This is a genomic window from Bradyrhizobium sp. UFLA05-89, from assembly GCF_059803475.1.
In genome coordinates, this window is the sequence record NZ_JBANBA010000020.1 from 1 (window position 1) to 106,621 (window position 106,621).

The following is a 106,621-nucleotide window of genomic DNA, read 5'->3' on the forward strand; positions in this document are numbered from 1 at the left end:
TCCTCGATCTCGCGTTGAATCTCCTTCAATATGCGATTCTCACCCAGCTTGGTCCGTGGATTTCTGACTCAGTAAGACTAAAGCGCGATGAGATTGGGATGAATCGTCATCGCGCTTTAGGCTGTTGTTTGAGCATGATCTTTTCGGAAAACCGCTTCACACTTTTCCGGATCAAGCTCTAATGCGCTGCACCGGCGGCTCCGGCAAGTCTGGCGGAGCCGTGGTTGCGGGACAGCACGAGAGGCCTATTCGGCCGCGCTCGTACCGACGGCTGCAATCTCCACCCCATCGCGCACAGGACGGGTCTCCGCGGGAGGCAGGCGCTTCCCGAACTCGCGGCGCAGCAGCCACACGCTGAGAGCGGCCTGCAACGTCGTCGCCGCGATCGAGAGGTACCAGACCTGCTCGATCCGGAAACCCGGCCGCGTCGACAGCCAGATCGCCGGCAGCGAGTAGGTGAGCACGCGTGTCACCGAGCTAAGCAGCACCGGCTTGGTATTGCCGAGGCCCTGGAACATGCTCGAGCAGGTGAAGATCAAGCCCTGCGCCACCATGTTGAACGAGATGATCCGCAGGAACAGGAAGGCGATCCTCATGGTCTCGCGGTCGTTCGAGAATCCGGCGAGCAACCACTGTGGCTTCGATTGCGCAAGGATCATGAAGCCGATCATCACGACGGTGACGATCAGCACCGCCTTGACGAAGGTTTCCCGCACGCGCGCACCGTTTCCGGCGCCGACATTCTGGCCGGCGATCGGCCCGGCCGCGAGCGCAACCGCAAGCCCCGGCATCTGGATCAGACCGAGCACCCGCTGTCCGATCCCGAATCCCGCCTGGGCCGGCGCGCCGAAATCGCGCAGCACGTAATAGACCACCGCCATGAAGAAGAACATCATCGCGAACTCGCCGCCGGCCGGCAGGCCGACATTGAGGATCCGCTTCCAATGCTGGAGCTGCGGCCGCCATTTCCGAGGGTCGAAGGCGACGTAGCGCTCCAGTCTGCGGAAATACGCATACAGCATCAGCACGCCGGTCAGGACGCCGATGGAGCTTGCGAGGCCCGCACCGGCCACGCCGAGCGGATGACCCGTGCCCCAGCCCGCGATCAAGACCGGTGCCAGCGCGATGTTGATGACGACAGCAAGTGCCTGGACGAGCATGGTAGGCCGCACGATGCCGGTCGCCCGCAGCGCGGACGCCATCACCTGTATGGCAAATTGCAGCGCCAGAGCCGGCACGAACCACAGCAGATAGGTGCTGCCCGCCTCGATGGTGGCTTCGTCCGCGGCAATCGAACGCATATAGGGGCGGGACAGCGCGGACCCTGCGACCAGTGTCGCGAGCCCAAACAGCACCGACAGGACGATGGCCTGGTTGAAGATCAGGTTGGCGTCGTCTCGATCCTTGCGTCCCACGGCATGCGCGATCAGCGCGACCGTGCCGACGCCGAGCACCTGCATCAGCGCATTGACGAGGAAGCCGGCATTGCCGGCCGCGGCCACGCCCGCGATGGCGGCCTCGCCTAGTCCCGAGACGAAATAGAGATCGACGAGCTGGCAGAGCATGATCGTGATCATCCCGACCACGATCGGCGGGGCCATGGTCAGGATGTGGCTTGCGATGGAGCCGCGTGTCAGGTCTTTCATGTCGTTCCATTTCCGGCGGCGTGGCCTTCGGACGAGCGTCCGTCAGCCACGCGCCACTTCCTCATCCCACTGCTGCACTCGGTCCGAACTCGATCACCTGACGCTCGAACAGGCCGCGATAGAGGCCGCCTGGCCGAGCCGTCAGCGCCTTGTGGGTGCCCTGCTCGACGATCTCGCCGCGGTCGAACACCAGGATGCGATCTAGGCTGCGCACCGTCGACAGGCGATGCGCGATCACGATCGAGGTGCGGCCCTTCATCAGCCGCTCCATCGCCTGCTGGATCAGCGCCTCCGATTCCGAGTCGAGGCTCGACGTCGCCTCGTCCAGGATCAGCACCGGCGCGTCCGCCAGGAATGCGCGCGCCAGCGCGACGCGCTGCCGCTCGCCACCCGACAGTTTCACGCCGCGCTCGCCGACCAGCGTGCCGTAGCCTTTCGGCAGGCGCAGGATGAAGTCGTGCGCATTCGCCAGCCGCGCCGCCTGCTCGATCGCCTCCAGGCTGGCGCCGGGCCGGCCGTAGGCGATGTTCTCGGCGAGCGAACGGTGGAACAGGATCGGCTCCTGCTGCACGATCGCGATCTGGCTGCGCAGCGATTGCTGCGTCGCCTTCGCAATATCCTGCCCGTCGATCAGCACGCGGCCATCAGAGACGTCGTAGAGCCGCTGCACCAGCTTGACGAAGGTCGTCTTGCCGGAGCCGGAGCGGCCGACAAGTCCCACGCGCTCGCCAGCGCGGATGTCGATCGACAGGCCGTCATACAGCGGCGCGGGATGGCCGCCATAGTGGAACGTCACGTCGTCGAACACGATACGGCCACCCTCGATCAGGATCGGCGTTGCATCAGGCGCATCGGCAATGCCGATCGGCTCGTCATGGATCGCGACCAGCTCCTCCATGTCGTTGACCGAGCGCTGCAGGTTGTTGATGTGCATGCCGACGTCACGCAAGTACGCGTGAATGATGTAGTAGCTGGTCAGCACATAGGTGACGTCGCCGGGTGAGGCGCGCCCCGCCATCCACAGCAGCACCGAGCCGCCGATCACCGACGCGCGCAGGCACAGCAGCAGCGAAAGCTGCGACAGCGCCGTGTAGTTGTAGCGCAGCCAGGTCCGCCGCACGCGCACGCGCCAGCGCTTGATGACGCGGGCGAGCCGTGCGTCCTCGCGCGCCTCCGCGCCGAACGACTTCACCACCGCGTTGCAGGTCAGCGCATCCGCGAGCGTGCCGCCGACCTTGGTGTCCCAGCCGTTGGAGACGCGCGCGGCCGGCGCGATGTAGCGCGTGGAGAACAGCGCCGTCATCGTGACGTAGACCAACGCGCCGAGCGCGACCACCGCGCCGAGCGAGGCCCAGTGCACGCCTAACAGGATCATCGAGCCGACGAGCACGCTGAGCGAAGGCAACAGCGCCAGCAGGATGGTGTCGTTCAACAGGTCGAGCGCCCACATGCCGCGGGTGATCTTGCGCACCGTCGAGCCGGCGAACGAGTTGGCGTGCCAGTCGGTCGAGAAGCGCTGCACGCGCATGAAGGCGTCCTGCGCGATCTCGGACATCAGCTTCAGCGTGAACGGCACGATCACCTGCAAGCCGGCCAGCCGCAGCACCATCGAGGTAAAGCCGAGCGCCACGATCGCGCCGAACGCGACCAGCGCCGCATGGCGCGCGGCAGGATCGTCGGGACCGTGCGTCAGGGCGTCGACGAGACGCCCGGAGAACACCGGCATGAAGAGGTCGGCAACCGTCGCGCCCAACAGGCCGCCGCCGACCGCGAGCGCGCGCCCCGGCTGCTTCAGCCAGTGGCGGAATACGAAGGGCAGCACCACGCGTATCGCCGCGGGCCTTTTTGACAGTGCGGTCATGGCGTTATCCGGCTGCGCGCTGGCGCAGTCCGGCTCCATCAATGGACGCATGACGGCCACGAAGGCCGAAAATGGCGTCGTTAAATCAGGTCGTCGCTTGGGAATTGGAGCGGCCGGGGAATCGGGCCCGGTCGAAGCTGGCGAAAGCGGTCTCTAAAGGACCGAAGACACACCGAGCTTGAACATCGAGCGCGGGCGTACGATCTGCGAATGCGTGGAAATCATGCAAATCCCTCCCGGTTCGAGCAATGAGGCGCGCTTTATAGATGCATCGGTTGCGATTTGCAACACGGCTCGCGCAAGATGTCGCGCGAGTGTTGCAAATTTAATGCGCGTCGCCGCCGCCTTGATCTCCGCCGTCATGCCACGCGAAGGCGGGGCATCCAGTATTCCAGAGACGCCTGACGTCCCTCGCGCTGCCGCAGTGTACTGGATCGCCCGATCAAGTCGGGCGATGACGCCGTGTGTGTGGCACCGTCACGACAAATTTAATGCGCGTCGCCGCCGCCTGCGAGGGACGCCGGCTTGTTCAGGAGCAGCACCAGCAGGCTCAGGCCGAGATAGAACAGCGTCAGCATGAAGAAGGCGTCGCCATAGCCCATCACGACGGCCTGACGGTGCACGATCTGGGTGAGCTGCTTCATCGCCATCAGCGTGGCATCGCCCAGGCCCTGGAATTTCTGCATGAAAGTGTTGAGCGTCTCGGTCGCCGTTGCGTTGCCCCAGGTCACGCGCTCCTGAAGACGCGTGATGTGCAGATCGGTGCGGTCGTTGAGCACGGTGTTGATCACCGCGAGGCCGACGGCGCCGCCGAGGTTGCGCATCAGGTTGAACAGGCCGGAGGCGTTCTTGACCCGATCCGGCGGCAGCGTGCCGAGCGCGATGTTGTTGGTCGGCACCATCGCGAACATCATGCCGACGCCGCGCAGGATCTGCGGCAGCAGCAGCTCGTAGAAATCGAAGTCGCGGGTGATCCAGGTCATCTGGTAGGAGCCGATCGCGAACACGATCAGCCCGAACGCGATCATGTAGCGCATGTCGAAGCGCAGCATGAGACGGCCGACCAGCGGCGCGACCAGGAACATCGTGGCGCCGGAGACGAACATGGTCTCGCCGATCATCAGCGCGCTGTAGCCGCGCACTTCGGCGAGATAGCGCGGATAGATGTAGGTCAGGCCATAGAGCCCGATGCCGATGCAGAACTGCAGCACGCAGCCGACCGCGAAATTGCGGTTGGAAAAGGTACGCAGGTTGACGATCGGTTCGGCCGCAGTGAAGACGCGCCAGAAGAAGGCGATCGCGGAGACGGCACAGACCCAGGCGAAGATCGCCACCGACGTGTCCTGGAGCCATTCATATTGCGGGCCTTCCTCGAGCACATATTCCAGCGAGCCGAGGAAACCGGCCATGAAGATCAGGCCCCACCAGTCGAAGCGGTCGAGCAGCTCGAAATGCGGCTCGTCGAAATCGACCAGCGCCAGCACGCCCAGCGTGATGCCGATGCCGGGCACGACGTTGATGAAGAACAGCCAGTGCCAGGACATAAGGTCGGTGATGTAGCCGCCGACGGTCGGACCGACGGTCGGCGCCAGCGTCGCGACGAGACCGATGATGGGGCCGACGATGTGGAATTTCGTGCGCGGAAACACGGTGTAGGCGGAGGCGAAAACCGTCGGGATCATCCCGGCGCCCAGGAATCCCTGAAGCGCGCGCCACAAGATCATCTCCTCGATCGAGGAGGCGAAGCCGCACAGCAGGCTCGATGCGGTGAAGCCTGCCGCCGAGATCGCAAACAACAATCGCGTGCCGAGCGCGCGCGACAAGAATCCCGAGAGCGGAATCGCGATCACTTCGGCGATCAGATAGGCGGTCTGCACCCAGGAGACTTCGCTCTGGCTCGCCGACAGGCCGGCCTGGATCTCGGACAGCGATGCCGAGACGATCTGGATGTCCAGGATCGACATGAACATCCCGAACACCATGATGATGAAGGCGAACAGCCGCTTCGGCTCGATGCGCTCCGAAGCGGGGTTCGCCATCATGGCGGGATTGGCGGTCGTTGCAGTCGCCATCGTCTGGCCTCGCAGGGCTGTTCGCTTACTGCGGATGGATCATCGTGGGATCGTCGAGATCGATTTCACTATCGGCGTCGGCCGCGCCCTTGTTGGTGTCGACGGTCGCGTAGACCGACATGCCGGCGCGCAAGAGATTCTGCCGCGCGACCGACTTCGGAACGCGGATGCGGACCGGCAGGCGCTGCACGATCTTGGTGAAATTGCCAGTGGCGTTGTCGGGCGGCAGCAGCGTGAACACCGAGCCTGCGGCCGGCGAGATGCTGTCGACCATGCCGGAGAACTTGCGCATGCCGTAGGCATCGACCTTGATCGTCACCGGCTGGCCGGGACGGATGCGCTTGAGCTGGGTTTCCTTGAAATTGGCGTCGATATAGACCTCCTCGAGCGGCACGATGTTGCCGAGCCGCTGGCCGACCGCGACGAAGTCTCCGGTGTTGACGAGGCGGTTGGAGAAGGTGCCGTCGACCGGCGCGCGCACCGAGGTGAAGCTGAGGTCGCGCTCGGCTTTCGCAAGCGTGGTCTTCAACTCCGCAAGCTGCGCCTGCGCCTCGGCCTGCTGCGCCTTGGCGACGTCGACATTGCTGACTGCGACGTCGTAAGCGGCCTGCGCCGCCTTGACCGCGGCGGCGCCCTGGTCGCGTCCGGCTTCCGAAGTCTCGAACGTGGCGCGCGAGGCAAAGCCCTTGCTGCTCAGCGCCTGCTGGCGCTCATAGTCGAGGTCGGCGCGCTTGAGGCCCGCTTCGGCGGAAACGAGCTGCGCCTTGGCCTGCACGACCTGACTGTCGAGCGCTGCGACCTGGCGGCCGATACGATCGATGGTGGCCTGCTGGGTTGCGATCCTGGTCGCGGCGGCGTCGACTGCGATCTTGTAGTCGCCGTCGTCGATGCGCAGGACGACGTCGCCGGCATGCACCAGCGTGTTGTCGCCGGGCAGGATCGAGGAAATGTGGCCGGCAACTCGCGCACCCAGCATGGTGTTGTTGGCGCGCACATAGGCGTCATCGGTGGAAACGTAGAAGCGGCCGACCAGCGTGTAGTAGCCGGCATAGCTCGCTGCCGCGAGCGCAAGCAGAAGCCCGACGCCCATCAGGACGAATTTGCGCTTGCCGGATTTCGGCGGGACGGCCTTCGGTGCAGACGCGCCGGTCGCCGGCGTACCCGGGGCAGGCTTCTCGATTGCCGGCCTCTCCGGTGTTTCGGCCGTGCGGCGTTTGCTCTCCTCGGCCACCGACCGCAACTGCTCGGCCAGTGCCGCCGAATTGTCACTCGCGGCTTCGCCCTGAGCTGGTGCTTGATCCTGGGAATCCTGGCGAAGGACGCGCGCGGCCTGGTCTCTCGATACGGCCATAAAGGCCTCCCCACAAAAACACGCGATCGGGCGAGCCGCGACGCGGCCCCTCGCCTTCGCCAAATGACGAATATCATTGACCGAACCGTTCGGTCAATATAGATTATTCCCCGATCGAACCCTAGTGGCCGGAATCCTTTCTTTGGGTTTCCGGCACCAAAATCCTCAGGGAACCCTGAATCAATGGTTGCAGCCGTTCGCGACACCGTCGCTGTCGTCTCAGAAGAGGACAGCTCCAAGCGCCGCCAGATCCTCGACGGCGCTCGCAGGGTGTTCATGGATCTCGGCTTCGACGGCGCCAGCATGGGCGAGATCGCGCGCGCGGCCGCGGTCTCCAAGGGCACGCTCTACGTCTACTTCGCCGACAAATGCGCACTGTTCGAAGCCATCCTCGAGGAGGAAGCACTTCAGCACGGCCAGGTCGTGTTCAACTTCGACCCTGCGCGCGATGCCGAGACCACGCTGAAGGAGTTCGGCCAGGCCTATATCCATTTGCTCTGCCGGCCCGGCGGGGGATCGGCGATCCGCACCGTGATGGCGATCGCCGAGCGCATGCCCGAGCTCGGCCGCCGCTATTACGCGTGCGTGCTGGACAAGACCGTCAACCGGCTCGCCGACTATCTGAAGGCGCATGTTGCACCGGGCGATCTCGCCATCGACGATTGCAACCTCGCCGCCTCCCAGTTCATGGAGGTGTGCAAGGCCTCGCTGTTCCTCCCCTTCATTTTCCAGGCCGCCCCAGCCCCATCCGAGGAGCGCATCATCGCCGTGGTCGACAGCGCGACGCGGATGTTTTTGGCCGCGTACCGGGCGAAGTGAGAACAGCAAGCGGCGTGTGATCTGCTCACCAAATCCACCAGTGTCATGCCCCGGCTTGACCGGGGCATCGGATCGCCCGATCAAGTCGGGCGATGACGGTTGAGGGTGGGGCAAGCGCGTTCCTCAATCTCGTCATTGCGACCAGCGCGTTGCGCATGCGGTCCGCGTGACGCTATACATAAGCCATGTCCTCTGATCTCCGCCTCAACCGCACGCCGGTCGACGTTCTCAACTACGAGATCGTTCAGGAGCAGGCATCTGCGTTCGGGCGGATGGGGCGAGCGCTGGAACAAGCGCTCGCGAAGCTGCGCGAATTCGATGCCACGCATCCGCCCGCGGATGCGCGTGCATCAACGCATCAGGCACGCCGCGCTCTGGTGATGGAGGCCGGCCACGCGCTCTGGATGTTCGTGGTACAGCGGGAGGCGTGCGGCATTCGCGACAGCCGACCCGTCATGCGCGACTACAACGTGCCAGGCGAGGTGCAGCGCTGCATGGGGCTGGTTCCGGCACCATCGATGCGGGCCGCAAAGTAGGTTCAACGATCACAGGCGTACGTGCGCCCTACTCGTCCTCGAACTCGTCTTCCTCGTTGACCTTCTCGCGCTTGCCTTTCCGACCGAGCGAGCCGGTCACGTAGGGGTCGCGCGAGTTGGCATAGGGATTACGCTGCTGGGCGCGGGCAGCGACCTCTTCGCCGGAGACGGCAGCCGGTTGGCAGATCAGGCGGCGGCTGGCGCGCCGCATCAAATCGACGTGGATGTGATCGTAGTGATAGACGTTGGAGCCCGGCGCGAGCACGGTCGTGAAATGCGCGCACGCGCCGGACTGCACGTCGCGCAGAAAACCCTGCTCCTCCGGCAGGCCGCGCCAGCCGTCCTTCACCGAGATGCGGCGGCCATCGACGAGCGTGAAGGCGGCGATGTCGAGCGCATTGCCGAAGGCGTGCTCTGAGATATGGGCGTGCGGATTGCCGTTCATGCCGCGGCAGGAATAGGCGGAGATCTGCTTGATCTCGACCACGCGCTGGCCGAACCAGCGCATCGCCGAGGGCTGCACGGTGTCGGCGAACCAGCGATCGAGCTCGGAGACGATCGGGCAGGCCAGCGTCGCGGTCGGCTTCACCGCAACCGGGCCGACGGCGCCGACGGGACTACCCTGCCCGGGACCAAGCCGCGGCAAGGGTTGCTGCTCGGGGCGCTGCGCATACGGCGCCTGCGATTGCGAGGAGTAATTCGGCCGCGCCGGATAGCTCGGCGCGTTCATGTAGCGCGCCGCTCCCGCCGCATCGGTGCCCTCGGGCGGCAGGTCGATCTCGTCTTCCTGCGGCGGTGCGACGCCGGGCGCGCTGAGCGAGATCGGACCTGAGCTTCCGCCATAGCCGGAGGGCTGGTTCTGGCGCTGCGGATAGCTCGAGGCGTTCGGATAGGCCTGGTTCGGATAGCTCTGGCTCTGCGGATAGCTCGGCTGCGTTCCCGGCCAGCGCGGCTGGTTGCCAATGCTCGCCGGCGGCCGCAGTTCCTCGTCGGCGAAGCCAAAGCTGCTGGAGCCTTCCCCGATGGCTGCCACTTTCAGCGGAAATTCTGCTCCACAGGCGCCGGGGCCGGAGATCGGCTCGATCCGGACGATCTCGGCGCTCTCTTTCACCGCGCCCGATTTCAGGCACGCGGCTTCCGCCTCGGCCCGCCACGGTTCGCGCTCGGCCTGGAAGAAGCCGCGTCCGCAACCCGCAAGCGAAACAAGGACGATGGAGCCGACGAGATACAAACGAACTCCGCGCGTCATGCACGCAGGTTCGGTGAATTTACTTAAAGACTCTTCAACGCTTTGATTTTACGTTTCTTTAACCATGAGGGTCGGCCCTTGCGGCGGGAGAGCGACAGCAACGCTGGCTTTTTCACCGACAGACTCGCTGTTAATCTTACGAGTTGCGCGCAAAGACGCGCGAACAGAGGGAGCTCCTTTATGACGTTCGTCGGTAGACTGAGCGTTGTGACTGCGTACCTCGCAATAGCCTTTGTCGGAGCCATCGTGCTCGGCGTGATCTAGTTTCCAGACACGGCAAAGCTCAGTCGTAATTCGCGCACTCCGATCCGGTGACGCCGCCGATCTTCAAATCGCGGCACATCATGCCGGGATTATCGGGGTCGGGAGAGCGGTCGTCCTTCTCGCGAACGGTATGGTCGAAGCCCCAGCCGCGCGACAGCATGCAGCGCTCGTATTCGCGCGACGTCACCGTACCGTTCTGCGGCTTGCCGAACTGCGCGTCAAAGAACGCACCATCCGCCTGCAGCTCGTCAGGACCGCGCTGCCGCTTCAGCGCGTTGCGATAGATGTCCGTGTCGGCCCGCGCCGCGACGATGCCGCCGACCAGTAGCGCGGCGACGAGAATGAGGCGGAGCATGTTGGCTCTCCTTTCCAGCGATCTTCAGTGATCGGTCGCAAGCAAAGGCGAGAGCGATTCGATGAAAGGCGATGACGGACAGGAGCAGGAAGGCGCTCTCGCGCCAACTGTGACGCAGCTCACTCCGTCGATGCCGATGCCGTGACATCAGTCACGGAAGCCGCGGTGGGCTCCGCGTAGGGTCGAACCACGCTCAGTGGATCACCGACATCCGGCCACACCGTTTCCACGCCACATTTGGGAGGCTGCCATGACCAGGCTTTCTGTCGCCGCTACCGCGCTCTTCCTCGCTACGACCGCAATTGCCCATGCCGGCAACGCGATTTCCTTCCAGATCGACGGGCAGAGCATCCACATCCAGGCTCCGAGGAACTGCGCCTCGCTGGATTGCGTCACCATCGTGGCGCCCGGCCTGTCGAACAAGCCGATCAGACTCAACAACATCAACCTCAACGGTTTTGGCTCCAAGGACGATGACGACACCACGTCGTCGAGCACGACGACCACGACCCCACCGACTCCGGCGCCTGCCGCGCAGCAACCCACGCCGCAGCCGCCGGTCCCGGCGACCGCGCCTGCCGCACCAGTCGTGACTGCGCCGCCTGCGCCGTCCACGACCGTTACCACGCCGACCACCACCGCGGCCGTGGGCGCCAACGTCACGCAACAGGCAGCGCCCATTGCACCGCCTGCTCCCGTTGCCACACCGGTCGTGACCACGCCCGCACCGGCCCCTGTTGCGGCTGCGCCCGCACAGGCCACGCCGCTTGGCCTGTGGGCGACCGAGGAGAACAAGGGCAATGTTCGCGTCGAAGACTGTGGCGGCAACCTCTGCGGCTATGCCGAGAAGACCAACGAGAAGATCCTGATCAACATGAAGCCCGATGGCGCCAAGTGGAGCGGCCGCATCCACGATCCCGACTCCGGGCGCAACTACGACTCCACGATCGCGATGAAGGGCCCGAACATGCTTCACGTGCAAGGCTGCGCCTTGGGCGGCATATTCTGCGGCGGCCAGACCTGGAAGCGCGTGAGCTGACGCGCGTCATCCCGGGGCGATGCGAAGCATCGAACCCGGGGTCTCCCGCCACAATCTCCGGATTCCGGGCTCGCGACTTCGTCGCGCCCCGGAATGACGAGCAAGGACCGTGACGCCACGCCCCGAAATCCGGGACGTGGCGTTTGAACGTTGGCAACGCCTGTGCGACAGACGTTCATCCGCCATTCAGCCATCTCCGGCTGAAATCGGCTGATCTCGCCTCGTGTCTTTCACCGGGACCCTCACTGTGGCTTTGATGCTGGCTTGGCGCCGCTGCGTGCTCGCGCTTCCGCTGCTGGTCGTGCCGCTCGCTGGCGCGACGGACGCATGCGCATCCGACGCGACCCTGCTCGCGCAGGCGCAGCCGGCGCCGCAGGCGACGCCGACACCGTCTCCCTCGCAGGCGCCCGCGACACCGGCACCTGACGTTCAAACCGCCGCGCCTGCAGAGCCGATCGGCAACGTCGCCACCGTGACGGGGATCGCCACCGTGATCCGCGACAAGAATTCCTATCCGCTGAAGGCGCGCGACGACATCTATCTCAATGACGTCGTGCAAACCGCTTCGAACTCCTCGCTCAGCATCGCCTTCAACGATTCCACCACGTTCAATCTGTCGGCCAGCGCCAAGATCACCATCGACAACTACGTCTACGAGGACGGCGGCAAGCAGAACTCGGCGATCTTCGACGTCGGCAAGGGCACGGTTGCCTTCGTCGCCGCAGCGGTCGCCAAGACCGGCGACATGAAGATCACGACGCCGACAGCAACGCTCGGTATTCGCGGCACCACCGGCGTCATCGACGTGCCGGCCAACGCAAGTGCTGCAACGACCGCGACCAACAACGTCAACATCAAGCTCTATCCCGACGCCGACGGCAGGGTCGGCCACATCGACGTCAACGACCGCACCAGTGGCGCACGGCTCGGCGCGCTGACGCAAGGCGCATCCGGCTTTGCCATCCGCCCCGGAACGGGCGGCGTGCGCTTTGCCGCGGTGCCGATCACGATTGCCCCGCAACAGGTCGCGCGCGACCGCGCCTTCGTGAGCCAGGTGCATCAGGCGCAGACCACCGGCCGGCAGATCGTCACCGAGCAGCGCGAATTCCGCAGGGCCAATCCGGGCGCTGCCCCGCGCATTCCGCGGCCGGTCCAGCCGGCTCAACCGCAGCAGCAACAGCCGCGGCCGAACGGTCAGCCCGGACAACAGCCGCAGCGGCCCAATGGCCAGCCCGGGCAGAACAACCGTCCGGGCCAGCAGCAGCCGGGTGCGCCGAATCGTCAGGGCACACAGCAGCCGCAGCGCCAAGGACAAGGCGGCGCGGCTCAGCCGGGCACGCCGCGCACCGGGCAAGGCCAGCAGCAGGGTGCGCCGCGCACGGGACAGACGACGCCCGGCGGCACGACCAGTCCGCAAGCGCCGCGCGGCGGGCAGGCTCCGGCAGGCACGACAACGCAACCAGGCGCTACGCCTCAGCCGCAGACACCGCATGCCGGCCAGCAGGGCCAATCGACCCCGCCCGCTGTCCAGCCGCAGCAAGGTGGCGTGCAGCGGCAACCCGGTTTGCAGCAGCGCCTACCGGGCCTGCAACGCCCGGCACCGCGCAAGCCGGCATCGCCGAGGGAGAAGAAAGAGCGGAGGTAGCGGTGCCGCCCCCTGTCGGTAGAGGGTACGCGTCGATGCAGTGCTCGTTTACATTTCTCTTGAACTCACGCCTCGCCGCGGAGCCAGGCCTTTACCTTTTGCAGCAAGCCGTGTCGCAGCTCCTCGACCGAAGCCGCCTCCGCAGGCGTCAGCGACTGCATCGCGGCGTCGACGTCGTCCATGGCTAGTGGCGGTGTGGCTTCCGCTTCAGTCGGCGCGAGGCCGGCGGCGGCGAGCGCGATCGGGCCGACTTGCAACAGGAACGCTCGCTCATACTCGCGCGACAGCCGCGCGACTGCATCCTCCAGCGGCAACCAGTCGACCGCCTTGACGTCGTTCATCAGCTTGCGGACCGGCCCGCCGTCCGCCTCCATGCGCCAGAAATGGACGATCTTGGAACGCCCACCGGACGGATAGGCGAGCGTGCCCAGAAATTCGCGGATGGCGACGTCGTGGCCAGTCTCCTCCAGCACCTCGCGGTGCGCGGCTTCCCTCAGCGTCTCGTCATCGTCGAGTTTGCCCTTGGGCAAAACCCATTCATTGCGCTTGCGCTGGCGCACCACGGCGATCAACGGCGCGTCGCGCCGCACCACAATTCCCCCTGCCGCCAGAACCGGCGCCCGCGCCATCACTCGTTACCTGCCGTGTCGAACGAATCGCCCTCGCGGACGATATAGGCCGCCGACACGGCGGATTGAAGGCTTCTTTAGTGGAGCATGATCTCCGCGCAAACGCGTTCCGCGTTTGTCGCGCGGGAAAACCGGTACCCACTTTTCCGGATCATGCTCTATTTTTTCGCAGCAGCGCCTGCCCGGCACGGATGCGCGCACCCTCGGCGATGCCCTCGCAGAAGGCAAAATCGCCGGGCGCCAGGATGATGATGGTCGAGCCGTGCTCGAACCAGCCGAGCTCCTCACCTTTCTTCACGCTGACGTCGCACGGGAAATTGACCGGGCCGCGGGTCTGCGCATTCAGCACCATGTCGAGGAAGTGCAGCCGGATGCTCGCGACCAGAATCGCCGCCACCGGCACCAGCGTCACCGCCTCGCCGGTCGACAGATGCGTGCGGATCACCGCGCGCTCGTTCTTGCAGAACAGCCGCTCGACCCGCTTCAGCGCGATCGGGTTGACGTTCCAGACATCGCCATGGATCAGCGTGACGCGCTCGATATGCGCGTCATAGGGCGCGTGGAAGCGGTGGTACATGCTCGAGGTCAGTCGCAGCGTGACGAAGGAGCCATTGCGATGCTGCTCGACAAGCGCGGGATCGCCAAGGAGATCGAGCAGCGAATAGGGCGCGCCCTTGACCTGGAACAGCTCGGTGTCGGCGATCTTGCCGTGCGCGCCGACGATACCGTCGGAGGGACTGGCGACGATCGCGGGACCCGGATCGAACGGCCTCAGGCCCGGCTTCAGCTCCCGCGTGAAGCAGTCGTGCAGGCTCTTGAAATGGGTCTTGCGCGCCTCCGACAGGTCGAGGTCGGAGAACAGCTTCCACAGCGCGATCGATCCGTCGCGCACCAGCGGGTTCTCGATCTTGGAGAACCAGCCCATGAAGCGCGTTAGCGCCGCACGCGGAATGCGGTTGGTCAGCAGGAAGTTGAGGTCTTCCTGCTGGGTGAAAGAGGCGATGAGGGCTTTGACTGTCATGAATCTGTCAGCAGGTAAGGTTAGCGCTTGTTGTCATGGAAACGACACTCCCGATTCTCTCATTGTCCGTGGCCGCCGCAGCATCCGCTGCCGCCGCCTTCCCGAAGCTCAAGGCGCGGATCGAACTCTCCCGCGCCAAGCACCGCTCGCTCTCGGGGCATTCCAAGATGTCGCGCCGGGTGGCGCGGCTGATCCCGTTCTACGAGTTCGAGGGCGACGACTATTTCGCCTGTGACGGCGCGCCGACGAATGTCGCAGCGCAGCGCCAGGACGGCTTCTTTCGCCTCGCCGGTCTCTACGCCACGCGCTACGCCAAGGGCCGCGCGCTGACGAAGGAGGCGGCGGAACGAATCTCCGACCTTCAATTCACCGAAAGCTACCGCGTGCCGTTCCAGTTCTCCCGCCTGGTGCGCGAGAACCTGGGCACATCGAGCTTCATGCAGTCGTCGAATGGCGTCACCGTCACCGATCTCGACGGCAACGTCTCCTACGACCTTACCGGCTCCTACGGCGTCAATATCTTTGGCAACGACTTCTACAAGGAGTGCATCGAGGAAGGCGAGAAGCGCGCCCATGCGCTGGGGCCTGTGCTCGGTCCTTACCATCCCGTGATCGCCGAGAACGTGACGCGGCTCTGCCAGATCTCGGGGCTCGACGAAGTCTCCTTCCACATGTCCGGCACCGAAGCCGTGATGCAGGCCGTCCGCCTTGCGCGCTACCACACCAAGCGCACGCATCTGGTGCGCTTTGCGGGCGCCTATCACGGCTGGTGGGGCGACGTGCAGCCCGGCGTAGGCAATCCCATCGCCGCGCACGAGACCTACACGCTCGCCGAGATGTCGGAGAAAACGCTGCGTGTCCTGAAGACACGCCGCGACATCGCCTGCGTCTTGGTCAATCCGCTCCAGGCGCTGCATCCGAACGCGAACGCGCCCGGCGATTCCTCGCTGGTCGACAGCTCGCGCGGTGGCAACTTCGACCGCGAGGCCTATACCGCCTGGCTCGAGAGGCTGCGTGAGGTCTGCACCGAGCGCGGCATCGTGCTGATCTTCGACGAGGTCTTCGTCGGCTTCCGTCTCGCCCCCGGCGGCGCCCAGGAATATTTTGGCGTGCGCGCCGACATGGTGACCTACGGCAAGAGCCTCGCCGGCGGCCTGCCGGTCGGCGTGGTCTGCGGCGAGAAGGACCTGATGCGCCGCTTCCGCGACGATCGTCCCGCCGACGTCTGCTTTGCCCGCGGCACCTTCAACTCGCATCCCTACGTCATGACGGCGATGGACGAGTTCTTGAGCCGGCTCGCAAGCCCTAACTTCCGCGCCATCTATGACGGGCTGGATGCGACCTGGAACGGCCGCGCGCAAAAGCTCAACCAGATGCTGAGCGAGGCCGACCTGCCGGTGCGCGTCGCCAATCTGTCCTCGATCTGGACGGTGAAGTACACCGAACCGTCTCGCTACAACTGGATGCTGCAATATTACCTGCGCGCCGAGGGCCTCGCCTTGAGCTGGGTCGGCACCGGACGGCTGATCTTCAGCCTCAACTACTCCGACGCCGATTTCACCGAGGTCGCCGAACGCTTCGTCCGCGCCGCGCAGAAGATGAAGGCCGATGGCTTCTGGTGGCACGATCCTGGCCTCACCAACAAGCGCATCAAGCGGCAGATCCTGAAAGAGATGCTGGCCAAGCGCTTCGGACGCTGAGGCTCGTTTTTCCCACACATCCACTGTCATTCCGGGGCGCGGCGCAGCCGCGAACCCGGCATCTCTAGATTCCGGATTCGGTCCTGCGGACCGCCCCGGAACGACGGTGTATGGCGCTTCCAAGACGTGGATGCCCGGGACGGGCCCGGGCATGACGCAACCTTTGAACATCGGAGTGTTTGGTATGAGCCGCGCGCTCAGGCGTGCTGCTCGCTGAGCTCAGGCTCGGCAATGAAGCCCAGCGTGTGCTCGGGGACGAGATGCAGGCCGGGGTCCATCAGCTCGCCGCGCATCAGCGCGAGCGGTGCCTTGCGGTAGAGCATCAGGTCGTGGAACGGGTCGGTCAGGATCTTGGTCATCCAGACGAGGCCGGTCTCGACGTCGCGGATGAAGAACAGGTGCACGGTGCGGAACAGCAAGCCCCCGGCGCCGACCGCGAGCCAGATCTTTGCGACCTGCCGCATGAAGTCGGTCGCGCTCGCGAACGGCTTGAATAGGCCGAACAGCGTCGGATCGGCAAACAGAACCAACGGCGACAGCGCCCAGATCGCCATCAGCACGACCTTGCGCTGAAGATTGTAGCCGACCTTGATCTCTTCCTTGTGCTCGTGCGTCGCCTGGTTGATATGGTCATAGCCCTTCGGCTCGAAGAAGAAGTGACCGGCCTGGCGCGAAGTCATCGACACCAGCCAGCCGACCAGCCCCGAGACCACGGGATCAACGAACAGCCAAAGATAGGCGAACAGGAAGCTCGCCGCGCTGACGAAGTGCAGGCTCTGATTGATGCGGCTGTGATGGTAGTAGCGGTGGTCGTCCCAGCGCTGGATGCGCAGCTGCTCAAGGAATTCTTTGATCATACTTTCCCCCTAAAGGCTTCGGGTAAGGAGATACAGGGATTCGATGTAGGGCGTGTGACATCATCATTTTGTCATATGACGATGTGCGCGACGCGGTGACGCATGAACGCGTGGAGCCGTTGGCTCAGGCCGCTTTGGCGACCTGAACTTTGCGCAAGCGGACCAGCGAGAAATGGCCGAGCGGCGGAATCAAGCGGCGCTCTGCGAGCTCCATGCCATGCGCACTCGCGAGCCACTTGGCGTAGCGCGACCAGGCGAACTCGGCGGTGCGGAAGCCGAGGTGACGCACCACCGGCTGGAGCTTCTGCTCGATGAAGCGGCGCATGCCGGCATCCGCGCTGACGCGGGTCAGGATGATCAATTCGCCGCCGGGACGCAGCACGCGCGCGAACTCGTCCAGCGCGATTTCCGGGTTGGGAACGGCGGTGACGACATATTGCGCCATCACGACGTCGAAGGAGTTGTCGGGAAACTCGAGCTTCTCGGCGTCCATCACCGCGAGGCCCTCGACGTTCTTCAGCTTCAGCTCCGAAACGCGGCGGCGCGCCTTGTCGAGCATGGCCTCCGAAATATCGGTGCCGAAGATGCGGACGTTCGGCGCGTACATCGGCAGCGAGATGCCGGTGCCGACGCCAACCTCGAGCACGCGGCCGCCGAGCTTGTTGGTCGCTGTGATCGCGGCCTGCCGGCCCTTGGCGAACACGCCGCCGAACACGAGGTCATAGACCGGCGCCCACCGGTCGTAGGCCTGCTCTACCGTGCCGCGGTCGAGGTCGAGCTGCTGCGACTCTTCGAACTTCATAATCTTGGCCATTAGCAAAAGTCCCGTTTGGTTCAGATGTTCCAAATCAACCCCGCACCGGCCGCCGCGCCATGACGGGCGTCGGGCGCAGCGAGCGGCTGGGCTGGAGTGAGGTGAGGTTTCCAACGAACTGACGCGCACTGTTTTCCCAGGAGCGCGCCAGCGCGAAGTTGCGGCAGGTCTCGCGCGACATGGTGAGCGCGCGCAGGCAGGCGGCCCGCAGATCGTCGTCGATCGCTCCGATCGGATGATCGGCGATGACGTCCTTCGGACCCGTCACCGGAAACGCCGCGACCGGCGTGCCGCAGGCCAGCGCCTCGAGCTGCACCACGCCAAAGGTGTCGGTGAGGCTCGGGAACACGAAGACGTCGGCGGCTGCGAGATGCGAGGTGAGATCGGCGCCCTTCTTCTCGCCGAGGAAGACGGCGCCGGGATACTTCTTCTCGAGCTGCGCCTTCTGCGGCCCATCGCCGACGACGACCTTGGTGCCGGGCAGATCGAGCGAGAGGAACGCGTCGAGATTCTTTTCCACCGCGACGCGCCCCATCGCCATGAAGATCGGCCGCGGCAGGTCGAGCTTTGCCGGACTATCGGGATGAAACAGCGTGGTGTCGACGCCGCGCGTCCAGAAGCCGAGCCGCTTGAAGCCGCGCTCGGACAGCTCCTGCCGCAGCGATGGCGTCGCCACCATGGTCATGGCGGCGGCGTCGTGGAAGTGCCGCAGCACGGCGTAGCCGACGCTATCGGGAATGCCGGTGCGCACCGAAACGTATTCAGGGAATCGCGTGGTGTAGGAGGTGGTGAAGGCAAGCCCGCGCCGGCGGCAATAGGCGCGCGCCGCCCAGCCGATCGGGCCTTCGGTTGCGATGTGCAGGGCTTCGGGCGCCGCCGCCTCGATCCGCCGCGCGATCTCGGCGCGGCTCGGCAGCGCGATGCGCAGGCCCGGATAGGTCGGCAACGGCAGCGACCGGAAGCCATCCGGCGTCAGGAAGTCGATCTCGACATCGAGGGCCTTGGCCGCATTCGCCAGCGAGGTCAGCGTCCGGACCACACCATTAACTTGCGGATGCCAGGCGTCAGTCGCGATTAATACCCGCATGGGAAATCCCGAGAGTTTGATGATTCTCGGCTTAGGACCATCAACGAAGGATATTTCAGGCGTGTGACGTCACAGAAGTGTCGGCCCACTGTTTTGTTCGTTAACAAGTCCAGACAGCCACGAAACTGTCATGAAACAATCCTTGCCGCGACGAAACCGTTTTCGATTTCTCGCGCAAACGTCCCGAAACTTTTCGCCGCTACGAGTTCAGGCAACGGAGCACCGCAACGGTGCCGCGGTGATCAAAAACACCGATCCAACAGGGGCGATCAATGTTCAATCTGGACACGTTCAATACGTATTCACGCGCTGTTGCGCTCGGTGCAGTTGCGATCACCGCGATCGCGTTTGCCGGCCCGGCACATGCCGCGCCCGTGCAACTCTTCCCCTTCTTCGCGCCGCCGCCCGGCTTTGCCGCGCCGCAGCCGCTGCAACCTTATCAGCCCTATCAGCCGGCGCCGTCCTATCAGAGCGCGCCGTCGGAGGATCAGGACAGCGTCGAGATGCCCGCCCGCTTCCGCCGCCAGGTCGTCGCTTACGCAACGCGCGAGGCGCCCGGCACCATCATCATCGATACGCCCAACACCTATCTCTATTACGTGCTCGGTAACGGCCAGGCCGTGCGCTACGGCATCGGCGTGGGCCGTGACGGCTTCACCTGGTCGGGCACCCAGTCGGTGACCAAGAAGGCGGAGTGGCCGGACTGGACCCCGCCGCCGGAGATGATCGCCCGCCAGCCATATCTTCCGCGCCACATGGCCGGCGGTCCCGGCAACCCGTTGGGGGCCCGTGCCATGTATCTCGGCGGCACCGTCTACCGCATCCACGGCACCAACGCCCCCGAGACGATCGGCAAGCACGTCTCCTCCGGCTGCATCCGCCTGACCAATGAAGACGTCACCGACCTCTACTCCCGCGTCAACGTCGGCACCAAGGTCGTCGTGCTTCCGATGACCGACCGCCGCGCGGACCTTGGCAGCGCAACGCGGTAAATGGCGAGACAAGATTTCTGCGACAAGAGGCCCCGGCGACACCGGGGCCTTTTTGCGTGTGCGCCAACGATCGCGGCTTCATCCTTCGAGACGCTCGCCTTCGGCGAGCTCCTCAGGATGAGGACTGAATGCGTGGCCGTCGCGCCCCACCGACTTCCTTCCATGGTCGAGGGGTTGTCCCGTCGGGACTTGCGCCAGTCCACGGACGCCAGTTAGCCTCATCCTGAGGAGACCGCGAAGCGGTCGTCTCGAAGGATGGGGCGGGCACGATGACAGACGGCGCGTACCTCTACATTCTCAAGTGTGCCGACGGCAGTTATTACATCGGCACGACGCGCACTGCGCTCGAGATCAGGATCGCGCAGCACAACGCCGGCACATTCGGCGGCTACACCTCCTCACGCAAGCCCGTGACGCTAGTCTATTCGCAATGGTTCGACCGGATCACGGACGCGATCGAATGCGAACGGAAGCTCAAGAAATGGAGTCGGGCTAAGAAGGAGGCCTTCATGCGCGGAGATTTCGCTGAACTTCAGAAACTAGCAGAGCGCAAGTCTCCTCATCCTTCGAGACGCCCGCCTTCGCGGGCTCCTCAGGATGAGGACTGAGTTCGCGGCAGCCTCCCTCGGCCGGGGAGTCGTGCCATGGCTTGCTCGTTGCGAACACTTGGCAGGACGTTCGCAGAACGTGAATCGGCCGGCGGCCTCAGCCGGCGCTCTTGCCCGCCGAGAGGGCGAGCACGCGGTCGACCATCTGGCCGGAGAGGCCGAGATAGTTCGCGGGATCGCAGTGGCGACGGATGGCATCGACGCCGCCGAGCGCTGCCACGATCTCGGGAACGCCGGACAGGATCTCGGCGAGATCGCCGCCGCCCTCGATCGCCTTGCGGCATGCATCGTAGACGACGTCATGCGCGTGTTGCCGGCCGAGTTTCGGCGCGGCGGCCATCATCACGGCTTCGGCGACGATGAGGCCGTGCGTCAGGCCGAGGTTTTCGCGCATACGATCGTCGTGCACGACCAGACCTGCCAGCATGAATTTCGCATTGGCAAGCGAGGATGCCGTGAGCAAGAAGCTCTCCGGCAGCGACACCCATTCGAGATGCCAGGGACCGGTTGCGCGCTCGAAATCGTGGATCATGCCGTCGAGCATGGTCGCGACGTGCTGGCGCACGGCCTTGGCCGCGGCGAGCATCAACTCGCTGGAGATCGGGTTGCGCTTCTGCGGCATGGTCGAGGAGGCGCCGCGGCCATGCACGAAAAGCTCCGAGAGCTCGCCGAACTCGGTCGCACACATCAGCATGACGTCGGTGGCGATCTTGCCGAGCGTGCCGGTGACGAGGCCGAGCAGCGTCACCGCTTCCGCAACGCCGTCGCGCGCCACGTGCCAGGTGATCGGCGGCTGGTTGAGGCCGAGCTCTTCGCAAAACAGGCGCTGCATCTCGAGGCCGCCATCGCCGACCGAGGCGAGTGTGCCGGCTGCGCCTGAAAACTCGCCGAGCAGGATGCGCGGCCGCGCCTGGTCGACGCGCTCGATGTGGCGGTCAATCGAGGACAGCCAGATCGCGACCTTATAGCCGAAGGTCACGGGAAGGGCCTGCTGGAGATGGGTGCGGCCAGCCATCGGCGTGTCGCGATGCTTGCGCGCGAGGTCGCCAAGGATCGTGCGCAGCTCCTTCAGGTCGCGCGCAACGATGTCGAGCGCGGCGCGGATCTGGAGCACGTTGGCGGTGTCCATGATGTCCTGCGTGGTCGCGCCCCAATGGACGTAGCGGCCGGCCTCGCCGGCGGCCTCGGAGAGCTGATGGACCAGCGGCAGGATCGGGTAGCCGACGATCGCGGTCTCGCGACGGAGCTTGTCGAAGTCGAGCTTGATGCTTCGGGAGACGGCATCGATCGCGGCCGCGGCGTCCTTCGGCACGACGCCGGCGCGGGCCTGGGCACGGGCGAGCGCAGCCTCGGTTTCCAGATAGCGGCCGATCAGCGCGTCATCCGAAAAAACCGCGCGCATCTCGGCGGTACCAAACATGTCGCGGAACAGCGCGGAATCGAAGACGGTGCTCGCCATGACGCTTCCTCTTTATTATGTTCGTACATAATCATATGTACGAACATAACGACGACGTCAAGAGGCCTTGCCTGGAGCCGCTGACTCACGTCCTCATGCCGGCCCTGGAGAGGTGCCTTGGAAACCAGATATGCCTTTGTCGCGAGGGAGTTGACGGAAGCGATCGCGAGCGGCCGCTATCCGGTCGGCTCGCTGCTACCCAACGAGCTCGACCTTGCCGAGCAGTTTTCGGTGAGCCGCTCGACCGTCCGGGCCGCCATGCGCGAGCTCCAGGCCATGGGCCTCGTCAGCCGCAGGAAAAGCGCCGGAACGCGCGTGGAGGCGACCAGCGCGCAACGCGCCGGCGGCGCATTCGCGCAGTCGCTCGGCTCGATCGAGGCGATCCAGCAATTCGGCGTCGAAACCGAGCGCGACATCCAGGAAATCGGAGAGACCGTGGCCGACAATGCGCTCGCCGCAAAGCTCGGCTGCAAGCCCGGAAGCCGCTGGCTGAGCATCTCGAGCCTGCGCCGCGTACCGGGCGAGCGCAGTGCGCCGCCGATCTGCTGGACCGACGTCTACATCGACGCATCGCTGTCGCAGAAGATCGCGCCGCGGCTCAAGCAGTATCGCGGCATCTTCGGCAACCTGATCGAGACCGTCACCGGCCGGCGCATCATCGAAATCCGGCAGGAGATCGCGGCATGCGGGCTGCCCGATCACGTCGCAGCCCCCCTCGTTGCAAGGCCGGGCGACCATGCGCTCGCAATCCGCAGGCAATATATGTTGAGCCCCGGCACGCTGGTGGAGATCTCGCTCAGCTATCATCCCGCCGACCGCTTTCAATATTCGACGCGGCTGACGCGCCATGACGACCCCGAGGCGTGATGCGATCGCGGCGGCGCAACGTGCCCGCGCGTCAGTATCGCCGCTCGACGTGGAACGATTTGGCCGTGATCAGCCAGGCATCGTGGATGCGGTGATATGAGAGATAATCGAGGTACTGAAGCGTATCGATCCGCACGCGCACCTTCACCACGGCCTGAACTGGTGACGCAAGATCGACCAACAGGACTTCCTGGAGCCGAGGGGCATTCTTCGACTGCGGTGACGGCGTCGACGCCAGTACCTTCCTGTAGTCGGGAGCAGGCAGTATCCGTAACTCGGCATCCCGGAATCCATGCAGCTGCGCACTGGGTGCGAAGACACGATCGAAATGCGACACGTCGTTATCATACATCAGCGTGAAGTAACGCTCGACGGCCCCCAGTAGGGGCGCAAGGATCGGGTCTTCGCTCATGATCACTCCTTCGGTAAAGGTCAGAGCAATCCATCCCACGGAAAGCTGAGGCATGTCCTTGCGAAGTGAGCTAGTGTCAGCTCCTCCGGCGCAACATTGTGCCCTCCTTGATCCAACAGGATGCGCTTCATGCCAAAATGCGAGCTGGATGCGATCGACCGGCGCATCGTTGCCGAACTCCAGACCAACGCACGACTGAGCAATATCGAGTTGGCCGGCAAGATCGGGCTGTCTCCCTCGCCTTGCCTGCGGCGGGTGCGGCGGCTGGAGCTGGACGGCTACATCGACGGCTACCGCGCCTCGTTGCGGCGCGGCCGCATCGGGCTGGGCTTCTCGGCCTTTCTCGGCGTCAAGATCAACGGCCACGCCAATGAACAGGCCCTCACGTTCGAGAAGACCGTCGTCGCGATGCCCGAGGTCGTGGCCTGTCACCTGGTCTCCGGCGACGTTGATTATCTCCTCGAGATCGTCGTTCCCGAGCTCGAAGACTACCAGCGCTTCCTGGTCGAAAAGCTGCTCAATCTGCCGATCGTGCGCGAGGTTCGCAGCAGCATCGCCATCCAGACCCTGAAGGCGGGCGCGCCTCTCCCCCTCTCGCACCTCGCATCGCCATGACACGGACAATTCTCGCCTATCGCGACAGCGCCGCAGACCTCCAGGGCGTTCTCGTAGCCGACGAGTCCGCAGCCAGCCGCCACGCCGGCGTGGTGCTGTTTCCCGATACGCGCGGCATCGGCACGCATGCGATCGCGCGTGCGGAGCAACTGGCTGCGCTCGGCTTCACCGTGCTGGTGGCAGACCTCTACGGCGGCGGCAAGACCGCGCCCGATGTGCCGCAGGCGATCGAGCTGATGAATGGCTTGCGTGCCGATACCGCGCGCTGGCGCGAGCGGGCCGAGGCGGCGCGCCTGGCGCTCGCCGGACAGGACGCCGTCGAGGCCACAAAACTCGCGGCGATCGGCTATTGCTTCGGCGGCAGCACCGCTCTCGAGCTGGCTCGGACCGGCGCCGATCTTGCGGCCGTCGTGAGCTTTCATGGCGGTTTCCCGAACAAGCGGCCGGAGGACGCCGCAAACATCAAGGCGAGAGTCCTGGTGTGTCACGGAGCGGCCGACGTGCTGGTCTCGCTGACGCAGCTTGCGAATTTTGCGCGCGACCAGCGTCGACTGGCAGGCCCAGGTCTATGGCGGCGCGGCGCATGGCTTCACCAACCCAGAGCTCGTTGGCGAAAGCGTGCCGAACCACGCCTATCATGCAGACGCGGATCGCCGCTCCTGGGCCGCGATGCTCGGCCTGTTCGAAGAGGTCTTTGCAACGGCGATGCGTTGAATTGGAGACGAAAGCGGGACATGCCATCAGCTCACCTCGACACTGCCGCCGTCAGACTGCTCACGCCAGCGGATGCCGCGAGCTATCGACAGATCAGGCTGGAGGCGCTCGAAGCGCATCCGGGGGCCTACTCCAGCGTGTTTGTGCGCGAGAGAGACATGGCGCTTTCCTGGTTCGAGGAGCGCCTCACGGCCTCTGACGTTTTTGGCGCCTTCATCGAACAGGAGTTGTGCGGCGTCGCCGGCTTTCGCCGGCAGGACGGGACGAAGACCGTGCACAAGGCGGTGCTCTGGGGCATGTATGTGCGGCCAGCGGCGCGCAGCTTCGGCGTGGGACGTCGCCTTGTCGACGCCGTCGTGGCGCATGCGGCGCAACGGGTCGAACAGCTTCAGTTGTCCGTCGTCAGCGACAACGAACCCGCCTTGCGTCTCTATACCAGCGCAGGGTTCATCGAATACGGTCGCGAACCGAAGGCGCTCAAGCAGGACGGCCGATATTTTGATGAGATCCTGATGAAGCTGTTCCTGGACGGGGGCACCGGATGAATGAACCGCAATTGAGAACCCTTCTCGACGGCGGCAAGTATTTCGAGGCCCCGCGCTGGCATGCGGGGCGGATCTGGTTCGTCGACTGCATGGCGCGTACCCTGCTCAGCATCGGACCATCGGGCGACCGCACGGAACATGCCACCTTCGACGACGTGCCTTGCGGCACCGGAGTTCTGCCGAATGGCAGGCTGGTGGTGCTGACCATGTTCCGCAAGCATCTCCTGGCCTATGCGGATAGTGAGCTCTCGCTTTATGCCGATCTATCCGGCATCGCCACCGGCACGATCGACGACATGATCGTCGACGGGCTCGGACGCGCCTATGTCGGCGATCTCGGCTTCAATCTTCCGCCGCCGCCCGAGCGCGGCGCCGACGGGCGCATCATCCTTGTGACGCCGGATGGCGGGACGCGCGTCGTCGCCGAAGGATTGCGCTTTCCTAACGGGATCGCGATCTCGGCCGATCACGACAGGCTCGTCGTCGCCGAGATGGACGGCGAATGCCTCGCCGACTACGGGATCGGCAGCGATGGCAGCCTGCATCCCCGCCGCCGCCTTGCCTGCGGGAAGGAGCCGGACGGCATCTGCCTCGACCGTGATGGCGCCGCCTGGGTCGCCTCCTATGGTGAAGACGCCTTCATCCGAATCGATCGCGATGGACGCGAGCGGCAGCGCATCAACGTTCCCGGACGCCGCGGCATTGCATGCGCACTTGGCGGCGCCGATCGCAGAACGCTGTTCTGCATCAGTGCGGCGACATCGCCGGAGGAACTGAGACAGGGGAAATCGTCGGCGCGGATCGATATGGTCGAAGTGGAGACGCCGGGATCGGGCTATCCTTAATCCATCACATCTTCGCGCCCGGCGCGCGCCGCCGCAATTCCACCCCATCGCTGCGCTCTAGCGCGGCCCTCACCTGCCCTGTAGACTCCCACGACGGGCGGTTCGGGGGATTGATGCGTCTGACGTTGAACTTGAAGACTATTTTGATCGCGGTCGCGGTGATCGCGGCGTCGTTTTTCGTGAGCCTGAAGGCCATGGACTGGCTGTCGCCGCGCAGCGCGGGAACGGCGCCCGCCGTCACGCAGTTGCCGCCGCTGCCGCCGGTCTCGAAGAGCTCGATCGTGGTGGCACCGGTTGCGATCGCGCTGTCGGCGATCCGCGAGGCCGCCGACCGGAGCGCGGCGCGCAATTTCAGCGGCAAGGCCGACAATCCGATCTCGCAGATCCTGCAGGACGCCGATATCGGCTGGACTGCTTCGCGCGGGCCGATTGCCGCGAGCGGCGACAAGGACGTGCTGACGCTGTCGACACCCCTGGCCGGCAAGCTCAACGTCACGGGATCGCTGTCCTCGAAAGCGACCGGCGCGCTCGGCGAGGCGCTCGGCAGCGTGCTCGGCAACAACGCCGCCAAGCAGATCGGCGCGGTCAACATCAAGAACTTGAATGCCAGCGCCGAGATCAAAGGCAACGTGGTCATCACCTCGCGCCCGAAACTTGCCGCCAACTGGCACCTCGAGCCCAATCTCGGTGCGCAGGTCAATCTCGGCGACACCAACCTTTCGGTCGCCGGCGCCAAGGTCAACGTGCCGGCGCAGGTCAAGCCGCTGATCGACAAGTCCGTCAACGATCAGCTCAACGTTGTCGCCGAGCGCATCCGCAACGATCCGAGCCTGCGCGAGAATGCGAAGGCGCAATGGATCAAGGCCTGCCGCTCGATGCCACTGCAAGGCTCGGGAGCCTCTGCCGCATTGCCGCCGCTCTGGCTGGAGATGAAGCCGATCCGTGCGATCGCAGCCCAGCCGCGCGTCGATGCGCAGGCCGTGACCCTGCTGCTCGGCATCGAGGCCGAGACCCGCGTGACCACAAGCCAGACCAAGCCCGAGTGCCCGTTTCCCGAGAAGATCTCGATCGTGCCGCCGACCGGCACCGGCGTGAGCATCGGCGTGCCGATCGACGTGCCCTTCACCGAGATCAACAAGCTCATCGCGGCTCAGATGGTCGGCCATGCCTATCCGGAAGACGGCTCGGGTCCGGTCGATGTCACCGTCAAGAGCGTCAACGTGATCCCGTCGGGCGACCGGCTGTTGATCTCGCTTCTGGTGAGCGCCAAGGAGAAGAAGAGCTGGTTCGGCCTGGGTGCCGAGGCAACCGTACATATCTGGGGGCGGCCGATGCTCGACCAGGCGCAGCAGACACTGCGGCTCGCTGACATCCAGCTCGCGGTGGAGTCCGAGGCCGCGTTCGGGCTCCTTGGTGCCGCGGCGCGCGCGGTGGTGCCGCATTTGCAGCAGGCGCTGGTGCAGAAGACGACGCTCGACCTCAAGCCGATCGCGGCGAACGCGCGTGACAAGATCGCCGCCGCGATCGCCGACTACCAGAAGGCCGAGGACGGCCTGCGCGTCGAAGCCAATGTCGACAGCCTGACGCTCACCGACATCACCTTCGATTCCAAGACGCTCCGCATCATCGCGGAAGCCGGCGGCTCGCTGAATGTGTATGTGACGAAGCTCCAGGGGATGTGAGGCGCTGGTGCCCATCGTCATTCCGGGGCGCGCGATAGCGAGAGCCCCGAATGACGGAACAGGCCCCTTCCCTTTTTGCATCCGGCCATGACCGGGATCGCTTAGCTGCGGCCGCTGATTGCCGCTAGAACCATTCCCGTGAATAAGCCCAAAGAATAACGCTCAGGGAGAACAACCATGCATAAACTGTTTGCCGCGGTCGCGGCGTCCGTCGCCCTCGCGGCCAGCGGCGGCGCCGCGCAGGCGCAGATTTCCAACGACGTCGTCAAGATCGGCGTGCTCACGGATATGTCGAGCCTCTATGCGGACGCCACCGGCAAGGGCTCGCTCGCCGCGGTGCAGATGGCCGTCGCCGATTATGGCGGCAAGGTCGCCGGCAAGCCGGTCGAGGTGGTCGCCGCCGACCATCAGAACAAGCCCGACGTCGGCGTCAACATCGCGCGCAACTGGTACGACAACGAGAAGGTCGATGCGATCTTCGACGTGCCGACCTCATCCGTAGCGCTGCCGATCTCCGCGCTGACGCGGGAGAAAAACAAGATCAACATCAATTCCGGCGGCGGCTCGTCCGACATCACGGGCGCCCAATGCTCGCCCAACACGGTGCACTGGACCTATGACACCTACGCGCTGTCGAACGTCGCAGGCAAGGCGATGGTGAAGCGCGGCGAGGACACCTGGTTCTTCGTCACCGCCGACTACGCCTTCGGCCAGGCGCTGGAGCGCGACGCCGCCAACGTCGTGAAGGAGAGCGGCGGCAAGGTGCTCGGCGACGTCCGCCATCCGCTCAACTCTTCCGACTTCTCCTCCTTCCTGCTCCAGGCACAGGCCTCCAAGGCCAAGGTGGTGGCGCTGGCCAATGCCGGCGGCGACACCACCAACGCGCTGAAGCAGGCGTCCGAGTTCGGCCTCACGCAAGGCGGCCAGAAGATGATCGCACTATTGCAGGAAATCACCGACACGCGCTCGCTCGGCATCAAGGCGACGCAGGGCCTGATCGTCACCGATGCCTTCTATTGGGACATGAACGACGAGACGCGTGCCTTCTCAAAACGCTTCAACGACAAGGTCGGGCACATGCCGACCATGATCCAGGCCGGACTCTATTCGGCGACCATGCACTATCTGAAGGCGATCGAGGCCATCAAGACCGACGATGCCCCGAAGGTGATGGAGCAGATGCGCGCCACCCCGATCAACGACTTCTTTGCCAAGAACGGCAAGATCCGCATCGACGGCCGCATGGTCCACGACATGTATCTGTTCGAGGTCAAGAAGCCCGAGGAATCCAAGGGCGAGTGGGACCTGTACAAGCTGATCGCCACCGTGCCGGGCGACGAGGCGTTCCGTCCGCTCGACAAGGGCGGCTGCCCGCTGGTGGGGCACTAGGCCGATTGGAGGCGCGATCCGCGACGCTAGGGAACGGCCAATCCTCATCCTGAGGAGCTTGCGAAGCAAGCGTCTCGAAGGATGAAGGCCCCGCTGGTGGCCTCGCCCTTCGAGACGCCGCTACGCGGCTCCTCAGGGTGAGGGGCGATATCCACGTAAGGAGATACACGACAACGCGCCCGGACAAACCGGGCGCGTTGCGTTTGAACGTCAACTGAGCCGCACTACTCGGAGTACTTGAACTCCGGCATCTTCTTCAGATCGTCCTTTGTCGCGTTGAACACGGCGTGGTCCGGGTACCACTTCGACGTCGATGACGCGGCGGCAGGCGCGGTGCTCGGCGCGGCGCCCGTGGTCGTGCTCGCTGGCGGGCTGCCAGGCGGCTTGGTGTTGCTGGCTGTGCCGCTGTAGGATACCGGCTCGGTCGAGAACTTCACCTTGTCGAACGGAACGGCGACAAGGTGCTCGCCCATGCCGAGGAAGCCGCCGACGCCGAGCACGACGAGCTTGATGTTGCCACTCTTGTCCATCAACAGATCGTTGATCGAGCCGACGCTCTCATTGGCGTCGTTGTAGACCTTCAAGCCCACCACCTTCGACGCGCGCCAGTCACCCGAGGCCGTTGTCGTTGTCGTCGTCGTGGCGGCCGCGTTCGGTGCCTTGTCGGTAGTGGTCGTCGGATTCTGGGCGAACGCGACGGTTGCAAGCAGCGCGGAACCGGCAAGGCCGGCCGCGATCGATTTGATCAACATGGTGTCCTCTCCTTCATCGAAAACTTGTGTGGAGAGAACCACGCACGTCGTCCGACAGTTCCAAACCTGCGGCAATTTCGTCGCACGTTTCGCGCGTGTTGCATCACGAAGCAGGTTCCGCAACGAGAAGATTTTGAATCGAACACGAAGGCCATGCACAGTTCCCCGCCGACTCGTCGCGCGCCCTGGGAGACGCGTGAGAGACGACGGGGACTGCGCCGACCTGGCGTCGCGGTCAGGTCTTGTAGTCGATGAGCAGTGCGGAGATCTGCGAGCTGCTCGACGAGCTGTTCGCATTTCCGGAAGCGCCGTAGGACGACGTCGACGACGATATCGATTGCTGGAGCGCCTGGAGGAATTGCTGGAGGATCTCGGCGGTGGTCGTGCCGTCGCTCGAGGTGCTGCTGGTCGAATCCGTCGAGGAGCTGGACGAGGCCGACGAGCTGTCGTCCGGCGGCGGGCCGGGCGGCGGTCCGCCCGCGCCTCCCGGACCACCCGCACCGCCCGGGCCGTTGGCGAAGGCGGACTGGAACACGCCCTTCAACTCGGTGGCCTGGTCGGAGGTCAGCGTACCGTTCGAGACCTCGTTGGCGATAAGGTCGTCGATCTTCGACTTCATGTCCTCCGGCGAGGATGTGGTGCCGCTGGACGTATCGCTCGAGCGGCTCTGCTGGATCGCCGAATCGATATCGGTGAGCGCGGTCGACAGCGCGGATTGATCCGACGAGGAGATCGTGCCGGCGGAGACCTCGGACTGCAATTCCTGCTGCAAGCGCTGCAGCGGCGACTGGTAGGTGCCGGCGGAGGCCGCCGAGATCGAAGTCATGATGGCTCCGTGGGTTTTGCGGGGTTCCTTAACTGACGGCGTCACGGTATGGTTAATGGGCTTAACGAGACCTTGCCGTCCCCCTTTCAAGACGTTGCCGGACGTTGCGGAAAGCGCCTTTAGAAACATCCGGAAACAAAAAACTTCGCCCTTCAGACCGAATCTCCGACAAACAGAGCACATGGCCATTCCTTCGCCCAACATCCTGGTCGTCGAGGACGACCGCGAAACCCGGACGTTGATTGCGAAATATCTGCGCAACAACGCCTGCAACGTCACCGCCGTCAGCGACGGCCGCGAGATGACGCGCGCGATGGCCGACCATCGCGTCGACCTGATCATCCTCGACGTCATGCTGCCCGGCGAGGACGGCTTAAGCCTCTGCCGCAAGGTGCGCTCGGAGGCGCAGACGCCGATCATCATGCTGACCGCGCGCGGCGAGGACGTCGATCGCATCGTCGGGCTCGAGATGGGCGCGGACGACTACCTGCCGAAACCGTTCAATCCGCGCGAGCTCCTGGCGCGCATCAACGCGGTGCTGCGCCGGCAGGCTGCGGCGCAGGCCGCCAGCTCGATCGAAGGCGCGAGCACGCTGGCCTTCGAGGGCTGGCGCATCGACCTGCGGCTGCGCGAGTTGCGCAACCCCGACGGCGCGCGCGTCGCGATGACGAGCGCGGAGTTCGACCTGCTGCGCACCTTCTGCGAGCGGCCCGGCCGCGTGCTGTCGCGTGACAGCCTTCTGGACCTCACGCAGGGCCGCGCCACCGGCTCGTTCGAGCGCTCCATCGACGTGCTGGTCAGTCGCATCCGCCGCAAGATCGAACCCAACCCGCAGGATCCCACCATCATCAAGACGGTGCGCTCGGGCGGCTATCTGTTCACGCCGAGGACGGAAGCGGTTGCGGCGCCCCTGAACAGCTGATCTCGAGCGCCCCGCCATGAGTTTGTTCGGGTTCTTCCATCTCAGGAGCATCGGCGGACAGATCGCCGCCCTCGTTGTGGCGTCGATCATCGCGCTTCATTTGATCCTGACCGCCAGCTTCCTGATCAGCCGGCCGGACCGCGCCGAGATGCCGCCCGACGGCGCGCATCACCTCGCGGATGCCGCACTGCTGCTCGGCGGCGCCGCAAGCGAGGAGCGGCCGCGGCTGCTTGCCGACATCGCCCGCGCGTTCCCGAAGCTTGATCTCGAGGTGCTCGCACCCGGCACGGCCACAGTCGTCGAGGACACCGAAGGTCCGCATCTGCATGGCATGCGCCGGCATCTCGGCCATGGCTACAAGGTGATGACGCTCGCGCCTGAAGGCGGCGTGCATCGCCTCGGAGTCGAATTGCCCGACGGCACGACGATCGCCGGGCACGTCGAACCTGATCATCCGCCGCGCTTCTGGGCCAATCCCTGGACGATCACGCTGCTATTCGCGCTGATCAGCGTCACCATGCTGGGCCTGTGGGCAGCGCATGCGCTCGCTCGCCCGCTGTCATCCTTTGCGCGCGCCGCCGAAGGCTTCAGCCTCGACGGCACCGCCGAGCCGCTGCCCGAGCGCGGGCCCGAGGAGATCCGCTCGGTCGCGCGCGCGCTCAACCGCATGCAGGAGCGGATCGCGGGACTGATGGCCGACCGGACCAAGATGCTGGCGGCGATCAGCCATGACCTACGCACGCCGATCACGCGGCTGCGCCTGCGCGCCGAGTTCATCGAGGACGAGACGCATCGCAAGCGCATGCTGGTCGACCTCGACCAGATGCGGGCGATGCTGGAATCGGTGCTCTCGCTGCTGCGCAACGACCGCAGGATGGAGGCGGTGACGCTGGTCGACATCGCAAGCACGCTGCAGCTGATCGCCGACCAGTTCGCCGACATGGGTCATACCGTGCATTACGACGGCCCCGCGCAGGCTACCGCCGCGGCGCGTCCAGACGACCTGCATCGCGGCATCACCAACCTCGTCGAGAACGCGGTGCGCTTCGGCGCCGAGGTGACGATCCGCCTCGAGGTCTCCGGTACCACGCTCACCATCGATGTCGAGGACGACGGCCCCGGCATTTCCGACGAGCGCAAGCAGGAGATGCTGGAGCCGTTCGTGCGCGGCGACGACGCGCGCAACATGGACGACACCACCGGCTTCGGGCTCGGGCTGTCGATCGCACGTGCGATCGCGGTCGCCCATGGCGGCGAGCTGTCGCTGCACGATCGCCAGCCGAACGGCCTGACCGTGCGCATGCAGCTGCCGATCTGGCAACCGAACCGCCTGGCGGCGTGATAGCCACCTCTCCCCAGCGGGGAGAGGTGTAAGGAGATCATGCGCGCAGCTTCAGGCGGCGAGCGCGTGCTCGTGAACCGGCTCGTCGTAGATCGCGATCGCCTCGAAGCGATAGCCGCAGGCGCGGCATTTCCAGAGATAGGAGACCCGGCCATTGCCCGGCTCGATCCAGTCGGGGTGCGCGATCGGCGTGCCGCATTGCGCGCATGGGTTTTGCCTGGGAATCTCGCCGATGTCCGATTGGATCAGGTCAGAGTGAGTCAGGTCTGATTGCATCAAATCTGATCTGGTCATGACACCTCTCCCGATGCGTGTTTCTTATATGTTGTTGGGCAGATGCGCGAATGGACAGGTCCGCTGTCGCGTGCGGCCCCAGTCTGTTGCACCTCACCTGCAGCGAACTTAACGCATGTTTAAGTCGTAAAGACGACGGCGCGACCGAAATCTTTGACGGCGGCGTTTCGCCACATCATCGCCGTGTTCCACAGGCCTAACGCGAGCGGACGCAGGTCAATTCGACCGAGAGATGTTCGATGAAAACTTTAATCGTTGCCGCCGCAATCGCGGCTGGACTGTCATTGCCTCACGCTGCAGTCGCGGGCGAAGCGGAATATGCCGAGATGGTTGCGGCGCACGCGCGCGCGAACGGCGTGCCGGAGGCGCTGGTACATCGCGTCATCGTGCGTGAAAGCCGCTATCAGCCGCATCTGATCGGCCATGGCGGCACGATCGGGCTGATGCAGATCAAGCTCGCGACCGCGCGCGGCGTCGGCTACACCGGGGATGCTGCCGGCCTGCGCGATCCCGAGACCAATCTCACCTATGCCGTGAAATATCTCGCCGGCGCTTATCGCGCCGCCAATGGCGATTACGGCCGAGCTATTCGTTATTATGCAGGCGGCTATTACTACGCCGCAAAGCAGCAGCGGATGCAGATGGCGCAGCAGGGCGATGCGTTCGGCAATGCCTGGCTCGAGCCGAACGGCAATCCGCAGCCCATCATGTCCGCCCCACACAAGCGTGTGGCACGAAACCTCGCCAACGCAAGGGCGCAGGCCCGGAAGTAGCTTTCGTGTCCCGGACGCGCTGCAGCGTGAAACGCTGCTGCGCAGGGCCGGGACCCAGCAGTTCCCTCCTTGTGGGGCCCGGCTCTGCGGCGCACCGCTGCCGCGTTGCGTCCGGGGCACGATTGGGGATACCACGTTGACACACAGCGTCACTGGCATACATTAGCGCCGTTCCGAGGGGTGCTCCGAGGAGGAGCTGAGATACCGCTAAATGGGTGGGAACACCCAGGACCGCGGTGACCCTTTGAACCTGATCCGGGTCATGCCGGCGAAGGGACAGGGATGTACCAGACGACCAAACGACCGGATTCACCGGTTTCCATTATCGGCGCAGGCATCGCGGGGGCCTGGCAGGCGCTGTTGTTCGCGCAGGCTGGCCACGCCGTCACTCTGCATGAGCGCAGTGACGCGGCCATGACGGACGCCACCAGCCACTGGGCCGGCGGCATGCTCGCGCCCTATTGCGAGGCCGAGGTGGCCGAGCCCATCATCAGCCGGCTTGGCCTGCGCTCCCTCGACATCTGGCGGCGCGAGCTGCCGGATACCCCGTTCAACGGCTCGCTGGTCGTGGCGCTCCCGCGCGAGCGCAACGACTTCGAGCGCTTTGCGAGGATGACTGAGGGCCATCAGCGGCTCGACGCCGCCGGCCTTGCCGCGCTCGAGCCGTCACTTGAGGGACGTTTCCGCGAGGCGCTGTTCTTCCCGACCGAGGGCCATGTCGAGCCGCGCCGCGTGCTGCCAAAGCTGCACGAGCGCATCCGCGCCGCCGGCGGCACCATCAAGTTTTCCAGCGACGTCAGCGCCGGGGATCTCGACGGCATCGTGATCGACTGCCGCGGGCTTGCCGCGCGAGAGGAACAATCGGAGTTGCGCGGCGTCAAGGGCGAGATGATCCTGATCGAGACCAGCGAGGTGCAGCTCGCCCGCCCGGTCCGGCTGATCCATCCACGCTGGCCGCTCTACGTGATCCCGCGCGAGGCCGGCCTGTTCATGCTCGGCGCGACCTCGATCGAGGCCGAGGACACCGGCGTCAGCGTCCGCTCGGCGCTGGAGCTGCTCGGCGCGGCCTATGCGGTGCATCCCGCTTTCGGCGAAGCCCGCATCGTCGAATTCGGCTCCGGTCTTCGTCCAGCCTTTCCAGACAATCTGCCGCGCATCGGCGTTCGCGGCGACAGGATCGCCGTCAACGGGCTTTACCGTCATGGCTTCCTGCTCGCGCCGGCACTCGCCGAGCTGACGCTCGCCTACATCGAGCGCGGCCAGATCGACAATGAGGTGATGCAATGCGCGTGATCGTCCAATGCGTTTGATCATCAACGGCGAGCAACGCGAGGTAAACTCAGTGAGCGTCGACGCGCTGCTCACCGAGCTCGACTACGAGGGCACGCATTTCGCGATAGCGCTCAATTACGACGTGGTACCGAAAAGCCGCTGGGCCGAGGCGAGCCTCAGGGACGGCGACGAGATCGAGATCATCACGCCGCGGCAGGGAGGGTGATGGGATGATGGCCAACTCACCCCACACTCCGCTGTCATCGCCCGGCTTGACCGGGCGATCCAGTACGCCGCGGCCTCTCGGTTCTAGCCGCGCCGCCTCTGGAATACTGGATCCCCGCCTTCGCGGGGATGACAGCTGCATGAGGGGAACGACCGACCGTCACATCAAAGCCCCGTGGTTATGGGTCCCTGCCTTCGCCAGGACGACAGCGTCAATTGAGGAGACACCTTCGACATGGTGACCTTCTACGGCAAATCCTTCGCCTCCCGCCTGCTGATCGGCAGCGCGCTCTATCCCTCGCCGGCGATCATGCAGGCGGCGATCCGCGCATCGGGCTCGAACATCGTCACCGTGTCGTTGCGCCGCGAGGCCGCGGGCGGCAAGACGGGCGATGCCTTCTGGAACCTGATCCGCGAGCTCGACGTCACGGTGCTGCCGAACACCGCCGGCTGCCGCAGCGTGCGCGAGGCAGTGACCACCGCAAAGCTCGCGCGTGAATTGTTCGGCACCAGCTGGATCAAGCTGGAGGTGATTGCCGACAACGACACGCTCCAGCCCGACGTCATCGGCCTGGTTGAAGCCGCCGCCATCCTGATCAAGGACGGCTTTGAAGTCTTCCCCTATTGCACCGAGGATCTCTCCGTCGCGAACCGGCTGGTCGACGCCGGCTGCAAGGTGGTGATGCCGTGGGCAGCGCCAATCGGCAGCGCCAAGGGCATCACCAACCGCGACGCGCTAAAACTGCTGCGCGAGCGGCTGCCCGACATCACGCTGGTCGTCGATGCCGGCATCGGCGCGCCGAGCCACGCGGCGCATGCGCTCGAACTCGGCTATGACGCCGTGCTGCTCAACACCGCGATCGCCAAAGCCGCCGATCCCGTGGCGATGGCGAACGGCTTCCGCCTCGGCGTCGAGGCCGGCCGCACCGCTTATGAAGCCGGGCTGATGGACGCCCGCGACTTCGCCTCCCCGTCAACCCCTGTCGTTGGGACCCCGTTCTGGCATGCCGTATCCTGATCGCAACGCGTATCCTGATCCCTTCTACGCCGTCGTCGACAGCCTCGCCTGGGTCGAGCGCCTGGCCAAGCTCGGCGTCGGCACGATCCAGCTCCGCGCCAAGAATCTCAACGACGCCGAAGCGCTCCAGATCGTCAGCGATGCGCTCGCGGTGACGAAAGACACGCCAGCCAGGCTCGTCGTGAACGATTATTGGCGCGCGGCGATCGTCGCGGGCGCAAAGCATCTGCATCTCGGCCAGGAGGACCTGGTCGACGCCGACCTCAAGGCCATCCGCGATGCCGGCCTGACGCTCGGCATCTCCACCCATGACGATGCGGAGCTTGCGACGGCGCTTGACGCGCAGCCCGACTATGTCGCGCTGGGCCCGATCTTCTTCACCACGCTGAAATCGATGCGCTTCGAACCGCAGGGCATTCCAAAGATCACCGAATGGAAGAAGCGCGTCGGCACCATCCCGCTGGTTGCGATCGGCGGCATCAAGTTCGAGCATGCCGCGGAGATCTTTGCAGCGGGCGCGGATTCCATTGCCGTCGTCAGCGATGTCACGCAAAACGCCGACCCCGATGCCCGGGTCAAACAATGGCTTGGGCTCAGTAGCAAGGAGGCTGCGTGATGCCCTCTTTCCGAGCCCTCGCACCCCACACTCCGCCGTCATCGCCCGACTTGATCGGGCGATCCAGTACGCCGCGGCCTCTCCGTATCCCATCGCCGCCTCTGGAATACTCGATCCCCGCTGGAGCCTGTCATCGGGCTCGCCGAAGGCGAGACCCGGTGGCGGGGATGACAGCGGTATTTGTCTCTCGCGCAGCGATGCCAACGAATCAGTAAGGAGGATCCCATGAACATCCGCTCCAACCCCGACAAGACCATCCCCGCCGTCACCACCGGCCCGCTGCCCTCCTCGCGAAAAATCTTCGCCTCCCCGGAAGCCGCGCCCGATCTGCGCGTGCCGCTCCGCGAGATCATCCTCTCGGAAGGCGCCGGCGAGCCGAACCTGCCGGTCTACGACACCTCCGGCCCCTACACCGATCCGAGCGTGACGATCGATGTCAACGCCGGCCTTGCCCGCAACCGCAAGGCCTGGGTGCTGGAGCGCGGCGGCGTCGAGGAATATGAGGGCCGCACGATCAAGCCGGAGGACAATGGCGGCGTCTCCACCGACAAGGCCGCGCGCGCCTTCTCCGCCTACCACAAGCCGCTGCGCGGCCTCGACGGCCACAAGATCACGCAGCTCGAATTCGCCCGCGCAGGCATCATCACCAAGGAGATGATCTACGTTGCCGCACGCGAAAACCTCGGCCGCAAGCAGCAGCTCGAGCGCGCCGAGCAAGCGCTGGCCGATGGCGAAAGCTTCGGCGCAGCGGTGCCGGCTTTCATCACGCCGGAGTTCGTTCGTTCAGAGATCGCGCGCGGCCGCGCCATCATCCCGAGCAACATCAATCACAGTGAGCTCGAGCCGATGATCATCGGCCGCAACTTCCTCACCAAGATCAACGCCAATATCGGCAACTCGGCCGTGACCTCGTCGGTCGAGGAGGAGGTCGAGAAGATGGTGTGGGCGATCCGCTGGGGCGCCGACACCGTGATGGACCTCTCGACGGGCCGCAACATTCACACCACGCGCGAATGGATCCTGCGCAACTCGCCGGTGCCGATCGGCACTGTGCCGATCTACCAGGCGCTGGAGAAGTGCAACGGCGATCCGGTGCAGCTCACCTGGGAGCTCTACAAGGACACGCTGATCGAGCAGTGCGAGCAAGGCGTCGACTACTTCACGATCCACGCCGGCGTGCGCCTGCAATACATCCACCTCACCGCCAACCGCGTCACCGGCATCGTGTCGCGCGGCGGCTCGATCATGGCGAAGTGGTGCCTGGCGCATCACAAGGAGAGTTTTCTTTACACCCACTTCGACGAAATTTGCGACTTGATGCGCAAATATGATGTCTCCTTCTCGTTGGGCGATGGATTGCGTCCGGGCTCGATCGCCGACGCGAACGACCGCGCGCAATTTGCCGAACTGGAAACGCTCGGCGAACTGACAAAAATCGCGTGGGACAAGGGCTGCCAGGTCATGATCGAAGGCCCCGGCCACGTGCCGATGCACAAGATCAAGATCAACATGGACAAGCAGCTCAAGGAGTGCGGCGAGGCGCCGTTCTACACGCTTGGACCGCTGACCACCGACATCGCGCCGGGCTATGACCACATCACGTCAGGCATCGGTGCCGCCATGATCGGCTGGTTCGGCTGCGCCATGCTCTGCTACGTCACGCCGAAGGAGCATCTCGGCCTGCCCGACCGCAACGACGTCAAGACCGGCGTCATCACCTACAAGATCGCCGCGCACGCCTCTGATCTCGCCAAGGGCCACCCGGCCGCCCAGCTTCGCGACGACGCGCTCTCGCGCGCCCGTTTCGAATTCCGCTGGACCGATCAGTTCAACCTCGGCCTCGACCCCGACACCGCAAAAAGCTTCCACGACGAGACCCTGCCGAAGGAAGCCCACAAGGTCGCGCACTTCTGCTCGATGTGCGGCCCAAAGTTCTGCTCGATGAAGATCACGCAGGACGTGCGGGATTACGCGGCGACGTTGAACGATCCGAACAGCGTGGGGATGTCCGTGGCCGGTACCATCGAAGACGGCATGGCCAAGATGAGCGAGAAGTTCAAGGAGATGGGGAGCAACGTGTATCTGGATGCGGAGAAGGTGAAGGAGAGTAACCGGGCGTTGTGATGCGCTCCACTCCCTATCCGGGCTTGCCCCGGGCAACCTTCGACAGTGAAGAAGCCGGGCGAAAGCCCGGCTTTCTATTTGACGCCCGCAGAGAAGCACCCAAGCGACAGCGAGCGCAGCCTCAGCTCAAGGAAGCCAATTCACGCGCGAGATTGTCGCGGGCGCGGCGATCATATATCGCGGCGAAGCCTGCATCGGGATAGATAACGGGGCGGGCGGCGAACTGGCTAAGCACCCTGGCGCGGCCGGCGCGATAGTCGGGATCGCTGACATGGATGAACTCCTGCCGGATGGCGGCGGCATAGGCGTCGTAGCGCGCAGGTTCTGCACCGAGGATGCTGAGGTCGATCGAGATCAGGATCGCTCCAAGGCGATCATCCGCCTCGACCTCGTGCGTTTTCGTCAGGCGGATCAAGCGGCCGACCTCGTGGCTGATATCGGCGCCGACGTGCCCTTCGGCCAGTTGCGCGCTGAGCTCTTCGTTATCCGACCGGGTCGGATCGTAGACAACGTCGTGCCACCAGATCGCTTCGGACAAAATCTCGCGCTCGGCCGCAGACAGACCGTCCACCCCTGCGAGCGCTGCAAGACAGTCCTCGATATGCGCGAGGTTATGATAGTGGCGGCCAGGTGCCGCATAGGCGGCCACCAATTCTTCGCGGATCATCGCAAGCTCTTATTCGTCGAACAGTTCGTTGAACAGCGCTTTCGCCCGTTCGCGTCCCTCGTCCGTGAACACGACAGACTTTACCTTGCCGACGGGGTCGAGGATCATCCCCCTGTCATGCAGGCGGCCGAGCACGTCCCAATCCATGCCCTTCCATGCACGATAGTCATCGTGCAGAGTCAAATAAAGCAACGCCAACGCCGCGCCGTCGATCTTGTCGTTATTGATGGCCATCTTGAACCTCTCACGGAGCGATGCTGATGTGATTCTATTCGGCAAAATGCAATGCGCAATGGCCCCTGCACCGCGCCATATGCGGTGCAATTGAACCAACTCATTGACCCGACTGAGATGCCCGACAGCAACTCCGACCGCCTCCCCGATCAGTTCCGCCCCAACCTCCGCCTCGTCTTCGTCGGCACCGCCGCCAGCACGCGCTCAGCCAGCCTCGGGCACTATTACGCCCATCCCGGCAACCGCTTCTGGCGCACCCTCCACGAGACCGGCATTACACCACGGCTCTATCAACCCAGCGAGTTCGCCGCACTGCTCGCGCTCGGGATCGGCTTCACCGATCTCTCCAAGTCGGGTGCGGGAATGGATCACCAGATCCCGGCAGCCTCGATCGACGTGGCGGGGTTTCGGATCAAGATGGAGCGGTATCGTCCGAAGACGATTGCCATCACCAGCAAGAAGGCTGCGAGCTTGTTCTACGGAAAGCCGTCCGCAATGATTTCGCTGGGAGGCAGCAGGCTGCCGGGCAATTTCCCGACGTGTTCGTGCTCGCCTCTCCGTCCGGCGCTGCGTCCGGTAGTTGGACGTTGCAGCCCTGGCGCGAGCTTGCGGCGTGGGTCGCTGCGCTCCACGCTCCGACCTCATCCTGAGGAGACCGCGAAGCGGTCGTCTCGAAGGATGGCCACGGGCGATAGCGTGGCCTTCATGGTTCGAGACGGCGCTACGCGCCTCCTCACCATGAGGTTCTGAAACCATGACGGACCCCCACGCCGGACGCCCCCCATTGCTTCCGCCGCAAAGCCCTTGCATGCTGCTTCCGTAGAACAATGGGGAGCGCCACCCATGCTGACCCTCTATTCCTACCCCGAACTGTTCGGTGTCGCCGACAACAACGGCTACGGCCTCAAGGTCTACGCCTTCCTGAAGCTAGCCGGCGTGCCGTTCGTGCACGAGCACGTATTCGATGCGTCCGCCGCGCCACGCGGGCAGTTGCCCTATGTCGTCGATGACGGCGAGACGATCGGCGACAGCGAGACCATCATCTCGCACGCAATCGGGAAATATCGCCTGACCATCGACGCCGGCCTGTCACCGGAGCAGCGCCGGACCAATCTCCTCGTCACGCGCATGTTGGATGATCTCTACTGGGTGATGTCCTATTCGCGCTGGAAGGACGAGCGCTACGTCCAGGCGTTTTGCGATGCATTCATGGTGCAGCATCCGAAAGTGAATGCCGAGGGGCTGGAGAAGGCGAAGGCCTACAACGCGCAGCGCTATTATTATCAGGGGATCGGCCGCTACACGCCGGAGCAGGCCTATGCGCGCGGGCTCGCGGATCTTGAGGTGTTGGCCGAGATCGTGCCAGCGCAGGGTTTCGTGCACGGGGCGGCGCCGACCAGCGTCGATGCCGGCATCTATGGCTTTCTCGCCAACATCCACTTCTTCCCGATCCCGACGCCGCTGAAGGCCTTCGTCGATGCGCACGAGAATCTCGTCACGCATTGCGAGCGGATTCATGCGGCGGTCAGTTCGTAGGCGGGCAAAGCGACTTGTCCGCCGTAGCTCGAAGAGCGAAGGCGGAAGCGTGCCCACCACTTCTGCCTCGGTCAAGGAAAGATGGTGGGCACGGCGCTTCGCGCCTTTGCCCGCCCTACAACCCAGCCCCCTACCGCATCGTGATCGCAAGACCGCTGAGGTCCGCGTTCGCCATCAGGCCGACTTGCGTGCCGGAGAGCTCAAGCACCGCGCCCTTCTGGTTGGTGAGCACGATGGCCCTAGCGCCGGCACCCACCGCAAGGCCGGCACCGGCGGCGCCGTAGACGCCGGCGACATCCGAGGGACGGAAGATGTTGGAGACGCGGCCGCGCAGCACGGTCCTGGAGCCGCCGAACACAAGGCCGTAGTCGAGGCCGCCGGTCGAGAGCGGATAGGAGCGGCCGCGGAAGTTCAGGACGCCCGACCCGCCCGAGCCGCCGATGATCCAGCCCGCCTTGTAGATCGTCAGCGTCACGAAGCCGCTGTCGGCCTGCGCGGCGGTGGAGAGGCCCGCGAAAGCGGCGATGGCGACCAGCGCGGCGCGGAGGGTGGATGAGAACTTCATGAGCGGCTCCGAAAAATGTTTGGCAACGGAAAGCGAATCAGGACGCGCGAATTTACCCGATCGATCGCGGCGGCAAAATGTTCGGCAGGCGACAGCAGGAGGCACCGCGCGCACGCCCCTCCCCGCTTGCTCCACATGCTCCCTCTCCAGTTCGGGGCTCCGCAGGCGGCGCGATCGCATATGAGCCTCAACTTGAGCTCGTTATGCCCGGGCTTGTCCCGGGCATCCACATTCTTCGTGCAGTAGGCGATGCGTGGATGGGCGGGGCAAGCCCGGCCATGACGTTGTGGAAGCTTCAGTGCAAGCTCACGTGTCTTGCACGCGGCACCCTGCCCGCGGGTGGGTACAGCATGGAATTGTGCTGGTGATTTGCCCGACGTGTCAACCGTCTTTTCGGCCTTCCCGAATATCATCTTTCCGCCGATTTCTACTTTGCATGGGGTTGTTTTCGACATTTTTGTCGGCGGGGGCCGAGGCGGCCTTCCGACCATGGAGGGATGTCATTGCAAGTCGCTCACATGCAGTTAGGCTGCACCATCCATTATTCGGGCTCGGAGGTCCCCATGCCGATCCAGCATTTCGCACCGCCGCCGCACGTCAAGGCGCCGCCGCTGTCCTTTGCCACCCGCGTCGGCGATCTGCTGTTCATCTCGGGCATTCCCGGCTTCGATGCCCACGGCGCGCTGCCTGAAGGCTTCGAGGCGCAGTTCGCCAACGTCGTCATCAACATCAAGCGGGTGCTGACGGAGGCCGGCAGCTCGACGCACGATCTCGCCAAGGTCAACGTGCTGCTGACCCGCGCCTCCGATGTCGCAGCGATGAACGCGCTCTATGCCGGCGCGCTCGGACCGCCGCCCTATCCGGCGCGCACCACGTGCGTGGTGCACGCGCTCCCTGATCCGAGGATGCTGATCGAGATCGAGGCGGTGGCGTCGCTGGCGAAGTGAGCGGCGGATGCCGGTCGCAAGCAGCAGCGCACCAGCGCCTCCACATCGTCATTGCGAGGAGCACTTCGCGGAGCCTGTCATCGGGCCGCGCTTTGCGCGGACCCGGTGGCTCGCAATGACGGGATTGTTGCAACGATATGTTTCCACGGCATGACCTGAGATCCCGGCACGATCTCTGGTCCTCACTCTTCGCAACTGACATATGCGTGAATCACGGCGGCATCGGCTTGCAACGGGCCTGCTTTTGCCGCACGAGTTTCGCGGACTTCACGCATCAGCAAGGGGATATTTCAATGCGTCGCGTTCTTAGTGTTTGTGCCGTCGCTGGCATCGCCTCATCGGTCTTTGCCGTGCCGGCGTCGGCAAAGGTCGGTTATTACGTGATCCGCTGGGACAACACCGGCATCTGCCAGATCTGGAACGAGGACCTGCGTTACAAGCCGACGGAGTGGCCATCGACCTACAAGGTGGTCAGCAAGTCGTTCCCGACGTTCACCGCCGCCAATGACGTGCAGCTGAAGCTGCGGGGCGAGCGCCGCTGCACGCTGTAAGCGGAAAGCAAAGAGCAACGATTTTGCGAGGCGGATGCGCGGACAGCGTCATCCGCCTTTTCGTTGGCGGCCTCGATGCCCCTCGTTTCAAGCCGAATTCCTGCGATTTCCACCGCCCCTGCTTTGAACCTGTTGCGCCCAGGGAACTACTCAACTGGTGTCCGGGCCGCATCCTCCAAACGGCTCGCGCCACGCCTCCCCAGACATTGTCGGGAGGAGCATCACATCGTTCATTTGAGGAGCTATCATGCGTCGTTTTTCCATGCTGTGTGCCGCTGTCGGCGTTGCTGCTGCCTTCGTTGCCACCAGCCCTGCTGAAGCCGCCGGCTATCACCTGATCCGCTGGCAGAACACCGGCATTTGCCAGATCTGGGACGAGAGCCTTCCGACCACGCCGTGGCCGTCCGACTATCACCGCGTCAGCGGCTCCGTTCCGACCTTCGTCGACGCGCTCGCCCTGAAGGAGCATGCGCTGAAGAAGGGTCACTGCACCCTCTAAAAGCCATCGTCGATCGGCGAACCCTTAGTAGCGGGCAAGGGCGCAAGCCGCGTCCTTGCCCTCTGCATTTTGACAAGGCAGACAGTTTGATGCGCGCGACAATGACGAAGGCCGCGGTTCTCGGCCTTTCGCTCGTGGGGTTGACGATGCCGGCGCAAGCGCAGGCCCCGCAATCCTTCCGCGTGATCTCGCCGATCTTCAGCCAGCTCGTCAGCTTTGCGATGCCGTCGAATTTTGCCGCGGTGTTCGAGAACACCAGGGGCGGCCACTACATCCGCGAGGCCGTGCTCAAGGGCGAGAGCGCGCAGGCCTGGACGCAGATGATCACGGTCGCCGGCGAGAAAGGCGTCGCAGGCAATCCGTCGCTCACGCCGGAGAAATTCGCCGGCAACATCGCCGGCGGCTTCAAATCAGCCTGCCCCGAGAGTTTTGCCGCGAAGGCGCTCGGCACCACCAGGTTCGGCGACTCCGATGCCTTCATCGCCGTGATCGGCTGCGGCAGCGTCGACACCGGCCCTGAGCGCCACAGCGAAACCGCGCTGCTGATCGCGCTGAAGGGCGACGCCGATTACTACACGATCCAATGGGCCGAGCGGGGACCCGCCGCCGGCAAGCCGCCGCTCGATGACGAGAAATGGCCCGCGCGCCTGCGCCAGCTGCGCCCGATCGACCTCTGCCCGATCGTCGCGGGCGAGAAGGCGCCCTATCCGAGCTGCGTGAACAGAAGCTGACGCCTCACGCGTCCTTGTTTGCGCCGGGATGGATCAAAACGTCCCGCGCGGCGGCGAGGTCGAGGAAGGCCTGCTCGCTGCCGCCGCGGTCGGGATGCATAGTCTTGGCGAGACGGCGATAGGCCTGGTGGATGTCGTCGCAGGTGAGCTGCACCGCAAGCGGCAGGCCTAGCGTGCGGCGCGCGCGTTCCTCGTTAGTCAGCTTCTTTGGCATTGCACTGCGGCGGCCGAAGCGCGGCGCGGTCAGGCCGTGGATGACCTCGAGCACGACACTGAGGCGGCGCTGCGCCGCCACCGTGATGTCGTGGGCCTGCCCGTCATGGGCGGCCTGGCGCAGGATCGGGATCGCCTGCTCGGCGGCCTGGCGCAGCGTCGTGTCGGTGCTCGCACGCGCGATCTCGGCCGCAAGCCGGCCCGCCTCGTCCCAGTCGAGGGTGTGGGCGGTCCGCAAGCGTTCGAGGGCCAGCTTCCAGGATTCAATCCGGTCCATCATGCGCGCAACACTTAGCAACGAAAGCGAGTATGCCAAGCGCGGCGTTTCCGACGTCTTAATTTCGGGTTAGCCTTTCGCGAAACTTCGACACGAATCCGGCGCGAATTTCTGCCTGCACCGGCTCCTCAATGAGGCCTGACCGTCGTGTCGCGGCCACGCTTGCCGAATTTTGGTGCGGTCGCGACGTGCAGGGCGTCCTGAACCATGCCGATCCGCTGCCGGGCGATCTCCCGGACGCTGCGCGGCGCCGACTTGGCCGCGGCGTGGCGCAGGCTCGCCAGCACCTGGGTTGCCGCCTGCCGCAGCGTCTCATCGCGGCTCGCGCCTGCGATTTCCGCGACGATCTCGGCCGTCTTGCCGTAATCGGGCTCGGGCGCCGACATGCAGCGCTCGATCGCGAGCTTCCAATGTCTGATATGCGGGTCCATGCGCTTCGTCCAAATTGCGCGGCATCCAAAACGGGATGACAGCAACGCGCAGAAGTGGCTTGGCGTTTCGATTGGTTCGGCTTTGAATCAGCTTGTCGTCAACGCCAGAAAAAAGAGTCGAGGAAGCTGCGTCACCGGCTCGATCATGATGCTGGACGGCGGCTGCAGGACGTTGTGATCGGGCACAGCGTTCTTGCCCGGTGTCACCCCCGCGAGGGACCGGGGATCCTGTATTCCAGAGGCAGCGACGACTTATTCACATCACTACGCAGCTTGTGCCAATGGCGGCCGCTTTGCGGTTATCCCAAGGTCATCTGGTGCATTCCGTCGTTGTTAACCATCCGTTAACCAAACCCGCCCACCGTAGAATTACGGCTTGGGGTCGTTTGTTCTCGATCCGCTTCCATAGACGGAAGCGGGCGTTGGTCGGGAGGTGCGTTAATGACCATTGTTCACTCTGCTGCGTCCGCGTCGCCTACGCAGCTTCTTACCCCCAATGAAATCGTTCCACTTCTGATCGGCGCGACTGTCGGCGAGATCGAGCGCGAGCTCGTGCTCCAGACGCTCGCCCGCTGCGACGGCAACCGCACGCGCGCCGCGCGCGTGCTCGGCCTTTCCGTTCGCACACTTCGCAACAAAATCCGGATCTACGCGGCCGAAGGCATCGACGTGCCCGCCTATCACGATTAGGACGCGGCGCGGCGGCGCCACCATCCCCTGAGCGTCACGCCAAGCGCGATCGAGAACGACAGCGCCGCGACGATAGCCGCGGTCAGCTCGACCGCGCGCAGCAGGAAGGCGGTCATGACCATCCATGACGGCTGCGGCTCTTCGGCAAAGGCGATCGGGACGATGTCCGGCACGAGGACGTGCTCGAGCCCGGCGGCGATCGCGAAAACCAGCATGAACAGCAAGAGGATCTTCCATGCCGCGGTCATCGACGGCTCTGCTTGGGGGGTAATCTCGCGCACAAGCGATCCAATGCCATGGCTTGCCGCGCCGCCGATTGATGTTGATCAAGCACGGCAACCCGGCCCGCACAATTGCTGCTGTCGTGAAACGCCGCTAATTAACGGGCTTCTCGATCAGGAGTAGCGGCGTGGCAGACGATCAGGGGCGGCAAGGGCGACAGGGACTTCAGGGTCCGCGTGGACGGCAGGGCGAGCCGGGACGGGCGGGCCCGCAGGGACATCCCGGACGGCGCGGCCCGGACGGTCAGCGCGGCAAGCCGGGGCCGCAGGGCAAGCCCGGACCGGTCGGAAAGGCCGGACCGCAGGGCAAGCCGGGTGCGCAAGGCAAGCCAGGCGAAGCCGGTTCGCGAGGCCCCGTCGGCGCGCAAGGAGCAGCCGGACCGCAGGGACCGGCCGGCCCGCAAGGCCCGCGCGGCGAACCCGGTCCGCCCGGTCAGTTGCCCTCGATTGAGCAAGTGCTGCCATGGCTGGAGCAGCTCTTTGATGCCTGGGACGAGCGGCGGCGCCAGCGCGAGCGCGAAGCCGCCGAGCGCGAGGCGCTGGAAGCCGCCGTCCAGGACGATGGCAATGCCGATATCTTCGTTGACGACGCGAGCGAGGAGACGGACGAGGACGGCCACAGGAAAAAGAAGAAAAAGAAGAAGCACGGCAACAAGGACAAATAGGCGCGGCCCGCGCCTACAGCGCGGAACGATCATCCTTGTGCGGCAGCATACCCATGCGCTCGAACTGCCAGCGCATGGCGCGGTACCAGACGTAGCCGACCGCCGCGCCACAGACCGCCAGGATGACGAGGTTGGCACTGCTATAGGAACCGCTCCACCACATCATCCAGGCGGTCCACAGCACCGTGAAGATGACGGCACCGGCTTTCAAAGAGATCAGGGGGCGGCTCATGGTCGTGCTCCGGGTTCGCTCGAAAAAACCCCGGCGATCATCATCGCAACCCGCGTCACAAGGGACCGTGAGCCAGATCACGCAAAGCCCTTAGCCAAAGCGCAGCCGCGAGCGCTCCTTCGCCTTCTCGGCCTCCGCCGAACGATCCCGCGCCGGCGCATGCGTATGCAGCGATGTCAGGAGCCGCCGCGCGGCCTCGGACACCTCCGTCACCGCGCGATCGAACGCCGCCTCATTGGCCTGCGACGGCTTGTTGAAGCCGGACAGTTTTCGCACGAATTGCAGCGCGCTGGCCTGGATCTCGTCCTCTGTCGCCGGCGGCTCGAAATTGAACAGCGTCTTGATGTTGCGGCACATAAGTTCCTCCTGAAAGGCGCTCCTGTTCGAGGACGATCGGCGGCAGCCCAATGCTACATGCCGGGTCCGCCGATGTCATCGGCAGGTCAGAACGGAACGGGGACGCCAAGCCGCTCGAAGAAGGCGCGCCCCTTCGGCGTGAGACGAAGCGCGCGTGGAATGCGATGCGGCGCGAGCGCGTGCGTTTCGACCAGCCGCTTCAGCAGCGCGTTGGCAAACGGGCCCGCCAAATGTGGAACACGCTCGGTCCAATCGTTGCAGAGGCGCATGTGAGGATCCCGGCCCGGCTTGAAGTCGATCTTCTCGGTGCGACACCAGGCCAAGCCCTGCCCAGTGAGAGAGCCGTCCCGGCCGCGCAGCGTGATCAGTTCGCGACACACCAAACCGTCCAGCAGCGCCACGCCGAGCTGGCCGGCGAGATGGCAATAACAGGTCCGCGACTGCCGGAACGGCGTCGGCACGCGTCGCGTTCGCTCGACATGATCAGCCCTGGCAGCAAGATTGACGAGGTTCTCGATCAGGCCCGCGACCTCATCGTCGGCGATCCGATAGTACCGGAAACGGCCCTGCTGCCACACCGTGAGCAGGCGCGCGTCCGTCAGCTTCTGCAAATGCGCGCTGGCACTCTGTGGCGACACGCCGGCAAGCGATGCCAGCTCGCCGGCAGGCAAAGCCTTGCCGCCGAATAGCGCACTTACCATGGCCTCGCGCGCCGGATCGCTCAAAGCCTCGGTGAGCCGCGAAAATCCCGATTGCACCGACCGTCGTGCCACCGCCATCAAAAACTCCCGCCCCTGATCTGGGCACGCTCCCACGTCATCGCAATCATCCAAAGCGCGGTCATTTCAGAATTCCGTGAAACTTTGGCGGCGCAGCTCTGCGATCCCTGGGAAATATCCCTGAATCGCGAGGATTGCACCGTGATCAACGAAGCACACAAAGGCGACGCCGAACGCATCTGCAGGCTGTGGGACGAAGCCCTCGGCAACAAGGACCTCGAGGCAGCGCTCGCACTCTATGCAGATGATGCATCCATCGAAAGCCCGCTGGTCCAACGCCTCCTGAAGACTCCAAGTGGAATCGTCAAAGGCAAGGACAATTTGCGCAGCTTCATTGCGCGCGTCTTCCAGACCAATCCGCCTCAGCGCAAGCGCTTCAAGCAGGGCTTCTTCACGGACGGCCGCATCGTCACCTGGGAATATCCACGCGTCTCTCCCGACGGCGACCAGATGGAGCTGGTCGAGATCATGGAGATCGATAAGGGCCTGATCCAGCACCACAGGGTTTATTGGGGCTGGTACGCGCTCGGCTTTCTCAAGCACGAATGAGCTGATGGGCCCGTTGGCCGGCCGCCGAAATATTCCGCTTGCGCGATGCACCATTGCAAAAATGTTCTGGCGGACGGCGGAGTATCCGCTCTCGATCCTCGAGGTGACGCTGATAAGATCGCCCGCGAAGCGGCCCGGATGAAAGCGGCCGCAGCGGGGAGAAACACATGAAGATTTCGGGCGCGATGCTTGCCGCCGTTTTGCTATCCATCTCGATACCGGCGATGGCGGCTGATTATCCAGCTCCGAAACAAGGCGAGTGGATCGCCAGGGACTTCAAGTTCCACACCGGCGAGACCATGGCGGAGCTGAAGCTGCACTACACCACGATCGGCGAGCCGACCGGTCAGCCGGTGCTGGTGCTGCACGGCACTGGCCAATCCGCCGCGGGCATGCTGACGCCGGCTTTCGCGGGCGAATTGTTCGGCACCGGACAGCCGCTCGATGCGTCCAAATACTACATCATCATTCCCGATGCGGTCGGCCACGGCAAATCGTCAAAACCGTCAGACGGAATGAAGACGAGCTTTCCGAAGTACGATTACGACGACATGGTCGAGGCGCAGTACCGACTCGTGACGGAGGGGCTCGGCGTCAAGCACTTGCGCCTCGTGATGGGCAACTCCATGGGCGGCATGCAGACCTGGCTGTGGGGCGAGAAATATCCGCAAAGCATGGATGCGCTGGCGCCGATGGCCTCGCAGCCGACCGAGATGGCCTCGCGCAACTGGATGATGCGGCGGATCATGCTCGACACCATCCGCAGCGATCCCGACTACAATGGCGGCAACTACACGAGCCAACCGCGCATGATGAAATACGCCATCGTCGCCTATGGCATCGCCAGCATCGGCGGGACGCTCGCCTATCAGGCGCAGGCGCCGACGGCGGCCAAGGCCGACAAGATGGTCGACGAACGACTCGCTGCACCAATCACCGCGGATGCCAATGACTTCGTCTATCAGTGGGAGTCCTCGCACGACTACAATGCCTCAGAGCGGCTGGAGCGCATCGAAGCACCGCTGCTGTTGATCAACGCTGCCGACGACGAGCGCAATCCGCCGGAGACGGGCGTTACGGAAGCGGCGATGAAGCGGGTCAAGAACGGCCGCCTGTATCTGATCCCCGCGAGCACGGAGACGCGCGGCCACGGCACCACCGGCAACGCAAAATTCTACACTGAGCAGCTCCGGCAATTGCTGCAGACGGCACCGCAGCGGACGATGTGACACCAGCAACAGGATCCGATGTCGACCGCTCGCTTTCGCCGGACTGCGCTCGCGTTGCCCGGCGCCGTCGAGGGTGAGCATCACGGACATGCCGATTTTCGCGTCGGCAAGCGCGTCTTCGCAACGCTCGGCTATCCCGATGACGAATGGGGCATGGTCAAGCTCACCCCGGAGCAGCAGACGATGCTGGTCGCCGCCGAACCGGAGATGTTTCGTCCGGTGCCCGGCGCGTGGGGCAAGACGGGCAGCACCAATGTGAGGCTGGCGAAAGCTGATCAGGTGACGTTGCGAAGCGCACTCACGATGGCCTGGCGCAACGTCGCGCCCAAATCGCTACTCGCACTGCATGACAAGGCGAGGCACTGATTTCGCGGGCCAAAGCCGGATTTCGTTGGCTGCGAGCGGCCCTATCAGGTAGTTTGACGCGCCAGCTCAAGCGGAGGCCCGCCGTTGACCGATCTTTGCGCTGAAGACCTCCACCATCTATGCGAAGCCGAGCCCGCGCGTGATCGCGAAAGCGCGGCCCGCGATCGACGTGCATGCCAGGAAGTTCATCGAGATGTCGCCGTTCTGCGTGCTGGCGACGTCGGGCACTGATGGCAGCGTCGATGCCTCGCCGCGCGGTGGTGGTGCCGGCTTCGTCCACGTCGCCGGCCCCAATGAGTTGCTGATGCCTGATCGCTCCGGCAACAACCGGATCGACAGTTTAAGGAACGTCGTCGAAGGCTCGGGCTTCGTGCATCTGTTGTTCTTCGTGCCAGGTATCGACGAGACGCTGCGCGTCGGCGGTCGCGGCACGCTGTCCGCCGCTCCGGAGCTGCTCGCCTCGATGGTCGAGTTCGGCAAGCCGCCGCGCGCGGTGCTGAGCGTCGCGGTGAGCGAGGTCTATTTCCACTGCGGCAAAGCCTTGATGCGCTCAAAGCTGTGGTCGCCGGAGGCGAAGGTTGAGCGCGCGGTGATGCCGAGCATCGTCCAGGTCATTCACGACCAGACGGGCTTGGGCGAACCGGAGAGCCAGGACGTGGTGGAAGCGCGCTACAAGACGCAGTTGTAGGCCGGCGCAACGAGCACAGTGTCGTCCCGGACAAGCGAAGCGCAGATCCGGGACCCCCGCGCGTTTCGCTCGTCGTGATAGCCGCAGGGAGTAGTTTGGCGAAGACTCGTGGTTACCGGCTCTGCACCACAACTTCTCCCTGGGGTGATGGGTCCCGGCTTTCGCCGGGACGACATGGGGAGTTTGCGGCTAGCGTCGGAGCTTAATGCCCCTCGCCCTCGAGTCCGCCGACGTGCTTCTGGGTGTAGAGCTCGAGACCAATGCGGCCGATCAGGTCGAGCTGGGTCTCGAGGAAATCGATGTGATGCTCCTCGTCGCTCATCAGCTTCTCGAACAGGTCGCGCGTGACGTAGTCCTTCACGCTGTGACAGTAGGTGGCCGCTTCCTGGTAGAGCGCACGCGCGCTGATCTCGGCAGCGAGATCGCAATCGATGATCTCCTTGACGTTCTGGCCGATGCGCAGGGGATCGAGCACCTGCATGTTCGGGAAGCCGTCGAAGAACAGGATGCGCTCGGTGAGCTTGTCGGCGTGCTCCATCTCCTCGATGGATTCCTTGCGCCAGACCTTGGCCATGTCGCGCAAGCCCCAATTGTCGAGGAAGCGGTAGTGCAACCAGTATTGATTGATCGCGGTGAGCTCGTGACGCAGTGCCTTGTTGAGATATTCGATAACTTTCGCGTCGCCCTGCATGATTCACTCCAGCTCTTGCGGCCTCATCGGTAATAAACCGAATTTAGAACGCTTCTAAAACAAGTTTGGAACGGGAGCAACCCATCGCAGGGTCGCACCCGGGGATAAGCTCAGCCGATTGAAGAAAGAGAAGTCAGCAGGCCGCGAGTGCGAACGAGGCGGGCTCGACGATCTCGTCGTTGGCAGCGACCTGGTGGCTGTGCGGGCAACCGGCACAGCAGGACGTGGCGCACGGGCCGAGAGCTTCATCGATGATGGTCTTGATGGTCCGCGCGCAGCGTCCGCATTCGGCGCTACAACCGAGGCAGCCATAGACCTGCTTGGCATGTCGCACGGCGTCGTCGGAATCGGCGACGGCGGCGCGGATGTCGTCATCGCTCAGCACGTTACAGGAACAGACGATCATGGAAAGCGGCAGGCCCTTCGGTGATGCACCATCATCGATATTTAAAGGCTCGGCCGGATGCAAAAGGAAAAACCGGTATTTGAAGCTATTCCAAACTGAGCCGCGATTCAGCCTAGAACGGGTCTAAAAAGACAACTTGCGCTGGATCAAGGTTGCAACCGAATTGGGGCCTAATCGCCGCCGCCACCACCGCTGTCCCCGCCACCGCCGCCGCTGCTGTCACTACTGATGCTGTCACTGGAACTGCAAGAGCCGCTGCCGATCGGATTGCCGGAACTATCGACCGACGACGATGAATTGTCGCTGAAAAACCAGCTCCCCAGCGCAAAGCCGTCAGTGTTTCCAGAATAGCTGTCGCCGCCATTGGCACCGGCAGCCGCGCGCGAGCGCCGCCGGCTGCGGTCCTGCACATGAGTCATCAGGACGAAGCAGATGACCGAGGTGGCCCCGATGGCGATCAGGGCGCTCATCATCAAACTGTTCATGGCTCTTTCTCGGGTTTCGTGCCTCGCGGGAGCCGCCTCCCGCACGCATTCGTCGCCCCCGGCAGACCTTCCGTTCATTGATCATTCAAGCAGAATATGGAACCTTGGGTGGGGAACCACGTCCGCGCTCGCTGTGAAAGGTGAAATCCATGAAGAAATCGCTCCTGGCACTCGCTGCCGCCGCCACCCTGGCCGCATCGGCGCTTGCGCCTGCGCCGGCCCATGCGCAGCGTGGTGTCGCCGCGGGCGTGGCCGCCGGCATCGTAGGCGGCGCTATCGTCGGGGGCGCGCTGGCATCCCCGTATTACGGACCCGGTCCCGGTTACTATTATGGTCCCGGCTATCCGCCTCCGCCCCGTTACTACGGCCCGGGCTATGCCGCCGACGACTATTACGGCGGCTGCGTCTGGCAGCGTCAGCGCTTCTGGGACGGTTATGCCTGGCGTGTGCGTCGCGTGCGCGTCTGCGGCTGAGGGCTTTCCCACAGATTTGTGCCGGAACGGCCGGTTTTTTACGGGACCTCCGTTCAGCCAAAAGCCCGAAAAAGACCGCTTTTTCTCGTCACAGCTCCGCGAGTGTTTACGGTGGATTGACCATTTGCGCGCTTCCTAGCAGGACGGCTAATTCCATCAGAGTGTGCGTGAGCCTTTGAAACCCGGCGCTCTTTCGAGCGCCTTCTCCCAGGAGAGCCCTAAGCATGAAGAAGACTTTAGTTGCCGCCCTCACGGTTGCGACGATCGCCGGTACGCTGGCGACCGCCACTCCGCCCGCTCAGGCCCATGACGGCGTCGGCGCCGGCATCGCAGCCGGCCTGATCGGCGGAGCCATCGTCGGCGGCGCCATCGCGTCGAGCCGCCCGGCCTATGGTGGACCGGTCTACGTGGCCGAGCCCCCGCCGCCTGCGCCCTGCTACTGGCAGCGCCAGCGTTACTGGGACGGTTACGGCTGGGTCGTTCGCCCGGTCCGCGTCTGCTACTGAGTTGATCGACGGGCGCACCTCGCGCCGCGATCGAAGCCCGGCCGAGATCATCGGCCGGGCTTTTTTCTTTCGTGCTCGCTAACGCGCCGCCTGGATCGAGCGCAGCACCTCTTCGCTCGGCCAGCAATCGACCTTCAGTCCCGCCGACTTCTGATAGGCGCCGAGCGCCGCGCGCGTCAGCATGCCGGCCTTGCCGTCGAGCTTGTCCTTGTAGAGCCCGATCCGCGTCAGCCCGCGCTGCATCGCCTCGACGTCCTTCGTTCGTAGTTGCTTCGAGGCTGACCAGGGTGTCGCGAACGACAGCGGGCTCGTCATGCGATCGCTGAGATGGCCGACGAACAGCACGTAGAGATCGGAGAAATTATATTCCTTGATGACGAAGTAGTTTTTCGTCGTCAGGAACGAGGGGCCATAAATGCCTTCGGGCTGGAGCAGCGATGCCGGCTGCGCGAGTTCAGCCGCATTCAACTTTTGCCCGCGCACCGGCACAAAGCCCTCGCGCAGCCACTGGCTGATCGGCTTCGTCACCTCCGGCACGCCGCTCGTGCAATCGACCTTGGCTGGCGCCTGCACCTCATAGGCCCAGCGTACGCCGCTCTGCCAGCCCTTGTTGACGAGCTGCTGCGCGGCGGAGGCCAGTGCGTCCGGCACCGAATGCCAGATGTCGATGCGGCCGTCGCCGTCGAAATCGACGCCGTGCTTGTAGTATTCGGATGGCAGGAACTGCGTGAGGCCGGTGGCGCCCGCCCAGGACGCGCGCATGTCCTTGCGCGCCACCACGCCCTCGCCGAGAATCTTCAGCGCAAGGACGAACTCGTTGCGGTACGTGTCCTTGCGCCGGCCGACATAGGCTTGGGTCGCAAGCACGCGCACCAGGTCATAAGGCAGCGTGTAGCGGCCATAGTCGGTCTCACGTCCCCAGATCGCGAGCATGACGGTGGCGGGAACGCCCGAGCTCTTCTCGATCTGGGTCAACGCGTCACGATATTTCTGCAGCAGCCGCTGACCCTCGCCGGCAAGCCGCGCGATCGAGGCTTCCTTGATGTAATCAGCCGGCACCTGCACGAACTCGGCCTGGGACGGAGCGCCGGTCGCGGGCCGTCCCGGCAGGATCAGATCAGGCAGCTTGTAGTCGGGCTCGAGCCCGCGCGTCTGTTCGTCGAACGTCGCGCGCGACACGCCGACCGCCTGCGCCTCCGGCCACAGCGAAGCGATGAACTGGGTGAAGGCGGCGTCGGCGGCGTGGGCGGACGACAAGCCGCAGGTGAGCACAATCACCGCAGCGATGAACGTCCGCCGCATCATGCTGAAATCACCGAGTCAGCTTCTTGTACTTCACGCGGTGCGGAATGATGCTGTCCTGGCCGAGACGGCGCATCTTGTCCTTCTCGTAGTCCTGGAAGTTGCCCTCGAACCATTCGACGTGGCTGTCGCCTTCGAAGGCGAGGATGTGGGTCGCGATGCGGTCGAGGAACCAGCGATCATGGCTGATGATGACGGCGCAGCCGGCAAAATCCTCCAGCGCCTCTTCGAGCGCGCGCAGCGTGTCGACGTCGAGGTCGTTGGTCGGCTCGTCGAGCAGCAGGACGTTAGCGCCGGACTTCAGCATCTTGGCAAGATGCACGCGGTTGCGTTCACCGCCTGACAGCGCGCCAACCTTCTTCTGCTGGTCGGCGCCCTTGAAGTTGAACGACGAGCAGTAGCCGCGCGAATTCACTTCCTTCTTGCCGAGCAGGATCAGCTCGTTGCCGCCGGAGATTTCCTCCCACACGGTCTTCTTGCCGTCGAGCGCATCGCGCGACTGGTCGACATAGCCGAGATGCACGGTCTCGCCGACCGTGATGGTGCCGTTGTCCGGAGTTTCCTGCTTGGTGATCATCTTGAACAGCGTGGTCTTGCCGGCGCCGTTCGCACCGATCACGCCGACGATGCCGCCGGGCGGCAGCTTGAACGTGAGATCGTCGATCAGGAGACGCTCACCATAGCCTTTGCTGAGGCCTTCGAAATCGACGACATTGGCGCCGAGCCGCTCGGCGACGGGAATGATGATCTGCGCGGTCTGGGTCTGCTTCTCGCTCGCCTGCTTCAACAGCTCTTCATAGCGCTGATAACGGGCCTTGGATTTTGCCTGACGCGCCTTCGGCGAGGACGCGACCCATTCCTGCTCGCGGGCCAGCGTCTTCTGATGCGCGGCCTCCTCGCGGCCTTCCTGCTCGAGCCGCTTCTGCTTCTGCACCAGCCAGGACGAGTAGTTGCCCTCGTAGGGAATGCCGCGGCCGCGATCGAGCTCGAGAATCCAGCCCGTGACGTTGTCGAGGAAGTAGCGATCGTGGGTGACGATCAGGATCGCGCCGGGATAGTTGCGCAAGTGTCCTTCAAGCCACGACACGGATTCGGCGTCGAGATGGTTGGTCGGTTCGTCCAGCAGCAGCAGCTCGGGCTGATCGAGCAGCAGCCGGCACAGCGCGACGCGGCGGCGCTCACCGCCGGAGAGTTTCGTGACATCGGCATCGTCGGGCGGGCAGCGCAAGGCGTCCATCGCCTGGTCGACCTTGCTGTCGAGATCCCAGAGGCCCTGGGCCTCGATCTCGTCCTGCAGCTTGGTCATCTCATCGGCGGTCTCGTCCGAATAATTGACGGCGAGCTCGTTGTAGCGATCCAGGATCGCCTTCTGCTTGGCGACGCCCTGCATGACGTTCTCGCGGACGGAAAGCTTGGGGTCGAGCTGCGGTTCCTGCTCGAGATAGCCGACGCGGGCGCCCTCGGCGACCCAAGCCTCGCCGGTGTACTCCTTGTCGAGGCCGGCCATGATCTTGAGCAGCGTCGACTTGCCCGAGCCGTTGACGCCGAGCACGCCGATCTTGGCGTCCGGGTAGAAGCTCAGATGGATGTTATCGAGCACCTTGCGGGTCGGGTAGCTCTTGGTCAGGCCTTGCATGAAGTAGACGAACTGGCGCGCCATCGGTCCCGTAAAACCTTCGATTTGAGGAAATTTGCTTGCCGCCGATGTAGCGATCCCGCCCCCAAAGGGCAACGTTTTCCCTCCGTTCACCACGGATGAATACGGAATGGACACCATCCGGGAAGCTGATCCCTACAATTGAAACCATTTTTTAATAAAGCAGGCCAAAGCTGGCCGTGGCGCCACAAAAAGCGCCACCTGCGGCAGAAGCGGCGGGGAAAACAGCGAGGCCGCATCATGGCAATGATCGAGACAACCTCTCATCCCGTCCCGGCAGGAGCCGGAGGCTCCACCCTCTTCGCAGAGCTCCGCGCGTTCTGGGTCCGGTTCTTCGCCACGGCTTTCAACCCCTACCGCCCGGAACTTCACTACATGCGCGGCCCGGGTCCCGCCTGGCGTGCCAAGCACGGCATGGACGCGCCGTTCCGCCTCAAACCGCGCGATCTCTGACGCCCCGCCTGCTGCCGGATTTTTGAAGCGTCCTGCTGCTTGCGCCGGCTGCCGATTGCGCGCAAGCATGGCGAGGTTCGATCGATGGCGCCCCTGCCCGCGCCGTCGTTCCTCGCCATGGATGGACGGTTTTCCCCGATGACGCGGCTACGCTGTGCAATTCTCGACGACTATTTCAACATCGCCCAAGACGTCGCCGACTGGTCAAAGATCTCCGACCGCGTCGACATGACGGTGTTCAATCATCCGTTCGCCTCCGAGCAAGCCGCTGTCGGTGCGCTGGGGGACTTCGAGATCGTCTGCGCGATGCGCGAGCGCACGGCGTTTCCGAGCAGCCTGTTCGAGGCGCTCCCCAGGCTGAAGCTGCTGCTGACCTCCGGCATGCGCAATGCCGCGATCGACATGGAAGCGGCGAAAGCGCGCAACGTCGTGATCTGCGGAACGCAATATTCCCGCGATCCGACCGCCGGGCTTACCATGGGCCTGATCCTGGAATTGACCCGCGGCATCGGCCGCGAGAACGCGCGCATGCATGCGGGCGAACCCTGGCAGAGTTTTGCGGGCATCGAGATCGAGGGCCGGACGCTTGGCGTCGTCGGGCTCGGCAAGCTCGGCAGCAAGGTCGCGGGGATCGCGAAGTCGTTCGGCATGAACGTCATCGCCTGGAGCCCGAATCTGACCGCTGAGAAATGCAAGGAGGTGGGCGTCGGCTACGCCAGCAAGGAGGAGCTGTTTGCGAAGGCGGATATCATCACCATCCACGCGGTGCTGAGCGAGCGCTCGCGCGGGCTGGTCGGCGCCGCCGATCTCGCGCGGATGAAGCCGACCGCCTATCTCGTCAACACCGCGCGGGGACCGATCGTCGACGAGGCAGCGCTGCTCGAGGCGCTGCAGCAGAGGAAGATCGCAGGCGCCGGCATCGACGTGTTCTCGGTCGAGCCGCTGCCGACCGATCATCCGATCCGCAAGCTCGACAATGTCGTGCTGACGCCGCATCTCGGCTACGCCACCGAGGATGGGCTGCGCATCCATTACGGGCAGATGGTCGAGGCGATCGACGCCTGGACCAAGGGCAGCGAGCCGCCGAAGCGGTTGGCCTGAAACGAAAAAGGCGTGCCGATGGCACGCCCTTCGCAATCAAGTGTCTTTCGAAGCTTTTAGCGCACAGTGACGGGCGCCGGCAGCGGCGGCACGACGGTCGGCTGCGTGCCCGGGGCCGGACCGGCCTGGGCAGCCATAGGCGCAGGCGCAGCAGCGCCGGGCGTCGGCGCGGCAGATGCAGTTGCCGTTCCCGGCGACGGGCCACCGGGCATCACGACGACGCGGGTGCCAACCTTGACGCGATCGAACAGGTCGGAGACGTCCTCGTTCAGCATGCCGATGCAGCCCGAGGAGACGAACTTGCCGATCGTCGAGGGCTGGTTGGTGCCGTGGATCCGGTACACCGTCGAGCCGAGATACATCGCGCGCGCGCCGAGCGGATTGCCGGGACCGCCAGCCATGAAGCGCGGCAGATAGGGCTGGCGCTCGATCATTTCCGTCGGCGGATGCCAATCCGGCCACTCCGCCTTGCGGGTGATCTTTTGCACGCCGGTCCAGGTGAAACCGTCACGGCCGACGCGCACCCCGTAGCGGATCGCGCGGCCATTACCGAGGACGTAATAGAGGTAGGTGTTCGGGGTATCGACGATGAGCGTACCGGCCGGCTCCTTGGTCTGGAACGAGACCTCCTGGCGGCGCAGGTTCGCCGGCAACTGCGTGGGCGCTGCGTCAGGCTGCTCCTCGGGCGGAAGCGCCGCAACCGTCATCGGCTGGCCATTCGGACCGGCAGGCTGCTGTTGCTGGACAGCGCCGGTCGCGGCGGGTCCACCGACGCCTTCCGGCGGACGCAGGCCGTCGTTGGCGCCCTGCGGCCCGGCAGGACGGTCGGCATAGATCACCGCTGGCGGGCCGGCGGGGCGGCCATAACGGGGATCATCCGGCGACATCACCGGACCCTGCGGCGCATTGTTGGAATAGACGGGCGCACCGGCCGGCCGGCCGTAGCGCGGGTCATCCGGCGACACCACCGGACCCTGCGGAGCGTTGTTGGAGTAGACCGGCGCACCGGCCGGCCGGCCGTAGCGCGGATCGTCCGGCGACATCACCGGACCGGAGGGGCCGGGCGGAGGCAGCGCGGCTGAGTTCCGCGGCTGCGACGGCATCGCGTCGTCGTCATCCTCGAGCGCGTCGAAATTCGGCACGCGGTCGCCGGGACGATATTCGGACGGATAGCCTTGCTGATAGACCGGGGCCTGCTGGACCGGATAGCCCTGCTGAGCGTGCGCGAGCGAGGCTCCCGCCGCAGCAGTTGTTGCGGCAGCGCAAATCGTCAGAAAATGTTTGATCATCATCGCCCTAGTGTAGTCCCCAGGCCCGACCGGACCGTTAACCGGCACATGGACGAAGATCGCGGCGCATTCAAGACAAAACAGGCCGATCCGGGCCTGATTTGGTGATTTGTGATCGGCGGCGCGACCGTTGCGCCGGTGCATCACGGAGCGGAAATCGCGCGGGGCCGTAGGTCGCCGGACTCTCCGCTCCCGATTTTTACGGAACGGCCCGGGACCGTTCGGGTATTCTCGAATCAGCCTGATTCGCCCTCCGCTTTGACCAGTTTCCCGCGCGGCGAAGGCGGCAGTCAGTACCGTCACCGCGTTCAGATGGCTCAAGGGCCTCGGCATCAACCTGCCAAGGCGGAAATTGCCCTTCGATGCTTCCCGGCTTCCGCTTCCTGCTTGCGGCGATCCTGTTGTCAACCTCCATCCTGGTATTCGGCTTAGGTGCCGCCGCGCTGCTCCGGGCGACGCATGAACAGTTCGTCAGCAATCCGTCCTGGCGAAACGGCCCGCAGGAGCAGGTGTTCGCGCAGGCAAACGAACCGACGCAGCCGGTGCTCGCAGCGCTCCGCGCCGAGCCGCTGCCGCCCTCGACCTCGGTCCGCGACTACGTCCCGACCGTCGGCCTTCCCGAAAGCGGACCCGAGCAGGTGGCCGCACCGACATCGGAGGTGAGCAGCGGGCCGGTTGCGTCGGCCGCCGGCGAACCGGCCGCGACTGAAGCTCCCTCTCCACCGGCCGAGACGCCGGCGCCGCAATCCGCATCGGCCGAAACCACACCCTCGACCAGCACGACCATGCCCGCCACCGGCGAGCCGGTGCCGACGCCGGTCAACTCACCCGAACCGCAACAGGCTGATGCCGCCAGCACCATCGCGCCATCAGAGGCAATTACAGAGGTCGCAGCGCTCGCTGCAGCCGCTCCGCAGGCCCCGCCGGCGAAAGCCAAGGCGGAGAGCGATGCGTCCGACAAGCAGGCCGCCAAGCAGCGCGCCAAGAAGCAGCACCGGACCGTGCGGCGGCCGCCACCGCCGCCAGTGCAGCAGACATTCAATCCCTTCGCCATGCAGCCGCTGCAACAATATCGGCAGCCGGCCTACGCGGCGACCACCCGCGTCCGCTAAGCGAGCCTCACGCCGGCCCGGTCGCAATCGTCGGGCCGCCTTCCTGGCCCCACTCCGACCAAGAGCCATCATAGAGCGCGGTGTCGGTGATCCCGAGGCGGTACAGCGCGAGCGTCAGCACGCCGGCAGAGACGCCGGAGCCGCAGCTCGTCACGATCGGTGCGTCGAGCTTGACGCCCGCGCCGGTGAAGGTCTGCTTGAGATCGGCGGGCGGCTTCATTTCGCCGGTCGCGGCATCGAACAATTGGGCATAGGGCACGTTGCGGGCGCCCGGGATGTGGCCGGAGCGGATGCCCGGCCGCGGCTCCGCAACGCGGCCCTCGAAGCGCTCCGCGGGACGCGCATCGATCACCTGCTCGGCACGGCTTTCGACGTTCGCGATCAACTGCTGCATGCTGCGCACACGCTTCGGATCGTAGCTCGCCTTGAAAGCCTGGGCCTTCGGCTTCCCCTCGCCGCTCTCGACCGGACGCCCCTCGGCGCGCCACTTCTTCAGGCCGCCATTGAGAATGCGCACGTTGCCGTGGCCGTAGGACAAAAACATCCACCACGCGCGCGGCGCGGCGACCCAGCCGCCGGCATCGTAGATCACGACGGTATCGGCATTGCTGATGCCGAGACGACCGACGTCGCGGCCGAACTGCTCGGCGCTCGGAGACATGTGCGGCAACGGATTGGAATGGTCGGACACAGCGTCGACATCGAAGAACACCGCGCCCGGCAGGTGCGCGGCGAGATAGTCGTCCTTCGGCAGCGGCAGCACGCCCGGCAGCTTGAAGGTGGCGTCGAGCACCTTCACGTTGGCGTCGCCGATGTGGGCGGCGAGCCATTCAGTAGAGACGAGGGGGTCGGTCGGGGTGGTCATTGCTTGCATTTCCTTTTCGTTATTCCCGAGCGCGCGTGAGCGAGGTTGAAGCAGTGCGCGTCAAACTCCGCCGTCATCGCCCGGCCTTGTCCGCGCGATCCAGTATTCCAGAGGCGGCTGTGATCGAGCGGAGAGGCCGCGGCGTACCAGATTCGCCGCTTTCGCGGGAATGACGCCGGAGATTGGAGTGACAGCGAAGCACCCCTCACCCCTTCTTCGGCTCCCATTTTTCCACCGGGCCACCGGCGTCGCGCCAGGCGGCATAGCCGCCGGCGATGTGGGCGACTGGTTTGAGGCCCATGTCCTGCGCGGTCTTGGCGGCGAGCGCGGAACGCAGGCCGCCGGCGCAATGGAAGACGAACTTCTTGTCCTCCTGGAAGATCGGCTTCGCATAGGGGCTCTGCGGATCGATCCAGAATTCGAGCATGCCGCGGGTGCAGGCAAACGCGCCGGGAATACGGCCGTCGCGCTCGATCTCGCGGGGGTCGCGGATGTCGACGATGACGACGTCGCCATTCTTGGAGATCTCGATGGCGTCTTTTGCCGACAGCGTCTCGATTTCGGCATTGGCCTCGTCGATCAGCGCCTTGATGCCGCGGGTAATGTTTTGGGGCATGTGCTTCTCCCTCTTGTTGTCATTCCGGGGCGCGCGAAGCGCGAGCCCGGAATGACGGCGGCGCACATCAGTGCGTCAACTCCTTCATCGCGCCCTCGAGCCCCTCGATGGTGATCGGGAACATGCGGTTGGCGAAGATGCGGCGGATGATGGTGGTCGATTCCGAATAGTCCCAGTGCTTCTGCTGCACCGGATTGAGCCACACCGCATGCGGATAGGTGCGGATGATGCGCTCGAGCCAGACCGAGCCCGGCTCCTCGTTGACATGCTCGACCGAGCCGCCAGGCACCATGATCTCGTAAGGCGACATCGAGGCGTCGCCGACGAACACGACCTTGTAGTCGTGCGGATATTTGTGCAGCACGTCCCAGGTGGGCGTGCGGTCGGTGAAGCGCCGCTTGTTCTGCTTCCACACGCCCTCATAGAGGCAGTTGTGGAAGTAGAAATACTCCATGTGCTTGAACTCGCTCTTCGCCGCCGAGAACAGCTCCTCGACCTGCTCGATATGCGAATCCATCGAGCCGCCGATGTCGAAGAACACCAGGAGCTTGACCGCGTTGCGCCGCTCGGGGCGCATGACGACGTCGAGATAGCCGTGATTGGCGGTTTGCTTGATCGTGTTGTCGAGATCGAGTTCGTCCGGCGCGCCGGTACGGGCGAATTTGCGCAAGCGGCGCAGCGCAACCTTGATGTTGCGGATGCCGAGCTCGACATTGCCGTCGAGATCCCTGAACTCGCGCTTGTCCCACACCTTTACGGCGCGGTTGTTGCGGTTCTTCTCCTGCCCGATGCGCACGCCTTCCGGGTTGTAGCCATAGGCGCCGAATGGCGAGGTGCCGGCGGTGCCGATCCACTTGCTGCCGCCCTGATGCCGGCCCTTCTGTTCCTCGAGCCGCTTCCTCAGGGTCTCCATGAGCTTGTCCCAGCCCATGGCCTCGATCTGCTTCTTCTCTTCCTCGGTGAGGTATTTCTCGGCGAGCTTCTTCAGCCACTCCTCGGGGATCTCCGCCTTGTCCATGGCGTCGAGCAGGCTCTCCAGCCCCTTGAAGACAGTGCCGAAGACGCGGTCGAACTTGTCGAGGTTGCGCTCGTCCTTCACCAGCGAGGCGCGCGACAGATAGTAGAAATTCTCAACCGTGTAGTCCGCGAGGTCGGCGTCGAGCGCCTCCATCAGCGTGAGGTATTCGCGCAGTGTCACAGGGACCTGCGCATCGCGCAACGAGGTGAAGAATTGCAGGAACATGGGTGACAGATTGCCCGTCGGATGGCTCCCGTCAAGGGGCGCCGACCTCTCCCACAGGAAGAGGTCGGCGCACAGCGCCGGGTGAGGGGTTTCGCTCCCTCGTGCGACTTGAGCCCCCTCCCCCGATTTGCTGCGCAAATCCACCTCTCCACGTCGGGGAGAATGAACCGAGTTCGAGCGCGCAATGATTCAACATGGACCGGGGGGCTTTTTGCTCTAGAATTGCTGCACTTGAGGCTTGGTTTTTGGGGATCTTTGCCATGGGAATTATCGCAGCGCTGATCATCGGCGCGATCGCCGGCTGGCTCGCGGGGAAAATTGTTCACGGGGCGGGATTTGGGCTGATCGGCAATATCGTGGTCGGCATCATCGGAGCGCTGGTCGCGGGCTGGATCCTGCCGCAGCTCGGCATCGGGCTCGCCACCGGCACATTCGGCTCGATCCTGGACGCCACCATCGGCGCGGTGATTGTGCTGGTCATCCTTTCGCTGATAAAACGGGCCTGAAAAGCTTGACCTAACCCGGAACGGCCGCTCGAAGCGGCCGTTCCCATGTTGTGGCGGAGGTGCACCTCGCCCGATGACCGACAAGGACGCGCGATGAAGTTTACCGGCACCAAGGACTATGTTGCGACCGACGATCTCAAGGTCGCCGTCAACGCCTCGATCGTGCTGGAGCGCCCGCTGCTGGTGAAGGGCGAGCCTGGCACCGGCAAGACGGTGCTGGCCGAGGAAGTCGCCAAAGCGCTGAACGCGCCGCTTCTGACCTGGCACATCAAGTCCACCACCAAGGCGCAGCAGGGCCTCTACGAATACGACGCGGTGTCGCGCCTGCGTGACAGCCAGCTCGGCGACGCCCGCGTTTCCGACATCAAGAACTACATCAGGCGCGGCAAGCTGTGGGACGCCTTCACCGCCGAGCAGCGCCCGGTGCTGCTGATCGACGAGATCGACAAGGCCGACATCGAGTTTCCGAACGACCTGCTGCTCGAGCTCGACCGCATGGAATTCCATGTCTACGAGACCGGCGAGACGATCAAGGCGAAGCAGCGCCCGATCATGATGATCACCTCCAACAACGAGAAGGAGCTGCCGGACGCGTTCCTGCGCCGCTGCTTCTTCCACTACATCAAGTTCCCCGACGCCGAGACAATGGGCCGAATCGTCGACGTCCACTTCCCCGGCATCAAGAAGCGCCTGGTGGAAGAGGCCCTGCGCATCTTCTTCGAGGTGCGCGAGGTGCCCGGCCTGAAGAAGAAGCCATCGACCTCCGAGCTGCTCGACTGGCTGAAACTGCTGCTCAACGAAGAGATGACGCCCGAGCAACTGCGCGAGCGCGACCCGCGCAAACTGATCCCGCCGCTGCACGGCGCGCTGCTCAAGAACGAGCAGGACGTGCATCTGTTCGAGCGGCTGGCGTTTCTGAGCCGGCGGGAGGTCTGAGGCGCAAGCTCGCAATAAAAGCTTTGTTGTAGCCTCAAACGCCGCTGTCATTCCCCGCGAAAGCGGGGAATCCAGTACGCCGCGGCCTCTCCGTATCCCACCGCCGCCTCTCGAATACTGGATCGCCCGCTTTCGCGGGCGATGACACCGAGATTGTGGAGCGCGCGTGCCCCAAGCTCGTCATTGCGAGCGCAGCGAAGCAATCCAGACTATCTCCGCGGCACGACTCCAGCTCAATGCCTAACGTCGAGACCCACTCGATGGTCGACAGCGCGGTACCATCTGCGAGCTTGCTGAAGAAACCGTGGGGTGGTTAGCGTCAGCGTAACCCACCACTTCTCTCACCAAGCGGGAAGCAAAGAGGTGGGTTTCGCTTCGCTAACCCACCCGACGAAGTGGCGCCCTCACGCGACTGCGCTTTCCGGCACGTTCGCCGCTTCCATCGGCGTCTTGCCCCGGATCAGATCGGACGCGCGGTCGGCGATCATCATCGTGGAGGCGTTCAGATTCGCCGAGATCATCCTTGGCATCACCGAGGCGTCGACGACGCGCAGGCCCTGGAGGCCGTGGACGCGGAGCTGGTCGTCGACCACGGCCCAGGTCGACTCCGCCGGGCCCATGCGGCAGCTGCAGCCGGGGTGGAAGGTGGTGGTGCCGCGCTCGGTGGCTGCGGCGAGGAATTCGTCATCCGTGTTGATGTTCGGCCCAGGGAAATCCTCGTAGGCGTAGTAGGGCGACAGCGGCCCCGACTTCAAAAGCCTGCGCGCGAGCTTCATGCCGCCGACGATGACGCGGCGGTCGAGTTCGGCGTCGAGATAATTGGTCTGGATGATCGGCGGCGCAAAGGGATCATTGGAGCGGATGCGCACATAGCCGCGGCTTTCGGGCCGCTGTTGCCAGGAGGCGACCGTCATGCCGGGCTCGTCCTCGAGCTGGCCCTGCACGCCCTCTTTGTAGCTCGCCGGCGTGAAGGTGAGCTGGAGGTCCGAGCGATCCGGGCTCTCACCCGAATACCAGAAGCAATAGACCATGGTCGGCGACAGCGACAGCAAGCCGCGCCGCGCCGTCGCCCATTTCAGCGCTTCGACCCAGAGATGCCAGCCGCGGCGAAGCTCGTTGATGGTCTTGATGTCCTTGACCCGCGCCACCGTGCGCGGCGCGTAATGGTCCTGCAAGCCTTCGCCAACCGGGAGCGCGTGGCGTACCGCGATGCCGTGCGATTGCAAGAGATCGGGCGAGCCGATGCCGGAGAGCTGAAGCAGTTGTGGCGAATTATATGCGCCGCCGGCAAGGATCACTTCCTTATTGGCGCGCACTTCGATCTGCGTGCCGCCGCGGCCGCCCTTCATGTAGCGCACGCCAACCGCGCGCTTGCCCTCGAAGACGATCTCGGTCGCGTGCGCATGGGTGTGCACATGCATGTTCGGCCGCTTCATCGCAGGCCTTAGGAACGCGGTTGCGCCGGAGACGCGCAGGCCGTTTTCGATGGTGCGCTGGCAGTAGGACACGCCTTCCTGCGTCCTGCCGTTGTAGTCGGGGTTGCGGGGAATGCCGAGCGACACCGCGCCTTCCATGAAGGCCTCGCAGAGCGGATCGCGCCACTCCATGGTGGTGACGGTGAGGCTGCCGTCGCGGCCGCGATAGAGCGACTCCCCTTCGCCGACACGCTTCTCCAGCCGCTTGAAGTAAGGCAGCACGTCGGCATAGCTCCAGCCGCGATTGCCCATCTGCGCCCAGGTGTCGAAGTCGAGATTCTGGCCGCGATTGTAGATGTGGCCGTTGATTGAGGACGAGCCGCCGAGCGTCTTACCGCGCGGCGCATAGATGCTGCGGCCGCCGGTCCAGGGCCCCGGCTCCTGCTGGTAGGCCCAGTTGATGCTCTTCATATGGAAGGTCTTGATGAAGCCTGCCGGAAGATGGATGTAGGGATGCCAGTCGCTCGGGCCCGCCTCGAGCACGCACACAGTGGTGTTCGGATCCTCGCTCAGGCGGTTGGTGAGCACGCAACCGGCCGAGCCGGCGCCGACGATCACATAGTCGAATCTGTCCATCTTGCCTCGAACCGCCTCAGCGCGGCTTGTCGTTGAGTTGATATGTCAAATGCGACTTCACCGTCGGCCATTCGGCGGCGGTGATGCTGTAGACCACGGTGTCGCGCAGCGTGCCGTTCGGCGCCACCTGGTGACTGCGCAATATCCCGTCCTGCTTGGCCCCTAAGCGCTCGATCGCGCGCCGGCTCTGGTGATTGAAGAAATGCGTGCGGAACTCGACCGCGATGCAGTTGAGCTGCTCGAAGGCATGGGTGAGCAGCAGCAGCTTGCACTGCGTGTTGAGGGGCCCGCGCTGCGCGCTCTTGGCGTACCAGGTCGAGCCGATCTCAACGCGGCGGTTGGCGGCATCGATGTTCATGTAGGTGGTTTGGCCGACGATCTTGCCCTCGGCGTCGAACACCGTGAAGGGCAGCATGGAGCCTGCGGCCTGCAAGCCCAGGCGGCGGTGGATCTCCTTGGCCATATTCTCGGGCGCGGGGATCGCGGTGTACCAGAGCTTCTGGAGCTCGCCGTCCTTCACGGCCTCCGCGAGCGCGTCGCAATGCTGCTGCGACAGCGGCTCGAGCCGCGCATGCTCGCCGCGAAGGGTGACGGGATCAGGCCAAGGCATTCTGTCGTTCCTCATGATAGTCATTCCGGGGCGGCTCGAAGAGCCGAACTGTGGTGCGCACTTGCGCACCTGAGAATCTCGAGATCCCGGGTTCTATGCTCCGCATAGCCCCGGGATGACAATCGCGTTTTACGCGATTGTCACTTATTCAAAAAATTCAACGGCAAACCGCTGCGCGGCCAGTCCATGGCGATCAGCTCACCCTTGCCGGACAGCGTGATATAGGCGGTCTTGAGCTCAGGGCCGCCAAAGGCGATGTTGGTGGTGACGCGGTCGCCGGTCGGGACCTGCTCGACCAGCTTGCCGTCCGGCGCGATCACCGAGATGCAGCCCGAGACGAGGGTCGCGACGCAGACATTGCCGTTGGCCTCGACCGCAAGCGAATCGAACATCTGGTAGCCGCCGAGCCCCGCAATCGGCTTGCCGCGCTCGCCGCGATAGATCACTTCGCGCGGCTTCAGCGTGCCGGGCGCAGAGAGCTCATAAGCCCACAGCCGCGCGGTCGGCGTCTCCGCGATGTAGACGGTGTTTTCGTCTGGCGACAGGCCGATGCCGTTCGCCGGCAGCACACCGTGCACGACCTCGACGATCTCGCTCATCCCGGGCTTGAGATAGTACATTCCGCCGACATCCATATCGCGCGCACGACGCTTTCCGAGGTCGGAGAACCACAGGCCGCCATGCCGGTCGAAGACGAGATCGTTGGGACCGCGCAAATCATGCTCGCCGCATTTGGTCACGACGGTCTCGACCTTGCCCGATTGCAGATCCACACGCTGGATCGAACCGCCCAGATAATCGTCGGGCTGTGCCCCCGGCATGATCATCTTGCCGGCCGGGATCCAGGAGAAGCCGCCATTGTTGCAGATGTAGATCTTGCCGTCGGGACCGAGCGCCGCGCCGTTCGGCCCACCCGGGACTTTCGCGACGATCTCTTTCCGTCCGTCGGGATAAACGCGCGTCAAGCGTTGGCCACGGATCTCCACCAGCACGACCGAGCCGTCCGGCATCACCACCGGCCCTTCCGGAAATTCGAGATCGGTGGCGAGGACGCGAACGTCGGACATTTTGGCCTCCCGGCGGCTTGTTATGGCTTGCGCGGGAGACGTCGGCCCCGCACGCAAGATTTGCACGCGGTTATGGCAAAGTCGCTCCCGCTTGCCAAGCAAGCGGCCGGGTATGCCAGCGTTGCGCGCTAAAGCGCGATAAGATCGGTCATCGCACCTTAGATTGTTGTTTGAGCATGATCTTCTTCGGAAAACCGCTGCGCACTTTGCGCTAGCGGCCCTTCGGGCCCGGATCATGCTACTCCTTCACCGGCACCCAGATCTCGAAGCCGCCATGGCCGGTCTTGGGATCGAACTTTTCGTCATAGCGCTCGAAGTTCGGCGCGTCAGCGGCCTTCAGGCTTGATGCCGGCAGCCACTGATTCCAGATCGTATTGACGGTACGGCGGATCGAGGCGACGTGCTCGGCGTGGGTGAACACCGCATAGCGCTGCTCGGGGATGCGAATGCGACCGAAGCGCCGCGGCAGGTCGGAGAAATCGGAGACCTCCACGCCGGCGATGTAGTCGAAATTGCCGGCATCATCGCCGTTGTAGCAGACGCCATACGCGACGTTTCCGATGCGCGCGGGAATATCCGCAACCTCCTGGTGGAAGCGGTGCCAGAGGCCCGGAATGGCGGCTCCGTTGTCGCAGGAGATGCGCTCGGCGATGCCTGCGACGAGGAACGCTTTTGCGGTTTCGAAACGGGGTGGTGCAAGATTGTCGAGCATGGTGGAATCCATGAGGATCGGCTCCTGAAGCTTGAGGTGTTTGACGCACGTCGCCGCTCTGACCGCTTCGGGCGTCACGCCGAAATGATCGCGGAACGCGCGTGTGAATGCTTCGTGGGATCCGTAGTCCGCATCCAGCGCCAGCAACAAGATGTCCGGCGCACCACGCGCCAGGTCGCGCGCGGCCTCGGTGAGCCGCCGCGCCCGCACGTAGCGCATCACCGGAAGGCCGGTCGCTGCCGCAAACGCGCGCACCATATGGAAGCGCGACACGCCGCCGATCTCGGCGATCTCGTCGAGCGTGAGCGGCTCGGCAAGATGGCTTTCGATGTACCAGAGTGCGCGCTGGGCTGGGTTCATGAACTAGAGGTCCTCATTCGAAGCGTGGCGATGGTGCACGAATGGCAGACGCCACGCTTGATCAGGATTGCTATCGCCCACATGCGGTTTCGTAAGGTGGGCAAAGCGACTTGCCCGCCGTAGCTCGAAGAGCGAAGGCGGAAGCGTGCCCACCACTTTCGTCGCAATCGTGGAAGGATGGTGGGCACGGCGCAGGCGCGCCTTTGCCCACCCTACTTTTCTTTCGCGGGCGTAGCATCTTTCACGGCCTGCGCGTCCTGCTTCTTCTTCAGATCTTCCGCCATCTTCGTCTGCGCGGCCTGAAGATCGCCGAGCGCCTTCTGCAAACCCGCCACCGTCGCTTTCAACGCGTCGATCTGGCGATTGGCGGCGTCGATCTTTTGCTGATGATCGAGGGTGAGCTTGGTTATCGTCTTCTGGAGAAAGTCGACATTGCTTTGCAGGCAGCTCGTCCGCCGCTCCCACGTCTTCTCGACCGTGCAGATCTCGATGCCGGGAACATCCTGCGCGTGGATGTGTTCCGTTGACATCATCACAAGCAGCAAAATCACGACACATAGCGAAACATTCCGGCCCGGCATGCAGGTTCCTCACGAGAACATCGATCACGGCAAATTGCGCAGACGGTACGCAGGCACGCAACGATACCATACTGGCACCGCATTCTCGCGTTGAGCTTGGGCGGTTCCTCGATATGGAGGAATAACGACGGACGCGAAGAGTGGGGCGGATCTGTTCGCGTTCTTTTTGAGGGGAGATTATTTAGAATGGCAACGCGCGAAAGACGTCTGGCCGAATTCAATGGCGAGGGAGAACCACCGTCGGGGATGCCGGTCGAAGTGCTTTGCGAAGATCATAGTGGAACCTACCAGCTGCCCTTCGCCTGCCGCTACGTCGGCGGGCGCTGGCAAAACCACGAAGCGGGCATCGCCGTCGAGGCGACCGTGATCGGTTGGCGCCTGCCGCGAGTGAAACAGACGGGTGCCGTGTAGGAAGCAGGCTGACTGACTGTCTCGAAATGCGACGGAGCCTGGCCGGATTTTAAGGTTCGGAACGCTGACCGAACGAATCGCGTCCGAATCAGCCGCCGGGCTCCGTTGTCGACCTGTTCACCCCTAGATGTCGATGCTGCGCCGCATCGACGTACCAGATCAAGGAAAGCCGCGCGCGGGCAAAGCCCCGCGGCCGGCGGCAAAGGTTAATCGCGCCGCACAAACGGGCAGCCCCCCGAAAGACCGCCTAATATTCGACCTCGAGCTCCTCGATCTCCGCCGGCTCCGCCTTGGCGGCCGCAATCCATTCCTGCATCTCGTCCATGCCCATGATGATGTCGGCATAGGCCTTGAGGCGCGGCTCGAGCTTGACGTCATAGGTTACAAAGCGCGTCACGACGGGCGCGTACATCGCATCCGCCATGGTGCGCTTCTCGCCGAACAGGAACGGACCGCCGGACTTCTCCAGGCAGTCGCGCCAGATCGCCCAGACGCGGTCGATGTCGGCCTGCGCCCGGGACCAGATCTTGAAGCCGGGGAAATGGCCCTTGAGGTTCACGGGCAGCGAGGCGCGCAGTGTGGTGAAGCCGGAATGAATTTCACCGCAGATCGAGCGGCAATGGGCGCGCTGGATGCGGTCGGCCGGCAACAGCCCGGCGTCCGGCATGACCTCGTTGAGATACTCCCCGATCGCCAGCGTGTCCCAGATGGTGGCGCCCTCGTGCCGCAGGCAGGGCACAAGGATCGAGGAGGACAAGAGCAGGATCTCGGCGCGCGCGGATGGGTCGTCCGGCGCTGTGACGATCTCCTCGAAATCGAGCTTTGAGAATTTCGTCAAAAGCCAGCCACGCAGCGACCAGGACGAGTAGTTCTTGCTGCTGATGGTCAGTGTCGCCTTCGCCATATGGCCTTCCCTCGCGCCTGAATTCCTGACGCCGCCATCCCGTTCTGCGCGGTGCCCACAGTTTGTGCTTCCCCGTATTTCACAGCAAGCGACATGCCAGTTTTCAGAGCTAATTGACTCGAATCTGGCGTCGATATTGCATGATGGCTTGGGGTCAGGGTGGGCGTTTCAGTATGATGTCGATGTATTATCAGGCCTTTCAGAACCACATGGATCTGATGGAGCCATGGCGGGCCGGGGCTTCGTCTGCCCTGAAATATCTCAACCTGGTGCCGCAGGGGATGTCGGGTGCCGTGGTCGGCCGCCTGTCGGCCGCGCTGGAGCTGATCTCGCGCTCCACCATCACCTACGACCGCCCGGCCTATAGCATCGACAGCGTGCTGGTGGGAAATCGCGAGGTCGGCATCCGGGAGGAGATCGCCTACGCCACGCCCTTCGGCTCGCTGCTGCATTTCAAAAAGGACGATGGCCCCGAGCAGCCGCGCATGCTGCTGGTGGCGCCGATGTCCGGCCATTTCTCAACTCTCCTGCGCGGCACGGTGAAGACGCTGCTCCAGGACCACGACGTCTACATCACTGACTGGCACAATCCGCGCGACATCCCGCGCAGCGAGGGCCGCTTTGGCCTCGACGACTACACCGAGCACCTCATCGACTTCCTCGCTCAGCTCGGCCCGCGTCCGCACATGGTCGCGATCTGCCAGCCCTCGGTTTCCGCCCTCGCGGCCGCAGCGATCATGTGCGAGGACAATCATCCGTCGCGGCCAGCGACGCTGACGCTGATGGCCGGCCCGATCGACACGCGCGTGCAGCCGACCAAGGTCAACGAGTTCGCCAAGAGCAAGCCGATCACCTGGTTCGAGCGCAATCTGATCAACTACGTGCCGGTGCAGTGCCGCGGCGCGTTTCGCAAAGTCTATCCGGGCTTCGTGCAGCTCACGGCCTTCGTCTCGATGAATCTCGAGCGCCACATCAAGCAGCATCTCGACCTCGCCAATCACATCGCCAAGGGCGAGAGGGAAAAGGCGGCGACCATCAAGACCTTCTACGATGAATATTTCGCGGTGATGGATCTGCCCGCAGAGTTCTACATCGAGACCGTGCGCGACGTCTTCCAGGAGCATCTTTTGCCGCTCGGCAAGATGACGTATCGCGGGCGGGCGGTAAACCCGAAGGCGGTCGGCCGCATGGGCCTGATGACGGTCGAGGGCGAAAAGGACGACATCTGCTCGATCGGCCAGACGCTCGCAGCGCAGGATCTCTGCACCGGCGTGCGCGCCTACCGCCGCGTGCATCACATGCAGGCCGGCGTCGGCCACTACGGTGTGTTCTCGGGCAAGCGCTGGAATAGCGAGATCTATCCGCTGCTGCGCGATTTCGTGCACGTCAACTCCTGAACCGGCTGCGCTCCTTTCCGACCCGGACGGCGTGAAACGCAGTCCGGACGGTGCGTCGACCGTGCTGCCCCCCGGATTACGTAGCGGTGCATCTGCGCTACAATCCCGACGGGAATGTTCCTTTCTGGGGAAAGTCCACCGCTTGGAGTCTGTCGCTCAGTTCGCTCCGCGAGCACGTCAGGAGAACGGCCGGCGTCCGTCCGCTTTTGCGGCGGAAGTCTTGGGTATGAAAGCATGAGACTCAGAGGGCTTCTGACACTCGCGATGGCTGCGCAGGCCGCCGTGACCGCCGCGACCTTGCTTGTGTCCGACGTCGTGACAGGCGGCGCCGCCAATCCGGCGCGGTTCGGCATGGCGCAACTGCTCGCTCTGCTGGCAAGCGGTCTTGTTGTCCCGCTGCTCGCGCTCGGCTGCGCGCGCGTGATCGAGCGATCGCAGATCAAGCGCACCGCGGCGCTGGATGCGGATCAGGCGAAGACACGGCGGGCGCTTGCGGACAGCGCGCGGCAAACGCAGGCCGTGATCCGGACCGCGCTCGACGCCTTCGTGCAGACCGATGAAGACGGTGTCGTCGTCGCCTGGAGCCCTCAGGCCGAGGCGCTGTCCGGATGGACGCGAACCGAGGCGGTCGGCGCCGACGTCGTCGAGCTGGTGGTGCCGGGGCCGCTCCGCGCCGCCTTCCGGCAGCGCATGAAACGGCGCTTGAGCGAATTGTCGGAAACACCGATCGGCATGCGTTTCGAAGCGGTCATGGTCCACAAGGGCGGCGACGAGATCCTGATCGAGGCGTCGAGCACGGGCTTGCGTCTTGGCGACCGCACCATCGTCAATACCTTTGCTAGGAACGTCACCCAAAGGCGCATCGCCGAGGAGCAACTCATCCAGGCCCAGAAGATGGAGGCCGTCGGCCAGCTCACCGGCGGCATCGCGCACGAGTTCAACAACATGCTCACCGTCATCACGGGGACGATCGAGATCCTCGCCGACGCCGTGAAGGACAGCCCGCACCTTTCGACCATCACCAAGCTGATCAGCGAGGCTGCCGACCGTGGCGCGGCGCTGACCTCGAGCCTGCTCTCCTTCGCACGGAAGCAGGCGCTGCAACCAACCGAGATCGACGTCAACGACCTGCTCGAAGAGGCCACGCGACTCTTGCGGGCGACGTTCGACAAGCAGATCGAGATCACCATCAGGCTCGATCGCGAGGTCTGGCCTGCGCTGGTCGACCGCGGACAGCTCAGCTCGGCGCTGCTCAACCTCGCGATCAATGCCCGCGACGCGATGCCTGCGGGCGGCAAACTTATGCTGAGAACGCGCAACGTCGTGCTCGGCGTGCGCGAAGCCGTGGCCGTCGGCGTCGGCTATGCCGGCGACTACGTCGAGATCGAGGTCACTGATACCGGCACCGGCATTCCGCAGTCCATCGTCGACCGGATCTTCGATCCGTTCTTCTCGACCAAGGAGGTCGGCAAGGGAACGGGGCTCGGGCTCAGCATGGTGTTCGGCTTCGCCAAGCAGTCCGGCGGCAGCATCAAGGTCGCTTCCGAGGAAGGCCGCGGCACCACGTTCAAAATCTACCTCCCCAAGGCCGACACGCGCGCGCTGCGCCCGGCGGGCGAGGACGCGCGCAAGGTGCCGGGCGGTCACGAGACCATCCTCTGCGTCGAGGACGACCGCGACGTCCGCAACTACGTCACGGTCCAGCTCGAGAACCTGGGCTACAAAGTCGTTGCTGCCGCCAATGCGGCCGAGGCGCTCGCGATCGCAGCCAAAGGCGCGCAATTCGACCTGCTGTTCACCGATATCGTGATGGCCGGCGGCATGAATGGACAGCAGCTCGCCGAACAGATGGTAGCCTCACGGCCGTCCCTGCGCGTTCTCTTCACCTCAGGCTACGCACACGACTCGCTCTCTGCGCAGGGACGTGCGGGTCAAGGCGCGCCGCTTCTGACAAAACCCTACCGCAAGGCAGAGCTAGCGCGCATGCTGCGCCGCTGCCTCGACACGGCCGTGGATTCCGTTGGCGATCCGATCCCCACGCCCTACTCCGTCGAGGCCGAGCGCGATGGTTTCCTGCGCAAGCAGGCATCCGATGACCGCACGCGGGACTGAGACATGGATCGACAGACCAAGGCCACGCTGTGGATCGCCTTCATCGTGATCGCGTCGTATTTCGTGTGGTTCTATCTCGACTGCGCAATGGATGAGGCCTGCCGTTTCGTCTGCGAAGGCAACGGCCGCCGCGGTTGTCACACGCAGTGGACGTCGGATACGGCTAAACCTTAGCGGAGCGCCGTTCCGGTCATGGCATCACAGCGACGCGCTGCTGCAATCCTGCTCGGCCGACAGCTCGTCGGCATTGGGGTCACCCGGTGCGGTCGCCCAGGCGAGCTCGACCAGCGTCACAATTCTCCGCCCGGTGCCATCGAGCTGGCAGACGATGAGGCCCTGCTCCTCGATATAGGTGAGAAGGCGCTGCGCACGGCGCAGCGAGTGGGAGCCATAGGCGCGTGCGATCGCGGCATCGCCCGGGCATGGCCAGCCCTCCTTGGCCGCGCGGGCGATCATCATGAAGACGCCCTGCATGTCCTCCGGCAGGATCGAGGCACGCAACGAAACGTCCTGCCAGGCGTCGTCCTGCGCGATATCGGTCGCGAGGCCGGCGCGGGCGCGCGTCAGCATGCGGCGAAATTCGCTGAGGTCCGGCGCGGCCGAACCGAGACCTTCGATGCGGCAGCGGACCACAAACTCCTGATAGAGCACGCCGATTGCGCGGAAGCCGGCATCGGGCTCGGCCAGGATGGCGCGCAGGATGCGGTCCAGGCGCTCCCGCCGCTCCGCCAGCTCCTCAGCGCTCGGCTGCTGCTCCACCGGTTCAGAGCGGATCTCCGGCGTCGCCGCTTTTGCCGCCATAAGTTGGCCGAGCAGGTCAGGCGCCGGCCGGCGCTGTGGCCTGGTCGCCTCTGGCGGCGGGGCGGCGAGGATGATGGCGCGGACGTCCTCCAATGTCGCTTCCGGCAGCGGCAGGAGCCGCGGGGTCGCGTTGCGCGGTTTCGTCTCGGTCGCACCGATGCGCAGGCCGAGCGGACGGCGGGAGAGCGCAGGGCCGAGCGCCATGAACTGTCCGCGCTCCAGGTCGCGGAACGCATCGGCCTGTCGCCGCTCCATCCCCAACAGATCGGCGGCACGCGCCATGTCGATGTCGAGGAAGGTACGGCCCATGAGGAAATTGGAGGCTTCGGCCGCGACATTCTTGGCGAGCTTTGCCAGCCGCTGGGTTGCGATCACCCCGGCGAGCCCGCGCTTGCGGCCGCGGCACATCAGGTTGGTCATGGCGCCGAGCGAGAGCTTTCGCGCCTCGTCCGACACCTCACCCGCGACCGCCGGCGCGAAGAGCTGCGCCTCATCCACCACCACAAGCATCGGGTACCAGTGATCGCGCTCGGTCTCGAACAACCCGCCGAGGAAGGCGGCCGCACGGCGCATCTGATTCTCCGCGTCCAGCCCCTCGAGATTGAGCACCGTGGAGACACGATGGATGCGCGCGCGCTCGCCCGCGACCTGGAGGCCCCGCTCGGTGTGATCCTCGGCCTCGATCACGAGGTGGCCGAACTGCTCCGCCAGCGTGACGAAGTCGCCTTCGGGATCGAGAATCGCCTGCTGCACCCAGGGCGCGCTCTGCTCCAGGAGCCGGCGCAGGAGATGCGACTTGCCCGAGCCGGAATTTCCCTGCACGAGAAGGCGAGTCGCCAGCAGTTCCTCAAGGTCCAGAGTCGCCGGGGCGCCTGCCGCCGTGTGCCCCATCTCGATCGCAACGGTCATATCTCGACTCAAGCCCTTCCTTCGCGGACGAGGGGCTTATCAAGCTGTTGGCAAGGCGTCGAGCGGCGCATGGACGATCACGCCGTATTCCACATGGCCTTGCGAGCGCGATCAGCGCAGATGTAACGTCTTCACGGCAGAAGATGCGGAATCCCGGTGCTCGGCAAAACGGAAACCGCGACCGCTCTTACAGGTGTACTGAATGGCAATCGAACGAGACTTGGGCAGGCCGATCCATGAATCCCGCTGGCCCCTGCCGATAAAGCAATCCCGTTCCGGTCGCTATGTGGATTTGGAGCCGTTGCTGGAGGAACATTCAACCGACCTCTGGCCTTTCGCTAGCGCCGCGCCGGAGAGCTTCACTTACCTGCGCTACGGTCCCTTTGCCCATATTGATGAACTTCAACGGAGTCTCACCGATCTCTCCAACCGTCCCGACCAACCGTTCTGGGTTGTCATTCCGAAAGGGCAGAAGCCACAGGGCTGGCTTTCGTTATGTGACGTCTACCACGAGGACGGCAGTATCGAGATTGGCAGTATTTGGTTCGCGCCACCCCTCCAGGGAACGCGGGCCGCACGAGAAGCAATCTTCTTGCTGATGTGCCACGCGATGGATGATCTTGGTTATGAGCGCTTGGTTTGGCGTTGTCAGGCACAGAACGCAAAGTCCTTCAAGGCCGCCAACAATTTTGGATTTACCTATGAGGGAACATGGCGACGAGCGGCGGTTGTAGATGGCTGGCAGCGTGACGTGGCATGGTTCTCCATGCTGAAGGACGAGTGGCCTCAACGCAAAGCAGCGTTGGAGCGATGGCTATCCCATGTAAATTTCGACGAAGCCGGTCGTCAGATCAAAACATTGGAAATGCAGGCCGGTTAGGTCCAGGCCAATCACTGACAAGCAGCCTGAGGAATGGCAGAGCGTCAGCTCAACCGCCGCCTCAGCGTTGCCGAGGGCGTCTCGCCGAATTTTTCTCGGTACGCGCCTGCCGTACGGCTCAAATGCGTGAAGCCGAGATCGAAGGCGGCGTCTGTGATCGAGCAGTCCGGTGCGCCCTGCGAGAGGCGCGCGTGGAGCGCGCCAAGTCGCATGTCGAGCAGCATCTCGGAGATCGACAGGCCGAAATGCCGGCGGAAGCCGAGCTGAAGCGCGCGGATGCCGATGCCGGAGGCGCAGGCGAGCTCCGTGAGGTCGAGCGGCTCGGTCGCCTTGGCCGCGAGGCAATCGCGCGCGAGGCGGAGCGCGCGCGGCAGTCGTTCGGCCTGCCCTGAGAAGGTGCGGATCGCATCGGACAGGCCGTGTTGCAGGCCATTGAGGAGCATATCGAGCAGCGTCTCGCGCCAATCGGCGATGGCGATCGCGGACAGGCGGCCGGCTGGCCCCAGGCGCTCGGCCAGCGTCATCAGTTCGTCGAGCCGGGCCCCGAGGCTACGCGCTGCCTCGGCATTGAGATCAATCGCCGGATCGAACTCCACCGTGCCGATAGCACGCCCCGACCGCGCGGCGGCACGCTGCTCGACCAAACGGCGGTCGAGCAACAGGATGAGTTGGGCGCAATTCTCCCACACCATCCGGGTCGGCATCGTCGGCGACAGCAGCGAGCCGGCCGATGCAGGCGAGGTTTCGAGATCGCATGCACCGGCGCGGATCCGCGACGATCCGTGAAGCGGAATCTGCACCAGGAAGAAGCGCTCGAGGCAGCCGGGATCGATCGTGACCGAGCCGCCATAGGCGACGTAGTTGATCGAAAAGCCGTCAAATGCCGCGCAATTGTGCCGGGCGTAGAAGCCGGGCGCCGTTCCCTGAAGCGGCTGCAATTGATGCGGACAGAAGATGCGTCCGATCTGGTCGGCCGCCTCATCGACCTCAGTGGTCGCAACGCGGGCGAAAGCCGTGAGCCTTTCAGCTCCGGACCGGAACGCGCCCATTCCCAGCTCGGCTGCGGACATCGTCGACCACGCTTGGCGTCACGAATTATTTTAAGCCTATAATAGTTCCGCCGTCCCGAAAAGAGCCGGGTCGAAAAAACGTCGTGCTGCACGGCAGCAGATTCGTTTAGCGGATAGACACCTCCTCGCCCCGGGCGGATGCTTCTCCCGCCGGTCTTTTGATGGAGGGAGCCATGACTGCACTCGAAAAAGGCATTACTGCAAGCGGCACGGGTTTTGGCGGCAAGAGCTGGAACATCTTGGGGCAGCTCTATTTCCCCAAGGCCATCTGCGACTCCACGTTCGCGTTCGAGACCAACAGCGAGCCCGGCCAGTTCGTGCCGGTGCACATCCACCCGACCCAGGACGAGTTCATCCTGGTGCAGGAAGGCGTGCTCGACCTCAAGCTCGACGGCCAATGGACGAAAGCGAAAGCCGGCGATCTCGTGCGCATGCCGCGCGGCATCCCGCACGGCTATTTCAACAAGTCCGACAAGCCGGCGCGCGCGATGTTCTGGGTCTCGCCAATGCAGAAGCTCGAAGCGCTGTTCAACATGCTGCACAACCTCACCGATCCCGCCGAGGTCGTGCGCATCTCGGCGCAGCACGAGGTGGACTTCCTGCCGCCCGAGGCCAACGACTAGGCGGCACGCCTCCTCGTCCAATTCACGTCCGTCGCAAGTTCTGCGGCCGCGCTTTGCGGCCGAACGGGACCTGCTGCGTCCAACACGTCACCCTTTGCGAGCAAACCCATGGTCAGCCCCAAGCATGTCTGCGTGATCGGCGCCGGCGTCTCCGGCCTCGCCGCCGCAAAAGCCTTCTCCACCCGCGGTCACAAGGTCACAATCGTCGAGCGCAGCGCCGATCTCGGCGGCGTCTGGGAGCCGGCACGCTCCTATCCGGAGGTGCAGACGCAGAGTCCGAAGGATCTCTATCGCTACACCGACCGCGCCATGCCGGAGGCCTATCCGGAATGGCCGACGGGACAGCAGGTGCACGCCTATCTCAACGACTATGCGAAAAGCTATGGCCTTGAGCGCATGCTGCGCCTCAACACCAAGGTCGAAAACATGCAGCGGCGCGCCGACGGCAAGCCCGGCTGGACGCTGGCACTGTCGGACAAGGCCGGCGCGACGACGAAGGAGGATTTCGATTTCGTTGCGGTCTGCACCGGTCAGTTCAACGAGCCGCGCGAGCTGAGCTGTCCCGGTGAAGAGACTTTCAAGGCGCAGGGCGGGCAGATCCTGCATTCCTCCAAATACAACGACCCTTCGATCGCCAAAGGCCGTCGCGTCGTCGTGCTCGGCGGGTCGAAATCGGCGACCGACATCGCGGTGAACGCGGTAAGAGCCGGCGCGCGCGAGGTCACGATCGTGTTTCGCGAGCCGGTATGGCGCATCCCCTATTTCATCGGCGGGCTCGTCAACTTCAAGCGCATCCTCTACATCCGCGCCCAGGAGCAGATGTTTCCCGGCTGGGGCGCGAGCGCGCTGGCACGCTTCGCGCATCGCGTCACGGCGCCTTTGGTCTGGGCGAACTGGCGCGGGCTGGAGAGCGTGCTCAAGGCGCAGCTCAAGCTGAAGCAATGCAGGATGGTACCGAAGGAGCGGATCGAGGACGGCGTCAACTGCTCGGTGCCGATCGCAACGCCGGGCTTTTACCCGATGGTCGCCGACGGCCGCATCAAAGCCGTGTTCGGCACGTTCGATCACTACGAGGACAGCAGCATCGTGATGAACGGCGGCGAGCGCGTCGAGGCCGACGTCGCCGTACTCGCGATCGGCTACAAGCTCGGCGTGCCGTTCCTTCCCTTGGCCTATCAGTCAAAACTGGTCGACGCCGACGGCCAGTACCGGCTCTATCGCCTGATCGCTAATCCCGATCTGCCGGACATGGGCTTTGTCGGCTTCAACTCGTCGTTCTGCACCGTGCTCTGCGCGGACCTCGCCGCCAACTGGCTGGTGCGCTACGCCGACGGTCAGCTCGCGAACCAGCCGACGGCGCAACAGATGCGCGACAACATCGAGATGATGCTGCACTTCAAGCGCGTCGAGCGCCCGGCGGCCGGCGTCTATGGCGGCCTCTGTGTCGCGCCCTACCACTATCGGCATTTCGACGAGCTGATCGCCGATATCGGCGCGAAGGAGCAGAAGCGAGGGGGCCTCGCGGAGCGCTTCCTGCCGCCGGATGCGGATGCCTATGCGCGGTATCTCGCCTCGGCGCCGGATTACCGCGCGGCGGCGGCGTGAGCGACATCGGATTTTGGCAGCACCGTCTCCAGATCCGAATAGATGACATCCGCCGTACGCTGATAGTGCTGCTGGAGCAGCGCGACAGCCCCATCCGTTTTCCGGTCGAGCACAGCTTGAAGGATCTGTGCGTGCTCGGCGCCGACTTTGCGGACCGGATAGGCCTTTGCGATCGACATCATGCGGTAGCGGTAGAGCCGATCGGCGAGCTGCTCGCAGAAGCCGAGCAGCGGGCGTGAGCCGCACAGCCCGATGAGCGTCGCGTGGAAGGCGCGATGCGCCTTCTCCCAATCCGGATTGTCCTCGAACCTTTCGGGATCAAGCGAGCGCGGCGTGCGATCGAGCCGGTGATGCGTAACCAGCAGTGATTCCTCCCAGGCCTGGGTCGCGTTCTGCATGGACTCGCGAAGTGCGAGGCCCTCGACCCAGCAGCGCGTCTTGGTCAGCTCCTGAAGCTCATCCTTGCTGACCGGCTTCACATAGAAGCCGCGCTGCTCCATGCCGACGACGAACTCTTCCGTGGTCAGGCGGTTGAGCGCCTCGCGGAGCGGGGTCTGCCCGACATTGTAGTGCTCCATCAGGAAGCGCGACTGGAGCTTGCGTCCGGGCGGGAGACGCGTGGTCAGGATGTCGGCCTTGAGGCGGGCATAGATGCTCGTCGCCAGCGTCGCCGGCTCCGTCTTCTGGTTCGACAGGTCAGAGCTCATGAAAGTCCCACTGATTCATCGACATTTTTTGTACAGCAGCTGACCTGAAGCCAATAATTTATAAATTTCAGCTTTACGATCTATTTTGTATATATTATCGCTTCACTAACAACAACAGGTCCAGTGGCGCTCCCGCGGCTGCGTCGGGTGCGCCCTCCGCCTAGACGAGGAAGCCCGATGTCCGATTTTCCGGTGGTCGCCTTGCGCAGCGTCGAGATCACGACGCCGCGGCCAAGCACCTCCGCCGATTTCTACCAGAGGGTCTGGGGGCTCGATTTCGTCGCGGAAGCTGGCGGCACGATCTATCTCGCAGCGACCGGTGCAGACTTCCACGTGCTCGAACTCACTCAAGGTGAGCAGGCAGCGCTCCGCAAGATCAGCTTTCGCGTGCGCTCGCGTGAGGACCTCGATCGCCTGTTCGCCCGCGCAGGCGAGGCCAAATGCGAGATCATCACGCCGCCGGGCCCATCGCGGGCGCCATCGGGCGGCGAGCATTTCGTGATCCGCGAGCCCCAGGGCTGCTGCATCGAGTTCGTCCATGGCGATCGCACAAAGACGGCGCGCATCATCGCCAACCGGCCCGAGCGGCTCGCGCATGTCAACATCAACAGCGCCGATATCGAAGGGCTCTCGACCTTCTATCAGGCAGTTCTCGGCTTTCGCCTGACGGATCGCTCGAAGCTGATGGCGTTCCTGTGCTGCAACAGCGATCACCACGCCGTCGTCCTTGCAGAAGCACAGGTCAATGGTCTCAACCACGTCGCCTTCCTCATGCCCGACCTGGAGTCGGTGATGCGCGGCTCCGGCCGCATGATCGATCACGGCTTTCCGATCGGCTGGGGCGTCGGGCGGCACGGGCCCGGCGATAACGTGTTCGCTTATTTCGTCGATCCGACCGGAATCGTCATTGAATACACCGCCGAAGTCTTGCAGGTCGACGACAGCTACCGTGCCAAGGGGCCGACCGAGTGGGTCTGGCCGCCCGGGCGCACGGATCAATGGGGCATCGCGCCGCCCAAGAGCGAGGCCTGCAAGAGGGCGCAGCTCTCCGTGCTGTTCGACACGGGTCGGCGCGCATGACGATGTCTTCAGCCACCACCGACTACGACGTGCTCGTCGTCGGCTTCGGACCGACCGGCGCGGTTGCGACCGGCCTGCTCGGCCGCCTCGGCCATCGCACGCTTGTCATCGACCGCCTCACCGGCATCTACGACAAGCCGCGCGCGATCGCGCTCGACCACGAGATTTTTCGTCACTTCGACAATATGGGCGTTGCGGACGCAATCGCGCCTTACGTCGAGCCCTTCACCGCGTCCGAGCACTTTGGCGCCGACGGCCAGTTGATCCGCCGCATCGACATGGTCGCAAAGCCCTACCCGCTCGGGTACACGCCGAGCATGGTGTTCAGCCAGCCGCCGGTCGAGGCTGAGCTGCGCCGTCACGCTTTGAGCTTCCCTTGCGTGCGAGCCGAGCTTGGCGTCGAGCTGGTCGATCTCATGCAGCGGCCCGGCCGCGTCGAAGCAAAGCTGAAAGACGCCGATGGACAGTCGCAAATGGTGACCGCGCGCTATGTCCTCGGCTGCGATGGCGCATCGAGCACAGTGCGGCAGATCGCCGATATCGCGCTCGAAGACCTGATCTTCGACGAACCGTGGCTCGTCGTCGACGTGCGTGTTGATCAAGACGCTCTCGCAAAGCTGCCGCAAAAATCCGCGCAGTTCTGCAATCCGGCGCGGCCCGTGAGCTTCCTGATTGGCCCGAAGAACCATCGCCGCTGGGAGATCATGCTGCTGCCGGACGAGGACCCGCGGCAGATGGAGCAGCCGAAGAACGTCTGGTCGCTGCTCTCGCCCTGGCTTGCACCTGAAGACGGCGAGCTGTGGCGCGCTGCGTCCTATCGCTTCCACGCGCTCGTCGCAGCCAACTGGCGCAACGGCCGCATCCTCATCGCGGGCGATGCCGCGCATCAGCAGCCGCCCTTCATCGGGCAGGGCATGTGCCAGGGCCTGCGCGACGCGACCAACGTCGTCTGGAAGCTCGATCGCGTGCTGAGGAGCACGTCGCCCGACGCACTGCTCGACAGCTACACAGCGGAGCGCAAGCAGCACGTCATCGAGCTGACCGGGAAGATCAAGGCGATCGGCCAGTCGATCTGCGAGCGCGATCCCGCCGCCGCGCGCCGTCGCGACGCGCAAATTTTGGCCGATGGCGGCGGCAAGCCGCTCGCGCTGACGCGACAGGAGATCATCCCGCCACTGCGCGCAGGCTTTCTGTCGGAGCAGGACGGCGCGGCGCGCGGCAGCCTGTTTCCGCAGCCGAGGATCGCGAGCGAGGGCGCTTCCCGCCTGCTCGACAAGGTCACCGGTTTCGGCTTGCGCGTGTTCATCGACGGCCGCAGCAGCGACGCGTCATTGCTCGCCTCACTCTGCGCGGCATATCTCGATCTGCCCGCAACGGCCATCGCGCCGGCCGGCGCCGGCAAACCGGATACGTTGGAAGAGATCGACGGCGTGCTCGCCGGCTGGTTCGACCGTCACGGCATCGTCGCCGCGATCGTGCGGCCCGACCATTACGTGTTCGGCACCGCGCGTAGCGCCTCCGAGCTCGACCACCTCTTGCAAGACATCAGCGCACGCCTGCACGGCAAGCACAATCCGGACTTGAGAATGGAGAAGACAGCATGAAACTCGCAACCATTGCGATAGACGGACGGACGACCTGGGGCGTCGTCGAGGGTGACAACTTTTTCGATGTCGGGGCGGTGCTCGCGTCACGTTATGCCGATCTCCGGGCGGCCCTCGCAGGTGCCCTCGCCGGCGTTGCGGATGCCAAGTCGAAAGCGGCTGCCAGCCCGCTTGCGAAGCTCATCTGGCTGCCGGTCGTACCCAATCCAGACAAGATCCTTTGTGTCGGCCTGAACTACGAGACGCATCGGAAGGAAACCGGCCGCGCCGAGGTCGAGCACCCCACGATCTTCTCGCGCTACGCCAACAGCCAGACCGGGCATCTCAAGCCGATCATCCGGCCGCGCGTCTCGACCGACCTCGACTTCGAGGGCGAGCTTGCGGTCATCATCGGCAAGGCCGGGCGCTATATCTCCCGCAGTGAAGCGATGGGCCATGTCGCCGGCTATGCCTGCTACAACGACGGCAGCGTCCGCGATTTCCAGCGCCACACCCATCAGTTCACGCCGGGCAAGAATTTTCCGGACACCGGCGCGTTCGGCCCGTGGATGATGACGCCGGACGAGCTCGGCGAACTTGCCGAGTTGAAGCTTACCACCCGCCTCAACGGGCAGGTCGTGCAGGAGGCGCAGATCAAGCACATGATCTTCGATATTCCGCGCCAGATCGAATACTGCTCGACCTTCACGCGGCTCGAGCCCGGCGATGTCATCGTCAGCGGCACGCCGGGCGGCGTCGGCGCCAAGCGCACTCCGCCGCTGTGGATGAAGCCCGGCGACGTCGTCGAGGTCGAAGTCGAGCGGCTCGCCGTGCTGCGCAATCCGATCGTCGACGAGGCACGGTGAGCAATCCGCGCGCCAGAAGCGGCCTGCAACTGCGGCGAAGCCCAGGCGGCTTCGCCCGCGCGCCAGCGCACTTCTGACGTCAAAACACACAACAAGACAAAACAGGGGGAACATCATGAGTAACAGCGCAGATGTCATGGTCGGAGGAACGGGCCGGACCGACACGGCACCGGTCACGCCCGCGTATCGCAAGCTCGTCGTGGCGTCCTCGCTCGGATCGGTGATCGAGCACTACGACTTCTTCATCTACGCCTTCACCGCCCCCGTGGTGTTCGACCGCTTCTTCTTCCCGAAGATGGATTCGACCGCGAGCATGCTGGCGGTCTACGCGACATTCGCGGTCGGCTTCGTCGCGCGCCCGCTCGGCGGCATGGTGTTCGGTCATTACGGCGACCGGCTCGGCCGCAAGGCGATGCTGACGATTACCTTCGTGCTGATGGGCGTCGCGAGCTTCTTGATTGGCTGCCTGCCGAGCTATGACGCGATCGGGCTCTTGGCACCGATCGCGCTCGTCGTCTTGCGCTTCGTGCAGGGCTTCGCCTTCGGCGGCGAATACATGAACGCGGTCTCGCTGACGCTGGAGAATGCGCCCTCGGCACGGCGCGGCTTCTTCGCCTCCTTTGTCAACGCCTCCGGCCCGATCGGCGTGATCCTGGCGTCCGGCTTCATCGCACTGCTCGGCTTCGTCTCGACCCCGCAGGATTTTGCGCAATGGGTCTGGCGCGTGCCCTTCGTGCTGAGCCTCGTGCTGGTCGTGCTCGGCACTTACATCCGCCTCCAGGTCGACGAGTCCACGCTGTTTAGGGCGGTCGAGGCATCGGCCGCGCGGCCGAAGGCGCCGCTGCTCGACGTGGTGCGGTCGTGGAAGAAGTCCGTCATGTTCGGCTGTCTCGCCAACATGGTGCACAGCACGTTCCAGTACATGAGCACGGTGTTCGTGCTCGGCTATGCCGTGAAGACGCTCGGCATGGCGCAGTCCAACGTCACGTTCGGCACCATGGTCGCCAACGTGCTGGAGATGTGCATGGTGCCGCTGATCGCGAGCTTTTCGGACCGGTTCGGCCGGCGCCCGTTCATGGCGGTTGGCATCCTGCTCGCCGCGGCGTGGTACCCGATCTACTTCCAGCTCGTCGCGACCAAGGATCCGACGCTGCTCATCATGGGCCTCGTCGTCTCCATCGGCATCATCCACGCGCTGATGTTCGCACCTGAAGCAGCCTTCACGGCAGAACTGTTTCCGACCGAGGTCCGCGTCAGCGGTTCCTCGCTCGGCAAGCAGCTCGGCATCATCCTCGGCGGCGGCATCGCGCCGCTGGTCGGCACCGCACTGATGGGAGGAGCGGGCGGCAGCTTCACGCCCGTCATTCTCTATTTCGAAGCGATCGCGGCCTGCGCCTTCATCGGCATCCTCCTGGCGCCGGAGAGTTCAAAACACGCCCTGTAGGCTTGGCTACAGCTTTACTTGGCGGCCGGGAAAGCCCGACCGCCGTCCGCAATTTTGGATTGTCCCGGCCTACGGCTGATGCGAGATTGGAAGCATCGAACGGGATAATCTGAATTGTGACCATGATGGGTTTCACGGCGCTTGATCTCGGGCTCCGCGGCGCGGCAAGCGGCGTGTTTCTCCTGATGGTGCTCGTGCTGCTGCGGCTTCGGCCCGTCAACAAGCACATAGTGCTTGGCATCGCGATGTCGGCCGGAGGCGCGGCCTTCGCGATCGCGACCGCACCGTTCATCCCGAAATCCTCGCTCTGGTGGACCCTGTCGATCCTGTCCGGGCAACCCGTCGTAATCTGGCTGTGGGCCCGGATCACGTTCGAGGACGATTTCGTCCCCCTGCCCTGGCATGCTGCAATGTGGCTTGTCATGGTCGGGTTCAGCTTCGCGGTCAGCCTCGCCTGGACGAGCTATCCGGCGATCGCGCACCGCGGCGCCGATGTGCTGGCCGTGGTCGTCGTCCTGCTGATGCTGTCCGCCGCCGTTCACATGGTGAGGACCTGGCGTGCCGACCTGGTTGCCCAGCGGCGCCGGTTGCGCACCGTGGCACTGGTCATCAACCTCGTCTTCGTCGTCCTCATCGCCGCATCAGGCCTGCCGCCTCCGCCCGTCACCGGCGCCGGCATATCCGGCAGTCTTGCCACAGCGGCCGGCTTGTTCATGCTGGCGATGCTCGGAGGTTTCGGTCTGTTCAGTGCCCAGATCACCGCGACTCCGCGTGATGCGACCGCGGCAATCGCCTCGTCCAATGCTGACAGCGAGGCCGCGGCCACCCCGAACGGGGGTGATCGCGCATCGATCGCCCCGGCGCTGCTGCGCCGTCTCGACAGCCTGATGACCGTCGAGCGGGTCTACCGGCAGGAAGGGCTCTCGATCGGCCGGCTGGCGGCGATGCTCGATCTGCCCGAATACCGACTCCGGGAAGCGATCAACGAGGGGCTGGGCCATCGCAACTTCAACGCCTTCCTCAACAGCTACCGGATCGAGGAGGCCAAGGCGGCGCTGTCGGAGGCAAGCCAGCGCGACGTCCCGGTCCTCACCATCGCCATGGACGCCGGCTTCCAGTCGATAGGTCCTTTCAATCGCGCCTTCAAGGTCGCAACCGGCATGACGCCCACCGAATTCCGGCGCGACGCCCTGGCGCGCGCGCAGCCGCCGGAGGTCGAAAGCGAGACGAATCGCAAAATCGGCCAATCGTCCCAAGGATTCGGCTAGCCGAATTGTGGATCGGGCGAGAGCGGATCCTCGCCGTCCGGCAGGCTCACTGACGTCGTCCCTCCTATCCCCGAGGCCTTCATGTCCAGCCCGACCACTTCCGCTGCGGAACGTCTCCACGCCCTCGATGCCGTCAGGGGCTTTGCGCTCCTGCTCGGCATCGTCCTGCACGCAACGCTCTCGTTCGTCCCGGCGCCGACACGGTTCTGGGTGATCCAGGACACCCAGCCCAGCACGACATTGGCGCTGCTGTTCTTCGTCATCCACGTGTTCCGGATGACGACTTTCTTCGTCATGGCGGGCTTTTTCGCCCATATGAGCTTCCATCGCCGCGGGCCGCGCGACTTCATTGCCGATCGGCTGCACCGGATAGGACTTCCGCTCCTCGTCGGCTGGCCGATTATTTTCGCAGCGATGGCAGCCGTCACGATCTGGGCCAGCGCCTTCCCGCATGGTGGACCGGTGTCGGGCAGTCCCTGGCCTCCGGCGCTGCCCAAATTTCCCCTCGCCCATTTCTGGTTTCTCTACGTGCTGCTGGAACTCTATGCCGCCACGCTGCTGCTACGCGGCGGCATTGTCCGGCTGGACCGGACCGGCCGGTTTCGCGCCGGCGTCGACCGGCTGATCGCCCACCTCATGGGAAGCCGGTTGGCGCCTCTGCTTCTCGCCCTGCCGATCGGCGTCGCTCTCAGCCTCGATCCGAAATGGATCGGCTGGTTCGGCGTCCGCACGCCGGATCAGTCTTTCCTGACCAACGCGCAGGCGTTGATCAGCTACGGCGTCGCGTTCGGCTTCGGCTGGCTCCTGCATCGCCAGATCGATCTGCTCGGCACCTTGAGGACGCGCTGGCTCTCCAATCTCGTCGCCGCCGTCATTCTGATTGCTATCAGCTTCGTCCTGACGCTTGTGCTGTCTTCTCCGGCTGCGCGGGCCTTGCCGGTCAGCGTCGGAACGATCAGGCTCGCCAGCGCCATCTGTTACGCGCCTGCGATCTGGACGACGACTTTTGCTATCATCGGGCTTGCGCTGCGGTTTCTGTCCGGCTTCAGCCCGGCCCGACGCTATCTCGCCGATGCCTCCTATTGGCTCTATCTCATCCACATGCCGATCGTCATGGCGCTCCAGGTCGTGGTCTCCCAGCTCGATTGGGCATGGCCGTTCAAATTCGCAGCCATTCTCGTGGTCGCCATTCCCGTGATGCTGGCGAGCTACCAATGGATGGTGCGTTACACCTTCATCGGCACGGTGCTGAACGGCCGCCGCTTGCGGCGCGAGCAACCGCACGCCATCGCCGTCGCAGGTCCCGTCGCGCCGTGAGGCCCCGAGCTCAGCGCTCCGGCTGATAGCCGTCCGTCAGCGTCTTCAGGAAGGCGATGATGTCAGCTTCGTCCTGCGCCGTCATCGCCGGCGTGTCGCCGAGGTGGCGGTCGAACGGCGGATCGCTGACGTCGACATTGGCGTGATATTTCGCCGGCAGGTCGTCGTATTTCAGCACGATCCCGTCGGCTCCGCGCGGAAACACTTTTTCCGGATTGGTGTCGCGGAAATTGTAGAAGTCCATCACCTCTTCGAGCGTGCGGAAGACGCCGTTGTGGAAGAAGGCGCGGCGTATTGCCGTGTTGCGCAAAGTCGGCGTCAGGAACATGCCGCAATATTGCGTCTGCTCGGCGATGTCGGTGCGATACGGGCCGCAGACCCCGAGATCGAAATGATCGGGATCGCGGTTGCGCGCGAGCGCGGCATTGCGCGGCGCGCCGAGCGCTTCGTATTGATGGTCCGTGAAAAGCGGCGGCAGGCCATCGCGGGTCGGCGCGGAGGTGTGGCAGCCGGCACAATTGGCCTTCTCGGGATCGTTGAACAATTTGAGGCCGCGCAGCTCACTTTCGGAAAGCCGCGCCTTGCCCTCCAGCCAGTAGTCGTACTTGCTCGTATAGGGATGGAAGCTCGGCTCTTCCACCTGATAGCGTGCAACGGCAAACATCGCCTCCGCGACCAGCAGCCGCTGGTTTTCGAGCACGCCGGCGCCGAACAGCTCGGTGAAACGCGGGACGTAAGCCGCGTGGCGCAACTTGTCCGCCACCACCTCGATGCTACCGCCGTCCATCTCGTTGGGATCGAGCAGCGGACCGAGCGCCTGCTCCTGGAGCGTGTCGGCGCGGCCGTCCCAGAACAGACCTCCTTGCGGCACGATGTTGGCAGCGGATCCGGCGCCCCCGGCGACTTTCGTCGCGCGCGCGGCCTGCTGGCCGAGCGCGGCCATCTGCGCGAGATCAATCACGTTGTCGTCGTCGCCCTTGTCGGGGCCGATGCTGAAATTCGGTTGTCGCTCGAGATAAGTCAGCGAGGGAACGGCGCGCGCACCTTGCTGCGACACCGTCCGGCCGCCGAGCATCACCGGCCCGTCGTTCGGCGGACCGTAGGCGTGGTCCGGGCTGTGGCACGATGCGCAGGACAGCGCGCCGGACGAGGAGAGCGAGGCGTCGTAGAAGATCTCGCGCCCAAGCTGCGCCATCGCAGAGAGCGGCGCGACGGGCGGACGCATGAAGCGAACCGGATTCGGATTCATGCCCGGACGCTCTTGCGTCTCCGCCGCAACGACGGCGCCGGCCATGCAAAGCAGGCCGGCGCCGAGGAGCCACACGATGCGGCTGTTCATATGACGTCCAATAATCCTAGTGGTGATGGTGCTCGTCCGGGGGGCTGACCACGACCGTGCCAGAGGTCGGGTCGAGGAACAGCGCGTCGATCCTGAGATCGTGGCCATGGTCCTGATGGAAATCGAACAGATCCATGATCGAACCGGCCGTTGCATCGAACGAGCCGCCGCCGAGGCGCTTGCCGTGCAGCCAGTTGTCTTCGATGAAGCGCACCACCGAAGCCTGTGAGATGGCGGTGTGGCTGACGAAGTTGGTCTTGGCGTAGGGCGAGATCACGACGAAGGGCACGCGGGTGGCGGGACCGCAACGGCCGTTGACGGGCTTGCCGCTGACACCGTTCTGTTGCGGCTGCTTGGCGGTGCCGAGGCCGCACTGGCCGGAACCGTTAAGCTGATCGGCGGTCGTGTCGTAGGAGGCGCTCGTAGGCGTGGCGTAAGCGTGGTCATACCAGCCGTCCGAGTCGTCATAGGTGATGATGACAGCCGTCTCGCGCCACTCGGGCTGCTTCTGGAGGAAGTTAATCAGCTCGACCGTTCCCTGCTGCTCGTCGAGGGGATCGGAATAGCCAGCATGGCCATCCTGATAGGCAGGCAGTTTGACGTAGGAGACCGCTGGGAGATTGCCTGCCTTCACCGCCGCGTAAAAATCCTCGAGGTCGTAGCCGTGATTGGCGGGATCGAGGGTCTTGCCGTCCTTCTCGTAGGTGTGGCCGATCGCATGGACCGAGCTCGGCCGCGCATGGGTCGAATTCGCGGTCGACTTGTAGAACTGAAACCAGGCGTGATGCGGAACATAGTCCGCCTTGGCGGCGCCGACGACGGTCGAAAACGAGCTGCGTGCGCAGCCGGTGGTGCCGTTCGAGTTGGTCACGGAAAGATCGAAGCCGCCCATGAACGAACCCCAGCTGATGCCGGCATCGTTGAGCAGATCACCAATGTTCTTGCCGGTCATCGTGACCTGCGTCGTGTAGCCCGGCGTGCTGCAAGGATCATAGGCGGGACCGGGGTCGCCGATCACCGTGAGGCCACCCTGGCCGTCTGCGATGATTTGCGTGGGATTATTGCCGAGCACCGCCACTGCGCCATTGGTCTGGCCCGAAATCACGTTCAACGCGCCCACCGTCGACGGACCATAGGTGTCGGTGTAGGCATTGTCGTTCATCGCGAAGTGCTGCGCGTAATTCCAGAACGCGGTGACGGTGTTGCCGTCGAAATAGCCCATCACCTGGCCGGTGGTGCCGAAAGCACCGACGCCGCCGGCTGTGCCGCGACCGGTATATTTCGGGAACAGATCAGCCTTGCCGTTGTCATAGGCCTGCTGCTCCGGCGTGTAGGCATGGTTCTGCGACTGAGTGTTGGCCTGCGTGCGGTCAAGACGGAAAGGATTCGTCGCGCCGGCGCCGTTGGCCGCGTTGTTGTTCGGATTGCTTGTCAGCAAGTTGGCGTTGGCGAGGTTGTTCACCTTCGGCGTATGCGGCTTGGCAACGAAAGGAATCGAGCCCGACGGGTTGGTCGCATTCGGATACGTTGCGAAATAATTGTCGAACGAGCGGTTCTCGTTGAAGATGACCACGAGATGCTTGATCGGCGTCTCGGTGTGGTGGTGGCGTTGATCGCGATCGAAGTCGTCCTGACCGAACACCGGTGCGCCGCACACGAGCGCCATCGCGACCGCGAGAATCGCGGTCGTGCCGAGAAGTTTGTTTTTCATCTTATTGCCCCAAGATCAAAAATTATGACATCGACGCGCGGCAAACTAACCGCCGTGAATGACAGGTCTGTGTCGGTTTGACGCAGACCGCATCACGCGGCCTTCGCGAGGCTGCGTTTTTTTTGGGCGGCGTGTTTGGCCGAGATCCTCAGCGCGCTCGTTTCGACGAAGGGACGCCCTATTCCGTCCGGATCGGCGCGTCCTTCAGGCCGTTGGCGTCATAGGCTCTGCGCAAGGTGCCATTGACGAGCGCATCGGTCATGAACTTGGTGACGAACGCCAGCGCCTGCGAATGGCCGAGTGGCACGGCGACCGCAGTGACCGTCTTCTTGAAGGTCTCGTCCAGCACGCGCGTGCCGGGAATCTTTTGCGCCATCTTGTTGAGCTGGTCGCGCGACAGCGCGAAGGCGTCGATCTCACCGTTCTTCAGGAGTTCGAAAATTTCGTCATAGGTCTGATAGCCCGTCACCTTCGCAGCCTTTAGATGCGCGACGGCGCCGCGCATCGTGGTCGTGGCGTTGACGGCGGCAACCTTGATGCCGGGCTGGTCGAGCGTCGCAAAATTGGTCACGCCCGATCCCGGCTTGACGATGTATGTGGCGTCGGCGACCTCGTAGATCGGCCCGAACGCCATCTTGGTCTCACGTTCGGGATCCTTCGGCAGGAACGTGACATCCCAGCTCCCCCTCGCGGCCGTGTCGGTGATCTGTCCGGAATTGTTGTGCACCACATATTCGACTGACACGCCGAGCTCGCCCGCCATCGCCTTGCCGAGGTCGACGGGCACGCCGGCGAAGCCTGCTTCAGTCCTGGTCGACCAGAACGCGCCGCCGGCCGGGCTGATCGCGATGGCGACGCGCAATTTGCCGCTCGGCGCAATTTCAGCCCTGAGATCCTCCGCCATCGCCGGCACCGCCATCATCGCCGCGAGCGCGAGACCGGCGCAGGCCGGCCAGATCGAGATTGGCATGTCATGTGTCTCCCCGTCCGCTCGTCCGTCATCCGTACCCCGTCGAAATTGTGATCGATCGTGCGCCCGGTGAAAAGCGGATTTGCCGTAATCACAGACAAAACTGTCACATGCCGCGCCGCTCTTCGCAGTGCAAGACCATCGCGCCGCCATGGCTATGGTGTTCCACGGCCCCCCGTTTGTTGCTATCAAATCGCGAGGCGGCCTGCCGCAGGCATACAACAGACGGGGAACACCGCAATGACGCGCGCGAATCTCGCTTGTCCCGCACGGCACGATCAACAGCCTGGACAGATCGGGCGGCTCCTCGCCGCAATGACCGTCGTCGTCGCACTTGCGGGGTGCGATCAGAAGAACGTCTACGCGCCGCCGCCGCCGCCCAAGGTGGATGTCGCAGTGCCCGTGCAGCGCGCAGTGACGCGCTATGTCGAGGCCACCGGCAACACTGCGCCGATCAAGAGCGTAGATCTCGTGGCCCGCGTGCAGGGCTTTTTGCAAACGATCGACTATCAGGACGGCACCTTCGTGAAACAGGGCACCCAGCTCTTCACGATCGAGCCGGAAACCTACAAGCTGAAGGTCGAACAGGCGCAGGCCGCCGAGGTCGGCGCGCAGGCCACGCTCAAGCAGGCCGAAGCCGACTTCAAGCGGCAGACCGAGCTCGTGCAGCGCCAGGCGGTCTCACAATCGACCCTCGACACGTCGACATCCACCCGTGACAACGCCCAAGCCAGTCTCCAGCAGGCCCAGGTCAACACGAGGCTCGCCGAGGTCAATTACGGCTACACAAAGGTCTCGGCGCCTTTCGACGGCATCGTCAGCGCGCACCTGGTCTCGATCGGCGAGCTCGTCGGCGTCTCCTCCCCGACGCAGCTCGCGACCATTGTCGCGCTGGACCCGATCTGGGTGAACTTCACGGTCAATGAGCAGGACGTCCTACGCATCCGCGCCGAAGCAGCCCGCCGCGGAATGACCGTCGCCGACCTCAAGCAGTTGCCGGTCGAGGTCGGCCTGCAAACCGAGACCGGCTATCCGCATGAGGGCCACCTCGATTATGTCTCGCCCACCCTCAACTCGTCGACCGGCACGCTCGCGGTGCGCGGCCTCATTCCCAATGACAAGCGGGTTTTGCTGCCCGGCTATTTCGTCCGCGTCCGCGTGCCCTTCGACCAGGACAAGAATGCGCTTCTTGTCCCCGACACAGCCCTTGGCAGCGACCAGGGCGGCCGCTATCTGCTGGTGGTCAACAACGAGAACACGGTCGAGCAGCGCAAGGTGCAAATTGGTCAGGTCGACAACGGCCTGCGCGTGATCGAGAACGGCCTGAAGCCGGACGACCGTGTCGTGATCGCAGGCTTGTTGCGGGTGATCCCGGGCCAGAAGATCGATCCGCAGCTGACGAAGATCGAGCAGCCACAGGCGTCTGCCAAGTAGGAGCTGCCGGCCATGATCTCAAAATTCTTCATCGAGCGGCCGGTCCTCTCGAACGTCATCGCGCTTCTGATGATCCTGATCGGCGGCGTCGCTCTGTTCAACCTCGCAATCGCGCAATATCCGGACGTGGTACCGCCCACGGTGCAGGTCACCACGCGCTATCCCGGCGCCAGCGCGAAAACCGTGATCGACACGGTCGCGCTGCCGATCGAGCAGCAGGTCAACGGTGTCGAGGACATGCTCTATATGCAGTCCTACAGCGGCTCCGACGGCACCTACACGTTGACCGTGACCTTCAAGATCGGCACCGACCTCAACTTCGCGCAAGTGCTGGTGCAGAACCGCGTCTCCAGCGCTTTGTCGCAACTCCCGCAATCGGTGCAGAACCAGGGCGTGACCGTGCAGAAACGGTCGACCTCGATCCTGCTGTTCGTAACGCTGACCTCGCCGGACTCCAGGTTCGACAGCCTTTATTTGAGCAACTACGCCACCATCAACATCCGCGACGAGCTCTCGCGCCTGCCCGGCGTTGGCAACGTCACGGTATTCGGCGCCGGCCAGTATTCGATGCGGGTGTGGCTGGATCCCAACAAGCTGCTGGCCCGCGATCTGGTGCCGCAGGACGTCATCAACGCGATCCAGCAGCAGAGCCAACAGGTGTCGGCCGGCCAGGTCGGCGCGCCGCCGACGCCGCCGGGTCAGGCGTTCCAGTACACTCTCAACGTCAACGGACGCCTCGACGACACCACGCAGTTCGAGAACATCATCGTCAAGACCGGCACCAGCGGCGACGTCACGCGCGTGCGCGACGTCGGCTGGGTCGAGCTGGGCGCGCAGACCTACAGCCAGATATTCTCGCTCAACAAGCAGCCCGCCACCGGCATCGGCGTGTTCCAGTCGCCCGGCGCCAATGCGCTGCAGGTCGAGCAGGCCGTCGAAAAGAAGATGGCGGAACTCGCCAAGCGATTTCCGGAAGGCATCAAATACGACACGCCGTTCGACACCACCAAATTCGTGCAGGCCTCGGTGCATGAGGTCTACATGACCCTGATCGAGGCGGGTCTCCTGGTCCTGGTCGTGATCCTGGTGTTCCTGCAGGATTGGCGCGCGATGCTGGTGCCGGCGACGACGGTGCCGGTGACCATCATTGGCGCGTTCGCCGCCATGGCCGCGCTCGGCTTCACCATCAACATGTCGACGCTGTTTGCGATCGTGCTCGCGATCGGCATCGTGGTCGACGACGCCATCGTCGTTGTGGAAGGCGCCGCCCACAACATCGAGCAGGGCATGAACGGTCACGACGCCGCGATCCGGGCGATGGACCAGCTGTTCGCGCCGATCGTCGGAATTACTCTTGTGCTGATCTCGGTGTTCCTGCCGGCCTCGTTCCTCGCAGGACTCACGGGTCGCATCTATTCGCAATTCGCGCTGGTGATCGCCGCGACCGCGCTGCTCAGCGCCATCAACGCGGCGACGCTGAAGCCGACGCAGTGCGCGCTGTGGCTGCGGCCGACCGTGCCGCCGGAGCAGCGCAACTTCTTCTACCGCGGCTTCAACGCCGTCTATAACCGCGTCGAGCGGGGTTATACGCGGCTGATCGGCGCCCTCGTCAGGAACGCCACGGTCTCGGTCGCGATTGCATTGGTCCTGATCGCGATCGGCGGCTACGGCCTCTCACGGGTGCCGACCGGCTTCCTGCCGATCGAGGACCAGGGCTATCTGATCGCCGCCGTGCAGCTACCCGACGGCGCTTCTCTCGAGCGAACCCAGAAGGTGCTCGACAAGGCCAGCGAGCTTATCAAGGACACGCCGGGCGTCCAGCAGGTCATCACCATTGCCGGCATTTCCGCGCTCGACAACAGCGCGAGCCTCGCGAATGCCGGCGTCGCCTACATCATCCTGAAGGACTGGGATGCGCGGGGCAAAGGCGAGGATCTGCGTTCGCTGGTGTACGGCCTGAACGACAGGGTCGCGACCATCATGGAGGCACGCACGCTGGTGCTGCCGCCGCCGCCGATTCAGGGCATCGGCAACGCCGCCGGCTTCTCGATGCAGGTCGAGCTGCGCGACGGCAACAGCGATTTCGCAAAGCTCCAGGCGATCACGAGCGCGATGGTCTCTAACGCCCAGAGCCAGAGTGCGCTCCAGCGCGTCTCGTCCTCGTTCCGCTCGTCGGTGCCGCAATTCAACGTCGAGATCGACCGCATCAAGACCCAGACGCTGCATGTGACGACGGACCAGGTATTCTCGGCGCTGTCGACCTATCTCGGCTCATCCTACGTCAACCAGTTCAACAAGTTCGGCCGCGTGTTCCAGGTCTATACCCAGGCCGATCCGGCGTTCCGCGTCACCGAGCGCGACATCGCCAACATGCAGGTTCGCAACTCGAACGGCGACATGATCCCGATCGGCACCGTCGCCACGATCACGCCGGCCACGGGTCCGTCGCTGATCAGCCTCTACAATCTCTATCCCTCCTCGACCATCGTCGGCCTGCCGGCGCAGGGGTACTCGTCCGGCGAATCCCTGCAATTGATGGAGGAGATCGCGGACAAGACGCTGCCGCCCGGCACCGGCTTCGAATGGACCGCGATGTCCTATCAGGAGAAGGCCGTCTCCAACCAGATCTACTGGGTGTTCGGCCTCGCCATGCTGCTGGTCTATCTCGTGCTCGCAGGCCAGTACGAAAGCTGGTACGCACCGATCTCGGTGATCCTCGCGGTGCCGCTGTCGCTGATCGGGCCGATGCTGGTGCTCAATGGCCTCAACATCGACAACAACCTCTATTGCCAGATCGGCCTGATCCTCCTCATCGCGCTGTCGGCCAAGAACGCCATCCTGATCGTCGAGGTCGGGCTGGAGTTGCACGTCCGCGACGGCAAACCGTTGCTGGAGTCCGCGATCGAAGCGGCACGCGCCCGCTTCCGGCCGATCCTGATGACGTCGTTCGCCTTCATCCTCGGCGTCGTGCCGCTGGTGCTCGCAACCGGCGCCGGCGCCAGCGCCCGCAAGTCGATCGGCATCACCGTGTTCTCAGGGATGCTCGCCTCGACCTGCCTCGCCGTGTTGTTCGTGCCTGCCTTCTTCGTGGTGGTGCAGCGTTTCGAGAACTGGCGTGCGTCGAAGAAGACAGCGCCGGTGGCGAAGCCGGCCGTCGAGGCGAAATCCTAGGCGCTCCCCTCTCTCCGACGAGGGAGGAGCAAAAATGTCGAAAACAACCCCATGCAAAGTAGCTGACGACGCCGGCACGAAAATTTCGTATTTTACGAAATAACTTGACGCGTCGGGCAAATCAGGTGCATACAGTCATGATCGCAACGCCTGCGTTAGGACGGATACCGGGCGGCCGAGCTGATCCTGTGCCCTGGTACGTGCCCTCAGACTTGGTGCAGTTGGCTGATGTCTGCTAACGAGCGGGCGTGCGAACAAGGCTATCGACGATGCCAGAGCCCTCATCTACGAGCTGTTGACCGCTCATCCAGATATCGCTGCCCGAGATCTTCTTACGCATCATGGCAAGCCAGACCTCGCTAACGCCGCGGATGCCGATGTCGTTACGGAAGAACTCGTCGGTGGCATGCGTCTCGATCGACTTGACCATTTCCGAGAAGAAAGCATTCTCGACGCTGCCGAACTCCCGTTGCTTCATGCTTTCCCTGGCACTGCTCTGTAAGCTGGCCTGGTGAAACATGAAGTAGGCTTCGGGATCGGCCATCCGGCTGGCGCCAGCGAGAAAAATCGGAACGCACATCGAGGCACAGACGCCGGCTTTCTGGACGAGCGTATCGATCGCACGATCGCGGGCGCGGATCGCGGCGACGACTTTGCGTCCATGCTCGATCGAGCCGCCCGGCGAGTTGAGGACGAGCACGAGCCGGCGTCGATCGGCCTTGTAACGATCAAGGGCCGCAGCGACACGCTCGCTCATCGGCTCCTGCACCGGCCCGCTCCAGCCGAGCAGGACGCGGTCCGTCTCCTCGCTGATGGACAGGGTCTGTCGAGACGCCACGTCGCCGGAGCCGGAAGGCAATTGGAAATAGCCCCAAAACAGCAAAATGCCGCAGATGGCGCCAAGAACTTTGAGCAATGACACGGCCTACGCACTCGATCTGCAAAGGGAGTGGATGAATCCGGGATGTTCTTCAGAAACCTTACGGATACAATGAACGGTGCTTTCGAAATGATCGGCGAGGTGACGCTCGCGGTCAGACGTCGGTCATCATGACCTGACCGCTTTCCCGAGAAGCGAGAGCGCGACGAAGGCCATCAGAGCCAATATGCCCGCCGAGACAACAAACGACAGCGTACGGTTCCAGAGCTTTGCTTCCGCGGCGTAGAAGATCGAGACCGCCGTGCGGTCGGTCGTTGAGCGCACCGGCACGAGCGCCTCCCCGCCACCGCCTGAGAAGAGCATGTAGAAACCAACATCGATCGGCGCTTGATCAGGCTTGGCGACAGATTTGATCTTGGCCGTGCAGAAGGTGATCACGAAGTTTGTTCGCTTGCACTTACCCTCCATAGCCTGCAAGTCATACGCTGGCTGCCAGGTTCCGGCCAGGCGATGGTCGCGCACGATGTCCGGACCATAGCTGACAAACAGCCCGTAAAGCCCCCCGCAACAAGCGAGAAACAGGATGAGCCAGCGAAGCGGGCCGCCTGTCGCCTGAGCCGCGTCGGTGCCGGCCGAGCTTCGTGCAGCAGCCATGTCGACGTTAAGAGCTTGTGCACCGGCACCAACTCCGGATTGACGCTTGCCGAACGACATTGTGGTTACTCCTGACACTGAAGTCGCCTGCTACCTAAGGATGAACCCCATAAGACTTCGCTAAGAAGTATCGACGAATTATCAGGATGCAGACATCGTTAACGCTGGCGGCCGTGCCCCTGTCGACGCGACGGAACGGAGATTTTCGTATTTTCCGACACAATTTGACGCGTCGCGGCAAATCAGGTGCATGATGTCATTGTCGCAACACGTGGGGACGACCTAGCCAGCCCTGTTGGGCCTCTGGCTCTCATGACCTGCAGACGGCTCTCGGACGAATGTGGTGACGTCAGGTGTTGTCCATGGCGGACGAGAGAGAGGATGTGGCCATGTCGACGCGATTGAGCCCAAGCCGTCGTTCCGTTGCGACCCAATTCCCCATCGCTCATTTGATGTGACGGTTCGCGAGACCCTAGGCGATCGGCATACCAACGCCACACACAAATGTCATTGCTTGCTGGCGGCCGATGCCGACATCGTGGAGGCTTGAAGGCTCTGCTGCCAATACGACTCGATCTGCTGGATCAACGCGGCCGGCAGGGGAACGTAGTTGAGCATTTCGGCCTGGGACTTGCCGCTTTCCAGAGACCAGCGAACGAAGTCGATGGTGGTTGTCGACCTCTCCGGCGATTTTGGCTGCTTGTGCATCAACACGAATGTCGTGGCCGTGATGGGGTATGCATCTTCCCCGGGAGCATTGGTGAGAACGAGATAGAAATCTTTCGCCGTCGTCCAGGCTGCGCTCGAGGCTGCTGCCTGGAATGATTTGGCGTTGGGGCTGACGAAGTTGCCGGCGCTGTTCTGGACCACGCCGAAGGAAATCCTGTCGAGCCGCTGCAGCGCGTAGGAATATTCAAGGTAGCCGATCGAGCCGGGGACCAGACTGACGAGCGAGGCGACGCCATCATTGCCTTTTCCGCCCAGCCCGAGCGGCCACTCGACCGAGGTACCCTCGCCTACGCTTGCCTTCCATTGCGCGCTGATCTTCGAGAGATAGTTCGACCAGTTGAACGTCGTCCCGGATCCATCGATGCGATGGACGACGGTGATCGGCTTGGCCGGCAGCTTCAGATCGGGGTTGACCGCCTGAATGGCTGGATCATCCCATGATCTCAGCCTGCCGAGGTAGATGTCCGCCAGCATCTGGCCCGTGAAGCGAATCTGGCCCGGCTTCACGCCCTCGATATTGACAACCGGGACGACGCCCCCGATCACGATCGGAAATTGCATCATGTCGAGCTTCTGCAACTCTTTCGGGTCAAGCGGCATATCGGTCGCGCCGAAATCGACGGCTTCCTTCTTGATCAAGCCGACGCCAATGCTCGAGCCCACCGCCTGATAACTGACGGTATTGCCGGTCGTTGCCTTGTAGGCGTCGATCCATTTCGCCATCACGGGCGAAACGAAAGTGGAGCCCGCACCCCTGGTCTCGGCGGCCAGGCTCTGGGTCGCAACGACAAGGGCGATGAAGATGATCGGTAGCCTGAGATGCGCCATCATGGACTCAACCCTATCAAGTCGAGCAGAGCAGCAGGTGTGGCCTATGTCACAAAAATGTAACAAAAACGAAATGTCGGCGCCAGCCAATTTCGCACTTCGCTTTGGCTCCCAAAGTATCCCGCTTGTGAGTGGCCAAGCGTGGACCAAGGCGGGTAACCGCGACCTGCAAGGCGCAGAGATGAAGTGCTAGGCTTTCTCCGCGGGAGTCCGGCGTGCCTCGCCGCTCGACACCAGGAGCACCGAAACCTTCGACTGCCTGAGCACCGCATCAGCGACGCCTCCAAAGGAGAGATGATCGGCCTGGATGCGGTCGACGCCCATGACCACGAGATCGACATCGGTGGTGTCGATCTCACGGAGGATCGCCGCCTCCGGCGCGCGGTTCACGCGCAACGTCGTCGTGATGTCGACGTCGTAACGAGCGGCGAGATCGCTTGTGTCCTTGAGGATGCCCTCCTCCTTGGTCAGTCCGCGGGACGTACCACGCTGCGCGCCCTTGTCCCGGGTCGTCGCCACATAGACGACGCGGAGCGAGCCTGATCCCGCCTGCGCCAGAGCGACCGCAACTTCCGCGCCGCGCTTGGAGACGCCGCTGCCGGAGACCGGAACGAGAATGTTGAATGCGTCGGGCATCGGTTGCTTCAAGTGCTTGCCTTTGGCCGCCACGATCGCAAGCGGCCCTTCGAACTCCGCTGCGACATCCTCGACCTTCCTGTCGAAACGATCCTTGGTCGCGGTAACCTTGTCGACGCCCACGACCAGGAGGTCAAATCCCTTCCGCGCTTCGTCGGCGATCGCTTCGCCCAGCTCCGCCCGCCGGGTTCGCGTGATGACGTCGACGTGGCCGCCCTCTCCGCCGCCAATGCCGGCGACAGCTTCGGCGGCTCTCTTCACCACGGCTTCGTGACTCTCCCCTTCGCTGACTCCCTTTTCTTGTTCCTTCGCTCGTCGGCCAATTTGCAGCACCGTGATCGGCAGGCCACGCATGCCGGCGACCAGGCCCGCGATGTGGGCGGCAAAGGTAGCGTTGACGCTTTCGTCGACGGCCAGCAGGGGCCGCTCGAGATTGGCGACAAAACCGCGCTTCTCGAACTCCTCGCGCTCGAGCCGCTCCTTCTCCTCCCTGCTCATCGGCAGCTTCGACAGTGCCACGCGCAGCATCGGCGGCATTGCCATTGTCGTCACGATCGCCATCGTCACGATCATCGTGAACAAGTTCTGGCTGAGCACGCCGATGGAAAGGCCGATGGTCGCGATGATGACCTCGGTCGAGCCGCGCGCGTTCATCCCGCTCGCGAGCGCCAGCGATTCCCGGTAGCTCAGACCGCCTATGGTCCCGCCGACGAAGGCGCCGCCGAACTTGCCGACACTCGCGATCAGGACGAGCAGGCCGGTGAGCATCAGGAGATGGGGATCGCGGAGCACCGTGAGATCTGCGCTGAGCCCGGCGAGACCGAAGAACACCGGCATGAAAAAGCTCGAGATCAATCCGCGCAGGCGCTCGTCGATCTGCCGGGTCAGGATCGGAGACTCCCCAACCAGGATGCCGGCGACGAAGGCGCCGAGCACGGTGTGCACGCCGATGAGATGCGTGATCAGCGCCATGGTACCCATCAGCAGCAGGATCACGGTAATGACCGGCGCGGTGCTGACGAGGGTATCGTTGGCCCAGCGGATAAGGTGGAACACCAGCCGCCGGCCGACGGTGAAGCTGACGGCGAGGAAGGCCAGCGTACCGATCACGGCCTTGGCGACGGAAGCGACATCGAGCGTGCCTTGCGATGCGAGGCTGAAGATGACGGCGATGATGATCCAGCCGATCGTGTCGTCGATGACTGCGGTCGCGACGATGATCTGGCCGACATTGCGGCGCATGAAATTCATCTCGCGCACGACCACAGCCACGATCTTCACCGACGAGATCGACAGCGCCGTACCCATGAAGAGCGAGGCCACCAGCCGCGCTTGCGGATTGGGCAGGAGCGCATCGGGCAGGAATTCTCCGAGCGCGAAGCCGCAGGCGAAGGGAACGATGATGCCGGCAATCGAGATCGCGATGGCTGCCTTGCCAATCTTCCTGACCAGCTTGAGGTCGGTCTCCATGCCGGTCAGCAGCAACAAAAGCAGGATGCCGAACTGGGCGATGCCATCGATCATCGCCTTCTGCTCGGGCGTCTTCGGAAACACCGCCTGCTGCGCCTCGGGCCAGATCCAGCCGAACAGTGACGGCCCGAGCAGGATGCCGGCAAGCAATTCGCCGATCACCGAAGGCTGCCCGACGCGCTGCATGATCTCGCCGAGGCCGCGGCCCACGGCGATCAGGACCACGATCTGCGCCACCAGGAGAAATTCAGACGGACCTGTGGATTTGCCGCCCTCGGCGCCGGCCGCAATGGTCGTGAGGACAAGCGCCGCGGGAACGAAGCCGACCGGTCGGAGCAGGCTCCACTGCATGCAGATATCGTTTCCCCTTCGGTTGATCCAGCGCGGTGCCGGCGACTAGGGGTAGAACCCGCGGGAGGCGGAGCGAGTTCCCGCCTCCGGTGGACATGATCCGTCACGCCGGCTGCGGCGTCCTGATCTCGCGCGGCAGGATGATCGCAGCCGCGATGGCGAGCAGGCAGAGCGCGGCGAAGGCCCGCAGCATGGTGACGAAGCCGCCCTGCTCGTAAAGCCAGGCGACCAGGCCGACAGAGGCGCCGGCCGCGGTGAAGCCGACGAAATAGCGCACCGCATAGGCGCGCGAGCGCCATTCCTCGGTGGTGTATTTGCCGACCATGGCGTCGTTGACCGTGACCTGCCCGAACGCGCCCATGACGATGCCGATCGAGACCACGATCAGCGGCAGGTTGGACAGGCTCGCCGCCAGATACAGGAACGGCGCCAGCATGAAGGACAGCGGCAGCGCCACCGTCTTCAGCGAATAATGATCGAGCAGCCGGCCGATCGTGTACTGCGTCATCGCGCCGAACACGTAGACACAGGCGGCGATCACCCCCAACAGCGCCGGGCTCCTGGTGAGATCCGCGAGCCGTTCGGCGAACAGCTTTGGCAGCGCCACCGTCACAGCATTGAAGGTCGTCGAGATCGCGATCACGACGATCAGCAGTGCAAGGACCACGCGCCACATGTCCTGCTTTGCAACGCGCGCCTGCGCCGCCGCCTGCTTGCTGCCCTTGCGATCCTCATGCACGACTGTCATGGCGAAGGCGATGCCGATCAGCATCGTGACGACGCCTGGAACGATGAAGGCAAAACGCCAGCCGAGATATTGCCCGATCACGCCAGTGACCAAGGCGGACGATGCAACGCCGAGATTGCCCCAGACGCCGTTCAGCCCCATCTCGCGGCCGAGCCTGTCGGCATAGGACACGATCATCGCGGTGCCGACGGGATGGTAGATCGAGGCGAAGATGCCGATCGCGAGCAGCGCCGCGCCAAGCTCGACCTGCGTCTGCACGAAGCCGACCGAGATCATCGAGACGCCGATGCCGATGAAGAAGATCACCATCATGTGGCGGCGGCTCCAACGGTCGCCCAGCCAACCAGTCAGCAGCGATCCCGCGCCGAAGGCGATGAAACCCGGTGTCGCGTAAGGCAGCAGCTCCGAATAGGCCATGCCGAGCGCCGGCCCCATGATGATCACGGCGGCGGCGAAGATCAGCATCGCATAGTGATCGATGAAATGGGCGGCGTTGACGAAACCGATCACCCGGCCGGGGTTGTTCATGACGTGCGAATCCTCTCCTGTCCCGAAATGGGTTATATGTCGGAGTCATGACGGGATGCTGCCAATGACTGTCGTCGAAACGCCAATCAAGGAAGTGCACGGAAATCACCGCTCGACCGCCGGCGTGCACCTCGTCGCGCGCGACTACCCCAAGGGCCTGCGGCTCGACCCGCACATGCACCGCGAGGCGCAGCTCGTCTATGCCGCGAAAGGCACGATGCAGGTAACCACGCCCAAGGGCCGCTGGCTGGTGCCGCCGGACCGCGCGGTCTGGGTGCCGGCCCATCTCGAACACGCCATCGACGTGCTCGCCGACATCGAGATGCGCACCCTCTATTTCGACCTGCCCTGGCTGAAACGCGAGCAGCGCGCCAAGGGGCTCGGCAAGGAGTTCGTGGTGCGGGTGTCGCCGCTCCTGCACCAGGCGATCCTGGCGCTCTTTGATTCTCGCAATGCGCCCGAGCGCACGGAGCTGCTGGTTCGCCTGGTGATGCTGGAACTGCACCAGGCCGAGGATTCCGCGACCTTCGTGCCGCTGCCGCGGGAGCCCCGCTGCCGACGCGCCGCCCTGATCGTGCTGGATGATCCGACCGGGAGCTACGAGATCGAGACGCTCGCGCACGAGGTCGGAACCTCCGCGCGCACGTTGTCCCGGCTGTTCTCCTCCGAGACGCAGCTCAGCTTCAAGAGCTGGTGCCAGCGCGCCCGCATCGCGGCCGCGATCGAAAGACTGTCGACCGATGCTGAAGTCTCGGTCAAGCAGCTCGCCTCGCAGCTCGGCTATGCCAGCGTGCCTGCCTTCTCGGCAGCCTTCCGCCAGGTGACGGGACGCACGCCGACGGAATTTGCGCGGAAGGAATAACCTCACCCTCGCAGTCATTGCCCGCGATAGCTTTCGCGGGGAATCCAGATGCTATGGGGTAAGCGGCGACTGGGGTAAGCGGCGGTGAGGGTGTGGACACCCCTCGAACGCCGTGATCACGCAATGGAGCAGCCCATGTCGCAATCGTTTGACGCCGGCAGGTCCCTCACCGCCTTCGAGCAGGATAGCACGTTGGTCGCAGTAATCGAGATGAGCCAGTCGAAGTGGCTGGTCGCGGCAATGATACCGGGAGTGGCGCGTCAGCCGCTGAAGAAGCTTGATGCTGACGCGGCCGCTCTGCTGAAGCTGTTGCAGCGTTGGCGCGAGGAAGCACGCAAGGCGGGCCGTGTGATCAAGCGGATCGTCTGCGCCTATGAGGCTGGGCGGGACGGGTTCTGGCTGGCGCGCTGGCTACAGACCCATGCCATAGAGGCCTATGTTATCCATGCGGCGAGCATCGCGGTGTCACGCGAGCACCGGCGCGCCAAGAGCGATCGGATCGACACGGAACTGCTGATGCGCTCATTGCTCGGCTGGCTGCGTGGCGAGAAGCGCCATTGCAGCATGGTCGCGATCCCGACCATGGC

Annotated in this window: 108 protein-coding genes, 2 pseudogenes and 1 riboswitch; of the genes and pseudogenes, 59 read left to right on the forward strand and 51 right to left on the reverse strand. The window is 64.2% G+C overall.

Translation table 11 applies throughout. The features are described 5' to 3' along the window. The coding region (locus tag SO139_RS13180) for a hypothetical protein (protein WP_498540161.1) at window positions 1–182 on the forward strand (182 nt) is incomplete at its 5' end. A gap of 63 nt (window positions 183–245) precedes the next feature. Here SO139_RS13180 and SO139_RS13185 read toward each other — a convergent pair. From SO139_RS13185 to SO139_RS13200, 4 genes are all read right to left on the reverse strand, one after another. Continuing rightward, window positions 246–1,646, reverse strand: coding sequence for an MATE family efflux transporter (locus tag SO139_RS13185; RefSeq protein ID WP_498540162.1), 1,401 nt, complete (start codon window positions 1,644–1,646; stop codon window positions 246–248). Window positions 1,647–1,707: 61 nt separating this feature from the next. Further along, window positions 1,708–3,507: an ABC transporter ATP-binding protein gene (locus SO139_RS13190; RefSeq protein WP_498540163.1), complete on the reverse strand. Its 1,800-nt coding sequence runs from the start codon at window positions 3,505–3,507 to the stop codon at window positions 1,708–1,710. 488 nt (window positions 3,508–3,995) lie between these two features. Further along, complete coding sequence (locus tag SO139_RS13195; RefSeq protein WP_449381811.1) at window positions 3,996–5,579, reverse strand: DHA2 family efflux MFS transporter permease subunit; 1,584 nt, start codon at window positions 5,577–5,579, stop codon at window positions 3,996–3,998. A 25-nt stretch (window positions 5,580–5,604) separates the two neighbouring features. Beyond that, on the reverse strand, window positions 5,605–6,930 hold the full coding sequence (locus SO139_RS13200; RefSeq protein WP_449381812.1) for an HlyD family secretion protein: 1,326 nt from the start codon (window positions 6,928–6,930) through the stop codon (window positions 5,605–5,607). A 183-nt stretch (window positions 6,931–7,113) separates the two neighbouring features. Between SO139_RS13200 and SO139_RS13205 the strand changes: the two genes are divergently transcribed. Both SO139_RS13205 and SO139_RS13210 read left to right on the forward strand, forming a co-directional pair. Continuing rightward, window positions 7,114–7,749 carry a TetR/AcrR family transcriptional regulator gene (locus SO139_RS13205; RefSeq protein ID WP_449381813.1) on the forward strand — a complete coding sequence of 212 codons (636 nt, stop codon included), beginning with the start codon at window positions 7,114–7,116 and terminating at the stop codon, window positions 7,747–7,749. 185 nt (window positions 7,750–7,934) lie between these two features. Further along, window positions 7,935–8,285, forward strand: coding sequence for a DUF6665 family protein (locus SO139_RS13210; protein WP_449381814.1), 351 nt, complete (start codon window positions 7,935–7,937; stop codon window positions 8,283–8,285). A gap of 28 nt (window positions 8,286–8,313) precedes the next feature. Here SO139_RS13210 and SO139_RS13215 read toward each other — a convergent pair whose 3' ends face one another. Then, window positions 8,314–9,534, reverse strand: coding sequence for an extensin-like domain-containing protein (locus SO139_RS13215; RefSeq protein WP_449381815.1), 1,221 nt, complete (start codon window positions 9,532–9,534; stop codon window positions 8,314–8,316). Between the two features lie 283 nt (window positions 9,535–9,817). After that, window positions 9,818–10,153 carry a hypothetical protein gene (locus tag SO139_RS13220; protein ID WP_498540164.1) on the reverse strand — a complete coding sequence of 112 codons (336 nt, stop codon included), beginning with the start codon at window positions 10,151–10,153 and terminating at the stop codon, window positions 9,818–9,820. 250 nt (window positions 10,154–10,403) lie between these two features. Here SO139_RS13220 and SO139_RS13225 point away from each other — a divergent pair, with 250 nt between their 5' ends. Both SO139_RS13225 and SO139_RS13230 read left to right on the forward strand, forming a co-directional pair. Then, complete coding sequence (locus SO139_RS13225) at window positions 10,404–11,192, forward strand: DUF2147 domain-containing protein (RefSeq protein ID WP_449381817.1); 789 nt, start codon at window positions 10,404–10,406, stop codon at window positions 11,190–11,192. Window positions 11,193–11,448: 256 nt separating this feature from the next. After that, complete coding sequence (locus SO139_RS13230) at window positions 11,449–12,837, forward strand: FecR family protein (protein ID WP_449381818.1); 1,389 nt, start codon at window positions 11,449–11,451, stop codon at window positions 12,835–12,837. Window positions 12,838–12,902: 65 nt separating this feature from the next. Here the strand turns inward: SO139_RS13230 and SO139_RS13235 are convergent, their stop codons facing one another. Further along, window positions 12,903–13,466 (reverse strand): NUDIX hydrolase, encoded by a 564-nt coding sequence (locus tag SO139_RS13235; protein WP_449381819.1) that lies wholly within the window; start codon window positions 13,464–13,466, stop codon window positions 12,903–12,905. Window positions 13,467–13,617: 151 nt separating this feature from the next. After that, the gene (gene asd / locus SO139_RS13240; protein WP_449381820.1) at window positions 13,618–14,487 is read right to left on the reverse strand and encodes an archaetidylserine decarboxylase; all 870 of its coding nucleotides are present in this window, start codon (window positions 14,485–14,487) and stop codon (window positions 13,618–13,620) included. 35 nt (window positions 14,488–14,522) lie between these two features. Between asd and SO139_RS13245 the strand changes: the two genes are divergently transcribed. Beyond that, complete coding sequence (locus tag SO139_RS13245; protein WP_449381821.1) at window positions 14,523–16,187, forward strand: aminotransferase class III-fold pyridoxal phosphate-dependent enzyme; 1,665 nt, start codon at window positions 14,523–14,525, stop codon at window positions 16,185–16,187. 197 nt (window positions 16,188–16,384) lie between these two features. Here the strand turns inward: SO139_RS13245 and SO139_RS13250 are convergent, their stop codons facing one another. The 3 genes from SO139_RS13250 to SO139_RS13260 all read right to left on the reverse strand — a co-directional run bounded on the left by SO139_RS13250 (window position 16,385) and on the right by SO139_RS13260 (window position 18,945). Further along, window positions 16,385–17,044 carry a hypothetical protein gene (locus tag SO139_RS13250; RefSeq protein ID WP_449381822.1) on the reverse strand — a complete coding sequence of 220 codons (660 nt, stop codon included), beginning with the start codon at window positions 17,042–17,044 and terminating at the stop codon, window positions 16,385–16,387. A 124-nt stretch (window positions 17,045–17,168) separates the two neighbouring features. Continuing rightward, a complete protein-coding gene (locus SO139_RS13255) occupies window positions 17,169–17,858 on the reverse strand; it encodes a class I SAM-dependent methyltransferase (protein ID WP_449381823.1) in 690 nt (229 codons plus the stop codon). A gap of 34 nt (window positions 17,859–17,892) precedes the next feature. After that, window positions 17,893–18,945, reverse strand: a complete 1,053-nt coding sequence (locus SO139_RS13260; protein ID WP_449381824.1) for a glycosyltransferase family 4 protein — start codon at window positions 18,943–18,945, stop codon at window positions 17,893–17,895. Window positions 18,946–19,217: 272 nt separating this feature from the next. Between SO139_RS13260 and SO139_RS13265 the strand changes: the two genes are divergently transcribed. Further along, window positions 19,218–19,937 carry a L,D-transpeptidase gene (locus tag SO139_RS13265; protein ID WP_449381825.1) on the forward strand — a complete coding sequence of 240 codons (720 nt, stop codon included), beginning with the start codon at window positions 19,218–19,220 and terminating at the stop codon, window positions 19,935–19,937. A 269-nt stretch (window positions 19,938–20,206) separates the two neighbouring features. Continuing rightward, window positions 20,207–20,545: a GIY-YIG nuclease family protein gene (locus tag SO139_RS13270; protein ID WP_449381826.1), complete on the forward strand. Its 339-nt coding sequence runs from the start codon at window positions 20,207–20,209 to the stop codon at window positions 20,543–20,545. 97 nt (window positions 20,546–20,642) lie between these two features. Here SO139_RS13270 and pcaB read toward each other — a convergent pair whose 3' ends face one another. Then, complete coding sequence (gene pcaB / locus SO139_RS13275; RefSeq protein WP_449381827.1) at window positions 20,643–22,004, reverse strand: 3-carboxy-cis,cis-muconate cycloisomerase; 1,362 nt, start codon at window positions 22,002–22,004, stop codon at window positions 20,643–20,645. 117 nt (window positions 22,005–22,121) lie between these two features. Here pcaB and SO139_RS13280 point away from each other — a divergent pair, with 117 nt between their 5' ends. Beyond that, window positions 22,122–22,871: a GntR family transcriptional regulator gene (locus SO139_RS13280; protein ID WP_449381828.1), complete on the forward strand. Its 750-nt coding sequence runs from the start codon at window positions 22,122–22,124 to the stop codon at window positions 22,869–22,871. 31 nt (window positions 22,872–22,902) lie between these two features. Here the strand turns inward: SO139_RS13280 and SO139_RS13285 are convergent, their stop codons facing one another. Then, complete coding sequence (locus SO139_RS13285; RefSeq protein ID WP_449381829.1) at window positions 22,903–23,283, reverse strand: nuclear transport factor 2 family protein; 381 nt, start codon at window positions 23,281–23,283, stop codon at window positions 22,903–22,905. A 129-nt stretch (window positions 23,284–23,412) separates the two neighbouring features. On the opposite strand from SO139_RS13285, the gene SO139_RS13290 reads away from it, so the two are divergent. From SO139_RS13290 to SO139_RS13310, 5 genes are all read left to right on the forward strand, one after another. Beyond that, the gene (locus SO139_RS13290; protein WP_449381830.1) at window positions 23,413–23,898 is read left to right on the forward strand and encodes an Lrp/AsnC family transcriptional regulator; all 486 of its coding nucleotides are present in this window, start codon (window positions 23,413–23,415) and stop codon (window positions 23,896–23,898) included. Then, window positions 23,895–25,157 (forward strand): GNAT family N-acetyltransferase, encoded by a 1,263-nt coding sequence (locus tag SO139_RS13295; protein WP_449381831.1) that lies wholly within the window; start codon window positions 23,895–23,897, stop codon window positions 25,155–25,157. Before SO139_RS13290 ends, SO139_RS13295 begins: the two co-directional genes overlap by 4 nt. Next, window positions 25,154–26,002: an SMP-30/gluconolactonase/LRE family protein gene (locus tag SO139_RS13300; protein WP_449381832.1), complete on the forward strand. Its 849-nt coding sequence runs from the start codon at window positions 25,154–25,156 to the stop codon at window positions 26,000–26,002. The genes SO139_RS13295 and SO139_RS13300 overlap by 4 nt, the downstream gene beginning before the upstream one ends. Before the next feature lie 113 nt (window positions 26,003–26,115). Then, on the forward strand, window positions 26,116–27,684 hold the full coding sequence (locus SO139_RS13305) for a DUF4403 family protein (protein ID WP_449381833.1): 1,569 nt from the start codon (window positions 26,116–26,118) through the stop codon (window positions 27,682–27,684). A 177-nt stretch (window positions 27,685–27,861) separates the two neighbouring features. Further along, window positions 27,862–29,073 (forward strand): ABC transporter substrate-binding protein, encoded by a 1,212-nt coding sequence (locus tag SO139_RS13310; protein WP_449381834.1) that lies wholly within the window; start codon window positions 27,862–27,864, stop codon window positions 29,071–29,073. A gap of 224 nt (window positions 29,074–29,297) precedes the next feature. Here the strand turns inward: SO139_RS13310 and SO139_RS13315 are convergent, their stop codons facing one another. After that, window positions 29,298–29,825: a PRC-barrel domain-containing protein gene (locus SO139_RS13315; RefSeq protein WP_449381835.1), complete on the reverse strand. Its 528-nt coding sequence runs from the start codon at window positions 29,823–29,825 to the stop codon at window positions 29,298–29,300. Between the two features lie 235 nt (window positions 29,826–30,060). Next, the gene (locus SO139_RS13320) at window positions 30,061–30,651 is read right to left on the reverse strand and encodes a hypothetical protein (RefSeq protein ID WP_449381836.1); all 591 of its coding nucleotides are present in this window, start codon (window positions 30,649–30,651) and stop codon (window positions 30,061–30,063) included. A gap of 181 nt (window positions 30,652–30,832) precedes the next feature. Between SO139_RS13320 and SO139_RS13325 the strand changes: the two genes are divergently transcribed. After that, the gene (locus SO139_RS13325; protein ID WP_027522390.1) at window positions 30,833–31,573 is read left to right on the forward strand and encodes a response regulator; all 741 of its coding nucleotides are present in this window, start codon (window positions 30,833–30,835) and stop codon (window positions 31,571–31,573) included. 16 nt (window positions 31,574–31,589) lie between these two features. Next, window positions 31,590–32,915: an ATP-binding protein gene (locus SO139_RS13330; RefSeq protein WP_449381837.1), complete on the forward strand. Its 1,326-nt coding sequence runs from the start codon at window positions 31,590–31,592 to the stop codon at window positions 32,913–32,915. A 51-nt stretch (window positions 32,916–32,966) separates the two neighbouring features. Here SO139_RS13330 and SO139_RS13335 read toward each other — a convergent pair whose 3' ends face one another. Beyond that, window positions 32,967–33,209: a hypothetical protein gene (locus SO139_RS13335; protein WP_449381838.1), complete on the reverse strand. Its 243-nt coding sequence runs from the start codon at window positions 33,207–33,209 to the stop codon at window positions 32,967–32,969. Window positions 33,210–33,448: 239 nt separating this feature from the next. Between SO139_RS13335 and SO139_RS13340 the strand changes: the two genes are divergently transcribed. From SO139_RS13340 to thiC, 6 genes are all read left to right on the forward strand, one after another. Then, window positions 33,449–33,982, forward strand: a complete 534-nt coding sequence (locus SO139_RS13340) for a transglycosylase SLT domain-containing protein (protein WP_449381839.1) — start codon at window positions 33,449–33,451, stop codon at window positions 33,980–33,982. 166 nt (window positions 33,983–34,148) lie between these two features. Continuing rightward, a riboswitch (TPP riboswitch) is annotated at window positions 34,149–34,277 on the forward strand. Then, the gene (locus tag SO139_RS13345) at window positions 34,265–35,275 is read left to right on the forward strand and encodes an FAD-dependent oxidoreductase (protein ID WP_449381840.1); all 1,011 of its coding nucleotides are present in this window, start codon (window positions 34,265–34,267) and stop codon (window positions 35,273–35,275) included. Its footprint overlaps the riboswitch before it by 13 nt. A gap of 7 nt (window positions 35,276–35,282) precedes the next feature. After that, window positions 35,283–35,480 (forward strand): sulfur carrier protein ThiS, encoded by a 198-nt coding sequence (gene thiS, locus SO139_RS13350; RefSeq protein WP_449381841.1) that lies wholly within the window; start codon window positions 35,283–35,285, stop codon window positions 35,478–35,480. 234 nt (window positions 35,481–35,714) lie between these two features. Beyond that, on the forward strand, window positions 35,715–36,497 hold the full coding sequence (locus SO139_RS13355) for a thiazole synthase (protein ID WP_449381842.1): 783 nt from the start codon (window positions 35,715–35,717) through the stop codon (window positions 36,495–36,497). Then, complete coding sequence (locus tag SO139_RS13360; RefSeq protein ID WP_449381843.1) at window positions 36,484–37,113, forward strand: thiamine phosphate synthase; 630 nt, start codon at window positions 36,484–36,486, stop codon at window positions 37,111–37,113. Before SO139_RS13355 ends, SO139_RS13360 begins: the two co-directional genes overlap by 14 nt. Window positions 37,114–37,338: 225 nt before the next feature. Beyond that, the gene (thiC, locus tag SO139_RS13365) at window positions 37,339–39,237 is read left to right on the forward strand and encodes a phosphomethylpyrimidine synthase ThiC (RefSeq protein ID WP_449381844.1); all 1,899 of its coding nucleotides are present in this window, start codon (window positions 37,339–37,341) and stop codon (window positions 39,235–39,237) included. Window positions 39,238–39,358: 121 nt separating this feature from the next. On the opposite strand, the gene SO139_RS13370 is transcribed toward thiC, so the two are convergent. After that, window positions 39,359–39,904: an HD domain-containing protein gene (locus SO139_RS13370; RefSeq protein WP_449381845.1), complete on the reverse strand. Its 546-nt coding sequence runs from the start codon at window positions 39,902–39,904 to the stop codon at window positions 39,359–39,361. 9 nt (window positions 39,905–39,913) lie between these two features. Next, complete coding sequence (locus SO139_RS13375; protein ID WP_449381846.1) at window positions 39,914–40,138, reverse strand: DUF6429 family protein; 225 nt, start codon at window positions 40,136–40,138, stop codon at window positions 39,914–39,916. A gap of 117 nt (window positions 40,139–40,255) precedes the next feature. Between SO139_RS13375 and SO139_RS13380 the strand changes: the two are divergent. Together SO139_RS13380 and SO139_RS13385 are read left to right on the forward strand one after the other, a co-directional pair. Beyond that, window positions 40,256–40,788 (forward strand): annotated as a pseudogene (locus SO139_RS13380) (mismatch-specific DNA-glycosylase). A gap of 193 nt (window positions 40,789–40,981) precedes the next feature. Next, window positions 40,982–41,674, forward strand: coding sequence for a glutathione S-transferase family protein (locus SO139_RS13385; RefSeq protein WP_449381847.1), 693 nt, complete (start codon window positions 40,982–40,984; stop codon window positions 41,672–41,674). 130 nt (window positions 41,675–41,804) lie between these two features. On the opposite strand, the gene SO139_RS13390 is transcribed toward SO139_RS13385, so the two are convergent. Then, window positions 41,805–42,239, reverse strand: coding sequence for a hypothetical protein (locus SO139_RS13390; RefSeq protein ID WP_449381848.1), 435 nt, complete (start codon window positions 42,237–42,239; stop codon window positions 41,805–41,807). Window positions 42,240–42,802: 563 nt separating this feature from the next. Here SO139_RS13390 and SO139_RS13395 point away from each other — a divergent pair. The 4 genes from SO139_RS13395 to SO139_RS13410 all read left to right on the forward strand — a co-directional run bounded on the left by SO139_RS13395 (window position 42,803) and on the right by SO139_RS13410 (window position 44,967). Beyond that, complete coding sequence (locus tag SO139_RS13395; RefSeq protein WP_449381849.1) at window positions 42,803–43,186, forward strand: RidA family protein; 384 nt, start codon at window positions 42,803–42,805, stop codon at window positions 43,184–43,186. Window positions 43,187–43,479: 293 nt separating this feature from the next. Further along, on the forward strand, window positions 43,480–43,737 hold the full coding sequence (locus SO139_RS13400) for a hypothetical protein (RefSeq protein ID WP_449381850.1): 258 nt from the start codon (window positions 43,480–43,482) through the stop codon (window positions 43,735–43,737). 247 nt (window positions 43,738–43,984) lie between these two features. Beyond that, a complete protein-coding gene (locus tag SO139_RS13405) occupies window positions 43,985–44,236 on the forward strand; it encodes a hypothetical protein (protein ID WP_449381851.1) in 252 nt (83 codons plus the stop codon). Between the two features lie 89 nt (window positions 44,237–44,325). Further along, entirely contained in the window at window positions 44,326–44,967 is a 642-nt protein-coding gene (locus SO139_RS13410) for a hypothetical protein (RefSeq protein ID WP_449381852.1), read from the forward strand. 4 nt (window positions 44,968–44,971) lie between these two features. Here the strand turns inward: SO139_RS13410 and SO139_RS13415 are convergent, their stop codons facing one another. Then, the gene (locus SO139_RS13415; protein WP_449381853.1) at window positions 44,972–45,460 is read right to left on the reverse strand and encodes a DnaJ domain-containing protein; all 489 of its coding nucleotides are present in this window, start codon (window positions 45,458–45,460) and stop codon (window positions 44,972–44,974) included. A gap of 125 nt (window positions 45,461–45,585) precedes the next feature. Next, window positions 45,586–45,888: a hypothetical protein gene (locus SO139_RS13420; RefSeq protein ID WP_449381854.1), complete on the reverse strand. Its 303-nt coding sequence runs from the start codon at window positions 45,886–45,888 to the stop codon at window positions 45,586–45,588. On the opposite strand from SO139_RS13420, the gene SO139_RS13425 reads away from it, so the two are divergent. Beyond that, entirely contained in the window at window positions 45,887–46,066 is a 180-nt protein-coding gene (locus tag SO139_RS13425; RefSeq protein WP_449381855.1) for a hypothetical protein, read from the forward strand. The two genes, SO139_RS13420 and SO139_RS13425, sit on opposite strands and share 2 nt — an antisense overlap. Before the next feature lie 263 nt (window positions 46,067–46,329). Further along, entirely contained in the window at window positions 46,330–46,578 is a 249-nt protein-coding gene (locus SO139_RS13430) for a helix-turn-helix domain-containing protein (protein WP_449381856.1), read from the forward strand. On the opposite strand, the gene SO139_RS13435 is transcribed toward SO139_RS13430, so the two are convergent. Further along, window positions 46,575–46,826 (reverse strand): hypothetical protein, encoded by a 252-nt coding sequence (locus SO139_RS13435; RefSeq protein ID WP_449381857.1) that lies wholly within the window; start codon window positions 46,824–46,826, stop codon window positions 46,575–46,577. The two genes, SO139_RS13430 and SO139_RS13435, sit on opposite strands and share 4 nt — an antisense overlap. 161 nt (window positions 46,827–46,987) lie before the next feature. On the opposite strand from SO139_RS13435, the gene SO139_RS13440 reads away from it, so the two are divergent. Beyond that, window positions 46,988–47,524: a collagen-like domain-containing protein gene (locus SO139_RS13440; RefSeq protein ID WP_449381858.1), complete on the forward strand. Its 537-nt coding sequence runs from the start codon at window positions 46,988–46,990 to the stop codon at window positions 47,522–47,524. Between the two features lie 13 nt (window positions 47,525–47,537). On the opposite strand, the gene SO139_RS13445 is transcribed toward SO139_RS13440, so the two are convergent. The 3 genes from SO139_RS13445 to SO139_RS13455 form a co-directional block, all read right to left on the reverse strand. Continuing rightward, on the reverse strand, window positions 47,538–47,756 hold the full coding sequence (locus SO139_RS13445; protein ID WP_449381859.1) for a hypothetical protein: 219 nt from the start codon (window positions 47,754–47,756) through the stop codon (window positions 47,538–47,540). Window positions 47,757–47,846: 90 nt separating this feature from the next. Further along, window positions 47,847–48,113, reverse strand: a complete 267-nt coding sequence (locus tag SO139_RS13450; RefSeq protein ID WP_449381860.1) for a DUF2277 domain-containing protein — start codon at window positions 48,111–48,113, stop codon at window positions 47,847–47,849. 86 nt (window positions 48,114–48,199) lie between these two features. Beyond that, a complete protein-coding gene (locus SO139_RS13455; RefSeq protein ID WP_449381861.1) occupies window positions 48,200–48,892 on the reverse strand; it encodes an ArsR/SmtB family transcription factor in 693 nt (230 codons plus the stop codon). Window positions 48,893–49,033: 141 nt separating this feature from the next. On the opposite strand from SO139_RS13455, the gene SO139_RS13460 reads away from it, so the two are divergent. From SO139_RS13460 to SO139_RS13475, 4 genes are all read left to right on the forward strand, one after another. Further along, a complete protein-coding gene (locus tag SO139_RS13460) occupies window positions 49,034–49,441 on the forward strand; it encodes a nuclear transport factor 2 family protein (protein WP_449381862.1) in 408 nt (135 codons plus the stop codon). Between the two features lie 167 nt (window positions 49,442–49,608). Continuing rightward, window positions 49,609–50,670 carry an alpha/beta fold hydrolase gene (locus SO139_RS13465; RefSeq protein ID WP_449381863.1) on the forward strand — a complete coding sequence of 354 codons (1,062 nt, stop codon included), beginning with the start codon at window positions 49,609–49,611 and terminating at the stop codon, window positions 50,668–50,670. Between the two features lie 18 nt (window positions 50,671–50,688). Further along, window positions 50,689–51,036 (forward strand): MmcQ/YjbR family DNA-binding protein, encoded by a 348-nt coding sequence (locus SO139_RS13470; protein ID WP_449381864.1) that lies wholly within the window; start codon window positions 50,689–50,691, stop codon window positions 51,034–51,036. 139 nt (window positions 51,037–51,175) lie between these two features. Next, entirely contained in the window at window positions 51,176–51,724 is a 549-nt protein-coding gene (locus SO139_RS13475; RefSeq protein ID WP_449381865.1) for an MSMEG_1061 family FMN-dependent PPOX-type flavoprotein, read from the forward strand. A 202-nt stretch (window positions 51,725–51,926) separates the two neighbouring features. On the opposite strand, the gene bfr is transcribed toward SO139_RS13475, so the two are convergent. The 3 genes from bfr to SO139_RS13490 form a co-directional block, all read right to left on the reverse strand. Beyond that, on the reverse strand, window positions 51,927–52,415 hold the full coding sequence (gene bfr, locus SO139_RS13480; protein WP_027522416.1) for a bacterioferritin: 489 nt from the start codon (window positions 52,413–52,415) through the stop codon (window positions 51,927–51,929). Between the two features lie 133 nt (window positions 52,416–52,548). Then, entirely contained in the window at window positions 52,549–52,821 is a 273-nt protein-coding gene (locus SO139_RS13485; protein ID WP_449381866.1) for a (2Fe-2S)-binding protein, read from the reverse strand. A gap of 170 nt (window positions 52,822–52,991) precedes the next feature. After that, window positions 52,992–53,306, reverse strand: coding sequence for a hypothetical protein (locus tag SO139_RS13490; RefSeq protein WP_498540165.1), 315 nt, complete (start codon window positions 53,304–53,306; stop codon window positions 52,992–52,994). Between the two features lie 149 nt (window positions 53,307–53,455). Between SO139_RS13490 and SO139_RS13495 the strand changes: the two genes are divergently transcribed. Together SO139_RS13495 and SO139_RS13500 are read left to right on the forward strand one after the other, a co-directional pair. Then, entirely contained in the window at window positions 53,456–53,779 is a 324-nt protein-coding gene (locus SO139_RS13495) for a hypothetical protein (RefSeq protein WP_474801278.1), read from the forward strand. Window positions 53,780–54,003: 224 nt separating this feature from the next. Further along, window positions 54,004–54,285, forward strand: coding sequence for a hypothetical protein (locus SO139_RS13500; RefSeq protein ID WP_449381869.1), 282 nt, complete (start codon window positions 54,004–54,006; stop codon window positions 54,283–54,285). 78 nt (window positions 54,286–54,363) lie between these two features. Here the strand turns inward: SO139_RS13500 and SO139_RS13505 are convergent, their stop codons facing one another. Next, complete coding sequence (locus tag SO139_RS13505; RefSeq protein WP_449381870.1) at window positions 54,364–55,590, reverse strand: lytic murein transglycosylase; 1,227 nt, start codon at window positions 55,588–55,590, stop codon at window positions 54,364–54,366. 7 nt (window positions 55,591–55,597) lie between these two features. Beyond that, a complete protein-coding gene (gene ettA, locus SO139_RS13510; protein ID WP_449381871.1) occupies window positions 55,598–57,247 on the reverse strand; it encodes an energy-dependent translational throttle protein EttA in 1,650 nt (549 codons plus the stop codon). A 237-nt stretch (window positions 57,248–57,484) separates the two neighbouring features. On the opposite strand from ettA, the gene SO139_RS13515 reads away from it, so the two are divergent. Beyond that, the gene (locus SO139_RS13515; RefSeq protein ID WP_449381872.1) at window positions 57,485–57,697 is read left to right on the forward strand and encodes a hypothetical protein; all 213 of its coding nucleotides are present in this window, start codon (window positions 57,485–57,487) and stop codon (window positions 57,695–57,697) included. Window positions 57,698–57,835: 138 nt separating this feature from the next. Beyond that, window positions 57,836–58,798 (forward strand): D-2-hydroxyacid dehydrogenase family protein, encoded by a 963-nt coding sequence (locus tag SO139_RS13520; protein WP_449381877.1) that lies wholly within the window; start codon window positions 57,836–57,838, stop codon window positions 58,796–58,798. 56 nt (window positions 58,799–58,854) lie between these two features. Here the strand turns inward: SO139_RS13520 and SO139_RS13525 are convergent, their stop codons facing one another. Continuing rightward, window positions 58,855–60,090 carry a L,D-transpeptidase gene (locus SO139_RS13525; RefSeq protein WP_449381873.1) on the reverse strand — a complete coding sequence of 412 codons (1,236 nt, stop codon included), beginning with the start codon at window positions 60,088–60,090 and terminating at the stop codon, window positions 58,855–58,857. 359 nt (window positions 60,091–60,449) lie between these two features. Here SO139_RS13525 and SO139_RS13530 point away from each other — a divergent pair, with 359 nt between their 5' ends. Further along, window positions 60,450–61,199 carry a hypothetical protein gene (locus SO139_RS13530; protein ID WP_449381874.1) on the forward strand — a complete coding sequence of 250 codons (750 nt, stop codon included), beginning with the start codon at window positions 60,450–60,452 and terminating at the stop codon, window positions 61,197–61,199. A gap of 7 nt (window positions 61,200–61,206) precedes the next feature. Here SO139_RS13530 and sseA read toward each other — a convergent pair whose 3' ends face one another. The 3 genes from sseA to SO139_RS13545 all read right to left on the reverse strand — a co-directional run bounded on the left by sseA (window position 61,207) and on the right by SO139_RS13545 (window position 63,923). After that, window positions 61,207–62,064 (reverse strand): 3-mercaptopyruvate sulfurtransferase, encoded by an 858-nt coding sequence (sseA, locus tag SO139_RS13535; protein WP_498540166.1) that lies wholly within the window; start codon window positions 62,062–62,064, stop codon window positions 61,207–61,209. Between the two features lie 205 nt (window positions 62,065–62,269). Then, window positions 62,270–62,680 (reverse strand): rhodanese-like domain-containing protein, encoded by a 411-nt coding sequence (locus tag SO139_RS13540; RefSeq protein ID WP_474801283.1) that lies wholly within the window; start codon window positions 62,678–62,680, stop codon window positions 62,270–62,272. Between the two features lie 67 nt (window positions 62,681–62,747). Then, window positions 62,748–63,923 carry a vWA domain-containing protein gene (locus tag SO139_RS13545; protein WP_449384624.1) on the reverse strand — a complete coding sequence of 392 codons (1,176 nt, stop codon included), beginning with the start codon at window positions 63,921–63,923 and terminating at the stop codon, window positions 62,748–62,750. Between the two features lie 260 nt (window positions 63,924–64,183). Here SO139_RS13545 and SO139_RS13550 point away from each other — a divergent pair, with 260 nt between their 5' ends. Both SO139_RS13550 and SO139_RS13555 read left to right on the forward strand, forming a co-directional pair. Beyond that, window positions 64,184–64,429, forward strand: a complete 246-nt coding sequence (locus SO139_RS13550; protein WP_449384625.1) for a GlsB/YeaQ/YmgE family stress response membrane protein — start codon at window positions 64,184–64,186, stop codon at window positions 64,427–64,429. A 93-nt stretch (window positions 64,430–64,522) separates the two neighbouring features. Further along, window positions 64,523–65,365 carry an AAA family ATPase gene (locus tag SO139_RS13555; RefSeq protein WP_449384626.1) on the forward strand — a complete coding sequence of 281 codons (843 nt, stop codon included), beginning with the start codon at window positions 64,523–64,525 and terminating at the stop codon, window positions 65,363–65,365. Window positions 65,366–65,769: 404 nt separating this feature from the next. Here SO139_RS13555 and SO139_RS13560 read toward each other — a convergent pair whose 3' ends face one another. The 5 genes from SO139_RS13560 to SO139_RS13580 form a co-directional block, all read right to left on the reverse strand. Then, window positions 65,770–67,416 (reverse strand): GMC family oxidoreductase, encoded by a 1,647-nt coding sequence (locus SO139_RS13560; protein WP_474801287.1) that lies wholly within the window; start codon window positions 67,414–67,416, stop codon window positions 65,770–65,772. Window positions 67,417–67,432: 16 nt separating this feature from the next. Continuing rightward, window positions 67,433–68,026 (reverse strand): GNAT family N-acetyltransferase, encoded by a 594-nt coding sequence (locus SO139_RS13565; protein WP_449383104.1) that lies wholly within the window; start codon window positions 68,024–68,026, stop codon window positions 67,433–67,435. Between the two features lie 140 nt (window positions 68,027–68,166). After that, on the reverse strand, window positions 68,167–69,093 hold the full coding sequence (locus SO139_RS13570) for an SMP-30/gluconolactonase/LRE family protein (protein ID WP_449383105.1): 927 nt from the start codon (window positions 69,091–69,093) through the stop codon (window positions 68,167–68,169). A 238-nt stretch (window positions 69,094–69,331) separates the two neighbouring features. Further along, on the reverse strand, window positions 69,332–70,165 hold the full coding sequence (locus tag SO139_RS13575) for an AraC family transcriptional regulator (RefSeq protein ID WP_449383106.1): 834 nt from the start codon (window positions 70,163–70,165) through the stop codon (window positions 69,332–69,334). A gap of 212 nt (window positions 70,166–70,377) precedes the next feature. Beyond that, window positions 70,378–70,698 (reverse strand): hypothetical protein, encoded by a 321-nt coding sequence (locus SO139_RS13580; RefSeq protein ID WP_449383107.1) that lies wholly within the window; start codon window positions 70,696–70,698, stop codon window positions 70,378–70,380. A 234-nt stretch (window positions 70,699–70,932) separates the two neighbouring features. On the opposite strand from SO139_RS13580, the gene SO139_RS13585 reads away from it, so the two are divergent. Further along, the gene (locus SO139_RS13585; protein ID WP_449383108.1) at window positions 70,933–71,157 is read left to right on the forward strand and encodes a hypothetical protein; all 225 of its coding nucleotides are present in this window, start codon (window positions 70,933–70,935) and stop codon (window positions 71,155–71,157) included. A gap of 247 nt (window positions 71,158–71,404) precedes the next feature. Here SO139_RS13585 and SO139_RS13590 read toward each other — a convergent pair whose 3' ends face one another. Beyond that, entirely contained in the window at window positions 71,405–72,061 is a 657-nt protein-coding gene (locus tag SO139_RS13590) for a glutathione S-transferase family protein (RefSeq protein WP_449383109.1), read from the reverse strand. A 173-nt stretch (window positions 72,062–72,234) separates the two neighbouring features. On the opposite strand from SO139_RS13590, the gene SO139_RS13595 reads away from it, so the two are divergent. The 3 genes from SO139_RS13595 to SO139_RS13605 all read left to right on the forward strand — a co-directional run bounded on the left by SO139_RS13595 (window position 72,235) and on the right by SO139_RS13605 (window position 75,744). After that, window positions 72,235–73,458, forward strand: coding sequence for a polyhydroxyalkanoate depolymerase (locus SO139_RS13595; RefSeq protein ID WP_449383110.1), 1,224 nt, complete (start codon window positions 72,235–72,237; stop codon window positions 73,456–73,458). A gap of 234 nt (window positions 73,459–73,692) precedes the next feature. Next, window positions 73,693–75,570, forward strand: coding sequence for an ATP-binding protein (locus tag SO139_RS13600; protein WP_449383111.1), 1,878 nt, complete (start codon window positions 73,693–73,695; stop codon window positions 75,568–75,570). A gap of 3 nt (window positions 75,571–75,573) precedes the next feature. After that, window positions 75,574–75,744, forward strand: coding sequence for a hypothetical protein (locus SO139_RS13605; protein ID WP_449383112.1), 171 nt, complete (start codon window positions 75,574–75,576; stop codon window positions 75,742–75,744). 24 nt (window positions 75,745–75,768) lie between these two features. Here SO139_RS13605 and SO139_RS13610 read toward each other — a convergent pair whose 3' ends face one another. Continuing rightward, window positions 75,769–77,280 carry a helicase HerA domain-containing protein gene (locus SO139_RS13610; protein WP_449383113.1) on the reverse strand — a complete coding sequence of 504 codons (1,512 nt, stop codon included), beginning with the start codon at window positions 77,278–77,280 and terminating at the stop codon, window positions 75,769–75,771. A 202-nt stretch (window positions 77,281–77,482) separates the two neighbouring features. Here SO139_RS13610 and SO139_RS13615 point away from each other — a divergent pair, with 202 nt between their 5' ends. Then, window positions 77,483–78,160 (forward strand): GNAT family N-acetyltransferase, encoded by a 678-nt coding sequence (locus tag SO139_RS13615; RefSeq protein ID WP_474801293.1) that lies wholly within the window; start codon window positions 77,483–77,485, stop codon window positions 78,158–78,160. Window positions 78,161–78,204: 44 nt separating this feature from the next. Here SO139_RS13615 and SO139_RS13620 read toward each other — a convergent pair whose 3' ends face one another. Beyond that, the gene (locus SO139_RS13620) at window positions 78,205–79,230 is read right to left on the reverse strand and encodes an AraC family transcriptional regulator (protein WP_498540167.1); all 1,026 of its coding nucleotides are present in this window, start codon (window positions 79,228–79,230) and stop codon (window positions 78,205–78,207) included. Between the two features lie 173 nt (window positions 79,231–79,403). Between SO139_RS13620 and SO139_RS13625 the strand changes: the two genes are divergently transcribed. Beyond that, window positions 79,404–79,853 (forward strand): cupin domain-containing protein, encoded by a 450-nt coding sequence (locus SO139_RS13625; protein ID WP_449383116.1) that lies wholly within the window; start codon window positions 79,404–79,406, stop codon window positions 79,851–79,853. 108 nt (window positions 79,854–79,961) lie between these two features. Beyond that, window positions 79,962–81,458: a flavin-containing monooxygenase gene (locus SO139_RS13630; RefSeq protein ID WP_449383117.1), complete on the forward strand. Its 1,497-nt coding sequence runs from the start codon at window positions 79,962–79,964 to the stop codon at window positions 81,456–81,458. Here the strand turns inward: SO139_RS13630 and SO139_RS13635 are convergent. Next, window positions 81,437–82,165, reverse strand: coding sequence for a GntR family transcriptional regulator (locus tag SO139_RS13635; protein ID WP_449383118.1), 729 nt, complete (start codon window positions 82,163–82,165; stop codon window positions 81,437–81,439). The genes SO139_RS13630 and SO139_RS13635 overlap by 22 nt on opposite strands. 177 nt (window positions 82,166–82,342) lie before the next feature. Between SO139_RS13635 and SO139_RS13640 the strand changes: the two genes are divergently transcribed. The 6 genes from SO139_RS13640 (at window position 82,343) to SO139_RS13665 (ending at window position 89,723) form a co-directional block, all read left to right on the forward strand. Then, window positions 82,343–83,245: a VOC family protein gene (locus tag SO139_RS13640; protein WP_449383119.1), complete on the forward strand. Its 903-nt coding sequence runs from the start codon at window positions 82,343–82,345 to the stop codon at window positions 83,243–83,245. Next, a complete protein-coding gene (locus SO139_RS13645) occupies window positions 83,242–84,849 on the forward strand; it encodes a bifunctional 3-(3-hydroxy-phenyl)propionate/3-hydroxycinnamic acid hydroxylase (protein WP_449383120.1) in 1,608 nt (535 codons plus the stop codon). Before SO139_RS13640 ends, SO139_RS13645 begins: the two co-directional genes overlap by 4 nt. Then, complete coding sequence (locus SO139_RS13650; protein ID WP_474801297.1) at window positions 84,846–85,694, forward strand: fumarylacetoacetate hydrolase family protein; 849 nt, start codon at window positions 84,846–84,848, stop codon at window positions 85,692–85,694. Before SO139_RS13645 ends, SO139_RS13650 begins: the two co-directional genes overlap by 4 nt. A 115-nt stretch (window positions 85,695–85,809) precedes the next feature. Beyond that, window positions 85,810–87,138 carry an MFS transporter gene (locus tag SO139_RS13655; RefSeq protein WP_449383122.1) on the forward strand — a complete coding sequence of 443 codons (1,329 nt, stop codon included), beginning with the start codon at window positions 85,810–85,812 and terminating at the stop codon, window positions 87,136–87,138. A gap of 122 nt (window positions 87,139–87,260) precedes the next feature. Beyond that, on the forward strand, window positions 87,261–88,406 hold the full coding sequence (locus tag SO139_RS13660) for a helix-turn-helix domain-containing protein (protein WP_449383123.1): 1,146 nt from the start codon (window positions 87,261–87,263) through the stop codon (window positions 88,404–88,406). Window positions 88,407–88,487: 81 nt separating this feature from the next. Beyond that, on the forward strand, window positions 88,488–89,723 hold the full coding sequence (locus SO139_RS13665) for an acyltransferase family protein (protein WP_449383124.1): 1,236 nt from the start codon (window positions 88,488–88,490) through the stop codon (window positions 89,721–89,723). Between the two features lie 10 nt (window positions 89,724–89,733). Here the strand turns inward: SO139_RS13665 and SO139_RS13670 are convergent, their stop codons facing one another. From SO139_RS13670 to SO139_RS13680, 3 genes are all read right to left on the reverse strand, one after another. Further along, entirely contained in the window at window positions 89,734–91,062 is a 1,329-nt protein-coding gene (locus tag SO139_RS13670; RefSeq protein ID WP_449383125.1) for a cytochrome-c peroxidase, read from the reverse strand. A 16-nt stretch (window positions 91,063–91,078) separates the two neighbouring features. Further along, window positions 91,079–92,773: a phospholipase C gene (locus SO139_RS13675; protein ID WP_449383126.1), complete on the reverse strand. Its 1,695-nt coding sequence runs from the start codon at window positions 92,771–92,773 to the stop codon at window positions 91,079–91,081. Window positions 92,774–92,951: 178 nt separating this feature from the next. Then, window positions 92,952–93,743, reverse strand: a complete 792-nt coding sequence (locus SO139_RS13680; protein WP_449383127.1) for a transporter substrate-binding domain-containing protein — start codon at window positions 93,741–93,743, stop codon at window positions 92,952–92,954. A gap of 240 nt (window positions 93,744–93,983) precedes the next feature. On the opposite strand from SO139_RS13680, the gene SO139_RS13685 reads away from it, so the two are divergent. Continuing rightward, entirely contained in the window at window positions 93,984–95,177 is a 1,194-nt protein-coding gene (locus SO139_RS13685; RefSeq protein WP_449383128.1) for an efflux RND transporter periplasmic adaptor subunit, read from the forward strand. A gap of 12 nt (window positions 95,178–95,189) precedes the next feature. After that, window positions 95,190–98,348, forward strand: a complete 3,159-nt coding sequence (locus SO139_RS13690) for an efflux RND transporter permease subunit (protein WP_449383129.1) — start codon at window positions 95,190–95,192, stop codon at window positions 98,346–98,348. Between the two features lie 235 nt (window positions 98,349–98,583). Here SO139_RS13690 and SO139_RS13695 read toward each other — a convergent pair whose 3' ends face one another. The 5 genes from SO139_RS13695 to SO139_RS13715 form a co-directional block, all read right to left on the reverse strand. Next, window positions 98,584–99,270 (reverse strand): ATP-dependent Clp protease proteolytic subunit, encoded by a 687-nt coding sequence (locus SO139_RS13695; protein WP_449383130.1) that lies wholly within the window; start codon window positions 99,268–99,270, stop codon window positions 98,584–98,586. 126 nt (window positions 99,271–99,396) lie between these two features. Further along, window positions 99,397–99,942, reverse strand: coding sequence for a hypothetical protein (locus SO139_RS13700; protein WP_449383131.1), 546 nt, complete (start codon window positions 99,940–99,942; stop codon window positions 99,397–99,399). Window positions 99,943–100,389: 447 nt separating this feature from the next. After that, entirely contained in the window at window positions 100,390–101,442 is a 1,053-nt protein-coding gene (pstS, locus tag SO139_RS13705; RefSeq protein WP_449383132.1) for a phosphate ABC transporter substrate-binding protein PstS, read from the reverse strand. A gap of 186 nt (window positions 101,443–101,628) precedes the next feature. Then, the gene (locus tag SO139_RS13710) at window positions 101,629–103,896 is read right to left on the reverse strand and encodes a cation:proton antiporter domain-containing protein (protein WP_449383133.1); all 2,268 of its coding nucleotides are present in this window, start codon (window positions 103,894–103,896) and stop codon (window positions 101,629–101,631) included. Between the two features lie 103 nt (window positions 103,897–103,999). Next, on the reverse strand, window positions 104,000–105,172 hold the full coding sequence (locus SO139_RS13715) for an MFS transporter (RefSeq protein WP_449383134.1): 1,173 nt from the start codon (window positions 105,170–105,172) through the stop codon (window positions 104,000–104,002). Between the two features lie 64 nt (window positions 105,173–105,236). Here SO139_RS13715 and SO139_RS13720 point away from each other — a divergent pair, with 64 nt between their 5' ends. Further along, window positions 105,237–106,034 (forward strand): AraC family transcriptional regulator, encoded by a 798-nt coding sequence (locus SO139_RS13720; protein ID WP_449383135.1) that lies wholly within the window; start codon window positions 105,237–105,239, stop codon window positions 106,032–106,034. Between the two features lie 135 nt (window positions 106,035–106,169). Next, window positions 106,170–106,621, forward strand: a pseudogene (locus SO139_RS13725) (IS110 family RNA-guided transposase); the annotation flags it as partial.

What these genes read in the sequence shown, in the direction of transcription:
- SO139_RS13530 (WP_449381874.1), top strand. Translation starts at nt 60,450, where the DNA reads ATGCTTCCCGGCTTCCGCTTCCTGCTTGCGGCGATCCTGTTGTCAACC.
- SO139_RS13400 (WP_449381850.1), top strand. Translation starts at nt 43,480, where the DNA reads ATGCGTCGCGTTCTTAGTGTTTGTGCCGTCGCTGGCATCGCCTCATCG.
- SO139_RS13525 (WP_449381873.1), bottom strand. Translation starts at nt 60,090, where the DNA reads ATGATGATCAAACATTTTCTGACGATTTGCGCTGCCGCAACAACTGCT.
- thiC (WP_449381844.1), top strand. Translation starts at nt 37,339, where the DNA reads ATGAACATCCGCTCCAACCCCGACAAGACCATCCCCGCCGTCACCACC.
- SO139_RS13685 (WP_449383128.1), top strand. Translation starts at nt 93,984, where the DNA reads ATGACGCGCGCGAATCTCGCTTGTCCCGCACGGCACGATCAACAGCCT.
- SO139_RS13355 (WP_449381842.1), top strand. Translation starts at nt 35,715, where the DNA reads ATGGTGACCTTCTACGGCAAATCCTTCGCCTCCCGCCTGCTGATCGGC.
- SO139_RS13610 (WP_449383113.1), bottom strand. Translation starts at nt 77,280, where the DNA reads ATGACCGTTGCGATCGAGATGGGGCACACGGCGGCAGGCGCCCCGGCG.
- SO139_RS13410 (WP_449381852.1), top strand. Translation starts at nt 44,326, where the DNA reads ATGCGCGCGACAATGACGAAGGCCGCGGTTCTCGGCCTTTCGCTCGTG.
- SO139_RS13215 (WP_449381815.1), bottom strand. Translation starts at nt 9,534, where the DNA reads ATGACGCGCGGAGTTCGTTTGTATCTCGTCGGCTCCATCGTCCTTGTT.
- pstS (WP_449383132.1), bottom strand. Translation starts at nt 101,442, where the DNA reads ATGATGGCGCATCTCAGGCTACCGATCATCTTCATCGCCCTTGTCGTT.
- SO139_RS13195 (WP_449381811.1), bottom strand. Translation starts at nt 5,579, where the DNA reads ATGGCGACTGCAACGACCGCCAATCCCGCCATGATGGCGAACCCCGCT.
- SO139_RS13640 (WP_449383119.1), top strand. Translation starts at nt 82,343, where the DNA reads ATGTCCGATTTTCCGGTGGTCGCCTTGCGCAGCGTCGAGATCACGACG.
- SO139_RS13250 (WP_449381822.1), bottom strand. Translation starts at nt 17,044, where the DNA reads ATGATCAAAGAATTCCTTGAGCAGCTGCGCATCCAGCGCTGGGACGAC.
- SO139_RS13630 (WP_449383117.1), top strand. Translation starts at nt 79,962, where the DNA reads ATGGTCAGCCCCAAGCATGTCTGCGTGATCGGCGCCGGCGTCTCCGGC.
- pcaB (WP_449381827.1), bottom strand. Translation starts at nt 22,004, where the DNA reads ATGGCGAGCACCGTCTTCGATTCCGCGCTGTTCCGCGACATGTTTGGT.
- SO139_RS13290 (WP_449381830.1), top strand. Translation starts at nt 23,413, where the DNA reads ATGCCAAAATGCGAGCTGGATGCGATCGACCGGCGCATCGTTGCCGAA.
- SO139_RS13370 (WP_449381845.1), bottom strand. Translation starts at nt 39,904, where the DNA reads ATGATCCGCGAAGAATTGGTGGCCGCCTATGCGGCACCTGGCCGCCAC.
- SO139_RS13500 (WP_449381869.1), top strand. Translation starts at nt 54,004, where the DNA reads ATGAAGAAGACTTTAGTTGCCGCCCTCACGGTTGCGACGATCGCCGGT.
- SO139_RS13540 (WP_474801283.1), bottom strand. Translation starts at nt 62,680, where the DNA reads ATGCCCCAAAACATTACCCGCGGCATCAAGGCGCTGATCGACGAGGCC.
- SO139_RS13450 (WP_449381860.1), bottom strand. Translation starts at nt 48,113, where the DNA reads ATGTGCCGCAACATCAAGACGCTGTTCAATTTCGAGCCGCCGGCGACA.
- SO139_RS13580 (WP_449383107.1), bottom strand. Translation starts at nt 70,698, where the DNA reads ATGATGTCAACGGAACACATCCACGCGCAGGATGTTCCCGGCATCGAG.
- SO139_RS13655 (WP_449383122.1), top strand. Translation starts at nt 85,810, where the DNA reads ATGAGTAACAGCGCAGATGTCATGGTCGGAGGAACGGGCCGGACCGAC.
- SO139_RS13295 (WP_449381831.1), top strand. Translation starts at nt 23,895, where the DNA reads ATGACACGGACAATTCTCGCCTATCGCGACAGCGCCGCAGACCTCCAG.
- SO139_RS13660 (WP_449383123.1), top strand. Translation starts at nt 87,261, where the DNA reads ATGATGGGTTTCACGGCGCTTGATCTCGGGCTCCGCGGCGCGGCAAGC.
- SO139_RS13320 (WP_449381836.1), bottom strand. Translation starts at nt 30,651, where the DNA reads ATGACTTCGATCTCGGCGGCCTCCGCCGGCACCTACCAGTCGCCGCTG.
- SO139_RS13455 (WP_449381861.1), bottom strand. Translation starts at nt 48,892, where the DNA reads ATGGCGGTGGCACGACGGTCGGTGCAATCGGGATTTTCGCGGCTCACC.
- SO139_RS13285 (WP_449381829.1), bottom strand. Translation starts at nt 23,283, where the DNA reads ATGAGCGAAGACCCGATCCTTGCGCCCCTACTGGGGGCCGTCGAGCGT.
- sseA (WP_498540166.1), bottom strand. Translation starts at nt 62,064, where the DNA reads ATGACCACCCCGACCGACCCCCTCGTCTCTACTGAATGGCTCGCCGCC.
- SO139_RS13325 (WP_027522390.1), top strand. Translation starts at nt 30,833, where the DNA reads ATGGCCATTCCTTCGCCCAACATCCTGGTCGTCGAGGACGACCGCGAA.
- SO139_RS13465 (WP_449381863.1), top strand. Translation starts at nt 49,609, where the DNA reads ATGAAGATTTCGGGCGCGATGCTTGCCGCCGTTTTGCTATCCATCTCG.
- SO139_RS13690 (WP_449383129.1), top strand. Translation starts at nt 95,190, where the DNA reads ATGATCTCAAAATTCTTCATCGAGCGGCCGGTCCTCTCGAACGTCATC.
- SO139_RS13670 (WP_449383125.1), bottom strand. Translation starts at nt 91,062, where the DNA reads ATGAACAGCCGCATCGTGTGGCTCCTCGGCGCCGGCCTGCTTTGCATG.
- SO139_RS13335 (WP_449381838.1), bottom strand. Translation starts at nt 33,209, where the DNA reads ATGACCAGATCAGATTTGATGCAATCAGACCTGACTCACTCTGACCTG.
- SO139_RS13430 (WP_449381856.1), top strand. Translation starts at nt 46,330, where the DNA reads ATGACCATTGTTCACTCTGCTGCGTCCGCGTCGCCTACGCAGCTTCTT.
- SO139_RS13200 (WP_449381812.1), bottom strand. Translation starts at nt 6,930, where the DNA reads ATGGCCGTATCGAGAGACCAGGCCGCGCGCGTCCTTCGCCAGGATTCC.
- SO139_RS13560 (WP_474801287.1), bottom strand. Translation starts at nt 67,416, where the DNA reads ATGGACAGATTCGACTATGTGATCGTCGGCGCCGGCTCGGCCGGTTGC.
- SO139_RS13520 (WP_449381877.1), top strand. Translation starts at nt 57,836, where the DNA reads ATGACGCGGCTACGCTGTGCAATTCTCGACGACTATTTCAACATCGCC.
- SO139_RS13395 (WP_449381849.1), top strand. Translation starts at nt 42,803, where the DNA reads ATGCCGATCCAGCATTTCGCACCGCCGCCGCACGTCAAGGCGCCGCCG.
- thiS (WP_449381841.1), top strand. Translation starts at nt 35,283, where the DNA reads ATGCGTTTGATCATCAACGGCGAGCAACGCGAGGTAAACTCAGTGAGC.
- SO139_RS13270 (WP_449381826.1), top strand. Translation starts at nt 20,207, where the DNA reads ATGACAGACGGCGCGTACCTCTACATTCTCAAGTGTGCCGACGGCAGT.
- SO139_RS13570 (WP_449383105.1), bottom strand. Translation starts at nt 69,093, where the DNA reads ATGTCCGACGTTCGCGTCCTCGCCACCGATCTCGAATTTCCGGAAGGG.
- SO139_RS13390 (WP_449381848.1), bottom strand. Translation starts at nt 42,239, where the DNA reads ATGAAGTTCTCATCCACCCTCCGCGCCGCGCTGGTCGCCATCGCCGCT.
- SO139_RS13230 (WP_449381818.1), top strand. Translation starts at nt 11,449, where the DNA reads ATGCTGGCTTGGCGCCGCTGCGTGCTCGCGCTTCCGCTGCTGGTCGTG.
- SO139_RS13620 (WP_498540167.1), bottom strand. Translation starts at nt 79,230, where the DNA reads ATGTCCGCAGCCGAGCTGGGAATGGGCGCGTTCCGGTCCGGAGCTGAA.
- SO139_RS13245 (WP_449381821.1), top strand. Translation starts at nt 14,523, where the DNA reads ATGGAAACGACACTCCCGATTCTCTCATTGTCCGTGGCCGCCGCAGCA.
- SO139_RS13340 (WP_449381839.1), top strand. Translation starts at nt 33,449, where the DNA reads ATGAAAACTTTAATCGTTGCCGCCGCAATCGCGGCTGGACTGTCATTG.
- SO139_RS13490 (WP_498540165.1), bottom strand. Translation starts at nt 53,306, where the DNA reads ATGAACAGTTTGATGATGAGCGCCCTGATCGCCATCGGGGCCACCTCG.
- SO139_RS13680 (WP_449383127.1), bottom strand. Translation starts at nt 93,743, where the DNA reads ATGCCAATCTCGATCTGGCCGGCCTGCGCCGGTCTCGCGCTCGCGGCG.
- SO139_RS13420 (WP_449381854.1), bottom strand. Translation starts at nt 45,888, where the DNA reads ATGGACCCGCATATCAGACATTGGAAGCTCGCGATCGAGCGCTGCATG.
- SO139_RS13550 (WP_449384625.1), top strand. Translation starts at nt 64,184, where the DNA reads ATGGGAATTATCGCAGCGCTGATCATCGGCGCGATCGCCGGCTGGCTC.
- SO139_RS13605 (WP_449383112.1), top strand. Translation starts at nt 75,574, where the DNA reads ATGGATCGACAGACCAAGGCCACGCTGTGGATCGCCTTCATCGTGATC.
- SO139_RS13545 (WP_449384624.1), bottom strand. Translation starts at nt 63,923, where the DNA reads ATGTTCCTGCAATTCTTCACCTCGTTGCGCGATGCGCAGGTCCCTGTG.
- SO139_RS13675 (WP_449383126.1), bottom strand. Translation starts at nt 92,773, where the DNA reads ATGAAAAACAAACTTCTCGGCACGACCGCGATTCTCGCGGTCGCGATG.
- SO139_RS13470 (WP_449381864.1), top strand. Translation starts at nt 50,689, where the DNA reads ATGTCGACCGCTCGCTTTCGCCGGACTGCGCTCGCGTTGCCCGGCGCC.
- SO139_RS13585 (WP_449383108.1), top strand. Translation starts at nt 70,933, where the DNA reads ATGGCAACGCGCGAAAGACGTCTGGCCGAATTCAATGGCGAGGGAGAA.
- SO139_RS13235 (WP_449381819.1), bottom strand. Translation starts at nt 13,466, where the DNA reads ATGGCGCGGGCGCCGGTTCTGGCGGCAGGGGGAATTGTGGTGCGGCGC.
- SO139_RS13495 (WP_474801278.1), top strand. Translation starts at nt 53,456, where the DNA reads ATGAAGAAATCGCTCCTGGCACTCGCTGCCGCCGCCACCCTGGCCGCA.
- SO139_RS13645 (WP_449383120.1), top strand. Translation starts at nt 83,242, where the DNA reads ATGACGATGTCTTCAGCCACCACCGACTACGACGTGCTCGTCGTCGGC.
- SO139_RS13635 (WP_449383118.1), bottom strand. Translation starts at nt 82,165, where the DNA reads ATGAGCTCTGACCTGTCGAACCAGAAGACGGAGCCGGCGACGCTGGCG.
- SO139_RS13345 (WP_449381840.1), top strand. Translation starts at nt 34,265, where the DNA reads ATGTACCAGACGACCAAACGACCGGATTCACCGGTTTCCATTATCGGC.
- SO139_RS13185 (WP_498540162.1), bottom strand. Translation starts at nt 1,646, where the DNA reads ATGAAAGACCTGACACGCGGCTCCATCGCAAGCCACATCCTGACCATG.
- SO139_RS13425 (WP_449381855.1), top strand. Translation starts at nt 45,887, where the DNA reads ATGCGCTTCGTCCAAATTGCGCGGCATCCAAAACGGGATGACAGCAAC.
- SO139_RS13205 (WP_449381813.1), top strand. Translation starts at nt 7,114, where the DNA reads ATGGTTGCAGCCGTTCGCGACACCGTCGCTGTCGTCTCAGAAGAGGAC.
- SO139_RS13265 (WP_449381825.1), top strand. Translation starts at nt 19,218, where the DNA reads ATGTTCAATCTGGACACGTTCAATACGTATTCACGCGCTGTTGCGCTC.
- SO139_RS13210 (WP_449381814.1), top strand. Translation starts at nt 7,935, where the DNA reads ATGTCCTCTGATCTCCGCCTCAACCGCACGCCGGTCGACGTTCTCAAC.
- SO139_RS13615 (WP_474801293.1), top strand. Translation starts at nt 77,483, where the DNA reads ATGGCAATCGAACGAGACTTGGGCAGGCCGATCCATGAATCCCGCTGG.
- SO139_RS13445 (WP_449381859.1), bottom strand. Translation starts at nt 47,756, where the DNA reads ATGAGCCGCCCCCTGATCTCTTTGAAAGCCGGTGCCGTCATCTTCACG.
- SO139_RS13300 (WP_449381832.1), top strand. Translation starts at nt 25,154, where the DNA reads ATGAATGAACCGCAATTGAGAACCCTTCTCGACGGCGGCAAGTATTTC.
- SO139_RS13225 (WP_449381817.1), top strand. Translation starts at nt 10,404, where the DNA reads ATGACCAGGCTTTCTGTCGCCGCTACCGCGCTCTTCCTCGCTACGACC.
- SO139_RS13310 (WP_449381834.1), top strand. Translation starts at nt 27,862, where the DNA reads ATGCATAAACTGTTTGCCGCGGTCGCGGCGTCCGTCGCCCTCGCGGCC.
- SO139_RS13565 (WP_449383104.1), bottom strand. Translation starts at nt 68,026, where the DNA reads ATGCCTTGGCCTGATCCCGTCACCCTTCGCGGCGAGCATGCGCGGCTC.
- SO139_RS13710 (WP_449383133.1), bottom strand. Translation starts at nt 103,896, where the DNA reads ATGCAGTGGAGCCTGCTCCGACCGGTCGGCTTCGTTCCCGCGGCGCTT.
- asd (WP_449381820.1), bottom strand. Translation starts at nt 14,487, where the DNA reads ATGACAGTCAAAGCCCTCATCGCCTCTTTCACCCAGCAGGAAGACCTC.
- SO139_RS13330 (WP_449381837.1), top strand. Translation starts at nt 31,590, where the DNA reads ATGAGTTTGTTCGGGTTCTTCCATCTCAGGAGCATCGGCGGACAGATC.
- SO139_RS13305 (WP_449381833.1), top strand. Translation starts at nt 26,116, where the DNA reads ATGCGTCTGACGTTGAACTTGAAGACTATTTTGATCGCGGTCGCGGTG.
- SO139_RS13315 (WP_449381835.1), bottom strand. Translation starts at nt 29,825, where the DNA reads ATGTTGATCAAATCGATCGCGGCCGGCCTTGCCGGTTCCGCGCTGCTT.
- SO139_RS13665 (WP_449383124.1), top strand. Translation starts at nt 88,488, where the DNA reads ATGTCCAGCCCGACCACTTCCGCTGCGGAACGTCTCCACGCCCTCGAT.
- SO139_RS13555 (WP_449384626.1), top strand. Translation starts at nt 64,523, where the DNA reads ATGAAGTTTACCGGCACCAAGGACTATGTTGCGACCGACGATCTCAAG.
- SO139_RS13260 (WP_449381824.1), bottom strand. Translation starts at nt 18,945, where the DNA reads ATGCGGGTATTAATCGCGACTGACGCCTGGCATCCGCAAGTTAATGGT.
- SO139_RS13485 (WP_449381866.1), bottom strand. Translation starts at nt 52,821, where the DNA reads ATGATCGTCTGTTCCTGTAACGTGCTGAGCGATGACGACATCCGCGCC.
- SO139_RS13435 (WP_449381857.1), bottom strand. Translation starts at nt 46,826, where the DNA reads ATGACCGCGGCATGGAAGATCCTCTTGCTGTTCATGCTGGTTTTCGCG.
- ettA (WP_449381871.1), bottom strand. Translation starts at nt 57,247, where the DNA reads ATGGCGCGCCAGTTCGTCTACTTCATGCAAGGCCTGACCAAGAGCTAC.
- SO139_RS13190 (WP_498540163.1), bottom strand. Translation starts at nt 3,507, where the DNA reads ATGACCGCACTGTCAAAAAGGCCCGCGGCGATACGCGTGGTGCTGCCC.
- SO139_RS13255 (WP_449381823.1), bottom strand. Translation starts at nt 17,858, where the DNA reads ATGGCCAAGATTATGAAGTTCGAAGAGTCGCAGCAGCTCGACCTCGAC.
- SO139_RS13415 (WP_449381853.1), bottom strand. Translation starts at nt 45,460, where the DNA reads ATGATGGACCGGATTGAATCCTGGAAGCTGGCCCTCGAACGCTTGCGG.
- SO139_RS13700 (WP_449383131.1), bottom strand. Translation starts at nt 99,942, where the DNA reads ATGTCGTTCGGCAAGCGTCAATCCGGAGTTGGTGCCGGTGCACAAGCT.
- SO139_RS13220 (WP_498540164.1), bottom strand. Translation starts at nt 10,153, where the DNA reads ATGCTCCGCCTCATTCTCGTCGCCGCGCTACTGGTCGGCGGCATCGTC.
- SO139_RS13625 (WP_449383116.1), top strand. Translation starts at nt 79,404, where the DNA reads ATGACTGCACTCGAAAAAGGCATTACTGCAAGCGGCACGGGTTTTGGC.
- SO139_RS13385 (WP_449381847.1), top strand. Translation starts at nt 40,982, where the DNA reads ATGCTGACCCTCTATTCCTACCCCGAACTGTTCGGTGTCGCCGACAAC.
- SO139_RS13715 (WP_449383134.1), bottom strand. Translation starts at nt 105,172, where the DNA reads ATGAACAACCCCGGCCGGGTGATCGGTTTCGTCAACGCCGCCCATTTC.
- SO139_RS13405 (WP_449381851.1), top strand. Translation starts at nt 43,985, where the DNA reads ATGCGTCGTTTTTCCATGCTGTGTGCCGCTGTCGGCGTTGCTGCTGCC.
- SO139_RS13590 (WP_449383109.1), bottom strand. Translation starts at nt 72,061, where the DNA reads ATGGCGAAGGCGACACTGACCATCAGCAGCAAGAACTACTCGTCCTGG.
- SO139_RS13575 (WP_449383106.1), bottom strand. Translation starts at nt 70,165, where the DNA reads ATGAACCCAGCCCAGCGCGCACTCTGGTACATCGAAAGCCATCTTGCC.
- SO139_RS13720 (WP_449383135.1), top strand. Translation starts at nt 105,237, where the DNA reads ATGACTGTCGTCGAAACGCCAATCAAGGAAGTGCACGGAAATCACCGC.
- SO139_RS13375 (WP_449381846.1), bottom strand. Translation starts at nt 40,138, where the DNA reads ATGGCCATCAATAACGACAAGATCGACGGCGCGGCGTTGGCGTTGCTT.
- SO139_RS13505 (WP_449381870.1), bottom strand. Translation starts at nt 55,590, where the DNA reads ATGATGCGGCGGACGTTCATCGCTGCGGTGATTGTGCTCACCTGCGGC.
- SO139_RS13600 (WP_449383111.1), top strand. Translation starts at nt 73,693, where the DNA reads ATGAGACTCAGAGGGCTTCTGACACTCGCGATGGCTGCGCAGGCCGCC.
- SO139_RS13595 (WP_449383110.1), top strand. Translation starts at nt 72,235, where the DNA reads ATGATGTCGATGTATTATCAGGCCTTTCAGAACCACATGGATCTGATG.
- SO139_RS13650 (WP_474801297.1), top strand. Translation starts at nt 84,846, where the DNA reads ATGAAACTCGCAACCATTGCGATAGACGGACGGACGACCTGGGGCGTC.
- SO139_RS13360 (WP_449381843.1), top strand. Translation starts at nt 36,484, where the DNA reads ATGCCGTATCCTGATCGCAACGCGTATCCTGATCCCTTCTACGCCGTC.
- SO139_RS13515 (WP_449381872.1), top strand. Translation starts at nt 57,485, where the DNA reads ATGGCAATGATCGAGACAACCTCTCATCCCGTCCCGGCAGGAGCCGGA.
- bfr (WP_027522416.1), bottom strand. Translation starts at nt 52,415, where the DNA reads ATGCAGGGCGACGCGAAAGTTATCGAATATCTCAACAAGGCACTGCGT.